This is a genomic window from Rhizobium sp. 01N424 (assembly GCF_056399485.1).
This window is the reverse complement of the sequence record NZ_JBFTRK010000001.1, coordinates 55,127-166,313: the sequence shown is the minus strand read 5'-3', so window position 1 is coordinate 166,313 and position 111,187 is coordinate 55,127. Positions and strand designations below refer to the sequence as shown.

The following is a 111,187-nucleotide window of genomic DNA, read 5'->3' as shown; positions in this document are numbered from 1 at the left end:
TCGACTGGCTGGATCTGAACTTCGATGGCCACAGACTTCTTGCCCTCACCAAGCGATGCGCCTTCGAAGATATCGAAGACGTTGACGCCGGTGATCAGCTTGCGGTCGACGCCGCTCGCCGCCTTGAGGATGGCACCCGCTTCCACCGTCTTGTCGACGACGAAGGCGAAATCGCGCTTGACTGTCTGGAAGGCCGAAAGCTCGAGCGCCGGCTTGGTGCGTGTCGCCTTCTTCTTCGGTTCAGGCATGGCATCGACATAGACCTCGAAGCCGCAGAGCGCGCCCGAGACATCAAGCGCTTCCAGCGTCGAGGGGTGGAACTCGCCGAAATAGCCGAGCACGACCTTCGGACCCATCTTGATCGTGCCGGAACGGCCGGGGTGATACCATTCGGGACCGCCCTGCTCGATCTGGATATTGCCCATCGGCAGACCGCAGGCTTCGATCACGGCAAGCGCATCCGCTTTGGCATCGAAGACGTCTACGGGCTTGCCGCCGCCCTTCGCTGCGTTCGACCACATGCGGCCGGCCCCGGACATCGTTGCCGTTCCGCGGCGGACGCCACCAGCAACGCGGCGCTGGCCTTCCGGCCGGTCATTTTCGTAGGTGCCGGATACTTCGAAGATCGCGACGTCGCCATAGCCCTTGTCGGCGTTGCGCTGGGCAGCGGTCAGCAGACCCGGCAGCAAAGAGGGGCGCATATCCGACATTTCGGCAGCAATCGGGTTGGCAAGCTTCAGCGCCGGTGAACCGCCGCCGAAAAGCTTCGCCTGATCTTCCGGAATGAAGGACCAGGTGACGGCTTCCAGCATGCCGCGCGAAGCAAGCGCGCGCTTGGCGGTGCGGGTACGGATCTGCAGCGTCGTCAGGATCTTGCCGTTGACGGCAGCATGACTTTCGAGCGGCGCCGGCTTGATATTGTCGACGCCGTGGATGCGCATGACTTCCTCAACGAGATCGGCCTTGCCATCGACATCGGGACGCCAGGAGGGAACGGCGACCGAAACGCGCTCGCCGGAGCCGGAGACCTTGAAGCCGAGGCGACCAAGGATCGCATTGCTCTCATCGGTCGAGACCTCGAGGCCGGTCAGGCGCTTGACCTCGGAATAGGGGAAATCGACAATCTTGGCTTGATAGCCCTTGTAGCCGACAACCTCAGCCTTGGCAGGCTTGCCGCCGCAAAGTTCCAGAACCAGCTCGGTGGTGCGCTCGAGGCCCGGGACCATGTATTCCGGATCGACGCCGCGCTCGAAACGGTAACGGGCATCGGTGATGATGCCGAGGCCGCGGCCCGACTTTGCGATGTTCATCGGATCCCAGAGGGCCGACTCGATCAGGACATCGACGGTATTCTCGTCACAGCCGGAGTGCTCACCACCCATGATGCCGCCGATCGACTCGACGCCGTTGTCGTCAGCGATGACGACGTTGTTGGCGCCGAGCCTGTATTCGCGCTGATCGAGCGCCAGTACCGTTTCGCCATCCTTGGCGCGGCGAACCGTCAGGTTGCCCTTGACCTTGGCGGCGTCGAAGACGTGCATCGGGCGGCCCTGGTCGAAGGTCATGTAGTTGGTGATATCGACCAGCGCGTTAATCGGGCGCAGACCGATCGCCAGCAGGCGCTGCTGCATCCACTTGGGGCTCGGTCCGTTCTTGATGCCGCGCACGATGCGCAGGCCAAAGCCCGGGCAAAGCTTCTCGTCATCGAGATCGAGCGTCACCTTCACCGGCGTCTCGCCTTCGACGGCGAAGGACGGCGCAGGACGGGTCTTCAGCGTGCCGAGGCCGGAAGCGGCCAGATCGCGGGCGATGCCGTAGATCGAGGTGCAGTCCGGACGGTTCGGCGTCAGGTTGATCTCGATCATGGGATCGTCGAGATGAGCATAGGCGGCGAAAGACGTGCCGACGGGCGCATCGGCAGGCAGATCGATGATGCCGTCGTGATTATCCGACATGTTCAGCTCCTTTTCGGAGCACATCATGCCGTGGCTTTCGACGCCGCGAATCTTGCCGACGCCAAGCGTCACGTCGATCCCGGGCACATAGTCGCCCGGTTGCGCCAGCGCGCCGACGAGGCCGGCGCGGGCATTCGGTGCACCGCAGACGACCTGCAACGGCTTGCCGCCATTGACGCCAGGGCCGGCATCGACTGACAGCACCTTCAGACGATCGGCTTCCGGATGCTTTTCAGCCGACAGTACCTTGGCGATTACGAAGGGCTTATACGCAGCCTTATCATCGACATCCTCGACCTCGAGGCCGATTTCCGTCAGGCGGGTGCAAATTTCATCGAGCGAGGCATCCGTTTCCAGATGATCCTTGAGCCAGGAGAGTGTGAATTTCATAGGTCCAATCCTCCCTTACGCGCTCAGGCCGCCGAACAGCGTCGGCATGTCGAGCGGGCGGAAGCCATAGTGGTTCATCCAGCGGACGTCGGCGTTAAAGAAGTCGCGCAGGTCGGGCATGCCGTATTTCAGCATGGCGATGCGGTCGAGGCCCATGCCCCAGGCAAAGCCCTGATATTCGTCCGGATCGAGCCCACCGGCGCGCAGCACGTTCGGGTGAACCATGCCGCAGCCGAGGATTTCCATCCAGTCGGTGCCTTCACCGAACTTGACGATCGGGCCGGAGCGGTCGCACTGGATGTCGACCTCGAAGGATGGTTCCGTGAACGGGAAGAAGGACGGGCGGAAGCGCATCGTCACGCTATCGACTTCGAAGAAGGTCTTGCAGAACTCTTCCAGCACCCAGCGGATATTGGCGACGTTGGCCTTCTTGTCGACAACGAGGCCCTCGACCTGATGGAACATCGGCGAGTGCGTCGCGTCACTATCCTGGCGATAGGTCTTGCCGGGGATGATGATGCGGATTGGCGGCTTCTGCGCTTCCATCGTGCGCACCTGCACCGGCGAGGTGTGCGTGCGCAGAACCTTGCGCTCGCCGTTCTCATCCGGATTGAAGAAGAAGGTGTCGTGCATCTCACGGGCCGGGTGTCCCTCGGGGAAGTTCAGGGCCGTGAAATTGTAATAATCGGTTTCGACGTCGGGGCCTTCGGCGATCGAGAAGCCCATGTCGCCGAAGATCGCCGTGATCTCATCGACGATCTGGCTGATCGGATGAATGCGGCCGCGCTCTGCGGGAGACGAGCGGACCGGCAGGCTGACGTCGACGGTCTCGGCCTTCAGGCGCGCATCGATGGCCGCGCGCTTCAGATCGGCCTTGCGCAGGTTGATGGCATCGGTCACCACAGTCTTCAGCGCATTGATCGCCGCACCGCGCGTCTGGCGCTCTTCCGGCGACATGGCGCCGAGCGTCTTCAGCAGTTCGGAAACGGATCCCTTCTTGCCGAGTGCGCCAACGCGCACCGCTTCGATCGCAGGCTCGTCGGCAGCGGCCGCGACATCGGCCAGCAGTTGCTTTTCCAGAGTTTCGAGTTCGGTCATCTTTTCCTGCCTTGCGGGCGTCAATATGCTTCAGGAAGCGTGTTTCAAGTAACTGGTGGCCATGATGAACTGCCGCAGATCACTACCCATGTGAACGCGGCCAATCAACCGGGCAAACCACAAAAAGGCGCCCAGAAAGCCGGTGAGTTTGTGCAGTTCGTCAATGGCGCCGGCCGGTGCTGCCTCGCACCACGCTTTATAGGCCCGGTCATGGGTTTGACTGCCCAGCCGGGCGCGGCCTGCGATCTGCAGGAAGAGCAGCCATATGTCGCGCGCCTGCGCCGTAGCCAGCGGCATGACGGTGTCAGGTTCTTCTTCGAAATCCATGAAGCCGATGCGGCCATCCTTGACGAACATGTCGCGCGGAAACGGGCGCCCATGGCACAGACCCTTGGCGTGAAGCCGGCCGAGCTCGCGAGCGCAGAGGACGAGCAGATCGTCATGGGCTACCGGATCGCTGCCAGCAATTGCGCGCAGCTGCTGTCCGACAGTCAGGCCGACATCACTGAAAACGACGGCGCTGCCGGACGAATAGACAACGCGCGCGGTCGGTACGTCCTTGGATGCGAACATGGTGATACGCCGGATTTCGCGTTGTGCCATGCCTTCGTCATCCAGCGCCGGTGACGGCCGGAGAAACGGCGCACCAACCAGATTGGCGATCATCCGCTGCAGAACGACCCAGCGCGAAGTGCACTCCGTGCCATAGCGCTTGATCCAGACGGCCCCCTGCGACAGCGGCACACACTCGACCCTGTGCGAACCCGACAGCAACGCAGTGAGAAGAACCGGAATGTCCTCCTCGCTCAGGCCGCGTCCGGCTTTCAGATTGTCGATAGCGTCCGCCACGTTCCCGTGACCCCCATTTCAAATCGCAAACAAAAACCCGCGCCAGCTAGCCAGCGCGGGTTTCAAAACATCGAAACTGAGGTTCGATAGCGCCGGCTTAGTTAACCGCTGCTTCAAACTCGTTCTTCGTGCCGGCGTCCTTAAGGTACTCAAGGGCCTTCTTGGAAGCATCGACGAGAGCGCCGAATGCTGCAGGCTCATGGATCGCCATGTCGGAGAGAACCTTACGGTCGACTTCGATGCCAGCCTTGTTCAGGCCGTCGATGAAGCGGCCGTAGGTCAGGCCGAATTCGCGGACAGCAGCGTTGATACGCTGGATCCAGAGCGCGCGGAAATTGCGCTTGTTGACCTTGCGGTCGCGGTAAGCGTACTGCTTGGAGCGGTCAACCGCTGCCTTAGCCGTACGGATGGTGTTCTTGCGGCGGCCGTAAAAGCCCTTTGCGGCCTTCAGAACCTTCTTGTGCTTGGCGTGGGCGGTAACGCCTCTTTTTACACGTGCCATTTCATGATCTCCTTAATCTACAACGTTCGCGGAAGAGTCTTAGAGACCGTTCGGCAGATAGTTCTTCACAACCTTGCGGCCATCGGGTTCAGCCAGAACCATCGTGCCACGTGCATCGCGAATGAACTTGTTGCTACGCTTGATCATGCCATGGCGCTTGCCAGCAGCTGCAGCCTTGACCTTGCCGGTTGCGGTGATCTTGAACCGCTTCTTGGCAGAGGACTTCGTCTTCATCTTGGGCATTTTGCTACTCCGTTTCTGTCCTCCCTGCATGTTTCAAAGAAACCCTCGAGCGATGTCCGGAAAACCGGCCGTCGCAACCAGGTGCGGGAGCGTTTGTTGTTGATCTGCGGGCCCGGTGACGAAACCTGCCCGCAAGCATTCGAAACTGCCACGGCATGCCCTGCCGGTCAGTTCGGACGCGCGCTTATAACCGCAGTGTCATGAAAGTGCAACGGGGCGGCCGGCGGAATCTTGGCACTCAGGCCGCGGGCATCAGATTCTTCGGCGCGGGCAAGGCCAAGGTGACTTCCAGGCCGCCGAGATCCGAGCGCGAAAGGACAATCCTGCCGCCGTAAGCCTCGGCGATGTCGCCGGAAATGGCAAGCCCGAGACCGGAACCTGCATGCGCATCGTCAGCGCTGACACCGCGCTTCAACATCATCGCATAGTTTTCGGGAGGCACGCCAGGGCCATCGTCGCCGACCCGGAGGATAACGGCCTCGCCTTCCCTCGACGCCGAGACGTCGATGCGGGAGCAGGCAAAGCGCACCGCATTGTCGAGAATGTTGCCCATGGCCTCAGCGACATCGGCGGGATCGGCTTCGATGGTCAGCGCCGGATCGATATCGACTTTCCAGCCAACGCCCTTGCCGTCGGTGACCGGTGAGAGAACACTGACCAGCTTGCCCGATATGCCGAGAAGCGATGTCGTCGCCATGCGTTCGACACCCATCCTCGCGGCCTGCAATTGCCGGTCGGCCCGCTGGCGCACGAGTTCGATCTGCTGCAGGGCGGTATCGCGCTTGTTATCCGGCAGGCTTTCGACGAGATGGGACAGAACCGTCAGCGGACTCTTCAATCCGTGCGCCAGATCGCTGGCCCGCGATCGTGCCCGTTCCACGGCGGTTTCGCGCTCCGCCAGCAGAAGATTGATCTCGTTGACCAGCGGGCGGACCTCGCTCGGTCCTTCGGCACCGATATGGGCGCTGCGTCCGGCGCGGATATTCGCCACCTCGTTGCGCAGGCGCACTAGCGGCTTCAGGCCGATCAGCCCCTGCAGAAAAGCGGCGGCAAGCAGAAGCAGGCCGGTTGCGGCCAGCATGAGCTGCAGCGGCCTATGATAATTCGACAGCGCGCTTTCCATCTCGTCTTTGGAGAAGGCCGTATAGATCGTAAAGTGTTTGCGCGCATCACCCTCACCTACAGACATCGCCTTCACGGTGACCAGGATCGTCGCCCCATCCGGCCCTTCGGCCTCGTGAAACCCACAGTAGAGATCCCTGGAAAGGCTATCCCTGGTCAGTTCCTCGTCCCAGAATGATCGCGAGCGGAGCGGCGGCTGAGTGGGGTCGTCGGGCGTTATCTGCCAATAGCGTCCGCCGGCCGGTGTCTGGAACCGCGGATCGGACGGTTCGCTGATCAGCGAAAGCCCGCCGTTTTCGATTGCCAGACGGGCGCCCAGAGCATCCGACACCGCGGTCATCTCGTTCGCATACTGGTCAGCCAGATAGTCTTCGAACAGATGGCCGAGAACGAACCAGACCAGCGCGAGAGCGACGGCAATCGCAACAAGGGCGCCAGCAGCCAGACGGAAGCGCAATGACTTCGTCATCGTGTCTTGCCCGGCAGCACGTATCCGAAGCCGCGGCGAGTTTCTATCGCGCTGCTATCGGTCTTCTTGCGCAATCGCGCCACCATGGCCTCGACGGCATTTTTGGCGGCGTCGTCATCGCGGCCCTGGACCTGGCTCGCAAGTTCCGCTGGCGTCAGCACGGCGCCCGGACGATCGATGAACACGGAGATCATCCGGTATTCGAGAGGGCTCAGATCAAGTTCACGGCCATCGAAGGTCACACGGCGGGCCTGTTCATCCAGCGTGAAGCGGTCGGCCGATTTCACCCGCTGCTGCATCCTGCCTGATCGGCGAAGCAGAGCGCGAAGGCGTGCCAGCAATTCCTCGCTGCGGAAGGGCTTCGGCAGATAGTCGTCGGCCCCGGCGTCGAAACCATCGACGCGTTCCATCCAGGAGCCGCGGGCCGTCAGCACAAGGACCGGCGTTTCGAGACCATTGGCCCGCCAGCGCTTGAGGATCGACAGGCCATCCATGCCGGGAAGACCGAGATCGAGGACGATGGCAGCGTAATCACCGGTTTCGCCCTGCTCCCAAATTTCGGGACCGGAGTTCAAGGTTTCGACGAGATAGCCTTCGCGTCCCAACGTCTCGGCAAGGTGCACCGATATATTGGCGTCGTCTTCAGCCAGTAGGATCTTCATCGGTCACTTGTCCCCGATCACTTCGCCGCTGCGGGCATCGACGCGCAGCGTGCGTATGGTGCCTTTTCCATCCCGAAGCTTGAGCTGATAGACATCACTGAACAGCGAGCGGCTGAGACTGACGTCGATCACCCGGCCGTAACGGCGGGAATCGATCTTCTGCAGCAGCGATTTCAGCGGCAGGATGCGGCCTTCGCGCACGGCATCGCGTGCGCGGTCGTAATCGGCGCGACCGGAGCCGCTGCCGCTGCTGGTTTCGCGGCCACCGTGATCATCGCCTCCGCCGTCGTCATCACCGCCGCCATGGCCGCCATGATCGTCTCCGCCATCGTGGCCGGAGCCTCCCGATCCCGAGTTCGAGCCTGAACCGGATGAGCCGGAGCCGCTCGAACCGCTGCTGCCGGAACTGCCACTACTGCCGCCGCCATCTTTTGCCGCCGCCGGAGACGCAGACAGTGCGGCCGCAACGATGGCGGCTGACAGCAGGAGAGCGGTCGATCTGCGGGTGAAAGACATGCCTGATCCGGACCTCATATACGGCTGATAAACTGAACGCTTACATGCACCCGCACAAGAGGCACAGAAAAGCGGGCTTGAAACGGCAGATGCTCCGCCGGCAAACGGCGGAGCATCGATCTTCCGGGGCGGGCGGAAGAACCAGGCGATTACGGCGCTGCCGCAGGCCTGATGGAAACATTGGTGATTGGGCCGGGGTTACGGACGGCATCGGAGCGGTGCGGCTTCACCTCGACGGTCTGGACGCCGTGTTCCAATTCGACCTCGACTTCCAGCCTGCGGCCCAGCTGATCGACGGCGATAAGCGAACCGTTGAGGAGGCCTTGAAGACTTGCAGCAGAAACCGAGAGCGGAACGCGGGGACGATCGGTGCGGTCATTCTCGCGGCCGCGGCGTCCGCTATCATCCGCCCCCGCAGCAACCGTCCGGCCGCCATGGCGATCGCCGCCATTGTCGTCATCGCTGGAGTTGCCGCCACTCCGGCCGCGGCCACTGTTGCTGCCACTGTCGTGGCCGCCGCCGTGATCGTCGCCGGAGGCATCGTCGCTGCCGCCGCGGCCCGAACTGCCGCTGCCGCCGTCATGACCGCCACGGGCATAGGCAGCCGAGGAAAAGAGGGAATATCCCGAAGGCTGAAGGGCGGGTAGAGCAGCGGCCAGCGCAAGCGCGGCGGCCGAGGCCAGCATGATCCTTTGAAGACGGGGGGCCATGGTCGTTTCCTTTCCATCCGTGTTTCGATGGAAGGAGCATGACATCTCCTGGCTGACAGGCCGCTGAGCGGCTCTGTCAGCAGACTGTCAGAAAGGCCCCAGAAAACACAAAAGCCGCCCTTGCGGACGGCTTCGATGCATCTTTATGGACCGCGCTCACTTGGGCGCGAGCACCATCATCATCTGTCGGCCTTCAAGCTTCGGCTCGGCTTCGACCTTTGCATATTCGGTCGTGTCGGCCTTGACCTGCTGAAGCAGCTTCATGCCCAGTTCCTGGTGAGCCATTTCACGGCCACGGAACTTCAGCGTTACCTTTACCTTGTCGCCTTCTTCGAAGAAGCGGCCCATCGCCTTCATCTTCACGTCATAGTCATGCGTGTCGATGTTCGGACGCATCTTGATTTCTTTGACTTCGACGATCTTCTGCTTCTTGCGCGCTTCGGCAGCCTTCTTCTGGTTCGCATATTTCAGCTTGCCCAGATCGAGAATCTTGCACACAGGCGGCTCGGCATTGGGGGAAATTTCCACCAGGTCGAGACCGGCTTCCTCAGCCATTTTCAACGCCTGATCGGTGGCAACGATGCCCAGGTTCTGTCCCTCTGCGTCAATCAGCTGAACACGGGGTATGCGAATTTCCCGGTTCGAACGCGGCCCTTCCTTAACGGGCGCGTCGGTTTTAAAAGGTCTGCGAATGGTCGTACTCTCCTCGAGTTGTTGAATGCTGCAGCTCGTACTCCCACGGGGGCACAAACGGGGTCTCGTTATCGCTGCAACGGAGTCAGTAGCACGCTTTAGCGGAAAAATCACCCGCTGTCAGCCTGTCAAGAATCTGTTTTATAGGCAGGAACAACAGGAGTTCAGCCGTGTCCGAGACATCCATCGCCCGTCAGCCGAAGTTTATCACCGCCGGAGAGGGTGACGACGCCCGCCAGATCGCCTTCATTCTGCGTCAGGCGAATGCTGGACCGGACGCCCCTGTGCTGCTCTGGCTTTCGGGATATCGCTCGGACATGAGCGGCACCAAGGCCGTAGAGCTCGACAGGCTGGCGGCGCAAACGGGTCTTGCCTGCCTCCGTCTCGATTATTCGGGCCACGGGCTTTCCGGCGGCAAGTTTACCGACGGGACGATCTCGCGCTGGCTTGAGGAGACGCTCGCGGTTCTCATGCATGTCAATCCGAAGCGCGTCATTGCCGTCGGATCGTCGATGGGAGGGTGGATCGCGCTGCGTCTGGCCCAGGAACTGGGCAAGATCGCCGATGGACCGAAGCTCGAGGGCATGGTGCTGATCGCGCCCGCGCCGGATTTCACTTCGGATCTGATCGAGCCGCATCTGACCAAGAAGGAACGCGCCTCTCTGGAAGAGCGCGGCTATTTCGAAGAAAAGTCGGAATACAGCCCCGAGCCCAATATCTATACCCGGGCCCTGATCGAGGACGGCCGCGCCAACAGAGTGCTGACCGGAATGATCCAGACGGGATGCCCGGTTCATATCCTGCAGGGCATGAAAGATCCGGACGTGCCCTATGCACATGCCATGAAGCTGATCGAGCATCTGCCGTCCGACGACGTAGTGCTGACCTTCGTGCGCGACGGCGACCACCGGCTTTCGCGGCCGCAGGATATCGAGCGCATGCTTTCTGCGGTCAGCGCGCTTATCCGTCAATAAGCGAATTCGGATGCACAAATAGTATCTCCGGTTGAGAGGATACCGCGCAAGCCCACCTTCTGTGGCATTTTAACCATGTCCGAGAGTTGTAACTCCCTACCAAGAAGTAACGATTGACTCCGAACGTCCCTCCCCGTTAACTCTTTGTTAATAAATACAAGGGCGATGCAGGGAATACGGGCGTGCGGATCAAGGGTTACCTCGTGGCCATGATGGCCATGCTAGCGATGTCTTCGGCTGCCTTGCCGGCTTCGACATCCAACCTCTCCATGGTTACCGGCGGAGCGACATCGCAGCCGATCGGCCATTACGATTTCTGTCAGATCCACCGCGACGAATGCGGCCCGAACCGCAATACTGCGAACATGCAGATGACCCCCGACCAGTGGACGCTGGTGCGTTCGGTCAACACGACAGTCAACACCACGATCAAGCCGATGACCGACAAGGAAATCTACGGCAAGGACGAGGTCTGGGCGTATCCGACGACGGCCGGCGACTGCGAAGACTATGCGCTTCTGAAGCGACGCATCCTCATTCAGCGCGGCTTTTCGCCGGCAAACCTTTTGATGACGGTCGTACGCAAGCCTGACGGTGAGGGGCATGCGGTTCTGACGCTGCGCACCACGGATGGCGATTTCATTCTCGACAATCTGTCGACCAACGTGAAACCATGGTTCGACACGAACTATTCCTTCATCAAGCGCCAGTCGAGCTACAATGCCGGGCGCTGGGTTACCATCGAGAACGGCCGCGACGTTCTGGTCGGTGCCCTGCAATAATCACATCTACCGGTTCTTGGGTGGCCTTCCGAAGCTTGCTTCGGGAGGCCTTTTTCTTTGCCGGGAACTCAACCGTTGCCGATCAGGATGCCGGCGCCGAGCACAAGTCCGCCGCCGAGAACCACCTGGAAGGCGGCGCGCAGGAACGGCGTTTCCATATACTTGTTCTGAATGAAGGCGATCGCCCAGAGTTCGAAGAAGACGACGACGGCCGCGGTGATTGTCGCCGTCCAGAAATGCGGGATCAGATAGGGCAGCGCGTGCCCGAGGCCGCCGAGCGCCGTCATGATGCCGCAGGCGAGGCCGCGCTTGACCGGTGAACCGCGTCCGGAAATCTTGCCATCGTCATGCGCCGCTTCCGTGAAGCCCATGGAGATGCCGGCACCAACCGAGGCGGATAGGCCGACGAGGAAGGTCTGCCAGGTATCCTGGGTGGCGAAGGCGGCGGCGAAGATCGGCGCCAGCGTCGAGACCGAACCATCCATCAGACCGGCCAGGCCGGGCTGGACATAGGTCAACACGAACTGGCGGCGGACGCCTTCGTCTTCATCGCCCTTGACACTCTCAGGCGTATGCTTCTCTCCGAGCATGCGGGCAATATCTTCATGCCCCTGCTCGGCCAGCGCCAGATCGCCAAGAAGCTGACGAGTCGAGGCGTCGGTCGTCTGCTTGGCTGCCTCGACATAGAAGCGGTAAGCCTGCTCTTCCATTGCCTCCGTCTCGCGCCGCATGGCGTCGAGCGACAGGTTCTTGCGCAGCCAGTCCGGCTTGCGATCGTAAAAGCCCTGTACATGCTCGCGGCGGATCAGCGGGATGCGCTCGCCGAAGCGCTGGCGGTGGATCTCGATCAGTGACCGCCGATGGGTGCTTTCGACCTCGGCCATGTCTTCGAACACCTGCGCGCTCGCAGGATAGTCACGCTTCAACTGATCTGCATAGGCGAGATAGATGCGCGCATCATCCTCTTCCGAGGCGATTGCAAGTGCCAGGATTTCCTGTTCAGACAATGATTTGAAGGATCGCTTCTGCGACCTGAAAAGACGCGCCAGCATCGGCATGCTCCAGTAATTTAGAATTATTCTAAATCTAAAGAGCGCCGTGGCGGCGGTCAAGATCGAACACGCCCGATTTGACAGATTGCCGCAATCTTCAGTTCCGGCTTTGGCCGCGCGCCGGCAACGCCTATATGAAGGGCGCCGTCGCATACGGCAAAGCCGGGGTGGTTTTAAAAATGAACAACGAATTGCAGGGCCGCGCTGCCCATGTTGCGGCGATCCGCGAGCGCGCGGAAGCCGAGATGAAATCGATCGGCATCGACGATGCCTTTATCGGGACGCTGGTCGAGACATTCTACAGCCGGGTGCTTTTACATCCGGAACTCGGGCCGGTCTTCGATGCGCGGCTTTCGGGACGGTGGCCGGAGCATATGGAAAAGATGAAAAGCTTCTGGTCTTCCGTTGCCTTTCGCAGCGGGGCCTATGGCGGAAAGCCCGTTCAGGCCCATACCGGCGTCGCCAACATGACGTCGGAGCTCTTTCCCAAATGGCTGGCGCTGTTTGCCGCGACGCTTGACGATATCGCTCCGACCCCGGAGGCCAAGGCCTGGTTCATGGCGACCGCGGAACGTATTGCCCGGAGTCTGACCCTGTCGCTGTTTTACAATCCGGCCCTCGACGATCCTGCACGCGAACGCGCCTGACTGTTACACCTTGCCGGCGAAGAAGGTGGCGCCGGCACTTGCCAGCACCACGAATGCCGTTCCGGTCATCTGCAGCAGCGTCATCGGCTGCATCAGAATGACGAAACCGGCAGCGGCGCCGATCGCCGGTTCCAGGCTCATCAGAATGCCGAAAGAAGCCGTGGGCATGCGCCGGAGCGCCGTCATTTCCAGGGCATAGGGCAGAAGCGGCACGAGAAGAGCCAGTCCCGCCATCTCGATCAAGCCGGAGCCATCAAGGTGGGGTACAGCGCCCATGAAGCCGAAAGGCGTGGCGACGACAGCAGCGACGAGCAGCGACATCGACAGGCCTTCGAAGCCCTTGAAGGTTGCGCCGACCTTCTTCGTCAGCAGGATATAGATGGCCCAGCCGGTTCCGGCGCCAGCTGCAAAGAGCACACCCGGCAGATTGCCGACCCAGCCTTCGCCATCATAGGCGAGGAACAGCACGCCGGCGGCTGCGACGACGGGCCAGATCAAACGGCGCGTCAATCCATAGCCGAATGTCGCAACCGACAGCGGCCCCAGAAAGTCGATGGCGACGGCAAGGCCGAGCGGGATATGCTGGATCGCCGCGAAGAAGCAGATGGTCATCAATGCCGTGATCGTGCCAAGCACGAGAGCACTGACCCATTGATCTCGGCTATAGCGCAGAACCGGCGGACGAACGATGACTGCGAGGATCAGCGCCGCGAAGACCAGGCGGAGCCAGGAAGCCCCTGCGGGTCCATAGGTCGCGATCGCATGCGAGGAAAGCGCCGCACCGAACTGGATCGACGACATCGAAAGAAGGCACATCAGTGCGCCTGCCGCGACGCCGCTCGACGGCACGGCCGCTGCCGAGCCGTCCGCATTCAACGCCGTATTTTCAGGCTGTACGCCCATTGCTTCCTCCCGATTTGCCGCCCTGAATAAGGCTGCGAAGCGACGGGGGCAAATTCAAACTTCTGATGCGAGGAGAAGCTCTGTTGATGGCTATCGATTGCGCCCGGCATCCAACGCTTCCTCGGCATCGTCAGGCGACATCTCAAAAACCTTCTTGCCGATATCGAAGCTGAAGCCGGCCCGGGCAAAAGCCGACAGTTCCTTGGCCTTGCGCTTCTCATCGAGCTCGCTCTTGCGGAACGGGCCCAAGGCGCGCTTGCGGGCCAGAACGACGGCCGCGTAAAGGTCATCCGCTTCGGCGACGGCGGCCGCAACCGTCGGCTTGGCTACGCCCTTTTGTGATAGCTTCTGGGCGATCGCGCGCTTCGACTTGCCGTTGCGCATGCCCGAGCGCGTGCCGATTTCGGCATAGGCGGTGTCGTCGAGCGCCTTGTTGTCATAAGCAAACTTCACGGCGGAATCGGCAAGCGCCTTGACCTGCGCCTCGCTGATATCCTCGAACTTCTGCCGCGCCTTGCGGGCGATGGCATCGAACAGCTGCTTCTCCGTATGCATCCGCCGCTCCAGGCGGTAGATCGCCGAATTGCGCGCCCATGAGAACATGCGCGGCGTCGGCACGTCGGATGGCGGCGTTTCCTCTTCCAAGCCGCTTAAGCCTCCAGACCCTTGAGGACATTGGCGACATTCAAGCCGATTTCCGGCACGCCGTAACCACCTTCCATGCAGGTCAACACCGGCAGCCCCGTTGACGCAATCATCGCTCCCATGCGGATGAAATCGTCCGAAGTGAGCTTGAAGAAGGAGATCGGATCACGCTCGAATGTATCGACGCCGAGCGAGACGACGATTGCTTCGGCGCCGAACGCCTTGATGCGACTGAGCGAATCGGCAAGCGCCGCAGACCATTCTTGCCAGGCCGTTCCGCGCGGCAGCGGATAGTTGGCATTACTGCCCTCGCCTTCGCCTTCACCCGTCTCGTCCGCATAGCCCCAGAAATACGGAAAGGCGTTGGCGGGCTCGCCATGCAGCGAGGCGAAGAAGATGTCGCCGCGGCGATAGGTGATATCCTGCGTGCCGTTGCCATGATGAAAATCGACATCGAGGATCGCAACCTTCCTGGCGCCGAGATCGAGAAGGCGCTGCGCGGCGACGGCAGCATTGTTGATAAAGCAATAGCCGCCGAAGAGATCGATGCCTGCATGGTGACCGGGCGGGCGGCAGAGCGAAAAGGCGAAGCGATTGCCTGAATTCAGCCAGTCGGCACCCGACATCGCGCATTGCATCGAGGCGATCGCCGCCTCATAGGTGCCATTGGTAATCGCGGTCTCCGCCGCATTGGCATAATAGCCGAGAAGCGCGCCGATGTCGGTCGGCACCCGCAGGGTCGAGCGGCGCACGGGAAAGGACGCCGGGATCGCCTCGCCTTCAGCGCCTGTCGCCGCCCACATGTCCCAGGCCTTTGACAGGAAATCGAGATAACCGGCATCATGCACCTTGCGGGCCGTTTCCAGACCATGGCGGACCGGCGCGGCAACATCTCTGAACCCGGCATCCTTGACGGCATCCAGAATCCATTCGGCGCGGAAGGGGCCTTCAAAGGGCGTGACGAGCCGTCCGTTGTGCAGCTCGGTCTTCGCGTCACGCAGCTTGTGGTCTTCGGAATAGATGACGCGCATGGCGCATGCCCCTCGTTATGTCGCGGATAAGGCGCGGTGAGGCGCCGATTTGTCAATGGGTCCGGAGCGGCTCAGACAGCCAGCCGCTTGTAGAACAGCGTCGTCGAGCAATAGCCGCCATCCGGCCACATCGCGTATTCAGGAATCACGCCGGCGCGTTCCCAGCCGAAGCGTGGATAGATCGCTTCCGCGTCGCTGCCGGTCGCCGTATCCAGAACCAGAAGATGCTTGCCGTGACGGGCAGCCTCCTTCTCGATCGCCTCCATCAGGAGACGTGCGAGCCCATGACCACGCGCCGAGCGGTGAACGAGCAGTTTCTTCAGGTCGCCGCGGTGCGGCTGGTTCGGCATCGTGGCAAAACCGACCTGAACGGTACCGAGAATCCGGCCATCGACGACAGCCACGGCAAGCAGATTGACCCCGGCTTCGACGCTCTCGGCGACACCTTGCCAGTAGGGCTCGGCATCCTCGGCCGTATAGGGCTGCATGAAGCCGACGGAGGCGCCGCCCGCGACGCAATCCGCCAGCACATCGCAGAGCTCTGGAATGGCAGCGCGGGCTTCGTCGGCGGTCAAAAGGCGTATCGAAGTCATCAAGTATCTCCTGGATATCATCGTGAACTGCGGCTCAGCACGACGCAGTAACGGGCGGGCTTGCTCGACGGATTGTGGAAGACATGCCCCTCGCCGACAGGCATGAAGAGGCAATCGCCGGGAAAGAGACGGTGAACCTTGTCCCCGGCCGTCATCTCCATCTCGCCTTCGAAAACCCAGATATGCTGGGTCATGCCGTGGCTCGCCGCATGCGGCGGAAAGCTGACACGGGCGCCGGCCGGAAACTCGACATCGACGATATCGACGTCCGACGTGGTGCCGGGCGGGGAGACGGCGCGTCTGATATAACCGGTCTCCGGATCCCGCCACACCTGTTGCTCGTGACGCCGGGCAAGGGGTGACGCCGCGCTTTCATCCTCCGCAAAGAAGGTCGAGAGTGAAAGGCCAAGTGCTGCGCAGACGCGCGCCAGAAGCGATGCCGTCGGGCTTGCCTCAGCGCGTTCGATGCGCGAGATCATCGCCCGGCTGACGCCGGAGCTGGTTGCGAGATCCTCCAGCGTCAGGCCTTTTTCCAGCCGCAGACTGCGGATCCTGGCGCCGATCGCCGCTTCCAGTTCCTGCTCCAACACTCTGCTCCGTATTTCTACTATACGAGAAATACATGATCCGATGATGGAATCAAGTGGTGCCGGACACCGCCATTTATCCTAAACAAACTCCTGCTTTTCCCCTATGCGTCAAGGGAAGGCGCTGCTATATGGCGCGCATGAGCACCAATTCTACCCGCACTCCGCTTGACCATATCCGCAACTTCTCGATCGTGGCGCATATCGACCACGGCAAGTCGACACTGGCCGACCGACTGATCCAGACGACCGGCGGTCTCGCCGAGCGCGACATGTCGGAACAGGTGCTGGATTCGATGGATATCGAGCGCGAGCGCGGCATCACCATCAAGGCCCAGACCGTACGCCTGCATTACAAGGCGAACAACGGCGAAACCTATATCCTAAACCTCATCGACACGCCCGGCCACGTCGACTTCGCCTACGAAGTGTCGCGGTCGCTGTCGGCCTGTGAAGGTTCGCTGCTCGTCGTCGACGCCTCCCAGGGCGTCGAGGCGCAGACGCTCGCCAACGTCTATCAGGCGATCGACAACAACCACGAGATCGTCACCGTCCTCAACAAGATCGACCTGCCGGCCGCAGAACCCGACCGCATCCGCGAGCAGATCGAGGAAGTGATCGGCATCGACGCATCGCAGGCGGTGCTGATTTCCGCCAAGACGGGCCTCGGCATTCCGGATGTTCTGGAAGCCATCGTTCACCAGCTGCCTGCGCCGAAGAGCGAAGGCGGCGACAAGGCGCCCCTGAAGGCGCTGCTGGTCGACAGCTGGTACGATACCTATCTCGGCGTCATGGTTCTGGTGCGCATCCTCGACGGCGTGCTGACCAAGGGCCAGACCATCCGCATGATGGGTACCGATGCCAAGTATCAGGTCGAGCGCGTCGGCGTGCTAACCCCGAAGATGCTGGCCGTCGACAGCCTCGGCCCGGGCGAGATCGGTTTCTTCACCGGCTCGATCAAGGAAGTGGCCGATACCCGCGTCGGCGATACGATCACCGAGGACAAGAAGCCGACGGCGCAGGCGCTGCCGGGCTTCAAGCCGGCCCAGCCAGTGGTCTTCTGCGGCCTCTTCCCGGTGGATGCAGCCGATTTCGAGGACTTGCGCGCCGCGATGGGCAAGCTGCGCCTCAACGACGCCTCCTTCTCCTTCGAAATGGAATCGTCCGCGGCCCTCGGCTTCGGCTTCCGCTGCGGCTTCCTCGGCCTGCTGCATCTCGAAATCATCCAGGAGCGTCTCGAGCGCGAATTCGATCTCGACCTGATCGCGACGGCCCCTTCGGTCGTCTACCACCTGTCGATGACCGATGGCTCGACGCGCGAGTTGCACAACCCGGCGGACATGCCTGACGTCGTGAAGATTTCCGAGATCGAGGAACCCTGGATCAAGGCGACGATCCTGACCCCCGACGACTATCTCGGCGGCATCCTGAAGCTCTGCCAGGACCGCCGCGGCATCCAGACCGAACTCACCTATGTCGGCAAGCGCGCCATGCTCTCCTACGAGCTGCCGCTCAACGAAGTGGTGTTCGATTTCTACGACCGCCTGAAGTCGATCTCCAAGGGTTACGCCTCGTTCGACTACCATCTGCATGGGTATCGTGAAGGCAATCTCGTGAAGATGTCGATCATGGTCAACGGCGAGCCGGTCGACGCGCTTTCCATGCTGGTCCACCGTTCGGCCGCCGAAAAGCGCGGCCGCGACATGTGCGAAAAGCTGAAGGACCTGATCCCGCGGCACATGTTCAAGATCCCGATCCAGGCAGCCATCGGCGGTAACGTCATCGCCCGCGAAACGATCTCCGCCATGCGCAAGGACGTGACCGCAAAGTGCTACGGTGGCGACGCCACCCGCAAGCGCAAACTTCTGGACAAGCAGAAGGAAGGCAAGAAGCGCATGCGCCAGTTCGGCAAGGTCGACATCCCGCAGGAAGCGTTCATTGCGGCGCTGAAGATGAAGGACGAATAGGCATCTTTTCTTCCCGGCTTCGTGCGCATATAATCTGCGCATGAAACCGGGAGGTTAGCCATGCCACGATCAGCCCGAAAGGCCGCCAATCTTTCGCTTGACGCCAATTTGGTAGCGTCTGCGCGTGAACTCGACATCAACATCTCCCGTGCAGCTGAAGACGGGCTAGCCCGCGCCATCAATGCCGAGCGGGAACGCCGCTGGCTGGACGAGAATGCCGAAGCGATCCGCCTGGAAAACGAGTATGTCGAGAAAAACGGACTGCCTTTTGCTAAATATAGGCAGTTCTGATGACACGCTTCACGGTCTACCGGATGCGATCTGACGGCCAACTGGCAATCGATCTTCAAAGCAACGTGCTCGAGGCCCTTCCATCACGCATGATGGCGCCGCTCTACACCGCAAGGAACATGTCCTGGTCGATCTCTCGGCTTAACCCGCGCTTCATGATCGGCGGCGAAGCGCATGTGCTGGCCACGCAGCGAATGGCGGCTATTCCAATCTCCGAGATCGGCGATGCGGTGATCAGCCTGGAAGCCGAGGCGGACGACATCACAGCGGCCTTAGACTTCCTCTTCCAGGGCTTCTAAGCCGGCTGCGCCATATATTCCTTCACCAGCCCCTCATACGCATCCATTTCGGGCAATGCCGGATACCTGTGCTTTGCTCCCGTTTCGGCAAAAGCCAGCTTCTCGCTTGTCCAAGTCTCGATGAAGGGTGCGAACCAGCTGGTATCGTCGAACATCGTGGCGCGGACATTGACGAACCAGTCCATGCCCTCTGGCTTGGTGAACATCCAGGTCATGCAATAGGGGCAGAAATAGTGGTGCGCCTCGGGGCCGTGAATGCCGCCGATCACGGGCTCGCCCCTGGTGACTTCGAAGCCCTCGGCCGGAATGGCAGCACTCAATGAATAGGCGCTCGACGACATCTTCTGGCAGCCCGTGCAGTGGCACGCCATGGTCAACAGCGGCTTGGCGCTGATCTTCAGCCGAACCTGACCGCAACGGCAACCACTCTCCCAAGGCAACGCGTTCTCGCTCATCCTCTCCTCCTGTTATCTCTTGCTGATCTAGGACACCTGTACTGTCCTTCCAGCGCTAGTCTCGCTTGACTGGCCGGGCGGGATTGCCGACCACGGTTGCGCCCGCGGCAACGTCCCTCGTCACCACAGAGCCGGCGCCGACGATCGCGCCATCGCCGATCGTCACCCCACCGAGAATGATCGCGCCGCCGCCGATCCAGACGTCTTCGCCGATCACGACGGCGCGGGCGATCTCGATACCCTGGCGACGCAAGTCAGGGTCCTTGTGATGCTCGGCGCAATAGATCTGAACTCCGGGACCGAGCATCGAGCGGCTGCCGATATGGACGCGTCCGGAATCGAGGATCGTGCAGCCGGCATTCAGATAGACGCGTTCGCCGAAGCTCAGATTGATGCCATAGGAACAATGGAACGGCGCCTCGATGAAAACCTCATCCGCCACGTCGCGAAACAAGGCCTTAAGCGCTGGAGCGATCATGCCGCGCGCATCGGGCGCCATCGTAATGTGCTGATGCACCGCATAGCGTGCCGCGATCCGGAGACGGTCGAGTTCGGCATCGAGACAGCAGTACCACTCACCTGCCGCCATCTTCTCGTAGTCGCTGGCCATGGCTGCCTCAGGCGCTCAGGCGGCCGTCTGCGGCGTCTTCCGAGGCGACCGACGGCCTGATAGTACGGACGAAGGCACGCGCGATCGCCAGACCAGCCTGATCGGCATCGGCGGCATGTCTAGCCGCAGTCTGCGGAAACCGCTCATGCCAACCGGGCTCGATGCTCTCGACCATATCACGGAATTCGGCATTCCATTTGGTCACGACTTCCAAATTGGCTTCGAAATGAAACTGCGTGCCATAGACGGCCCTGCCGATGCGGAAGCATTGGTTGGGGACAGCCGCCGTCGACGCGAGCCGGATGGCGCCGGGCGGCAGCGTGAAGGTATCGGAGTGCCATTCGAAGATCGGGAAGCGGTCGCCTATCTCGCCGAAGAGCGGATCGGCACGCCCGTCCGCCGTCACATCGACGGGCGTCCAGCCGAATTCGCGCGTCGCGTCCAGAATATTCTCGGCACCATAGGCACGGGCAAGGATCTGGCTGCCGAGGCAGATGCCGAGCACGGATTTCCCGGCATCGCCGAATTCGCGCATCAGAGAGGCGAGCGTCGGCAGATAGGGATGATCCTCATCATCGACAGCGCTCTGCTCACCGCCGAGTACGACAAGCGCGTCGTAGCGGTCGAAGCCTTCAGGCAGCGCATGGTCTTTCCATGGACGGGACCATTCAAGCACGGCACCGGCCTCATGGAGGGCATTGCCCAGCGCGCCGATATGAGTATTCGGCATGTTTTCAACGACGGCGACCCGCATTCTCACCTCCTGCTTCGTACCGGGAAGTGACCATGGGCGGCGGCGACATGCAAGCAGCCAGATTGCGCGGACCGGGCTGAACTTCTAAATCGGAGAGAGATCGAAAGGAACGCTGCATGACCGACAAAGCCCGTGTGACCATTCTCTATTGCACGCAGTGCAACTGGCTGCTGCGCGCCGGCTGGATGGCTCAGGAACTGCTGCAGACCTTTACCGACAGTCTGGGCGAAGTGGCGCTCATTCCGGGCACCGGCGGCAATTTCGAGATCCGGGTGAATGGCGACGTGATCTGGGAGCGCAAACGCGACGGCGGCTTTCCCGGACCGAAGGAGCTGAAACAGCGGGTGCGCGACATCATCGAGCCAGGCCGCGATCTCGGCCATACCGACCGCGCATCGCTGGAAAGCTGACGCTCAGTCGAATGGCGAATTGCAGGTCTTGTAGACGCCCTCGTAGGTGACGAAGCGGTCGGTCTTCGGATTGTAGGACCGGTACTGGTTGCGGCACCATTCTCCATGCATGCCCTGATCCCTGGCCGCCGGCTGAACCCTGCGGATCGGCGCCGGGTCGTAGGAGAGCGCCGGGCGCCCCGTGCGTGGCGCCTGTGCTCTCGGCTGATAGTAGGTCGGCCCGGTGACGCCGCGCGGCCGGTAGTTCGGCTGCACATAGGCAGGACGATGCCATTGCTGCGGTCCGAAACCGAAGCAGCCGCGATAATCGCACATCGTCGATTGCACATTGATAATATCTGGATTGCGCACCTGGAACGGCGCAGGCACGGGCGCCGCCTGCGCGGCCAGTGGCAGAAAACCGGCAACCAGGCCGAAGATGGTGCTGCGTAAAGCGGACATCAGTGATTCCTTTCCGATGCTTTTCATATAGGTCACGGCATCCGTTCGAACATCGGCAGAGGCAAGCCAAACGTTCAGTTCCCCGTGAACGCGGCCTTTCGCACCGTCCCGGCAATTCTTTTTTACATACTGTCAGGAAAACTTCAAAAACCCTGTTGACAGCAAAGAGCCACCCCCGTACATGGCTCTCCGTCGCCCAGATGGCGGAATTGGTAGACGCGCCAGCTTCAGGTGCTGGTACCCGAAAGGGTGTGGAGGTTCGAGTCCTCTTCTGGGCACCATTCCCATTTAAAAATAGCAGCTTAGGCCGGTAGCAACCGCTCCCGAAAGCTCGCTATTTTTCTCTTCACCAACGTAGATATCGCGAGCCGATCAGCGCCCCGAGCGCGGTGACGGCCGTAGCCGCCGCCGTGTACCAGGTCGCCAGAAACAGCGGGCTGTCGTCGGGGCAGTGCCAGGCGTAGAGCGCGGCTGCGAGCCCGGCGGAAGCGAGACCAGCGGCTGCGCCGCCGAGGGTGGGGTTTGCCGGTGCGGCGCTTTTCAGCGCCCAGAGAAAGCCCGCCAGCGGCGCCAGCGACAGGACCGGAATGAAGAAGACGCAGAAGGCCGCGTTGCGGCCCATCAGCGCCGTGCGCCAGGCGTCCTCAGGGATGGTCGTCAGTTCGGTTGCGACGCCCGCGATCACCATGGCCAGCGGGATGAGCAGGCTGAGAGCCGATATCTTGAGTGGAATGCCGGGGCGGCCGATGCGGAAGACGAGTCCGCACGCGGTGACGGCGAGTGTCAGCGTGGTCACGATCTTGAAGAGGACGCGCGCGGTCTCGATGGCGCTTGCCATGTCGTGGCGAATGCCGATGGTTGCCAGCAGCAAGGCGGCGGAGAAGACGACGCCGCCAAGAAGCGCGCCAAGAAGCATCGGCCCCAAGCGGGTTCGCACCGGCGCGTCCTCGGAAAGCATGCTGATCAGGTCATCGGTCTTCACTCGTCTCACTCCGGTATAAGGCTGCCAGCGACTTCAGGGCGCGATGCAGCGCAACGCGCACCGCTCCTTCCGTCATCTTCAGCCTCTCGGCCGTTTCCCGTATGCCCGCCCCCTCCATCGAAATGGAGCGGACGATATCGCGTTGCGGATCTTTCAGCCGCTCCAGCATATGCTCGGCGTCGAGCCGGTCCAGGTTGCCTGCCTGCTCTTCCGCCGCGAGTGTCACCATGACGTCGTCGATCGGAACGTCAATGTGGCGGCCGCGGCGGCGCAGGCTGTCGATCAGCTTGTTGCGCACGATCGTCGACAGCCATGGCCCGATCGGGCGCGCCGGATCCCACGTGCCGCGCTTCAGGTGGACGGCAAGCAGCACTTCCTGCACCACGTCCTCCGCTTCGCTTGCCGGAGCACCGAACTGGTCGCAGCGCCGGCGCGCCATTGCGCGCAAGTGGGGTGTCACAGCCGACAGGAAGCGGTGGTAGGCCTGCGTATCGCCCTCGATGGCGCTGCGCATCCAGCCTGCCCATTCCTCTTCACGCGCCGAATGTTTCACCCGACATAGTCCTCTACGGATGGGCACACATTTTTGTTACTGCCGCATTTCAAATATTTCGAACAGACGCGGATGCCTTTGTTTTCAGGGTTTTCGCTTGCCATCCCGTAAACGGCAAGAGCTTCCGGCGCAAAAATTCCAAGAGGGCGCTGTAACAACGGCTGCCACCGCTCCGTAGCCCACCATGCAAGCCAATCACGGCTCGGCAATCTTACGGAGATGAAACCATGAAGAACAGCATCGTCACGCTTGCACTGGCAGGCTCCATCGCTTCGGCACTCGCAACCATCGCGGCACCGGCAGCATCCGCCGCCGACAACAAGGAGAAGTGCTACGGCGTTGCCATGAAGGGGCAGAACGATTGCGCGGCGGGCAAGCATGATTGCGCCGGCAAATCGACGGTCAGCTACGACAAGATGTCCTTCAAGCTCGTTCCGGCCGGCACCTGCGTCTCGATGAAGACGCCCAAGGGCCATGGTTCGCTGACCCCGGCCTGACCGCTCCGAACGCCCCCAGAAACTCACCACACCGGAGAAGACCCATGACAAAACTACCTGTCACCGTGCTTGCGGCCTCGGTCGCCACAGCGCTCTCGCTGATCGGCAGCGTAACGACCGCTTCGGCCCAGGATGCAGCAAAGGAGAAATGCTACGGCATCGCGCTCAAGGGGCAGAACGACTGCGCCGCAGGCCCGGGCACGACCTGCGCCGGAACGGCCAAGATCGACTACCAGAAGAACGCCTGGAAACTGGTACCAGCAGGCACCTGCATGTCGATGAAGACGCCTGATGGCACCGGATCGCTGACACAGGGGCCGGCCCCGGTCTGATCCGCTTCCGTCGACAAGAGGCGGCGCCACCGACGGCGCCGCCGGATCAACCGGAGAGAAATGGAATGAAACCCTCCGCACTTGCCGGCCGCCCCGGCGTGGGCTTCAAGCCCGAGCATTTTTCCAGCATCATCGCTGCCCGCCAGCCGGTCGGCTTCTTCGAGGTTCATGCCGAGAACTACATGGGCGATGGCGGGCCGCCGCACGCCCAGCTCGGCAAGCTGCGCGAGGACTATGCGCTGTCGATCCACGGGGTCGGCCTGTCGATCGGCTCGATGCAGCCGCTCGATACCGACCATCTGCGAAGGCTGAAAACCGTCTGCGACCGCTATGAGCCTGAGAGCTTCTCGGAGCATCTCGCCTGGTCCTCGCATGACACGGTTTTCCTCAACGACCTGCTGCCCCTTCCCTATACGCCGGAAACGCTGTCGCGCGTTTCCAATCATATCTCGCAAGTGCAGGATGTGCTGCAGCGGCAGATGCTGCTGGAAAACCCGGCCACCTACCTGCTGTTTGCCGAAAGCACGCTCGAGGAGACCGAGTTTCTCAGCGAGATCGTCAAGCGCACCGGCTGCGGGTTGCTGCTGGATGTCAACAACGTCTTCGTTGCCGCGACGAACCACAATATCGATCCGCGGGCGTATCTTTCCCGCTTTCCGGTTCAGTCCGTGCGCGAGATCCATCTCAGTGGCCATTCCGAAACGGTGGATGACGACGGCGCGCCGCTACTGATCGATTCGCACGATACGCCGGTCAAGGATCCCGTCTGGGCGCTCTACGAAGAGCTGATTGCCCGCACCGGCCCGATCGCGAGCCTCGTCGAGTGGGATAATGACGTTCCCAACTGGCGAATTCTGAGAGCCGAGGCGGAAGCCGCAGGCGAAATCCTGGAGCGCGCCGCCAAGCGGCGCGCGGCGTGAGGTCAGACCATGTCGATCACCACACAGAGACGCTTTGCGTCTGCCCTGAGAGACGGCGATTTGCCGGTACCCGCAGGGCTTGTCTCCTGGAATACTGCACAGCCGCCGCGCCGCTTCGACGTCTACCGCAACAACGTGATTTCGGGTCTGATCGGCGCGATCGTCTCGCGATTTCCGATGGCGGAAAGGATCACCGGCGCAGAGTTTTTCGCCGCGATGGTGCATGAGTTCGTGCTGCTTCATCCGCCGCGATCGCCGCTGCTGCTTTCTTATGGCGATGATTTCGGGGATTTCGTCGAGAGCTTCGAACCCGCACAGGAGATCCCCTATCTGCCTGACGTGATCCGGCTGGAAGCGGCGCGCGGCAGGGCCTATCACGCCGCCGATGCCGCGCCGATGGTGGCAGAGATGCTGGCTTCGGTATCCGCGGAGCAGACGGCCGGGCTGACCTTCTCCCCTCACCCCTCTCTATCCGTCCTCCGGTCGGAACACCCTGCCGTGACGATATGGGCGATGAACGCCGGAGAGATGGCATTTGGCCCCATCGAGGATTGGCGGGGTGAGGATGCGCTGGTCGTCCGCCCTGAGATGATCGTCGAGGTTCACCGGCTGCCCCCGGGCGGTGCCGTCTTCCTCGCTGCGCTTGTGCAAGGCACCACGCTTGCCGAAGCCGCAAGCGAAGCCCTTTCGCTTGCCGCCGATTTCGACCTTTCCGCCAATCTTGCCGGAGCGCTGAAGGCAGGCGCATTCACCGGCCTATCCACAGGAGCCGACGATGAATGAGAACATGACACTTTCAGCACCTGATGGCCGCGGCTTTGCCCATACATTCAAGAGCGCCGCCGCGCTTCTCGACCGCATCCCGCATGATCTGATCGCGACCATTTCCCGGCTGTCGATTGCCGCGGTTTTCTGGCAATCGGGGCAGACAAAGGTCGATGGCTGGCAGGTGACGGACAATGCGGTCTATCTGTTCCAGACCGAATACAAGCTGCCTCTCGTCGACCCCTGGCTCGCCGCCCATCTCGCAGCCTTTGCCGAGCACTTCTTCCCGCTATTGCTGGTGTTGGGACTGGCAAGCCGCCTGTCGGCGCTGGCCCTGCTTGCGATGACGCTGGTGATCGAGATCTTCGTCTATCCCGATGCCTGGCCGACGCACGGCACATGGGCCGTTTGCTTCCTGGTGATTATCGCCAGAGGCCCGGGGCGTCTGTCGCTGGATTATCTGATATCGCGCTATTTTGCTCGCAAAGGCTGATCAGCGAACCGGTTGGTAGTGGCCACGCAGAGGGACCTGCGTGCCCTGAGTGACGAGTCCATCGCGATCGCAGACATAGACGATGGTCGGCATACCACCGGAGCGGAAGATCCAGTCACCCTGCCGGCGAATATGGCCGGTCTCGGTGTGGCAGGCGTATTGTTCCTCATCCTTCTTGTCCGCTTGCGCCTTGACGCCCGGCAGATCGGTATAGGGATAAAGTCTCTGGACGCCGGACGTGCCGGCAGCGCTCCAATCCGTTGCAAAGGCCTGCAGCGGCAACAGACCGGTAAGGGCAGCTGCCAGGATCAGTAGCAAGGAACGCATTGTCATCTCCCTCGGCACGATGCCCCGGAACTCTTTTCCTGATGTAGGATGAGAGTGCCACCGCATCAAGCGCGGCGGAAATATCCGCGTACCACCGGATGGGCGCAAAGGCTGGCCAGAATGGCAAGCGCTGCGCCGAGCGCGAAGCCGCCGAACAGCCCGCCGAGCAGGCCTGCGATCATCAATGTCTTCTTGCCAGGACCGTCCGGCTTTACCGGCGGCTCGGCTTCGGAAATCACACGAATGTTACTCTGCGGCAGGTTCTGTTCTTCCGCCGTCTGGCTGGAGCGCTTCAGCAACGTCTCGTAGATGTTGCGCACAGCAGTGGCCTTGCGCTGCAACTCATTGAGTTCCACCTGCTTGTCGGATGCGGTGGCCTGCAGCGCCTTCTGGATATTCAGTTCCTTGGCAACTGCGTCTTCTGCCTTCTTGGCCTGATCATATTCGGCCTTCGCCGAAGTCACCATGCGCTGCAGTTCACCCTTGATCTCGTCGCGGGTGCTCTGCAGGGACGAGCGTGCCGCCTGGAGGCGCGGATGGCGGGCGCCCATCTGGCTTTCGAGGCTGCCGACGATGGCTGCCTGCGTCGCATATTGCTGCCTCAGGCTTCCGAGCGCCGAGTTGACCGAAGAGCTGCCGCTCTCTGTCTGGCCGCTGGCGACGACCGCTTCGAAACTCATGCTGGCGGCGGCATCGGCACGTGTCTTGGCCTGGATCGTCTTGTCCTGAGCGGTGACGAGCAGCGTATTCAGCGAACCAAGGCGCTGGTCGGAGATCAGCTTGCCGTCGGTTTCCGACATGTCGTTGTCGGAGCGGAAGCTTTCGACCGCCTGTTCGGCATCCTGAACCTGCTTGCGAAGATCGGCGAGCCGCCCGTCCAGGGTCGCGGTGGTGTTTTCGTAAAGCCCGGTCGAGGCACTGCTTTCCTCCTGCATGAAGGAGGCAACGACCTGGTTTGCCAGTTTGGCCGACTTTTCGGGGTCATGGGTGACCGCCGTCAGAGAAACCACGTAGGTGCCGGTCTGGCGGGCAATGGTCAGCGACTTCTGAAGTGCGCTGATGACAGCCGCGTCATCCGTCCGCCCGCCGTTGAAATCGGGATCCTCGTTGAGCTTCATCGTGTCGGCAACGCGCTTCAGCACATTGCCCGAGGTCAGGATCTGCACCTGGCTGTCGATCATCGACGAAATCATTTCGGGCGAGATCGTCGATTGCTGCGTGGAAGGGTCGGCAAGCCCGATCTGCCGGGGATCAAAATAGAGGCTGGCCGTTGCAGTGAATTTCTGCGGCAGCATCGGCAAAACGGCAGCGCCCGCGACCGCGCCGAGTGCGGCGAGTGCGGCAATGAGCAGTTTGCGGTTCCAGATAGCGAAGATCGCCGAGCGGACATCGAGCAGCGGTTCATCGGCATGGATGACGGCGATGACGGACTCAGGACGGACGACCGACGCTTCGACCGCTGCCGGCGCGGGCGGTGCAGCCTGCGGAGCCGCGGGCTCGCTGCGCAAGGCCTCGGGCTCCTGCGGCAATTCGGCAGTGACCTTGGCAAAATCAGAGGGGCGCAGGACGGGCGAACGCGGACGCACGGGTTCGGATGCAGCCTGCGCGGGCTCGAAGCTCCGCCAGCCCGGCAACCGGCTCACCCTGTTCCTGTCGAATTGGCTCATCAGCGCTCTCGTGGCCCGCCGGCAGACTGCAGCGGAGGTAGGTTAATTTTAGAAATCCTTAGCTAACGGACCGTTAAGATGCGCCCACCGATATTAGCGGCTACTTCTGAAACCTGGGAAAACCATGAGAGCCACCTCCTGCCACCGGCGCCGCCTGCTGACGATCGCCGCAGCACTTCTGCCGCTGCAGGCGAGTGCTGCCGGCACTGCCGGCCCATGCCTCCGAGGAGTCAATCTCTCCGGCGCCGAATTCGGCAACCCCGATGGGACGGTTTTCAAGGACTATGCCTATCCCTCCGAGGAAACCGTTGCCTATTTCCAGAAGAAGGGCATGAACACCGTGCGCCTGCCGTTCCTCTGGGAGCGGCTGCAGCCGGAGCTTGGCCAATCCCTGAACGAAGACGAGCTTCAGCGGCTGAAGGATGCGGTGGCGCTGCTGCGCAAGCACAAGATGACCATCATCCTCGACCCGCATAACTATGCCGAATACAAGAAGACGCAGATCGGCAACGCGCCGGTGACGACGCTCGCCTTTGCCGATTTCTGGACGCGCCTGGCGGCCGAATTTTCCGATCAGGACGACGTGGTCTTCGGGCTGATGAACGAACCGCACGACATTTCGGCAGCCAAATGGCTCGAGGCCGCCAATACCGCCATTCGCGGCATCCGCACCGTCGGCGCCAAGAACTATATCCTCGTTCCCGGAACGCGCTGGACCGGCGCGCATTCCTGGCAGAGCGGCGATGACGATGCCAACGGCACCGTGATGCTCGGCATCAAGGATCCGCGCAAGAATTTCGGCTACGAGGTTCACCAGTATTTCGACAGCGACTCCTCAGGCACCAAGGACGAATGCAGCGGCAACGCCAGCGCCAAACAGGCCATTCTCGACATGTCCGACTGGGCACGCAAGAACGACACCCGAGTGCTGCTTGGCGAATTCGGCGTCTCGCAGGCACCCGAATGCGTTGCCGGGCTGAAGGATGTGCTCTCCGCCATGCAGGACAATGCCGACGTGTGGCTCGGCTGGACTTATTGGGTGGCGGGCGACTGGTGGCCGGAGGCCGAACCGCTCAACGTACAGCCGCATGATGGCAAGGACCGCAAGCAGCTGGCAGCCTTGCAAGCCGCCGCCAAGGCGCCCGCAGCCGCCAAAGATGCATGCGTGCTGATGGGCAAATGACGCGATGAAGGCGGCGGGCACAGAAACGGTCGAACCGATACAGTGGGGCATTCTCGCCGCTGGTGTGCTGTCGGTGACCTATAACGCCATCCTCGCCTTCATCAATCACAACATCATGCCGCTTTCGCCGGCCTATGTGGTGATGAGCGAAATGCTGATCCTCGGCTACAGCTTTGCGTTCATCCTGCGAAAGGGCATTTTCGAGGAAGATCTCGTCCCGCTCGGCTACCTGCTGGCGACGATCATACTCACAGTTTACGTCATGGCGATCAGCAAATCGGCCTACATTGACCATCTGCGCAATATCCTGATCGTCTTCGCCTTCGTCGTCATGGGACGCTGGACCAACGAGCGGACGCTGAAGCTGGTCTTCAAGATCTGCTGTCTGGCGGTTCTTTCGGTGCTGATCTGCGAAATCGTTTCGGTGACGGCCTATGTGGCGCTCTTCCATCCCGCGGAATATTTCGAGAATACGCGCGGCGTGCCGCGAGCGACTTATAGCGATCTCGGCCTCTTTCGCGGCGCGCTTGGCTTTCCCGATCGCTTCTCCTTCGGCATCATCGACCACCGCTCGTCATCGATATTCCTAGAACAGGTTTCGCTGGCAAATTTCTGCGGTGTGATGGTGATCTATCTCGTCAGCTTTTCGAACCGGCTGACGTTCTTCGATCGCATGATCTTCGTGGCGACTGTCGTCCTTATCCTGCTCACCAATGACACCCGCACCATGCTGATCTTCAGCGTCGTCTGCCTTGGCGGCTATGTCATTTATCCCTGGCTGCCGAAGATCCTCGACTTCTTCATGATGCCCGGGATCATCGTCGTCGGCTTCATCATCCACGCTTTCAAGCCAAACGCTCATGACGACGACTTCGTCGGCCGCATCAGCGGCACGGTGCGCAACATCATCGCCATGGACCTCCCGGCGACACTGGGGCTGGAGCTCGAAAAAGGACTGGGCTACGTCGATAGCGGCTATGTCTTCATCACCTACAGCGCGACGATCTTCGGGCTCCTTCTTTTCTGGCTGTTCGTTTCCTTTTTCCCGGCGGGAGAGACGCCGAACCAGAAGCGACTCAGCCATTCGCTGTCGCTCTTCATGTTCCTCAATCTGATGATCGGCTCGACGGCGATCTTCTCTATGAAGACCGCTGGGGTGGCATGGCTGCTCGTCGGCTTCCTGAAGGTCAACGAGCGAACGCGCCGGGCGGCGGCGCCCGCGGCCGACCCTGCCGTGGTGGCCGCTGCCGTCAGATAGCTACGCGGCGAGGATATGCGACGACGCAAGCGGAACGGACTTTCTTCAAGTCAGCGGTCATTGATAGATGCATCGACAGAATGCGGGAGCTTGCAAGCGCCTGATGGCTTGCCTTGCAAAATGTTGCACGAATGAAAGAGCCGTGGCCTATTCGACGGGCGACGTTTGATCTAAGCAGCCTGCCGGCGAAGCCGCGAGAAGGAAGACGGACATGACGAACTATGTTTTGACGGTGACGTGCAAATCGACGCGCGGGATCGTTGCGGCGATTTCCAACTACCTTGCCGACAAGGGCTGCAACATCGTCGACTCCAGCCAGTTCGACGACCTCGACACCGGCAAGTTCTTCACCCGCGTCTCCTTCATCTCCGAAGAGGGCGTGAAGCTGCCGGCTCTCGTTGAAGGCTTCAAGCCGATAGCCGAAAAGTTCGAGATGGACGCCGAGATCCACGACGGCCAGAGCCGCATGAAGGTGCTGCTGATGGTGTCGCGCTTCGGCCATTGTCTGAACGACCTTCTCTACCGCTGGAAGATCGGCGCGCTGCCGATCGACATCGTCGGCGTCGTCTCCAACCATTTCGAATACCAGAAGGTTGTCGTCAATCACGACATCCCCTTCCACCACATCAAGGTGACCAAGGAAAACAAGCCGCAAGCCGAGGCGCAGATCCTCGAGATCGTCGAGCAGACCGGCACCGAGCTGATCGTGCTCGCCCGCTACATGCAGGTCCTCTCCGATGCAATGTGCAAGAAGATGTCCGGCAAGATCATCAACATCCACCACTCTTTCCTGCCGAGCTTCAAGGGTGCTAATCCCTACAAGCAGGCCTACGAGCGTGGCGTGAAGCTGATCGGCGCGACGGCGCATTATGTCACCGCCGATCTCGACGAAGGCCCGATCATCGAGCAGGACACGGCCCGCATCACCCATGCGCAGTCAGCAGACGACTATGTCTCGATCGGCCGCGATGTCGAGAGTCAGGTTCTGGCCCGCGCCATCCATGCCCATATCCATCACCGGGTCTTCCTGAACGGCAACCGCACGGTGGTGTTCCCGGCAAGCCCGGGCTCCTACGCATCCGAACGTATGGGCTGATTGCGCCCGAAAGGCGTGCTGCCAGACGCTTGCCCATAGCATGCATTCGATTATCTGCTTAGTGTGAACAATCGAATCATGCCCTGGGGGATGCGATGACCGACGAAGCGCTCACCGATCGTATGGAGCTGCCGCGACCGGACGTGACGCCGGATGAAGCCTTAAGCATCCTCGAAACCCGCTACGGACTGTCGGGTACGATCATCGAGCTCGGCAGCCAGCAGGACCGGAACTACCGGCTCGACACTGGCAACGGCCGCTTCGTCCTGAAGATCTGCCACATGGCCTACGAGACTTTGGAGCTCGAGGCGCAGGATGCTGCCATCCACCACCTGACCACGATCGAAGGCGCACCGCGCGTGCCGCGGCTGCTGACATCGACCGACGGGCAGGAAATCATTGCGGTGACCGTTCGCGAGCAGACCTATCAGGTTCGCGTGCTCGAATATCTGGAAGGCGAAAGCCTCACCCATCGCAAGTATCTGCCGAAGAATTCGGTGACGGCTCTCGGCGCCCTCTGCGCCCGTTTGGCCCAAGCGCTCGCTGATTTCGATCATCCGGGTCTTGAGCGCAGTCTTCAATGGGATCTGCGACGGGCCGGACCTGTCGCCGTCCAGCTTCTGTCGGCGATCACCGACAGCGCGGCCCGAGACCGGATTGCCAAGACGATGGTGCTTGCCGTCCGCCGCATCCAGCCGCTGGCCTCGGCGCTTCGCGTTCAGGCCGTCCATCATGACGTGACCGACGACAATGTCGTCAGCCTTCCCGATGCCCATGGCCGGCTGATCCCCGACGGGGTGATTGATTTCGGCGACATCATTCGCGGCTGGCTGGTTGGCGATCTGGCCGTGGCATGCGCTTCGCTGCTGCATCACGCCGATGGCGATCCGCTCTACATCTTGCCGGCCGTCAAGGCCTATCACGAGATCTACCCGCTGACGCCGGAGGAGCTGAAGGCGCTCTGGCCGCTGATCGTGGCGCGCGCCGTGATCCTGGTTGCCAGCGGCGAGCAGCAGATTTCGATCGACCCTGATAATGACTATGCCCGCGGCAATCTGGAGCATGAACGCATCATCTTCGACACGGCGATGTCGGTGCCGTTCGAGCTGATGGAGGCCGCTATCCTGAAGGTTGGCGGGATCGAGCCTGCGCTCCCGGAAAATTCATCCTGGCTGCCGCTTCTGCCCGATATCAACACGGCCGACATCACCTATCTCGATCTTGGCGTGCAGAGCCGCCATTTCGCCGGTGGCAACTGGCTGAATGCGGAGATGGACTGGCGGCTGCTTGCCCGCGTCGCCAATGACAGCGGCGCTGCGGCAACGCGATACGGCGAATACCGGCTGTCACGCGCCAGCACGCTGAGCGCCAGGCCACATTCGACCTTCGCGCTGCATAGCGATATCTGCCTTTCCGGCGGCAACCCGGTCGCGGCTCCCTTTGCGGGGCGGATCGATCTGAAAAACCATCATCTGGTGCTCGCAGGCACGGGCGTCAGCCTGCATCTCGACGGCATCGAGCCGACAGTGGAGGATGGCGCAGAGGTCGAGGCCGGGCAGCCGATCGGCACGGTTTCGGGTGACAGCGCATCGCTCGGCGGCCTGCGCATCCAGCTTTGCACCGTTGCCGGCCTGGAGCCGCCGCTCTTTGCCACGGCAGGCGATGCCGGCGCCTGGGCAGCCCTTTGCCCCTCGCCTTCGCTGCTGCTCGGCGATGGCTGCAATGCGCCGAAGCCCGATACGGAGAGTTTGCTTTCCAAGCGGCAGGCGCATTTCGCCAAACCGCAGAAGAATTATTACGACCGGCCGCCACAGATGGAGCGCGGCTGGAAAGAGCACATGTTCGATGTCGAGGGCCGCGCCTATCTCGACATGGTCAACAACGTGACGATTCTCGGTCATGGCCACACGCATCTGGCCGACGCAATCGCCGACCAGTGGCTGAAGCTCAACACCAATTCGCGCTTTCACTACGAGGCGCTTGCCGACTTCTCCGAGCGTCTCGCGGCACTCGCGCCCGAAGGGTTGGACAGGGTCTTCCTCGTCAACAGCGGTTCGGAAGCCAACGATCTGGCTCTAAGGCTTGCCTGGGCGCATAGCGGCGCGCGCAACACGCTTTGCCTGCTTGAAGGCTATCATGGCTGGTCGGTGGCGAGCGATGCGGTCTCCACGTCGGTGGCCGACAATCCGCAGGCGCTCTCGACACGGCCTGCCTGGGTTCATCCGCTCGCAGCGCCGAATACCTATCGCGGCGAATTCCGCGGGCCGGAATCAGCGCGCGATTATCTGGCCGCCGCCATTCCGGTGCTGCAGGCGATCGACAACAGCGGCCAGGGGCTGGCGGGCGTCATCGCCGAGCCTGTCTATGGCAATGCCGGCGGCATTCCGCTGCCCGAGGGCTATCTCGCCGGTCTCTACGCGGAAGTTCGCGCCCGCGGCGGCGTGTGCATCGCCGACGAGGTACAGGTCGGCTATGGCAGACTTGGCCACCACTTCTGGGGCTTCGAGCAGCAGGGCGTCGTTCCCGATATCATCACCATCGCCAAGAGCATGGGCAACGGCCACCCGCTCGGAGCCGTGATCACCACGCAGGCCATCGCCGATTCGCTGGAGCGCGAGGGATATTTCTTCTCTTCGTCCGGCGGCAGCCCGGTCAGTTGCGTTGCCGGCATGACGGTGCTCGACATCATGCGCGAGGAGAACCTGCAGGAGAACGCCCGCGAGGTCGGCGATCATCTGAAGGCGCGGCTTGTGAACTTGATCGAACGGTTTCCGATCGCCGGTGCCGTCCATGGCATGGGCCTCTATCTCGGCCTCGAATTCGTTCGCGACAGGGAGACGCTGGAACCGGCAACAGGAGAGACCGCGGCAATCTGCGAACGCCTGCTGGAACTCGGTGTTCTCATGCAGCCGACCGGCGATCACCTGAACGTGTTGAAGATCAAACCGCCGCTGTGCCTGACGATCGAGAGCGCCGATTTCTTTGCAGACATGCTGGAAAAGGTGCTTTCCGAAGGCTGGTAATAAGCCCGCCGAGCATTAACGAATTCGGTCATTTCGCGGCATACCGCTTTTTAATGAATTGCACCATTGCCGGAATCAGACAGGCTTCCTATGTCTGCTGCGGTGATCGAAGGAGCTGTTCGACCGTCACGTGAATTGCACAAAGTCTTGATAAGTTCTTTCTGCCAATTCGGATATGATGGAATGAAATTGTTCTGATCGCCGACATTTTGACACGTTTCGGAATATGTTTCTGACTGACGATCCGCTATTCTCTACTAGGTAAGTAGATTATTGGAAGTCAGTCATCGCCGGTCCTGGCTCTACGGGACCATCACGAGTGCAACGCTAACGCAAGGAACGAGACATGATTGAAATCGATATTCTCGCCTATCTCCTTGGGCGCCCTGTGCTCGGCAATGACCGTCCGGGCGCCCTCTCCCGCCCGAACTGTCGAATGTGACGTTCGTCCCCCTTTCAACGGTACAAGACAAGTCAATTCGCCGTCGCTCGCGCAGTCCGCGCGGCAGGAGTTCTACGCATGAAAAAGCAAGTCATAGAATATGCAGGCGTTCCCGTCGGGATCGTCATTCCGGATGAAGACCGGCTGAAGTTCATCGCCGTGAAGTTTCACGTGCACGACCTCGACGAGCAGCGTTTCCGCTCGCCCGACGAGGTGAAGCTCGCGATTCACGACCTGATGACCCGCCGTCATCCAAAGCCGCTGCATGCCTGATTGCAGGCACGGGCTTCCCCAATTCGTTTCTTCGGAAGAATTCTGACCGGCCCCATCACCTGGGGCCGGTCTTGTTTTTTGGCCGTTGTTGCGCTCCTAATCGCCGCACACACCGGGGACCGATCTTGCTCAATCTCATTACCGATATTGCCGGAATTTCCATCGGCCATGCCACTGACCTGACGCTTGGGTCGGGCGTAACCGCCATCCTTTTCGACGAACCGGCCGTGGCGTCGGGCAGCGTGCTCGGCGGTGCGCCCGGCGGACGGGACACGGCGCTGCTTGATCCCTCGATGACGGTCGAAAAGGTCGATGCCTTCGTGCTGTCGGGCGGTTCGGCCTTCGGCCTGGATGCCGCGGGCGGCGTTCAATCGTGGCTGCGGCAAGCCGGGCGCGGTTTTGCAGTCGGCGACATCCGCGTGCCGATCGTGCCGCAGGCGATCCTCTTCGACCTGCTGAATGGCGGCAACAAGGATTGGGGGCTTCACGCGCCCTACCGTGACATGGGCTACGAGGCCTGCCGCAGTGCCGCCAAAGGCGTTTTCGATCTTGGCACGGTCGGCGCCGGAACCGGTGCAACGACCGCGACGTTCAAGGGCGGCCTCGGTTCGGCCAGCGCGCTCGGCAGCGGCGGGCATGTGATTGCCGCCATCGTCGCGGTCAATGCGCTTGGCTCGGCGACGATCGGCAGCGGCAAGCATTTTTGGGCCGCGCCTTTCGAGCAGGGCAGCGAATTCGGTGGTCTCGGAATGCCACCGTCCATCGACCACCGGATGCGTCTCAAGGGCATGAATGCACCGGCGACGACCATCGGCGCCATCGTCACCGATGCCATGCTGACCAAGGCGGAGGCGCATCGCCTGTCGATCGCCGCGCATGACGGACTGGCGCGGGCGCTGCTCCCCGCCCATCTGCCGCTCGACGGCGATACCGTCTTTGCCGCAGCGACAGGCGCCAAGCCGGTCGAGACGCCCGGGACCCTCATGGAGCTTTGCCATCTCGCCGGTATCGTCATGGCCAGGGCGATCGCCCGTGGCGTCCACGAAGCGACAGCGCTTCCGCACCTCGGAGCGCAGCGCGCCTGGCGCGGCATCTAGCCTCGCCCAGCGCGATTGCCTAAAGAGAAGCGCAGAGCAGAAGGCGGGAGAGACGCATGCAGATCCGGGCGCTGATGTATTTCGACGAACTTGTCAGAACCAGCTCGATGCGCCAGGCGGCGGAGAACCTGAACGTTGCACCGACAGCCGTCAGCCGCCAGATCGAAAACCTTGAGGAATTCTTCGGCACGCCGCTCGTCGAACGCAGCGCCCGCGGGGTGACGCTGACGGCCGCCGGCGAATTGCTGGCCACCCGCGCCGGGCGGACGCTGCGGGAGCTCGAGCACGTCCAGCAGCTGATCGAGGACCTGAAAGGGCTGGAGCGTGGCCGGGTAACGATCTTTGCAAACGGCGCCATCGTCGCCAGCCTGCTGACCCCGTCGCTGGCCGAATTCGGGCGCAGCTATCCGAATATCCGCTTCGAGGTGATCATCACCAGTGCGCGCCAGGCGATCGAGGCGGTCAATTCCGCTCAGGCCGACATGGCATTGACGCTGTTTGCGCCCGCGACGACAGAGGTCAAAGTCATCGCCCGCTCGGAAATCGCCTATGACGTTATCGCCTCCAGTCGGCATGCGCTTGCCGGCCTCAAGGAGGTGACGCTGCGCGAGCTTGCCCGCCATACGCTGGCGCTTCCTGAAAAATCCTTCGGCTTCCGGCAGAGCTTCGATGCCGCCGCCGGGCGGCAGGGCCTGACCATCGAGCCGGCATTCACCGTCAGCGCGCTTGAGATGCTGAAAGAACTGGTGCTGAGCAACATGGCGGTGACGCTGCTGCCGCAGCTTTCCGTGCGGCGCGAGATCGAGGCCGGGGCGCTGACTGCCATAAAGCTCGCTGCCGAAAGCGCGATCCGCACTCATGCCGAACTCTCGATCGCGCCGGACAGGCAGCTTTCCTTTGCCGCAGCGAAACTTAGCGGCTTTATCGAGGATTTCATGCGCAGCCAGTTAAAGGCGCGCTGATGCCGTGGTAGGCGAGCCTCTTGCATTGCCCCCGGTTTTAGTGTGTATCGCTTTTCGATACACAGAGAACACAATTTGTGCTCACCAAAACCGACGGGATATCGATGATACGCCTTGCCCCCTCCGTCCGCCTTCTTCCCATTCTTGTCGTTCTCTACGCTGCCGGTCCGGGCGCCATTGTCTCAGCCGATGCTGCGGCGAAGACGACGCTCAATCTCGGCATGGGCGTGGAACCGACCGGGCTCGACCCCACCATCGCGGCGCCTGTGGCAATCGGCCAGGTGACGTGGCAGAACGTCTTCGAAGGCCTCGTCTCGATCGACGAGAGCGGCAAGGTGCAGCCGCAGCTCGCCAGGAGCTGGGACGTGTCCGCAGATGGCCTGACATACACATTCAAGCTGCAGAGCGGCGTTACCTTCCACGATGGCGAAATCTTCGACGCGGGTGCGGCGAAATTTGCGCTCGATCGTGCACGTGGCAAGGACTCGGTCAATCCGCAGAAGCGCTTCTTCGCCTCGATCGCATCGATCGATACGCCGGATGCCGAAACGCTCGTTCTGCATCTGTCTGCGCCCACCGGCAGCCTGCTCTACTGGCTCGGCTGGCCGGCATCGGTGATGGTCGCCCCGAAATCGGCCGGTAACGACAAGACCGTGCCTGTGGGCACGGGGCCATTCAAGTTCGTCAACTGGGCGAAAGGCGACAAGGTCGAGCTGGCAAAGAACGAGACCTACTGGAACAAGCAGGTTTCGGTGAAGCTCGATACGGTGACCTTCCGCTTCATCGCCGATCCGCAGGCGCAGGCTGCGGCCCTCAAGGCAGGCGACATCGATGCGATCCCGGAATTCGCGGCACCGGAGCTGATGAGTTCGTTCGACGGCGACCCGCGGCTGACGACAAAAATCGGCAACACCGAACTCAAGGTCGTCGCCGGCATGAACAACGCCAGGAAGCCCTTCGACGACAAGCGGGTCCGCCAGGCGCTAATGATGGCGATCGACCGACAGACGGTGATCGAAGGCGCGTGGTCCGGTCTGGGCACCGCGATCGGCAGTCATTACACGCCGAATGATCCCGGCTATCAGGACACGACGGGCGTGCTGGCCTACAACCCGGAAAAGGCCAAGGCGCTGCTGGCCGAAGCCGGCTATCCCGAAGGATTCAGCTTCACCATCAAGGTGCCGCAGATGGCCTATGCGCCACGCAGCGCGCAGGTCATGCAGGCGATGTTTGCTGAAATCGGCGTGACGATGAACATCGAGCCGACGGAATTTCCGGCGAAATGGGTGCAGGATGTCATGAAGGACCGCGCTTTCGACATGACCATCGTGGCTCACGCCGAACCGATGGATATCGACATCTATTCGCGCGATCCCTACTACTTCAATTACAAGAACCCCGGTTTCAACGCCCTGATGACGAAAGTGCAGCAAACGACGGATCCGGCGGAGCAGAACCGGATCTACGGCGAGGCCCAGAAAATCCTGGCAGAGGACGTGCCGGCGCTTTATCTCTTCGTGATGCCCAAGCTTGGCGTCTGGAACAAGAAGCTGACGGGCCTTTGGGAGAACGAGCCTATTCCCTCGAACGTTCTGACGAATGTTTCGTGGACGGAATAATCGGCATACTGAGTTCGCAGCGGTACAGACGATCTTGGATTGGTGAGATGCCGGAACTTGCTTGCGCCCTTCATCTTTCCTCACTCCTGTGCTTGTCACAGAAATCCAATGCGCCCCAATCCTGGGGCGTGGCAGACCTCCTCGTACCGGTCATTCACCTCACCGACGCGCGGTGGCTGGACCGCTGTAACGAGCACAATGATGCGGGAGGGTGGAGAGCACGCGCAGCCCTTGCCAGCGTGGCCGTCGCATGATGCATCTGCTTGCCCGCCGCATCGCCGGCCTGGTGCTCACGCTTGTCATCGTGTCCTTCCTGATCTTCTCGGTCATGGACCTGCTGCCGGGTGATCCCGCGTCGATCATGCTGGGCACATCGGCAGCACCCGACACACTTGCAGCCTTGCGCCATGAACTCGGGCTCGATCAGCCCCTGATCCTGCGCTACGGGCATTGGGTGGCCGGCGTTTTCAGCGGCGATCTCGGCCAATCCTATACCTATGGCGTTCCCGTTGCCGGGCTGATTGCCGAACGGCTGGCTGTCACCCTGCCGCTGGCGATCTTCGCGATCGCTCTCTCGGTGGTGATCGCACTGCCGCTCGGCAGCTTTGCAGCGGCCCGGCGCGGCGGAATCGCCGACTTTGCAGCAACCCTGTTTTCGCAGATCAGCATCGCCGTCCCCGCCTTCTGGGTCGCATTGCTGATGATCATCCTGTTTTCGACGTCGCTCGGCGTGATGCCGGCCGGTGGTTTCCCGGGATGGGGAAATGGCATCTGGCCAGCACTGCAGGCGCTCGTGATGCCCGCCGTTGCCCTGGCCCTGCCGCAAGCAGGCGTGCTGACGCGGGTGACACGATCGGCGGTGCTCGACGTCCTGCACGAGGACTTTTCGCGGACAGCGCGGGCCAAGGGGCTTTCGTCCGCCGCCGTGCTGTGGCGGCATGCGGTGCCGAATGCGCTGGTGCCCGTCATGACGATCCTCGGGCTGCAGTTCACCTTTCTGGTGGCGGGGGCAGTGCTGGTCGAAAACGTCTTCAATCTTCCCGGCCTCGGACGCCTGGCGCTGCAGGCGCTGGCGCAGCGCGACATCATCGTCATGCAGGATGTCGTGCTGTTCTTTGCGGCGCTGGTGATCGTCATGAATTTCGTCGTCGACATGTCCTATCTGGCGATCGACCCTCGGCTGCGGAGGGCGGCGTGATGGCAAACATCTCTGCGGGCACCATGCTGCCGGTCAGAAAAATTAGCCGGCAAATTACATTGTCTGCTGGCATATCGATCGTTGGCGCGCTGGTGACGGTCGCGGTCCTGTCCCTGTTCTGGACGCCGCTGCCGCCGGCGAAAATGCAGATCGTCCACAAGCTTCAGCCGCCGCTCGCCTATGGTTTGCTCGGCACGGACCAGTTCGGGCGCGACGTGCTGTCGATGCTGATGGCCGGGTGCTGGAATTCTTTGTCGATCGCACTCACTTCCGTTGCGATCGGCGGCGCGATCGGCTCGATCATCGGCATTTCCGCCGCAGCGATCAGGGGCATTTTCGAAGCCCTGCTGATGCGGGCCTGCGACGTGATTTTCGCCCTGCCCCCGATCCTTTCGGCGATGATCCTCGGCGCGTTTCTCGGAACCGGGCGCTTCACGGCGATCATTGCGATTGCCGTCTTCATGATCCCGGTTTTCGCGCGCGTGACGCTGGCGACCGCGCTGCAGGCCTGGAGCCGCGATTATGTGCTGGCGGCACAGGCGATCGGCAACAGCCGCCTGACGATCTCCTTGCGGCACGTGGCGCCCAACATCATGAGCCAGATCATCGTGCAGGCGACCACCCAGCTGGGGCTGGCGATCCTGACAGAGGCGGGCCTCAGCTTTCTTGGCCTCGGCATGGCGCCGCCTGCGCCGACCTGGGGGCGCATGCTGGCGGATTCGCAGACCTTCATGGGGGCGGCACCGTGGCTCGCAATCCTGCCCGGCCTGGCGATCGCGCTCGCTGTTCTCGGCTTCAACCTGCTCGGCGATGGTCTCCGGGACTGGCTGGACCCGCGGCAGCGCTAGAACGGGCGGCGGTAGCCGTTTGGCTGCTCATAGAGCCAGCCGATGCGCTCGACCGCTTCCTCGAAATTCTCGCGGGCGACGGTCATGGTGTGGCCATTGGCATGGATGATGGTTTCGGCATCCTCCATGACAGCCACATGCCCCTTCCAGAACACCAGATCGCCGCGGCGAAGCTCGGGGCGTTCGATCGCTGTGCCGAGGCCTGCTGCCTGCATGTCGGTATCGCGCGGCGCGCCGCGGCCGGTCATTAGCAACGCCAGCTGTACGAGGCCGGAACAATCGATCCCGAGACCGGAGCGCCCGCCCCAGAGATAGGGCGTGTTCAGGAACTGCAGGGCGATCTCGACATAGTCGATATCCTTGCCCGAGCCGATCGGCTGCAGATGCTTCGAGAAAATCGCCGTGCCGTCAGCAAGCAGGTGATAGTGATTTCCCCTGGTTTCCGCCTCGCCGGTAATGTGGACGCGGCTGCCCATCGACAGGACCGACCGGTAGGGTTTGCGAAGCTCGGGCTCCTGATAGACGAAAGTCCGCTGGACGTTGACCACATGCGTGGGCTCGGGAGCCGCCGTTGTCAGCATCTCTTCCGGCATGTAGCCGACATAGCCATCGGACGCCGCCTTCAGCCAGCACCAGCCGCCGGAGCGTTCGAAGATCGTCACGTCTTCGCCCATCAGCAGTTCGGTATCGATACCGCGCGTTAGATCGGCAACCGGGCGAAGCGGCGCGACGGGTACGGCAACACGCGCCGAAGAGCCTGAGACGAAGCGCGCAGCCTCGACTTTGCCCTCAAGCGAGGCATCGGCGAGATCCGGTCTGTGGGCATTGAGGCGCCGGTCGAGCATGGTCATGACAGTCCCTTCAAGGCGAAAGCTTGCGGCCCTTCTCGCGCACGAGATCGCCCAGCTTTTCAAGATAGAGCGCACCGCCGACGGTGCGTTTGATGATGACATTACGCCGATCCGCGTCGTCGCGCACCCTGTCGACCAGCCCCATTTCACCCATCGTATCCAGGGCGCGGGTGATGACCGGCTTGGTGACCTCAAGCGTGGCAGCAAGACCGCGAACGGTGTGTGGCGGCGGCACGAGGTAGATGTGCAGAAGGATAGCCATCTGCCGAAGCGTCAGGTCACGATTATCGTGGCGCACCTGATCGAGGGCGACGCCATGCCAAAGCCCCAATGCCTGCGAGGCAGTCAGTTCGATCGGCACAGGCCCTCCGGAGATCGTTACGCTAACGTTCCTATTGTCCGCAGCGCGGGCGCATACGCAAGAGGCGGCAGAATCTGCCGCCTCTCAAGGTTAATAAAATTTTAACGATCGCCTCAGAGGCTCTGGCGGATATGGTGATAGAGCGCGCGGATCGCCTGCGCCTCGCCGCCGCCGGGGGAATGCGCCCGTTCCGATGGCGCCCAGCCGTAGATGTCGAAATGGGCCCAGCTCTTCGTCTTGCTGACGAAACGCTTCAGGAAGAGAGCCGCGGTAATGGCACCCGCCATCCCGCCTGCCGGCGCGTTGGTGATGTCGGCGAGCTTCGAACGGATATCCTTGTCGTAGCCCATGTAGAGCGGCAGACGCCAAAGTGGGTCGTCCGTCTCCAGGCTCGCTTCAGTCAGGTCATGCGCCAGGCTCGCATCATCCGTGAAGAAAGGCGGCAGATCGGGGCCGAGCGCGACACGCGCGGCACCCGTCAGCGTTGCCATGTCGATCAGCAGATCGGGGGACTCTTCGTCGGCATAGGTCAGCGCATCGGCGAGGATCAGTCGGCCTTCGGCATCGGTATTGTCGATCTGGACGGTCAGGCCCTTGCGGCTCTTGTAGATATCGCCGGGGCGGAAGGCGTTGGCTGAGATCGAGTTTTCGACAACGGGAATGATGACGCGCAGATCGACCTTCAGCTTGGCGTCCATAATCATCAGCGCTAGGCCCATGACATTGGCAGCGCCGCCCATGTCCTTCTTCATCAGCAGCATGGAGGAGGATGGCTTGATGTCGAGGCCGCCGGTATCGAAGCAGACGCCCTTGCCAACCAGCGTGACCTTGCGATGGCCCTTCTTGCCCCAGCGCAGCTCCAGAAGGCGCGGCGCATCGGCGCTGGCGCGGCCGACGGTATGAACCAGCGGAAAATTCTCCTTCAGCAGGTCATCGCCGATGATGACGGACATTTCCGCCTTGTAGTGCTCGGCAAGGCCGCGGAAAGCTGCCTCAAGCTGCTCCGGTCCCATGTCGTTGGTCGGCGTGTTGATCAGGTCGCGGGCGAGGAACACGCCGGCAAGCTGACGCTTGATATCGGCGGCATCGGCATCGCGCGGGATCATCAGTGTCGCGGCGGCCGGCTTTTCGGAGCGGTAACGATCGAAGCGGTAGCTGCCGAGGCCGAAGCCAAGCGCCAGGCGATTGGCCGTCAGCGGCGCGGTTTCGATATGCCAGTCGCCAGCCGGCAGCGAGCGCGCCAGCTTGCCGGTGATGTATGGCTGTTCGGAAGGATTCGTGCCGAGACCGAAGAGCGCGCCGCCGAGATGGCCTTCGGCCGTCGGGATCAACAGCAGAGAGCCGCTTTCGGCACGATAGCCGGCCTTCTTTGCCCAATCGAGAGCGATCGGATCGATGGTGCCGGTTTCGATATGGGCAGGCGTCACTGCGAAAATCGGGAGTGTCGAGCCGCCCTTGTTGTTGAAGGGCGTCGGTCTCTCGATAAATTGATAGGGGGCCATTGGAGTCCTTCGGCGGTATCCGGAATCGTTTCTTAACGGTCTGTTAGGGTTAACAGACTATTGCTGGAGCGAAGATTGCGTCACACCTTTCCCTGTTCCGATTAGAGGTCAGGCGCCTGTTTCTGAATTCAGGAAAGCGCGATGCCTCGTTTGGCCACCACTTCGCTCAAGACCCGTCTCCTGCAGGGTGCCGTTGTGGCGCTGGTCGGCCTGACGCTCGCCGGCTGCACAACAACCAAAGACAAGATGACCACCGGATCGATCCCCGCTTCTGCGAAGCCGGTCGAGACGATGGACGTCAACGAAATGCGGTCTGCCACCGAGCGTGCCGGACAGATATACGAGAAAAACCCGCGCGATCCAACCAATGGCGTCTATTATGCGAGCTTGCTGCGCTCGGCCGGACGTGACGCGCAGGCGCTGGCCGTCATGCAGCAGGTGGCGATTTCCAATCCGAGCGACCGCAACGTTCTGGCCGCCTACGGCAAGGCGCAGGCGGCGGCCGGACAGCTTCAGCAGGCGCTCGACACCATCAGCCGCGCGCAGACGCCCGACCGGCCCGACTGGAAGCTGGTTTCAGCCCAAGGCGCAATCCTCGACCAGATGGGCAAGGCCAGCGAAGCACGGGCGCGCTATCGCGACGCGCTGGATATCATGCCGAACGAACCTTCGGTTCTTTCCAATCTCGGCATGTCCTACGTGCTGACGGGCGATCTTCGCACGGCGGAAACCTACATGCGGCAGGCGGCAGGCCAGCCTAGCGCCGACAGCCGCGTCCGCCAGAACCTGGCGCTCGTCGTCGGACTGCAGGGACGCTTCCCGGAAGCCGAGCAGATTGCTAGGCGCGAACTCTCCCCTCAGCAAGCCGACGCCAATGTCGCCTATCTGCGCTCGATGCTTTCGCAGCAGAATTCCTGGCAAAAGCTGGCTTCCAAGGATAGCCAGGCGGCGAACAACACCAACTGATCCGGCGATTCTCTATCGCAGGTTCACCCCTGCATAGATCAGGCGCAGGCCAAGTCCACCCATGACGACGCCGGCGGCACGGTCGATCCATGCCTTTGCCGCCAGATAGGCCTGACGCGGTCTGCGGGCCGAAAAGGCCAGCGCTACCACGGTGTACCAGCCCGTCTCGATGGCAAAAATTCCGATCGGCAAGCCGACGGCGACGGCGAGCGGAACGGACTTCGGCAGAAAAGCTGCAAAAATGCTGGCATAGACAACAATGGTCTTCGGGTTGCTGAGCTGCGTCAGAAGTGCCGTCGAGAAGCTGCGCCGCAGCGATGATCGGCCCTCGGCAACACCTGTCATCTCAAGCGGGTCTGCGGCACCTTGCCAGATCCGGTAGGCGATATAGACGAGATAGGCGCCGCCCGCGATCTTCAGCACGAGATAAAGCCAGGAGAATTGCGTCAGCAGCGCGGTCAATCCGGCGAGCGCAAGCGCGCTGAAGATGACGCCGCCGATGCCCATGCCCAAGGCGGCGCAGAGGCCGTCTAGGCGCGATCGGGAAATAGCGATCCGGGAAACGACGACAAAACTCGGACCGGGGCTCATTGCCCCGATAAGCATGGCCGCGAAAATACTGGCGAGAATGGCAGCAGATGACATGAGAGCTCCTTTGTGACCGAAGAGCGCGACAGCTGCCCTTCCGGCCAATCAGGCTCCATGGCTAGACGGGTTGGCCGCGCTCTTCAAGCACCTCAGAAGCGATCGGCGACCTGGATACCGGCTGGGCCGAGGATGACGGCGACCAGAACCGGCAGGAAGAACAGGATCATCGGCACCGTCAGCTTCGGCGGCAGAGCGGCCGCCTTCTTTTCCGCCTCGTTCATACGCTCGTCTCGACCTTCCTGGGCAAGAACACGAAGAGCCTGCGAGATCGGCGTGCCGTAACGGTCGGCCTGGATTAGGGCCGCCGTGACCGAACGGACGATATCGATCTGCGTTCGGGTGCCGAGGTTTTCGAGCGCCTGACGGCGATCGGGCAGGAAGGACAGCTCTGCGGTCGTCAGGACCATTTCCTCGGCGAGCGGCGGCGACTGCTCACCCAGTTCTTCCGAGACACGGCGCATCGCAGCTTCGATCGAGATACCCGATTCAACGCAGATCAGCATCAGATCGAGTGCATCCGGCCAGGCGCGCTTGATCGAGTGCTGACGCTTGCCCATACGGTTGGAGATGAAAATATTCGGAGCGTAGAAGCCAATGTAGGAGATTCCGATAACCGTCAGCAGTCTGATCGGAAATGGTTTTTCGATCATATAGCCAAGGCCGAAAATGTAAAATACGGCGACCCCGAGGAAGAGAAACGGCAACAGAAATCGCGCAACGAGGAACATGTTGAGTGCGTTCTCAGAACGATAGCCAGCGGCCTTCAGCTTGTTCATCGTATTTTCATCGACCAGAGCTTTTCGCAAATTGAAGCGTTCGACGATCTGGCGAACTGAGTGGTTGTTCTGGGCTCTTAGCGATGCCTTGTTTGCTGCCGTTTCAGAATTCATGCGGGCGCGCTCACGGGCGCGCATCTGGTCACGCTCGGTCGATACGGCCCGCATTCTTTTGTTCAGATCACCGCGCTCAAAAAACGGCACCGCGATCGTGTAAAGCGTTGCAAATACGGCGATCGCGACGAACAAGGCGACCAGCGTCGCCGGATCCGTGAGCCCTGATGCAAGTTCCGAAGACATGGCTCGCGCTCCCGTTAGATGTCAAAACTGACCATGTTGCGCATCACATAGATGCCGATCGACATCCAGACTGCGGACAGACCCACGATCAAGTGACCCCTGGGATCAGTGAAAAGGATGAGCATGTACTGAGGCGACGTCATGTAAACGAGCGTCGCAACGATAAACGGAAGAGCACCGATAATGCAGGCTGATGCCTTGGCTTCCATGGACAAAGCCTTGACCTTGGCTTTCATCTTTTTGCGGTCGCGCAACACCTTGGAGAGGTTGCCGATCGCTTCCGATAGGTTGCCGCCGGCTTGGGACTGGATGGCGATGACGATTGCGAAAAAACTGACTTCCTGCAGTGGCATGTAATTGGTCATACGGGAGCAGGCATCCGGAATGCTGAGACCGATCTGCTGCGATTCGACGACGCGGCGAAATTCACTCTTGACCGGATCCCGGCCTTCGTTAGCAATCAGCCGGATCGCATCGTTCAGCGGCAGACCCGACTTGATCGAGCGGACGATAACGTCCAGTGCATTCGGAAACTCGTCCAGAAACTTATTCTGACGGCGCTTGATAAGAAAACCGAGAATCCAGCGCGGCAAGCCAAGACCTGCAACTACAGGAGCGGCCAGTGTCAGCATCGTGGGAGCGCCTGCAATGAAGGCGATCAACATCAGGAAAAAGCCGAAGCCGCCGCTGAACATATAGAACTTGGCGGGCGTCATCGTGAAACCAGCCTGCGTCAGACGCGATTTCAGAGAGAGCTTGCGCTTATGGTTCTCCTGCTGCCGCTTCTCGAGATCCTTCAGGTTGTCCTGCACCGACTTGCGGCGTTTGGACATTTCCTGAACGCGATCGCGAGCCGCCTTGACGTTCGACCGGTCTGTTTCGGCCGAACCGACGCGGCTGACGCGGCTTGCGGCCTTCTTCTCGGTCTCCATCCGGGTAAAAAGCAAACCATAGCAAACGGCACCCGAGGCGATGGCCACGAGAAGAATGATGCCAAGAACGATGGGATCAAGACCGAACATCACGCCCCCTTCGACTTCGTTTCCATTTCATCAAGGGCTGCGGCCAGGCGCTTCTCTTCGTTGTAGTAGCGGGCGCGATCCCAGAAGTTCGGCTTGCCGATGCCGGTGGACATGTGACGGCCGATCAACCGGCCTGCAGCATCTTCGCCATCGATCTCGTAGCGCATCAGGTCCTGGGTGATGATCACATCGCCTTCCATACCTATCACCTCCGTGATCGCCGTGATGCGGCGCGAACCATCGCGAAGGCGCGCCGCCTGGACGATGACATCGATCGATCCGGCGATGATTTCACGGACGGTCTTTGCAGGCAGGCTGAAGCCACCCATCGCGATCATCGATTCGATCCGGCTCAGGCATTCACGCGGCGAGTTCGAGTGGATCGTTCCCATCGAACCGTCGTGGCCGGTGTTCATCGCCTGCAGAAGGTCGAACACTTCAGGTCCACGCACTTCGCCGACGATGATGCGTTCAGGGCGCATACGAAGGCAGTTCTTGACGAGGTCACGCATGGTAATCTCGCCCTCGCCTTCGATATTCGGCGGGCGTGTTTCGAGACGGACTACATGCGGCTGCTGAAGCTGCAATTCGGCCGTATCTTCGCAGGTGATGACACGCTCATCGCGGTCGATATAGTTCGTCAAACAATTCAGAAGTGTGGTCTTTCCCGAACCCGTACCGCCTGAGATGACGACATTGCACCGGACGCGGCCGATGATCTGCAGCAGAGTTGCACCTTCGGGCGTGATTGCGCCGAAGCGAACCAGCTGATCGAGCGTCAGCTTGTCCTTCTTGAACTTACGAATCGTCAGCGCCGGGCCATCAATCGCCAGCGGCGGCGCGATGACGTTGACGCGCGAGCCATCGGGAAGACGTGCGTCGCAGATCGGGCTCGATTCGTCGACGCGGCGGCCGACCTGGCTGACGATGCGCTGGCAGATCGACAGCAATTGGCCATTATCGCGGAATCGGATTTCCGATTCGATGGTCTTGCCGCCGACTTCGATGAAGGTCTTTCCGGCGCCATTGACCATGATGTCGGCAATGTCGTCGCGTGCGAGCAACGGCTCCAGCGGGCCGTAACCCAGGACGTCGTTGCAGATGTCCTCGAGCAGCTCTTCCTGCTCCGAGATCGACATCGCGAAATTCTTGATCGTGATGATGTCGTTGACGATATCGCGAATTTCTTCGCGGGCACTTTCGGCATCGAGTTTGGCAAGCTGAGACAGATCGATCGTATCGATCAGCGCGGAGAAGACCTGCGCTTTGGTGTCGTAATATTCGTCCGTGCGCGCCGGGCGGCGGCGCTGCGGTGTCTGCATCGGCGGCGGCGTTACCTGGGCGCGTGCCGGTTCGCGGTTCGGTTCGACGATGACGCTCGGAGAGGCCGACGGCGAAACAGCCGCGGCAGCCGGCGGCGGCGGGGCTGCAACGCCGGCGGCCTTTCCGAAACCCTCATTTCCGCGTTTTCCGAACATGCCAGATTCCAATCTACACTTTTACGTCTGTCACTTGCCGCGCTTCAAAAGCCCAAGAAGGCTTGAGCGCTTCGCCTTCTTCATGGCGACACGGCCGGTGACGATATGGGCAACCTGCGAGAAGGTTTCTGCTGTGGGTGATTTCGCGTCCATTTCCGAGATCATCCGGCCACTATTCGCAGCGTTTCCAAACAAGTTGATATCGAACGGAATGATTGCGATCGGGTCCGTTTCCAGTGGCTCGCAGAAATCCCCCGGGGTGATTTCCGGACGCTTGGGCATCCCGACCTGGTTGAGAATGAGATGCGGCGCCTTGTCATTGGGACGTAGCTTGCGCAGAGCGTCGAGCATATTCTTGGTGTTGCGCAGGTTAGCCAGATCTGGCGCGGCGCAAATCACCACCTCATCAGCCGAGCCGAGAACGGAACGCGTCCACTCGGACCATGTATGCGGAACATCGAGCACGGTAATAGGTGCATTGCGCTGCAGCACATCGAGGACAGGCTGAAATGCCTGACCATCGAAGTCGTAGACCCGGTCGAGGAGAGACGGCGCCGCAAGCATCGACAGGTGCTCGGAGCATTTCGTCAACAGCCGGTCCAGGAAGACTTCGTCGAGCCTTTCAGGAGCGAAAACCGCCTCGGCGATCCCCAGCGTCGGATCCTGGTCGAAATTGATGTTGGCCGTTCCATAGGGAAGATCGAGATCGGCGAGGATCGTTTCCGTCGAGAACAGATTCGAGATGCCGAAGGCGCAGTTATGGGCGATCGTCGAGGCGCCAACGCCACCCTTAGCGCCGATGAATGCAATGCTCTTGCCAAGCGGCTCGGCGTCCGGATCGACAAAGATAGCCGCCATTGCCATCATCAAGTCCGGCATTGCGACGGGTTGGACGATATATTCGGAGATCCCATTGCGGATCAGATCGCGATAAAGGGATATATCGTTGTAGTGACCGACGACGACAACCTTGGTCGATGGATCGCAAACGCTTGCCAGCGGCGCGAGCTCAACCATGAGATTTGCAGCATTGGCTCTGGTTTCAAGAATGATTAGATTCGGCGTCGGCGTGGTCTGAAACATGTTCGCGGCGGCCGCGATGCCACCACTGGTTATGCGAAGGCTGACCTTCGACATGCGGCGGTCGTTGCCGCAGCGTTCCATGGCGTCCTGGAGACCTTCGCTTTCGCAGAAGGCGTGAACCGAGATACGCGGAAGTGGTCGCATATTCTCGAGCTCCGCCATACGGACCGCTTCCTCCGCGTTGCGAAGCTCGGTCGTGTTCTTGATCTCGTAGTCGACTGCGCTCATTGGATCAGTTCCGCATTAGAAGTCAGAGCTACCGTTCGTCTCGATAGCCGTGCGATAGGTGCGATATTCGGTGATAGCGTCGTTACGCCGTGCCGCGTCGATCGGCGTCATGCCGCGGGGCGCGATGAAATCTTCCGGATTGGCGACTTGGGCAGCCAGATTGTTCTGATAGGCGCAACCGAAATTGTAGTAATTCTGGTTGTCGAAGCCGCCTCCGATATCCTTTGGCCACTGGCCGCATTGGGTCGTGACGGCCGTTGTCCCGGTGAAGGTCAGACGGATCGGGGCTGCATCGCCGCCGCCTGCGGCCGCATAAGACGCATAGACGATCTTCGACGTGGGGATACCGCGCGAGGCGAGTTCGGCGCGCACTTGCCCGCGAACCTGGCTGACGGCAAACGCATTTGCCGAACCCTGCGGTGACATCAGATAGACAGGACCGGATGCGCGCGAAGTATAGGTTGCCGCAAAGCCCCGGATCAGATCTCGCTGAGCAATCGTCAGACGGCGGTCCGTGGTCGCGACCGGAATATCGACGGCCTGTTCGGCTTCGGTAACGACGATGGGATGACGCTGGCGATAGTCATCCGGGATGCCGCCGGTGGTCAGATTGTCACGCGGAGCGGCGCAGCTTGTCAGCGCGGCCGCAGCGAGCAGAGCGGCCGCTGCCAGCAACTTCGATGAGCTTCCTTTGATCTTCGTCATATCGGCCACCGCCTGATTGGGCTTCGTCATGATTGTGTCCCGCCGCATCGTTTTCATTTGTAGATAAACCCAATGGAGCCATGGAACTGAGCGTCGGCAACCGGCGCCTCGCGGCCGCCGTAGACCTTATTCACCCGGTTCATGAAGAAGGCCTGGCCATCATTTTCCGGGCTGAAATTGTCGTCGGGACGGTTGAGCAGATTGCGAGCAACCGGACGCACGAGATAGGGCGTCGCGATAATGACAAGCTCGGTTTCCTCACGCTGGACGCTGCGCTGGCGGAACAAGGTGCCGAGAAGCGGGATCTTGTTGACCCCGGGCGTGCCATTCGACGTCTGTGAGACATTATCGCGGATTAGGCCGGCAAGCGCGATCGATCCGCCCGAGGGCAGTTCAACGGAGGTTTCGGCAGAGCGGCGCTGGTATGTGGGTACCGACCCGCTTACGGATGGTGCAGGCTCGGAAACATTCGTCTTGATTTCCAAGCTGATACGTCCTGATGACAGGACGACAGGCTTGAACGCCAAGTTGATACCGTAGTTGTAAGGAACCACGGTAACATTGCCGTCGTTGTCGGTCGTGGAATACAGGACCTGACCACCGGAATTGAAAGTCGCTGCCTGGCCCGAGATCGCCGTCAATGTTGGTTCAGCGAGGGTTCTCACAACCTTCGCCTGTTCGAGGGCGTTTAGATAGGTCGATATATCGTATTTACCGATCGACGACTTGAACAACGCGGCGAGGCCGCCTCCCAGAACGGCCGAGTTTCCATCCGGGACGGGCGAGCCCAGCCTAGCAACATTTAGGCCGGAGGCATTCGAGACGAGATTGTCAAACCCGATCTGCTTGAGGATCTCGCGGCGCACTTCGGCAATCGTCACCTTCAGTGTGACCTGATCCTCGCCCTGGATCTGCAGCAGATTGACCACTTGCGACTGCTGCCGGGCTTCCGCGAACAACGCGACGTCGCCCTGCTGCGCAGTGCTGGAGGCGGTTTCTGTACGGGTGGTGGCTTCACCGCCCTTCAGAAAGGCCTGCGCCAGATCGGCAGCCTGGGTCGCGTCCTGTGGCGTACGGACCGTTCCCGTCAGAACGATGTTGTCCGAGACGATCTCGACATTGATGTTCGAGTCCTGAATGAAGCGCTTGAGATTGGCTTCGAGACCGGAGACGTCGCGCTCGATCTCGATGTCGAGGCTGACGACTTCCTGACCGTCGCCGCCGAAAATGAAGATGTTGGTCTGGCCTACCTTCTTGCCGAACAGATAGATACGGCGCGACGTGCGCGTGACGGCGTCGGCCATCGACGGATCGGAGACGAGGATATCGTGCGCATCCTCAGGCAGGTCGATGACAACCGCCTTGTTGAGGCCGATCTTGAGACGGCGATGTGCTCCGGGCCCCGTCTGCGAGATGCGGACAATACCATCGGAATCAGCAAATGCGCTTGAAGCGCCAAGAATTGGTGCAATGAAACCTGGCGTCAGGCCCGTAACGGCTGTGGTCAGCGACAGGAAGCCGGTGAGCAGAAGTCTGGTGCGCCGCATTGTCTTGGTCATCTCAACGTCCTCATTCTGCCTTGGGCGCACTGCTGTCGGTAACGATCGATCCAGACTTGATGACCTGAACCAAGGCGTTTCCGTTGTCACCGCTCAGGAGATAGTCAGCGGCGCTCGTATCCTGATCCTGCGCGTCGGCAATCGAGCGCAACGCCAGCGAAAGCCGGTCCGCCATCTGCTGCGCAACGACGAGGACCTTCGTCTGATCGGGGGTGAGCTCAAGCGTGGCAGTCGTACCGACGACGGCCTTGGAGCCATCGTCCTTTTCCTGGATCTGCTGGTCGATCGCGAGAACACGAACGTTGCTCAGGACAGTCTCGGTTATGAACTTCTCGGCACCCGTTCCCTTGCGAACCATGATCACGTCAACGCGGTCATTGGGGAGGATGAAGCCGCCCGCCCCTGTCGCAACCGAGATCTCGGTCGCGACAGCCCGCTTGCCGGCGGGCAGCAGAGCCGAGAGAATGCGGCTGTTGGAATCGGCGACCTTTTCAGGCCGGATCGGTTCGCCTTCGAATATCGGCAGCCGGACGACGGCGCCCTGCAGCTCCTTCAGAGCATCGGGCTTGTCCGCTTCGGTGATGAAGCCCTGCACAACGCCGCCCTGTGGCCAGGGCATCCAGTGCACGGCTTTATCATCGATGCGGGCGCCGACGGGAAGATTTGAGCTGGAGACGAGAACATTGACCGTCGGCTCTTTCTCGACGACCGACTGAACCTGGGTGACGACACCACCGCGTCCAGCGAGCTTCATCGCCAAAAGGCCGGCCAGGCCGGCGGCGACAACGGCCACTGAAAGTATGAGAAGACGCGCGGGCTTCATCGATCATTCCTCGAAACGATGCATATTCGTCCCGCAGAATGGTCAGGAATTGGTATAATTATAGTTAACGGAAGCCTTACATTTTAAGTTAACGGTCGATTAAAACGCCGTTATTTCAAGGCTTCGAGCGTCGCGACAAAGATTGGCGAAGACGGAAATGCAATAAAGCCGCCCGCCGCGATCGCTATGCCGTAGGGAATCTTCTTGGCAAAAATCAGCGAATTCGGCAAGGGAACACCCATCGCCAAGATTGCATTCGATTGCGTTCTCATCAGCAGGATCGTCAGTGTCAGAGCGCCGCCGGCCAGTCCGACGGAGGAAACGAAGAGAAGCATAGCGGGCGTGAATCCAAACCATAAAGCGGCCGCCGAAAGCAACTTCGCGTCACCCCCGCCCATGGTATTCAAAGCAAAGAGTACAAAGCAAACGGCAAAGACCACCAGCGCTGCCAGCACGCTAAAGGCAATTTCATTCAAGGAAAGACCGGCGAGCGGCGCTATAGCGAGAAACGAAGCCGCCATAAGAAGAGACACGCGATTGGGTATCGTCATCGTAAGAAGATCGGAAGCTGCCGCCATTGCCAGGCAGAGCGGAAATACGACGAAAACAATTGCCGCGATCATGAAGCTCCCCGTATCAAGCTAAAAAGGCCCACCGGAAGGTGAGCCTTTTGGGCGGCGTCGTTAAAAAACGCCGCGTCTTGTCATTAGTTCGTTTTGTTGCCAATCGTATTGGCAAGGTTCGCGAATGTCGAGTTCAGCTTACCACCGAGGCTGGTGGCACCGGTGATGAGCGCTACGGAAATGAGCGCTGCGATCAGGCCGTACTCGATTGCGGTCGCACCAGATTCGTCTTTCAGGAAACGGCTTACAAGCTTGGTCATATCTAACTCCTAACTCCAGTTGATGTTCAGCACGTCCGCCAACTGTTTGCCGTTGATCGGATTGGCTCAACCTAGCGAGGCGCTGTTTCAATCGGCTTAAAGAAGAGGGTTACCAGAGTGTTAATGCTAAAGTAGAGCCGCTCATGGTAATCAGTTTCTTAGCGGATATATTATCATTTTATCTATACATGAAAGACGTTCACCGCCAAGCATTCACGGCGTTACATTTCAATACAACGGCCGGTCCCGGAATGATGCGTCTCCCGCTGGCGCCGGCGAAAACGTCCTATTTCGGGATGCCGGGGGCCGCGATTTGGGGAAATCAGAGACTTTTAAGTCTTCATTCACCAATTTTTTCCATGCTGTTGAGAAATTCTGCAGAAATTCAAGAGAGAGTTCCATGTCATCACGCGGCAAGAGTGTATTGGTCGCCTGCATAGCAGCCTTGCCGTGGTTCGCTCTTTTGCAACCCGCGTCTGCGGAAGAAGACATGCTGCGGGTTTACATGGATCACGCGCGCGTGCTGAAGCTCGACCGGGCGGTCAGCAAGGTCATCGTCGGCAATGCCAAGGTTGCCGATGCGACTGTCGCCGATTCCAAGACGATCGTACTGACAGGCCGCAGCTTCGGAACGACCAACATCGTTCTGCTGGATGTCGACGGAAACGCAATTCTCGACCAGACAATCCTGGTATCGATCGACGAAGGCAACACCGTCCGGGTCTACCGCCAGACCGACCGCTCGGTTCTGTCCTGTTCACCGGCCTGCGAACAACACACGCAACAGGCCGCGACCGAAGCAACAGGCGGCTAGCATATCGGCCTCGGTCACCATCCGTTAAATTGTTGCTTCGCTCTGAAACGGAAAATCAACGATCGCGCCCTAGGATCGGTGCATGACAAACTCGCCCCAAAGCGCAATTCCCTGCCCGCAGGACCAGCCTGCGATGCCCGGCACGAAGAAGCGCAGGCGGTTTAGAGCGTTCGCGCGTTCCAAAGACGGCTCTGCTGCGATCGAATTTGCATTGCTCGCCATTCCCTATTTCATGGTGATCTTCGCGATTATCGAAACCTTCGTCGCCTTCGCAGCCGAAGAACTGGTATCCAACGGCGTCGATACGATGGCCCGCCGCATGCGCACCGGTCAGATCACATTCAACTTGGGCCGGGCCACGGATGTGCCCGACGTGAAGGACTTCAGGCAGCGGTTCTGCAACGAGGTCTCCATCCTCATCAATTGCTCCGCTGCCGAGGTGGCAACGCCGAACAAGCTCTGGCTCGACGTCCGGACATTCACGAATTTCTCGGACATACCGGTGACCATTCCAATGAATGCGACAGGCCTCGACACGTCCGGCTTGCAATACAATCCAGGCGGTTCCGGCACGAAGAATATGGTGCGCGCCTATTACAAGTGGCAGGTTATCACAGATCTGGTCCGCCCTTACATCACGCCGTACAAAACGACGACTGGAGCACGCCTCAATGAGTTCCTGATCGTCGCGACGGCAGCATTCCAGAACGAGCAATATCCATGATGATGATGCGCGCTCGGATCTTCGCAGCCAGGTTGAAACTGAAACAGCTTCTGCACGACAGCAGCGGTGTTGGCGCGATCGAGTTCGCGATCCTGTTTCCGATCCTGGTAATGCTCTACATCGGCGCCTTTGAGATTACCATCGGCTTGAGCGTGAGCAAGCGCGCGTCACGCGCGGCGGGGTCAGTCGCCGATATCGTGACACAGCAACAAAACGTCACCAAGAGCACGCTGACGCAGATCAGTTCCGTCGCCAACGCCATCTTCGTCCCCTACAATACGACGAAAATGCAGATCAAGCTGACCGGCATTACGATTGACGCGAGCGCCAACCCCAAAGTGCTCTGGTCTTGGACAAACACGTCAACTACGGCGCCTTACACCGCTAACTCCGCGGTCAGCGGCATCCCTGCCGACATGTTGAAGGCGAGCAGCTTTCTCGTCCGGTCGGAATTGAGCATCCCCTACCGGCTCCTAGCATTCAGTCCCGCCTTCTTGCCGGGCAACCTGCAAACGCTGACGATCAGCCGGACCTACTATTATCGCCAGCGTCAGAACGACAGTATTCCCTGCGGCGACTGCTGAGCCTCTCCCTGCCGCAATTTGCAATGGTGGCCACACCGTTATATGCCTGAGCGCCATCACGGCCTGCGGGCCGCATGGCGATTGGTTTGATGATGGCACGTGCATTTCTCTTCGTACTCGATTCCTTCGGTGTCGGCGGCAGCCCCGATGCTGCCAGCTACGGTGACGAGGGTGCCGATACGCTCGGCCATATTGCGGAATTCTGCGCGGCAGGTGCTGCAGATCGCGCCGGGTTGCGATCTGGGCCGCTGCTTCTGCCAAACATGTCGGCGCTCGGTCTGCTCGATATCGCCAAGACCGCCACGGGACGCCTGCCTGCCGGCATGCCGATGCCGGAAAAGGTTTATGGCATCCATGGCTGTGCCAACGAAGTCTCCCGCGGCAAGGATACGCCGTCAGGTCATTGGGAAATCGCCGGAACGCCCGTCACTTTCGACTGGGGTTACTTTCCAACAGAGGGCGATGCCTTTCCGCCGCATCTCGTTGAGGCTCTTTGCGCCGCCGCTGATGTGCCCGGTATTCTCGGAAATTGCCACGCGTCCGGCACAGACATCATCGCGCGATATGGCGAAGAGCATATCCGCAGTGGCAAACCGATCTGCTACACGTCGGCGGATTCCGTGTTTCAGGTTGCCGCGCACGAGAAGCATTTCGGGCTCGAGCGCCTGCTTGGTTTCTGCCGAATCGCCCGGGCTCTGCTCGACAGCTACAATATCGGCCGGGTCATCGCCCGCCCCTTCATCGGTGAAACCGTCTCGACATTCGAGCGCACCGGCAATCGCCGCGATTTCTCGGTTCCGCCGCCCGAGCCGACGCTGCTTGACCGGCTGGTGAAGGCCGAGCGCAAGGTGCACGCCGTCGGCAAGATCGGCGATATCTTCGCCCACCAAGGCGTTTCCCGCGTCATCAAGGCAAACGGCAACGATGCGCTGATGGACGCGTCACTGGCAGCGATGGACGAGGCGAAGGACGGCGATCTGGTCTTCACCAATTTCGTCGATTTCGACATGGTCTATGGCCACCGCCGCGACGTGCCGGGTTATGCCGCCGCGCTCGAGGCCTTCGACGCCCGCCTTCCCGATGTACATCGCAAGCTGGCGCCCGGCGATCTCGTGATCCTGACGGCCGATCACGGCTGCGATCCGACCTGGCGGGGAACCGACCATACCCGCGAGCGCGTGCCGATCCTTGCCTACGGCCCCGGTCTGCGCTCGCGCGATATCGGGATCCGCAGAACATATGCCGATATCGGCGAGACGGTTGCCCGGCATCTCGGTATTGCCGCCGGGCCGCATGGGAGAAGTTTTCTATGACATCGCATTTGAAAAAGGTCGAACTGCACTGCCACCTGGAAGGGGCGGCGCCACCGGCGCTGACGCTGGCGCAGGCGCGCAAATACAATATCGATATCTCGCCTTATCTTCGCGACGGCGCCTATGTCTGGCACGATTTCGCCAGCTTTCTGGAGTGCTACGACAAGGTCTCGGAGGTCTACAAGACCGAGGAAGACTACGCGCTTCTGACCGAAACCTATCTCGAAGAACTTGCCGGTATCGGCACGATCTATAGCGAGCTGATCGTGTCACCCGATCATGGCAAGCGCATCGGCCTCGGGGCCGACGCTTATATTGCCGGTGTTTGCGAAGGTATCCGGCGGGCGAAAACTGCGCACGGCATCGAGGCACGGCTGATCGTCACCGGCGAGCGCCATTTCGGTCCGGAGAGCGTGATCGGAGCAGCGGAATATGCCGCCAAGGCCAGGAACCCGCTGATAACAGGCTTCAATCTCGCCGGCGAAGAGCGGATGGGCCGCGTTGCGGATTATGCCCGCGCCTTCGATATTGCGCGCGATGCCGGTCTTGGCCTGACGATCCATGCCGGTGAAGTCTGCGGCGCCTTCAGCGTCGAGGATGCGCTCAATGATGTGCGCCCTTCGCGGATCGGCCATGGCGTTCGCGCAATCGAGAACCCCGACCTCGTCAAGCGGCTTGCCGATCAAGGCACTGTTCTGGAAGTCTGCCCCGGATCGAACATCGCGCTCAAGGTTTTCCCCGATTTCGCGGCGCATCCTCTGCGGAAGCTGAAGGAAGCGGGCGTACGCGTGACCATCAGCTCCGACGATCCGCCGTTCTTTCACACGTCGCTGAAGCGAGAATACGAGCTGGCCTCGGAGGCCTTCGGCTTTAGCGACGGTGAAATCAATGATCTGACCCGGACGGGTATCGAAGCGGCCTTTGTCGATGAGGAGACGCGGCGGGCACTGCTTGCCCGGCTCTGAGCCCGCCGGACTGGGGATCATCCCCTGAAAATCGCCTGCACTCTTGCAGTCCGGGCGATTTCCATGGAAGAAACGTCCGATAACGATAATCAGAGGAAGGCTTGGCCATGGAAGGCGTCACCGTCATCGATCACCCGCTTGTTCAGCACAAACTGACCATCATGCGGCGCAAGGAGACATCGACGGGCAGCTTCCGCCGGTTGCTGCGCGAAATTTCCACCCTGCTCTGCTACGAGGTCACGCGCGATCTCGAGCTGACGATGGAAACCATCGAGACACCGCTGCAGACGATCGAGTCCCCGGTGCTCGAAGGCAAGAAGCTGGTTTTCGCCTCGATCCTGCGCGCCGGCAACGGCCTGCTCGAAGGCATGCTCGACCTGGTGCCCTCGGCCCGCGTCTCGCATATCGGCGTTTATCGCGATCACGAAACGCTGCAGCCGGTCGAGTATTTCTTCAAGGCTCCCGAAGACATTTCCGAGCGCCTGATCATCGTCGTCGATCCGATGCTGGCGACCGGCAATTCGGCGATCGCGGCAATCGACAAGTTGAAGGAGCGTGGTGCGCGCAACATCCGTTTCCTCTGCCTGCTGGCTGCCCCCGAGGGCCTAAAGAATTTCCGCGACGAGCATCCCGATGTGCCGGTCTTCACCGCTTCGATCGACAGCCATCTCAATGAGCGGGGCTACATCATGCCTGGCCTCGGCGATGCCGGCGACCGCATGTACGGAACGAAGTGATTTCAACGCCGAATTTACCAAATCAGTGCAGAAACAAGGCCCGGACAGTCGATCCGGGCCTTTTGACATCAGGCGTTAGCAACTTGTCAGCAATTATGGCGTAGCTGCTTGAAGCATGAGGCCTCGCATGATGCGCGGTTTATACAGGAAGGATTTCTGTTTCATGCTCATGCGTACGGTCATTTTCGCGAGCATTGCTGCGGCGCTGGCGACCCAGGTGCCATCGTTGTTTACGGCGACGAGCCCGGAACCCGCGAACCAGCCCATTTCAGCCAATTACGTTTCAGCCGCGCCTGATGCCGCGTCCCCTGCTGCGCCCGCTTACGGCAGCGGCACCATGCGCCTTCCGGCTGACGCCCAGGGCCATTTCAATGGCGACTTCAAGATCAATGGCAAGCCGGTGCAGGGCATGATCGATACAGGCGCCACCTATGTGGCGCTGAACGAAAGCCTGGCGCGCCGCCTCGGCTACGGCGGCAACCAGCTCGATTTCCGCTATGCGGTCAATACTGCCAACGGCCAGACGAAGGCAGCGCATGTAACGCTCGACCGCGTCGAAATCGGCGGCATTCGCGTTCAGGGCGTCGAAGCCTTCGTGCTGAAGGACGATGCGCTGTCCCAGACGCTTGTCGGCATGAGCTTCCTGAAAAAGCTGCAGTCCTACTCGGTTGCCGATGGCTCGCTGAGCCTCAAGCAGTAATCAGACGCGGCCGGAGATGACGGCAGGCAGATCCGGTTTACCGCTGGCTATGCGATAGGTGGCGAGAATACCGGCTGCCGCCCTGGCGGCCGCGATTTCATCTGCTGCGTGAACCATGGCGATCGGTTGGCCCTTCTCGACCTGCGTTCCGAGCGGCAGGAGATCGGAGAAGCCGACACTGTGGTCGATCTTGTCCGAAGGGTGTCTGCGCCCGCCGCCGAGATCGATGACGGCCATTCCGACGTCTCTGGCATTGCAGCTGGAGAGCCAGCCGCTTTCGGGCGCCAGGACCGTTTTCTGGACAGCGGCGGCCTTCAGATATTTGGATGGTTTCTCGGCGAAGTCAGCTGGGCCGCCGAGCACGCTCACCATGCGCCCAAATATCTCGGCGGCGCGTCCCGAGGAGAGCGCGTTGCGCGCCATTGCCTCGCCTTCCGGCAACGAGGTGGAAACGCCGCTGCTCACCAGCATCTCTGCGGCAAAGGTAAGCACGATCTCTTCCAACCGCGTGCCGGACTTCTTGCCGGCGAGAAAATCGAGGCAATTCCAGATTTCGACGGCATTACCGGCGGCATCGGCCAGAGGCTGGTTCATGTCGGTGATCAGCGCCGATGTCTTGACGCCTGCGCCGTTGGCAACTTCGACCAGCGCGGCCGCAAGGATGATCGCTTCCTCATGATCCGTCATGAAGGCGCCGTTTCCCGTCTTGACGTCGAGCACCAGGGTCTGCAGCCCGGCCGCCAGCTTCTTGGAGAGGATGGACGCGGTGATCAGTGGAACTGAATCGACCGTCGCGGTTACATCGCGCACGGCATAAAGCTTGCCATCGGCAGGCGCCAGCGATCCGGTCTGGCCGATGATGGCGCAGCCGGCATCCTTGACGGCTTTTCGGAACAGGGCCGCGTCAGGCGTAATTTCATAGCCGGGAATGGATTCCAGCTTGTCGAGCGTTCCGCCGGTATGGCCGAGACCGCGGCCCGATATCATTGGAACGGCGAGGCCGCAGGCGGCGGCGATCGGTGCCAGCATCAGCGAGACGTTATCGCCGACACCGCCTGTGGAATGCTTGTCGGCGATCGGCCGGTCGATGTCTCTCCAGTCGAGCATATCGCCCGACCGCGCCATGGACAGCGTCAGCGCCACCGTCTCGGTCCGGGTCATGCCCTTGAACCAGACGGCCATGGCAAAAGCGCCGATCTGGCCTTCCGATAGACGTCCGGCCGCGAGGGCTGCGATGAACGCCTCGATCTCTTCGGTGGAGAGCGTCTCGCCGTTTCGCTTGCGCCGGATGATCTCCTGCGGAATCATGCTCAGTAGCTCGAGGCCTTGGCGGGCGCCGGCTGCGTACCACCAAGCACCGCCAGGATATCGTCGAGAACGCCAGAAGCGCCGAACCGGAAGGTCGACGGCATCGGCCAGTCCGGCGTCATGATTGTTTCAGCCAGGCTCAGATAGAGTGCTGCGTCGGCGACAGAGCCAATGCCACCGGCAGGCTTGAAACCGACCTTCCGGCCGCTCTGGCGAATGGCGCGAAGCATGATATCGGCAGCCTCCAGGGTAGCGTTGACGGCGACCTTACCGGTCGATGTCTTGATGAAATCCGCTCCGGCCTCAATCGCCAGTTCGGAGGCACGGCGGATCAGTGCGGGATCCTTGATCTCGCCCGTCTCGAGGATCACCTTCAGCAGCGCGCTGTCGCATTCGGCACGGATCGCCGCGACCATATCGGTCACGGCTTCTTCGTTGCCGGCGAGGAACTTCTTATAAGGAATGACCAGATCGATCTCGTCGGCACCATCGGCGATCGCTTCGCGCGTTTCGGCCGCGACATCGGCAATTTCCATGTCGCCCGAGGGGAAATTGACGACCGTTGCGATCCTGACCTTGTGACCCTTACCGAGTACCGTGCGGGCACGCGCAACGAAACGCGGCCAGATGCAGATCGCAGCGCTATTGCCATAAGGCGTTTGCGCGCGTTCGCAGAGCGCATCGATCTGCGCTTCGGTGCAATCGTCCTTGAGGTTCGTCAGGTCGAGCAGGGAGAGCGCGACAGCCGCCGTCTCCTTGTGCGTATGATTAGTCATTGTTGCTTCCTCCACCCGCGACCATTTCCTTGAGGATGGCTGCGAGACGCGCGCCGCCAACGGGCGCCATGTCTTTCGTTTCGTCGTGGCTGAGTTCGGCACCGGTCATGCCAGCCCCATAATTGGTGATTACAGAAGCTGCCGCAACCCTGAGGCCCAACATTCGGGCGATGATCACTTCCGGCACGGTCGACATGCCGACGGCATCGGCGCCGAGAATGCGCGCCATGCGGATTTCCGCCGGCGTTTCGAAGCTCGGACCGGAGAACCACATATAGACGCCCTGCGACAGCGCGATGCCGAGCTTTTCGGCGGCCTTGCGCATCGAGATGGAGAGTTCCGCATCATAGGCATTGGTCATGCCGACGAAGCGGTGATCGCTCTCCTCGCCGATCAGCGGGTTGACGCCGGAATAGTTGATGTGGTCGGTGATCTGCATCACTGATCCCGGCGGCATGTCCTCACGCAGCGAACCGGCGGAATTGGTCAGAAACAGCGACTGGACGCGTAGGCCTTTCAGCACCTCGATCGGCAGCCGCATGGCATTGGCATCACCCTTCTCATAGAAGTGCACACGGCCGGACAGCATGATGACGGGGACGCCGCCGAGGCGGCCGGCAACAACCTCGCCCGCGTGACCAGACACAGCGCTCACCGGGAAGCCGGGCAGATCCTTGTAGGCAATGCGAACCGGGTTCTCCAGCTCACCGACGAGCGAACCGAGGCCGGAACCGAGAATGATCCCGTGCCGCGGCACGAGCCCGCCGAGCTTGCCGGCGAGCTGGTCGATCGCCGCGTTCATCCGAGTTCGGTCTCGAAGCTGAAGGGCAGGAGTTCGGCCATGGTCATGGTCTTCTTCACGCCGACTTCGTCACAGAGGTAGATCTTCGTGTCCTTGGAAGCGAATTCCGAGATCTTCTGGCGGCAGCCGCCGCAGGGCGGGCAGAGCGGCAGCTTCTCGGCGATGACGGCCATTTCGACGATCTTCTTGGCGCCGCCCATGATCATGGCACTGATTGCCGTCGGTTCGGCACACCAGCCCTGCGGGAAGGACAGGTTCTCGATGTTGGCGCCGGTATAGACCTTGCCGTCCTCGGCGCGGATTGCCGCGCCGACGGGGAATTTCGAATAGGGGGCGTGGGCGAAGGCCATGGCACCGCGTGCGGCTTCGAACAGATCGTGGGACATGGTTTAACGTTCCTTCGTGTAGGGCACGCCGCCGGCCTTCGGCGGGGTTGCGACGCCGATGAAACCGGCCAGCAGCACGCAGGTGAGGATATAGGGCAGTGCCTGGAAAATCTGCACCGGCACTTCGCCGATCAGCGGCACTTCCTTGCCCTGCATGAAGTTTGCGAGCGCATCAAGGAAGCCAAAGAGCAGGCAGGCGAACATGACGGGGACCGGCTTCCACTTGGCGAAGACAAGTGCTGCCAGGGCGATATAGCCCTTGCCGGCCGACATGTCCTTGATGAAGGCCGCCGACTGGGCGATGGCCAGATAGGTGCCGGAGAAGCCGCAGAGAATACCGGCGCACATCACGGCGCGGTAGCGCAGCCAGGTGACCGAAATGCCGGCGGTATCGACCGCACCCGGGTTTTCACCGACAGCACGCAGGCGAAGGCCGAAACGCGTGCGGTAGAGGATCCACCAGGACAGCGGCACGGCGACGAAGGCCAGATAGGTCAGGACGTTGTTGCCGGAGATCACATTGGCATAGAGCGGACCGATGACCGGTATTTCGCGCATCGCATCCGCGCCGGGCAGCGTGATCGGCGTGAAACGGGCGTCGCCCGCCAGCTGCGGCGTACGTCCGCCCTGCCCGAACCAGGCCTGACCGAGCACGATGGTGATGCCGGCGACGAAAAAGTTGATGGCGACGCCCGAGATGATCTGGTTGCCGCGATTGGTGATCGAGGCAAAGCCATGGACGAGGCTGAGGGCCACGGAGCAGAGCACGCCCGCGACGAGGCCGAGCCATGCCGAGTCCGTGATGTAGGCGACGCAGGCAGCGGCAAAGGCCGAGCCCAGCATTTTGCCTTCGAGGCCGATATCGAAGACGCCGGCGCGTTCAGAGAAAAGGCCGGCGAGTGCGGTGAAGATCAGCGGGATCGACAGGCGGATCGTCGAGCTGAGAACGCTGATGAAGATGTCATAATAATCCATCGTTCGCCCTCACTTGCCCTTGAACTGCTGATAGATGCGGACCAGCGCCGGGCGGAACATATATTCGAGCGCACCGGCAAACAGGATGACCAGACCCTGGATGACCAGGATCATCTCGCGGGTGATGTTCGGCATTTCGAAGGAGATCCAGTCGCCGCCCTGATAGAGGATGCCGAACAGGATTGCCGCCAGGATGATGCCAACAGGGTGGTTTCGCCCCATCAGCGATACGGCGATACCGACGAAGCCTGCGCCGCCGACGAACTCGACCTGCAGGCGCGCGGACGCACCCATCACCGGGTTCAGTGCCATCATGCCAGCCAGGGCACCGGAGAGCAGCATGGCGATCATCACTGTGCGGGCATAGGGGATACCGGCATAGGCGGCAGCGGTCGGGCTGACGCCGAGCGTGCGCATCTCGAAGCCGAGCTTTGTGCGCCAGATAAGCAGCCAGACCAGCCAGGCAACGACGAGCGCGATGACGAAGGAGACGTTGAACGGGGCAGCGCCGAGCTTGCCGCCGAACATTTCCATGACCCAACCGAGCTTCGGCAGCTGGCCACCATCGAGGAAAGTACGGGTTTCAGGCGCCATCTTGCCCGGCACGATCAGCACATGAACCAGCAGGTACACCATCAGCGCCGCGCCGATATAGTTGAACATGATGGTGGTGATGACGATGTGGCTGCCGCGCTTGGCCTGCAGATAGGCCGGAATGAAGGCCCATGCAGCACCGAAAATACCGGCGCCGATGACGGCGAGCGGCATCGTCACGTACCAGGGCACGTACTTATCGAGGGCGAGTGCCACCAGCGCACAGCCGAGACCGCCGAGATAGGCCTGTCCTTCGGAACCGATATTGAAGAGGCCCGCATGGATGGCGACGGCGACCGAGAGGCCGGTGAAGATGAAGCTCGTCGCGTAGAACAGCGTGAAGCCGATGCCTTCGCCGCTCCCGAGCGCGCCCTCGATCAGCAGCGACAGCGCGTCGAGCGGGCTCTCGCCGATCAGCCAGACAACGAAGCCGGAGATCAGGAAGGCGACGAGGAGATTCAGAATCGGGATCAGGCCATAATTGATCCATTTGGGCAGTGGGACTGAAGCAGTGCTCATAAAGGCCTCACGCGGCAATGCCGGCCATCATCAGGCCGAGGGTCTGTTCACCGGCATCGGGCGTCTTCTCACCGACGACATGGCCGGCAAACATGACAAGGATACGGTCTGAAAGAGAGCGGATTTCATCGAGCTCGACGGAGACGAGCAGGATCGCCTTGCCCGCGTCGCGCATCTCGATGATCCGGCGATGGATGAACTCGATGGCGCCGATATCGACGCCGCGGGTCGGCTGACCGATGATCAGGGCCGTCGGATCACGTTCGATTTCACGGGCAACGACGATCTTCTGCTGGTTGCCGCCGGAAAAATTCGCGGTCTTCAGCCGCGGGTTCGGCGGGCGAATGTCGTATTTTTCGATCTTCTCCATGGCGTCCTTGCGGATCGCATCGAGATCGAGAATCGGGCCTTTGCTGTAGGCCGGATTGCGGTGATAGCCGAGGACCGAGTTTTCGTATTCCTCGAACTTGAGAACCAGGCCCATATGATGGCGGTCTTCAGGAATATGGGCGAGACCGAGTTCGCGCAGACGCGCCGGATCTGCCTTTTCGATCGACTGGCCATCGAGCAGGATTTCTCCCGAGGCGGGCTTGCGGATACCGGCGATCGCTTCCAGCAGCTCCGACTGGCCGTTGCCGGCAACGCCGGCGATGCCGACGATCTCCCCGGCGCGGACGTCGAAGGAAACATTGTCGACCATGGTGACGCCGCGGTTGTCCTTCACCGTCAGGTTCTTGACCGACAGGATGACCTTGCCTGGATTGGCCTCGCCCTTCTGGACGCGCAGCAGGACACGGCGGCCGACCATCAGTTCGGCGAGCTCCTCGACCGTCGTTTCCGAGGTCTTGCGGGTCGCCACCATCTCGCCGCGGCGCATGACCGACACCGTATCGGTGATCGCCATGATCTCGCGCAGTTTGTGCGTGATAAGAATGACGGTCTTGCCCTGGTCGCGCAGCACCTTGAGAATGCGGAAGAGGTGATCGGCCTCGGCAGGCGTCAGAACGCCCGTCGGCTCGTCGAGGATCAGGATCTCGGCGCCGCGATACATCGCTTTCAGGATTTCGACGCGCTGCTGCAGGCCGACGGGAAGCTGCTCGATCAGCGCATCCGGATTGACCTCCAGGCCGTATTCCTTTTCCAGCCGCTTCAGCTCGGCGCGCGCAGCGGCAACGCCCCTGGCGAGCAGCGCTCCGCCTTCGGCGCCGAGCATGATGTTCTCGAGCACCGTGAAATTATCGACCAGCATGAAGTGCTGGTGCACCATGCCGATACCCGCCGCGATCGCCGTCTGGCTGTCGCGGATCGAAATCGGCGTGCCGTTGACGCGGATTTCACCGGCGTCGGCATGATAGAAACCGTAGATAATCGACATCAATGTCGACTTACCGGCACCGTTTTCGCCGATGATGCCATGGATAGACCCCTTGGCAACGGTAAGATTGATGTCCTTGTTCGCGTGGACGGCACCGAATTTCTTATCGATGCCCACGAGTTCGATTGCGGGCGTGTCTGTCACAGCAGGCTCCAAATAAGAAAAGGGCGTATGGCGGTAAAATCAACACGCCATACGCCCATCTCAATCGCGGATCACTTCGGGCAAGCGTTGTCCGTGGTGTAGTCGTGAACCTTGATGGTTCCTGCGATGATGTCAGCCTTTGCCTTGTCGACAGCAGCCTGCATTTCCGGGGTGATCAACGCCTTGTTGTTGTCGTCGATCGCAGCCGCAACGCCGTCTTCCTTGACGCCGAGAGCCTGAACGCCACCGGTAAACTTGTCAGCCTTGGTGTCGGCATAAGCGTTGTAGACAGCCAGGTCGACGCGCTTGACCATCGAGGTCAGGACGGAGCCCGGATGCAGGTAGTTCTGGTTGGAATCGACGCCGATCGACAGCTTCTTGTTGTCGGCAGCGGTCTGGAGAACGCCGAGACCGGTTGCGCCAGCTGCCGCGTAAACGACGTCAGCGCCCTGGTCGATCTGGTTCTTGGTGAGCTCGCCACCGCGAACCGGGTCGTTCCATGCAGCACCGGTGGTGCCGGTCATGTTCTGGAACACTTCGACGTCGGCCTTGACCGAGCGCGCGCCCTGCTCATAGCCGCATTCGAACTTGCGGATCAGCGGGATGTCCATGCCGCCAACGAAGCCGACCTTGCCGGTCTTCGATGCCAGGCCGGCGAGAACGCCAACGAGGAAGGAGCCTTCTTCTTCCTTGTAGACGACCGAGCGGACGTTCGGCTTGTCGACGACGGCGTCAACGATGATGAACTTCGTGTCCGGGAATTCTGCAGCGACCTTTTCTACGGCCGAGGTCCAGGCGAAGGAAACGGCGACAACCGGGTTGAAGCCGCGGCTTGCGAAGTTACGGATTGCCTGCTCGCCCTGCGTATCACCTGTTGGTTCGAAGTCGCGGTAAGCGATACCGGTTTCCTTCTTGAACTTCTCAGCGCCATTGTAGGCCGCTTCGTTGAAGGACTTGTCGAACTTTCCGCCGGTGCCGTAAACCAGAGCCGGCTTGACGTCGGCAGCGAGCGCCGTCGTGGACATCGCGGCCACGGCCAAAAGCGAAAGGAGGGTTTTTTTCATGAGTTGCAGCCCTGTTGTTGCTATTTGTTTGGGGTCCTCCCGCAAGCCTTCTTCGAGGCATGTCTGCGGAACCACCGGCCTCCCCCCGGAGACCTGGCTTCGCGCATCCTTGCATGGCTGAATGAAAATTTCACGAGAAATTTTTCGGGTGGTAAAAATTTGCCGGGGATGCCGAAAAACAGCTCAATCAGGCTGATTTCTGCGCAAAAGCCGCCAACAAACTGCTTTTTCGGTGATCAGGCCGTGAACCGGCCTGCAACCGGGGGCTTCTTATATCCGACCATCCAGAGCAGCAGCGCCAGCACCAGAAATACGCCGAAAGCGGGCTGCAACATCAGCCACTGGAAAATGAAGGTGTAGAAGCGCGGATGAACATAATAGGCGATCGACGATTGCAGCGCCACCAGCGAAGCGGGGCTGACATCCTGCCAGGCATCCCCCATGGGCGTCATCACCACAGCCGAGGCCGCGACCGACTGGATGGAATCGATGGTTCCCGCGATCACCGCAACGGCAAGCGCGACAAGACTACTCAAACGCAACAAGAAACGCATAAAACCCTCCGGCGCACTCATGCCGAAAACCCCGGCCAGCCACGCCATTTTCCACCCTCGGAGGCAGGATAAATCCGAGCCTTCTAAAGTGCAATGGATGACGCGAGCGGAGTTTTATCGGAAGAAGTCAAAAAACTGTTAGATTTAGGTTGATCCCCGAAAATTCATCGGTATATATCGCGCCGTTCCAACGATTTGTGTTTGACGATGCAGATCGAAATAGCAGGACAGGTGGCCGAGTGGTTTAAGGCGCACGCCTGGAACGCGTGTGTGCGTGAAAGCGTACCGTGGGTTCGAATCCCACCTTGTCCGCCATTTTCCTTTTCGTTTCCTCGACGTGTGCTTGAAGCAGGTGCTGCGCCGCATATGTTCCTGCGGATGAATGACGGGACGCTACCGCCTGAGACATCAGGGCTCACCAGCCTTCGCCAGAGACTGCGCGTGCTCTATCTGGGGCGCGAAAAGAAGGCGATCACGTTTCAGGCCGTCCTGGCTGTCGTCGATCTCGCAATTCTCGCCTTCTTCGTTCTAGGTCCCTATCTGCGCTCAGGCCCATCCTACCTGATCATCGACTATTCGATTGCCGTCTGGATCGGGCTCGAGCTTTGTGCGCGGGCGCTGATCGAACGCAATCTCGGCGACTGGTTGAAGAGGCCGATTACCTGGATCGACATATTCGTGCTGCTGACGCTGCTGTTACCGGAGTTGCTGTTCAACTTCGCCTTCCTACGGGCAATCCGCATCTGGACGATCGGCCAGAGCGCGCTTCTCAAAGTTCTGCTTCGTTATTGCGGTTTGAGGTATCTGGAAGATGTGATGCGGGCGTCGATCAACGTCGTCGTCTTTCTGTTTCTCGTCACGGGCTTTGTCTACACGTTCTTTTTCCGCGGCCTTCCCGGCATCACCGGCCTCGTCGACGCTCTTTATTTTACGGTTGCGACGGTAACGACAACGGGTTTCGGGGACATCACCCTGCCGGGAACACTCGGCAAGCTGACATCGATCGTGACGATGATTATCGGCATTTCGCTGTTCGTACGCCTGGCTCAGGCTGTCGTACGTCCGTTCAAAGTGACGTTCCCCTGCCCGCAATGCGGGTTGCAGCGGCATGATGCCGATGCAGTGCATTGCAAGGCCTGCGGACACATCCTGAACATTCCCGATGAAGGGGCATGAGAGGCAGATTACCTCTCCTCACCCTCCCAGCCGAACACACTGCGGCTGCCCCATTCCGGCGACTGCTTGAATTCTCCGGCAACGATCTCCTTGAGATCAGGCCCGGTCACGTAGCGCTCCAACTGGCGGGACTGGTCGTCAAGGCGCTTGAGGGCCTCAAGCTCTTCCTCGCGCCCGAGGCGGCCCTTGTGAACCGCCGATTTCATGACCTTGATCGTTTCGTCATAGACCTTCAGTGGCACCGGGAACGGATGCCGGTCCTTGCCGCCATGGGCGATCGAGAAGCGGGCGGGGTCTGAAAAGCGGTAGGGAGCTCCGTGCACCACTTCAGCGACCATAGCGAGCGCCTGGACGGTGCGGGCGCCGACGCCGGGAACGAGGAGAAGCTGCTCGAAATCTTCAGGGCCACGATCGGCGGCGGCAGCCAGATTGCCGTGCAGCCGCTTCATGTTGACGTCTTTCTCGCGGACATCGTGATGCGCCGGCATGATCAGGTGGGGCAAGAGCATCTGGTCGGGTAGCGGGGCGGGCTTTGCCGTGCCGCGCGCCAGCGCGGCGGCTTCGCGGACGATGCGGTCGGGGCCGAGCGTTGCGAGGAGATCGAGCTGTCCGGCACGCGAGCGTTCCGCCCGCTTGTCGGCGAGATTGACGATATTGCCCTGGCTGCGGCCCTCGATCGCCGCGTGCGGCGAGTTGACGAAGCTTTCCAGCCCCTCGGACAGCCAGTGGTAGCGGCGGGCCTGCCTGTTGTCGCCGTTCATCCCCTGCTGAACCACCACCCACTTGCCGTCGTCGGTGACGATGAAGCCGTGCAGATAGAGATCGAAACCATCCTGCAGGGCAGCGCTATCGACCTTCGCGACCAGGCGGCTTGTCTGCGCCAGCGAGATCCCGTCGATACCGACGCGATTGCCGATCGCGGCAAGCTCGTCCGGCGTGCGCCGCGATTGCGCGCCACGGCCGCCGCAGACATGCAGGCCGAGCTCACCGGAGAGCGGCGTCAGCCCACGCTTCAGCGCGCCGAGCACACTGGTGGTGATGCCCGACGAATGCCAGTCCATGCCCATGACGGCGCCGAAGGACTGGAACCAGAAAGGATGTGCGAGGCGGCGCAGGAATTCGTCGCGCCCGTAGTGATGCACGATCGCTTCGGTGATCACAGCACCGAGCTTGGTCATCCGGTCGCCCAACCATTTGGGAACCCTGCCGCCATGCAGGGGAAGATCGGCGCTGCCTGCTCTTTGAGCCATGGACGCAATTATAGCTGCGTCGCGCGGCCGAAGGAAACCGGTCCTTCAAAAAGAAAACGCCGGCTGCAAGCAGCCGGCGCCCTTGGGAGGAAAACCTCTTTGGATTATGCAGCAGCCGAAGCGTAGCTTTCGGTCGGCACTTCCGAAATCGTCTTCAGAACCTGGGAAGCGATCTGGTAAGGGCAGCCCTGCGAGTTCGGGCGGCGATCTTCCAGGTAGCCCTTGTAGTCGTTCTTGACGAAGGAGTGCGGCACGCGGATCGATGCGCCACGGTCAGCAACGCCGTAGGAGAACTTGTTCCACGGAGCAGTTTCGTGCTTGCCGGTCAGGCGCTTGTCGTTGTCCGGACCGTAAACGGCGATATGGGCTTCCAGGTTCTTTTCGAACTGACCCATCAGGGCCTCGAAATAGGCCTTGCCGCCGACTTCGCGCATGAACTTGGTCGAGAAATTGCAATGCATGCCCGAGCCGTTCCAGTCGGTGTCGCCGAGCGGCTTGCAGTGATATTCGATATCGATGCCGTACTGTTCAGTCAGGCGCTGCAGCAGGTAGCGAGCCATCCAGATCTGGTCGGCAGCGCGCTTGGAGCCCTTGCCGAAAATCTGGAATTCCCACTGGCCCTTGGCGACTTCAGCGTTGATGCCTTCATGGTTGATGCCGGCAGCAAGGCACTGGTCGAGATGCTCTTCGACGATTTCGCGAGCGACCGGGCCAACGTTGGACGAGCCGACGCCGCAGTAATACGGACCCTGCGGAGCCGGGTAGCCCTGTTCCGGGAAGCCGAGCGGACGGCCGTTTTCGTAGAAGAAATATTCCTGCTCGAAACCGAACCACGCATCTTCGTCGTCGAGAATGGTTGCGCGGCTGTTGGAAGGATGCGGGGTGACGCCGTCGGGCATCATGACTTCGCACATGACGAGGACGCCGCTGGTACGGGCCGGGTCAGGATAAATAGCGACCGGCTTCAGCACGCAATCCGAGCTGCGGCCTTCGGCCTGCATCGTCGAGGAGCCATCGAAGCCCCAGAGCGGAAGCTGTTCCAGGGTCGGAAATTCAGCAAATTCCTTGACCTGCGTCTTGCCGCGCAGATTCGGTACCGGAGTGTACCCATCGAGCCAGATGTACTCGAGCTTATACTTTGTCATTGGCCAGTCTCTCAAACGTGTGCGTGTCACAAATCCTGAGGGTGCGTTTCACCAGCGGATGCACAGTACCAAGCACGTGGCGTGCCAGTTTGGCGGACGCGCCTGAGGGTGCGTCAAAACGCGCAGGCAGGGCGACCGCGGCGCAAGGCGTTAACTTTCAATAAAAGCTTGGGGTTAGGCGGGAACCGGGCCGATAACGGCGCGTTTTTCTTTTGAAAGTGCAAACGCCTGAAAAAGATGCAGGAGCACCATCGTATTTCGCGCACTTTATCAATCGCTTACGAAGAGCACAGCAATTGGCCATATTTTGTGCAGTTTGCATAATTCATGTGCAATCTGCTATTGTGACGGTCCGACTAAACGACGAATGTCGATAAGGGAAGGCAAATAGGATGCCGACAAACGTTCATGGCGAAACCGCCAAGATCTACCAGTTTCCGGTGAAATTGCGCCGCGCCGGCGAACGCTTCGGCGCCCGCCAGCCGCTGGATATCGATCCGGATATTTGCGATGCCGCTTTTGACAGCTGGTATCATCAGGATGCGATCCGCGAGGACGAAGAGAACAACCGCAAGCCGCAGGCTTAAACGAAGACCGCCTGATCAACGCGATCTTCGCTGCCGAAGATTTTGAGATACCGCTCAACCTCGCCCGGTTCACCGGTGGCTTTTTGAGGATTGTCGGAAAGCTTGACGGCCGGACGGCCATTCGCGTCGCTGACCTTGCAGACGATCGAGATCGGATCGAGGCCGGACATATCGATGGGCGCGCAGCCAACGAAATCGTTGGTGAGGTTCGTCCCCCAACCGAAGCTCATGCGAACACGGCCCTCGAAATGCTTGTAGGTGTCGATAATCGCATCGACATCCATGCCATCCGAAAAAATCAGAAGCTTCTGGCGCGGATCGCGGCCCATCTTCTTCCACCATTCGATGATCTTCTCGCCGCCTTCGACCGGCGGTGCGCTGTCCGGGCGGAAACCCGTCCAGTCGGCAACCCATTCCGGCGCATCACGCAGGAAAGCGGCAGTGCCGAAGGCATCCGGCAGAACAATCAGAAGATTGCCGCCATAGAGCCGGTTCCAATCGCGCAGAACCTTGTAGGGCGCCTTGCGCAGGTCGTCGTCGGTCTCCGCGAGGGCGGCGGCGACCATCGGCAGCTCATGAGCATTCGTACCGACGGCTTCGAGGTCGGAGTCCATGGCAAGCAGCACGTTGCTGGTGCCCGTGAAAGCCGGGCCGATGCCTTCCTTCAGCGCTTCAACGCACCAGCGCTGCCACAGGAAGCTGTGACGGCGGCGCGTGCCGAAGTCCGAGATGCGCAAGCCGGGCAACTCCTTCAGGCGCTCGACCTTCGACCACATCCGCGCCTTGGCGCGAGCATAGAGAACATCCAGAGTAAACGGTCCGAGCGCCTTCATCGCCGAGCGCGACCGCAGCTCGTTGATGATGGCGAGCGCCGGTATTTCCCACATCGTGGTTTCCTTCCACGAGCCGTGGAAATCCAGGACGTACTGGCCGTCTTTCTTCGACAGTTCATATTCCGGCAGCTGGAAATGCGAGAACCAGGCGAGGAATTCAGGCTCGAAGATCTGGGCGCGGCCATAGAAGCTGTTACCGGCGAGCCAGATCATCTCCTTCTTGGAGAGGCGCAGCGTGCGTGCGTGATCCAGCTGCTCGCGCAGTTCGCCCTCGTCGATCTCTTCGGCGAGATGCACGCGTTTGGTGCGGTTGATCAGCGTGAAGGTCGCATTCACATCCGGATAGAGCTTCCAGATCATCTGCAGCATCAGAAGCTTGTAGAAGTCCGTGTCAATGAGACTGCGGACAATGGGGTCCAGCTTCCAGGCGTGGTTATAAACCCGTCTTGCGATATCGGTCTTGGCCATGCTCCACCCCATACCAATCCGGTCGGGGGCCACCGCTGCGGCCGGCACACGACGACCGGCTCGTGCGCCTTCTTATCGAAAAATCAGCGGCCAAAGTCCAGTGCAAATACAAAGCCCTGCCGTCCGGGACGGCAGGGCTTGCGATGACCGCCAGACCCATGCACGGTTATTGCGCGGAAGGTGTTGCCGGTGCGTTGGGCTGCGCGCTACCCGCAGGGGGCGTTTCCGTCGGCACCGCGGTGCCGTTCTGCAGCGAAGGCGACGCCGGCGCTGCCGGCTGTTCCGATTGCATCTGCTGGCCGGGCTGCTGCGGAGCGACCTCGCTCGCCTCACGCCCGCCCCAGATCTCCACTGGAATCCAGACGATGAACGCGAGCACCAGAGCGACGATCAGAACCGTCAGGACACGGCGGCCGGTCCGGCCCTGTTTGGCCTTGACCGGAGAAATCTGTTCTTCCTCGTGCAGCTTGCCATCCGATTTTTCCCAACGGGTTTCCATCTGATGCGCCATTCCTGTCTCCTTCCGGTAAGCGGACAGCCGGAATGCGGCCTGCCGAAAGCTTCCGGTGAGAACAACGAAGAGAAACGGCGAATGTTCCCGGCCGGGCCGGTCAGTATCCCGCGCCGCGATTGACGAGGAACTGCAGCGGCTCGCCCTTTTCGAAGCGGGCGATCTGCTGCTCGACATGCCGGAAGAGCGCGTTTTCTTCGGAGATCGCCGCGTCGTGCGGCGTGATGAAGACGCTGTCGAGACCCCAGAGCGGATCGTCAGCCGGCAGCGGCTCGACTTCGAAAACATCAAGCGAGGCGCCGCCGAGTATGCCGCCTTCGATGGCCGCGACGATATCGCTCTGGATCTGGCTCTTGCCGCGCCCGGCATTGATGAAAACAGGTTTGCCGAGCGCGCCGCCCTGGCGCAGCTTCCTGAACAGGCCGGCGTTATAGAAACCCGTCGTTTCGGGCGTCAGCGGCAGAAGGCCGACGAGAATATCGGTCTTCGACAGAAAGACATCGAGTTCGGCTGCATCGAATGTCTCGACGCCGTCGAGGTCTTTTCTGGTGCGCGACCAGCCGATGACGTCGAAACCCATGACCTTGAGCTTGCGGACGGCATCCTGGCCGAGCACGCCGAGGCCCATCACGCCGACGGTGATTTCGGCAGCTTCTGGCGGCGCCATCTTGCCCCAGACGCGATCACGCTGATGCTGGTCGTGTCCCCGCTGATCGCGCAGATGCATGAGGCACTGCATCACGACCCATTCGCTCATCCGCACCGTCAGGCTGCGATCGACGAAGCGGACGATCGGCACGTCGGGCAGACCGGGAAGCGTCATGATGCTGTCGACGCCGGCACCACCGGAAAAAATGATCTTCAGGTTTGGCGCCCGCTCGAAAAGGTCAGCATCCGGCTTCCAGAGCAGCGCGTATTCGCAGGCGCTGAGATCCCTGCCCTTGCTCGTGGGATCGGCTAGGCTGATGCTGCCGCGATCCGCAAAGGCGGTTTTCAGGATGCGGGCGATGCCTTCAGGATTGAATTTGAGATCGACGAGAACGGGCGGTCTTGCGGACATGGTCTTCTTTACTGCTGAACGGCAGGCGTCGGCACTGCCTCGATGTTGAATGCGGCGGCCATCAGCGCCTTGGTGTAATCGTCCTTCGGTGCCTGGAATATCTCGGCAGACGGCCCCTGCTCCACCACCTTGCCGAAGCGCATGACGATGACGTCGTTGGCGAGCGCTTTGACGACCTTCAGGTCGTGGCTGATGAAGAGATAGGCAAGGTCATGCTTTTTCTGCAGATCGCGCAGCAGATCGACCACCTGGGCCTGGACGCTCATATCGAGCGCCGATGTCGGCTCGTCGAGCATGACGAAGCGCGGCTTCAGCACCATGGCGCGGGCAATGGCGATGCGCTGGCGCTGACCACCGGAGAATTCATGCGGGTATCGCCAGCGGGTCAGCGGATCGAGGCCGACCTCTTCCAGCGCCCAGCAGACGCGCTGGTCGCGATCTTCGTGCGAGAGCGAGCGCTCGTGCACCTTCAGTCCTTCGGCGATGATATCGCCGACCGACATGCGAGGGCTGAGCGAGCCATAGGGATCCTGGAAGACCACCTGCAGCTGATTGCGCAGCGGCCGCATCTGCGTGAACGAATAGCTTGCTATATCCTTGCCGACGAAGCTGATGCGGCCCTTGGACGAGATCAGCCGCGTCAGCGCCAGGCCGAGCGTGGTCTTGCCCGAACCGGATTCGCCGACGACGCCGAGCGTCTGGCCAGCCCGCAGCGACAGATCGATGCCGTCGACCGCCTTGACGTGGTCGACCACGCTGCGCATCAGGCCGGCCTTGATCGGGAACCAGACGCGGATATCCGAGCCTTCCATGACGACGGGCTTCGTCAGATCGGCCAGTGGCGGCTCGCCGCGCGGCTCGGAGGCCAGAAGGTGGCGGGTATATTCGTGCTGCGGCCGGGTGAAGACTTCCTCGACCGTACCCGTCTCGACGATCTTACCCTTGGTCATGACGCAGACGCGGTCGGCGAACTTGCGGACGATGCCGAGGTCATGGGTGATGAACAGCATGGACATGCCATGCTCGCCCTTCAGCTTGCGCAGCAGTTCGAGGATCTGTGCCTGCACCGTGACGTCGAGCGCCGTCGTCGGCTCGTCGGCGATCAGCAGTTCCGGCCGGTTGGCGAGCGCCATGGCGATCATCACGCGCTGGCGCTGGCCGCCCGACAGCTCATGCGGATAGGCCTTGAGGCGTTTTTCCGGCTCACGGATACCGACCTGGTTCAGGAGTTCCAGCACGCGCTTGCGCGCTGCGGCACCGGTCACGCCCTGATGCAGGTCGAGGATTTCGGCAATCTGTTTTTCAATGTTGTGGAGCGGATTGAGCGAGGTCATCGGCTCCTGAAAGATCATCGTGATGTCGTTGCCGCGCACTTGGCGCAGCTCCTTGTCCGATGCCTTCAGCAGGTCCCTGCCCTTGAACAGAATCTGCCCCGTCGGGTGGCTTGCCGTCGGATAGGGAAGCAACCGCAGGACGGAGTTGGCCGAGACCGATTTACCGGAGCCAGATTCACCGACCAGCGCCACGACTTCGCCCTTGCGGATATCGAAGGAAATGCGATCCACAGCCAGCGATGTTTCGCCACCCTGATGAAAGGCAACCGAGAGATCGCGGACCGAGAGGAGGGTTTCGGGGCTCTCGCTCATTGGAACGTCTTCCTTGGGTCGAAGGCATCGCGGACCGCCTCGCCGATGAAGATCAGCAGCGAGAGCATGATCGACATGGCGAAGAAGGCGGTGAGCCCCAGCCATGGCGCCTGCAGGTTGGACTTGCCCTGGGCGATCATCTCACCCAGCGACGGCGAGCCGGGCGGCATGCCGAAGCCGAGGAAGTCCAGCGAGGTCAGCGTGGTGATCGAGCCCGACAGGATGAAGGGCAGGAAGGTCAGGGTCGCGACCATGGCGTTTGGCAGCATGTGGCGCCACATGATGGTGCGGTTGTTGACGCCAAGCGCGCGGGCTGCACGCACATACTCGAAGTTTCGCGCCCGCAGGAATTCGGCACGGACGACGCCGACGAAGCCGACCCAGGAGAACAGCAACATGATGCCGAGCAGCACGAAGAAGCCGGGCGGCAGGATCGCGGCGATGATCAACAGGATGTAGAGCACCGGCATCGACGACCATATCTCGATGAAGCGCTGCAGCAGCAGGTCGGTCCAGCCGCCGAAATAGCCCTGCACTGCGCCGGCGGTGACGCCGACGACGGCCGAGCAGATGGTCAGTGCCAGGCCGAAGAGCACAGAGATGCGGAAGCCGTAGATCACGCGAGCCAGCACGTCGCGCGCCTGATCGTCCGTGCCCAGCCAGTTGAGATTGCCATAGTTGCAGTTCGGGTCGTTGACGCCCTGCGGATAACCGGCGCAGCGTTCCTCGGCGCCCATCAGCCAGAAGGGGCCGGTCGGGGCGGAATGCGGGATGTTCGAATTGACCGAGCGGTAGGAATAGCGGATCGGCGGCCAGATCATCCAGCCATTGGCATTGATCTCATCGGTGATGACATCCGAGCGGTAATCGGTCTCGGCGAGGAAGCCGCCGAACTTCTCTTCCGGATAATCGACGACGACAGGAAAGAGAATCTCGCCCTTGTAGGAGGCGATGATCGGCTTGTCGTTGGCGATGAATTCGGCAAACAGGCTGAGGATGAACAGCACCATGAACAGCCACAGGGACCAGTAGCCGCGGCCATTGGCGCGGAAATTCCGCCAGCGGCGGATATTGGTCGGCGACAGCAGCCCCTTGCGTGGCGGCTTGACGGGCGTGGCGGTGGCGGGATTGGCGGCGGTATCCATCACACATCCCTCCGCTCGAAATCGATGCGCGGGTCGATCCAGGTATAGATCAGATCCGATATCAGGCCGACGAAGAGGCCAAGCAACGAGAAGATGTAGAGCGTTGCAAAGACGATCGGGTAGTCGCGGTTGACCACCGAGAGGTAGCCAAGACGGCCGAGGCCATCGAGCGAGAAGATATTCTCGATCAGCAGCGAGCCGGTGAAGAAGGCCGAGATGAAGGCGCCGGGAAAGCCGGCGATGACGATCAGCATGGCATTGCGGAACACATGCCCGTAGAGAACCTGGCGCTCATTGAGCCCCTTGGCACGGGCGGTCGTGACATACTGCTTCTTGATCTCCTCGATGAACGAATTCTTGGTCAGCAGCGTCGTCGTCGCGAAGGCGGCCAGCGACAGCGAGATCAGCGGCAGCGCCAGATGCCAGAAGTAATCGAGCGGCTTCTGCCACCAGGCGAGCTGATCGAAATTGTCGGAAACCAGGCCACGGAGCGGGAACCAGTCGTAGAAGGATCCGCCGGCAAAGAGCACGATCAACAAGATGCCGAAGAGGAAGCTCGGCACTGCATAGCCGACGATGATGACGCCAGACGTCCAGACGTCGAAGGTCGATCCGTCCTTGACCGCCTTGCGGATGCCGAGCGGGATGGAGATCGTGTAGGAGAAGATCATGATCCAGACGCCGAGCGAGATCGACACCGGCAGCTTGTCCTTGATCAGATCGAGAACCAACGTGTTGCGGAAGAAGCTTTCGCCGAAATCGAAGCGGATATAATTCCACATCATCTCGCCGAAGCGGGTCAGCGGCGGCTTGTCGAAACCGAATTGCTTTTCGAGCTTGGCGATCAACTCCGGATCAAGGCCCTGGGCGCCGCGATATCGCGATCCCTCGTCACCACCCTGCCCCAGAAGATCACCGCCACCGCCGGAAAGACGCTGGTCGGCGCTGTCGGCCTGGCCGGTGAGCTGCGCGATCACCTGCTCGACCGGGCCGCCCGGCGCAAACTGGATGACGGTGAAGGAGATCGCCATGATGCCGATGATCGTCGGTATCATCAGAAGCAGGCGGCGAAGGATATAGGCTCCCATCAGCGCGCGGCCTTCCAGGTCTTGAATTTCGCCGGGATGCGCATCCTGTCAGAAGTCGTCAATCGCTGGGCCTTTCACCGGTTAGCCCGGCTTTTCATGGTGATTCGAATGGACCATTTGGACCTTAGCGGCCCAGCCAATGCAAGTCCGCTATTTCGCGTCCTTCGACCACCAGACATCGGGGAAGCCGATGGAATATTCCGGCAGCTCCGCCGGGTGAGCGATCTTGTCCCAATAGGCGAGACGGGAGTTGTTGCTGTAGAAGAGCGGCACGACGTAGTGATTGGCGAGCAGCACCCGGTCCATCGCCTTGATCGCCGCCACCTGCTCGTCGCGATTGGGGGCGAAAATGATCATCTTGATCAGCGTGTCGATCGCCGGATTGGTGATACCGGCATAATTGCGTGAGCCCTGCTGCGCGGCGGCCTGGGAACCCCAATAGTCCATCTGCTCATTGCCCGGATTCATCGTCTCGCCCCAGATCGACCAGATCATGTCGTAGTCGAAGCTCCGGACGCGGTTCGTATATTGCGAGGCATCGACCGTGCGCAGACGGGCGTCGATGCCGATCTTCTTGAGATTGTTGGCGAAGGGCATGACCGAACGTTCGAAAGACGAGTTCGAGAGCAGGATCTCGAAGCTCATCGGCTGGCCGGTCTTGCTGTTGACCATCTTGTTGCCCTTCAGCTCGTAACCGGCTTCCTTGAACAGCCCGATCGCCGTCTTGAGGTTGTCGCGCAGCTTCTGCGGATCGCCTGCAACAGGGTTCGTGTAAGGCGTGGTGAACACCTCCGGCGGCACCTGATCCTTCAGACCCTGCAGGATTTCAAGCTCGCGCCCCTGCGGCAGCGCCGAAGATGCAAGGTCAGTTCCCCAGAAGTAGCTGTCGATCCGCTTGAAGGCGCCATAGGCCAAGTTCTTGTTCAAATCCTCGAAGTCGAAAGCGTAATTGAGCGCCTCGCGGACGCGCGGATCCTTGAACTGGTCGCGGCGCGTATTGGGGGTCAGCGCCTGCATGATGCCGACGGAACGCAGAGCGTTCGGCACTTCCTCCCGGATGACACGCCCATCCTTGACGGCCGGAAAATCATAGGCGGTCGCCCAGCGGCTTGCCTGGTTTTCTTGGCGGTAATCCACGTTGCCCGCCCGGAATGCCTCGAACTCGACGTCACGGTCTCCGAAGAACGTATAGGTGATGTTGCGGAAATTGTTCTGACCGACATTGACGTTGACGTCCTTGCCCCAATAGTCGTCGCGCAATTCATAGCGCACTGTGGAACCGGCGGTGAAGGCGGCGATCTTATAGGGTCCGGAGCCCATGGGCGTCTCAAGCGTCGTCTTGGTTATGTCGCGCGGCTTGCCGTCAGCACCCGTCCCTTCCCACCAGTGCTTCGGCAGGATCGACAACTGGCCAAGGATATTCGGGAGCTCCTTGTTGCCCTTCTCGTCAAACGAGAAAGTCACATCGCGTTCGCCGGTCTTCTCGGCCTTCGTGACGTGCTTGTAGTAATTCGAGAGGAGTGGATTGAGCTCCTTTGCCTTGTCCAGGCTGAAGATGACATCATCAGGCGTTACCGGTTGACCGTCGGCCCATTTTGCTTCCGCACGCAGCCTGAATGTCGCGCTGGAGAAATCGGCGGGGTAGGAAATGCCTTCCGCCAGCAAGCCATAGCTGGCGAGCAACTCATCGTCGGCCGATTTCGTCAGCGTCTCGAACACCAGCGGCGAACCGTCCGCCAGTTCGCCCTTGGAAAGCAGCGGATTGAAGGTGTCGAAGGTACCTGTCGTCGACAGATTGAGCGTGCCGCCCTTCGGCGCATCCGGGTTAACATAGTCGAAGCGCTTGAAGCCCGGCTTGTATTTGAGTTCGCCGATAGTCGACGTTCCGATCTGGAAGTTCTGCTCCTGGGCTTTAACGGGCAAGGCCAGCGCGCTCAGTGCCACGAGAGCAACAACCAGACTTTTCTTCGACCCCACAAACGCCATTCGCCAACCCCTATTGTTTCGGTTCGGGCGAGAATAAGGAAAATGGCGGCGAAAAACAGGAGAGAGTTTGGTTTTTGCCGATCTCGCGAAATTTTGACCTGCCGTTCGGAGCCCCCATGTCCCTTTATGATCCCAAGACCACCGCACTTATCTCTATCGACCTGCAGGCCTTTATCACCAGCCGGCCGGTTGCTCCTCACAGTGCTCAGCACGTCATTGAAAACACCACGGCGATTGCCAGACAGCTGAAATCAAAAGGCGGCACCGTCATACTCGTCACCGTCGGGTTCTCTGCGGACTATGCCGACGCCGTCAATCAGCTGGCCGACGAACCGGCGAGCTTCCCAAAAGGCGGACTGCCCGCCGCCGCACTCGAAGCGCCGCCGGAGATTGCGGCACTGACTGTCGATGCCCATGTCGTCAAGCGTCAATGGAGCGCGTTCTACGGCACCGATCTCGATCTTCAGCTTCGCCGCCGCGGCATCAGGACCGTCATCCTCGCGGGGATCGCAACCAATTTCGGCGTCGAGTCGACCACTCGCGATGCCTATGCACATAACTACGCGGTCATTGCCGCCGAAGACGCGATGACGAGCTTCACCGCGGAGATGCACGGATTTTCGTGTGAAAAAATCCTGCCGCGGCTGTCGCGCGTCAGAAAGACCGCCGATATCCTCGCCAATCTCTAAGCAGAAGCGGCCCGCCTTCGCGCGAAGCGCGATGAAAACATCGATTCACCAGAATTGCTTTTCACGGTAAATTCAACTGCAAATCACCTGGCAATTTCGGGAACCCGCATGACGCTCCGCCTCGCTTCGTCCAAGATTTTCGGCAAACTCGCCTTGGCGGGCGCATTGAGCGCCGGCCTCATATCGGCTGACGCCGGTGCCCAACAGAAGCAACCGAGCCCAGGGAGTGCAAAAGCGATCTTCGGGTCGGTTTCGCTTCCCTCTCAGGGGCCGGCGCAGCCGATTGGGTTTTATGCCAAGGGCTGCATGTCGGGCGCCGTTGCGCTTCCGGCCGACGGCCCGACCTGGCAGGCCATGCGGCTGTCGCGCAACCGGCGCTGGGGCAATCCCGCGATGATCGCGCTTCTAGAGCGGCTCTCCCGCGATGCGCAGCAACAGGCAGGCTGGCCGGGTCTGCTTGTCGGCGATATCGCGCAGCCGCGCGGCGGACCGATGTTCAATGGGCACGCCTCTCATCAGGTCGGCCTCGATGCAGATATCTGGCTCACCCCGATGCCATCGCAGCGCATGAGCGCGCAGCAGCGTGAAGATCTGCCGTTCACGACGATGCTGCAGAAGGGCAAGTTCCTGACCGTCGATCCGAAGATCTGGACGCAGTCGCACGCCGAACTTCTGATGCTCGCCGCCAGCTATCCGCAGGTCGAGCGGATTTTCGTCAATCCGGCGATCAAGAAGAAGATGTGCGACACCTGGACCGGCGACCGCGCCAATCTCGGCAAGCTGCGCCCGGAATATGGCCACGACTCGCATTTCCATATCCGTATCAAGTGCCCGCCGGGCGCCACCGCCTGCAAGCCGCAGGCGCCTGTTGCAGCCGGAGACGGCTGCGACAAGTCGCTCGCCTGGTGGTTTACCAAGGAACCCTGGGCAAAACCCGCACCGCCGAAGCCCGGCACGCCGCCGCCGAAGCCGCCGCGTGAAGGCTTGGTTTCCGATCTACCGAAGGCCTGTGCGGCCGTGCTCGATACACCTTCCGTAGCCTCGGTGGCGGCAGCGACCTATGGCGGCCCTTCGGCGGCAAGCGCGCTGACGGCGACTCCAGCTGCGGCGCCTGCCGTTTCGGATCAGGGTCTGCCGCCCACCGTTCCGGTTCCCGCCGACAAGCCGATGCAATGATCGCAGCGCAGGCTTGTGTTTCAAATCGCACGCTTGGTATAGAAACGGCCAAATCGATTGAAACCCGTGATGGAGGTCCTTCTTGATGGCCGGCGGCAAATGCCTCGCATTGATTGCGCATGACCAGAAGAAAGACGACATGGCGGAATTTGCCCGCCGCAACCGCGACCTTCTCGCAAAATGGAAGATCGTCGCGACGGGCACCACCGGCGGCCGCGTTCTCGATGCCGTCCCCGATCTCGACGTGACGCGCCTGAAGAGCGGCCCGCTCGGCGGCGACCAGCAGATCGGCGCGCTGATATCGACGGGCGAGATCGGTGCGCTGATCTTCTTCGTCGATCCGCTGACGCCGATGCCGCATGATGTCGATGTGAAAGCGCTGATGCGGCTTGCGATTGTCTACGATATTCCGATGGCGCTGAACGAAGCGACCGCCGATAAACTCATTCCGACCCTTAAAGCTTGAGCGGAAAAGGCCATGTCCATGCTTGATGCCAGCGATGCCCAGATGCCCTTCCCGATCCTGATCGGCGACATTGGCGGTACCAATGCCCGCTTCTCGATCCTCGCCGACGCATCGGCCGAAGCGATCAACTTTCCGAATGTCCGGACGGCCGATTTCGAGACGATCGACGACGCTATCAAGGCAGGCGTTTTTGCAAAGACGGACCTTCGGCCGCGTTCGGCCATTCTTGCCGTTGCCGGTCCTATCAATGGCGACGAGATTCCGCTGACCAACTGTGACTGGGTCGTGCGGCCGCATACGATGATATCGGGCCTCGGCATCGAGGATGTTCTCGTCGTCAACGACTTCGAGGCACAGGCGCTGGCAATTTCGGCGCTCGCGCCGGATGAACGCGAACAGATCGGTCCCGCCTCGGGCGACCTGATCGCTTCACGTGCCGTTCTCGGGCCGGGTACGGGTCTTGGCGTTGGCGGCCTGGTTCATGCGCGCGGCTCGTGGATCCCGGTTCCTGGCGAAGGCGGCCATGTCGATCTCGGTCCGCGCTCGGAGCGCGACCTGCAGATCTTCCCCTATATCGAGCAGATCGAAGGGCGCGTTTCGGCAGAGCAGATTCTTTGCGGCCGCGGGATTGTGCATCTCTATCGCGCCATCTGCATTGCCGATGGTATCGAGCCGAAATATAGCGATCCGGCCGATGTGACGTCGCACGCACTTGCCGCAACCGATCCCGTTGCCGCCGAAACCATTTCGCTGTTTTCGACCTATCTCGGCCGGCTCGCCGGCGATATCGCGATGCTTTTCATGGCGAAAGGCGGCGTCTATCTCTCCGGCGGTATTTCGCAGAAGATCCTGCCGGCGCTCCGCAAACCGGAATTCCGCGCCGCCTTCGAGGACAAAGCGCCGCACTCGCACTGGCTGCGCGACATCCCGACTTTCGTCGTCACGCACCCGCTGGCGGCACTGGCCGGACTTTCCTTCTACGCCCGTGCACCGGAGACCTTCGGCGTTTCGACGGATGGGCGGCGCTGGCGGAGCTAGCGCCAGTCTAGCCAAGCCGCTGGCAAATCTTTATAGAGCCCCGCGAGTGCGCGGGCTTGCCACGCACACGATCTGAAACGGGAAGCGCAATTTTTGGAATCGCCCGCAAACAAGAGCGTGAATAGCGATACGGTCGCAAGCGTACTGAAGCGCATCATCGCCGAGAACGGCCGTGAGCACGTCATGGGCTACGTCTTCGCGATCGTCTGCCTGATCATCGTCGCGCTCTCGACGGCCTATACGGCCTGGATCATGCGCGCGATCATCGACGAGGCTTTTGCCAACAGGCGGGCCGACATCGTGTGGGTCATCTGTCTGTCAATCTTCATCGCCTTCGTGGCGCGTGGTTTCGCCAGTTATGGCCAGGCGGTGGCGTTGTCGAAGGTTGGCAATAATATCGTCGCGCGTTACCAGCGACGGATCTATGCGCACCTGATGACGCTGTCAGTCGGTTACTACAACGACACACGCTCGGCGCAGATCGCCGCCCAGGTCAGCCAGAATGTCAGCGGTATCCGCGATGTAATGAACCTGACAATCACCTCGACGGCACGCGACCTGCTCTCCTTCGTCTCGCTGGTCGCGGTCATGGTCTATCAGGATCCGATCCTGAGCGTCATCATTTTCGTGATGGCGCCGCCGTTGCTTCTAGGACTTCGCTATCTTTCCAAGCGCCTTCGGGATGTCACAAAGGAATCGATCCACCTGAACAGCCGTGCTTTCGGGGCAATGCAGGAATCGATCCAGGGCATTGCGATCGTCAAGGCGTTCACCATGGAACGCGAGCTTGAAAAACGGGTCAATCAGATCATCGGCGTCGCTGAGCAGCGCGCCAACAAGATCGCCCGCCTCTCCGAACGCAATGCGCCGATGACCGAGAGCTTTGCGGGTCTGGCCGTGGCCGGTGTCCTGGCCTACGCCGCTTACCGCTCGATCTATTACAACGTCCCGCCTGGCGCGTTCTTCTCGTTTATCACCGCGTTGCTGCTTGCCTACGATCCGCTGCGCCGCCTTGCCAAGCTTCAGGTGCAGATGGAGCGCGCGGCCGTCAACGCGCGGATGATCTATGAATTGCTCGACATGGAGCCGCGGCAGCGCGATCTGCCGGATGCGAAGCCGCTGACGGCGACAGAAGCCCGCATCGAATTCCGCAATGTTTCCTTTGCCTATGGCAACGACCCTGTGCTGAGCGATGTGAGCTTTGTCGCAGAAGGCGGAAAGACCACGGCTCTTGTGGGGCCGTCCGGCGCCGGCAAGTCGACGATTATCAATCTGATCCCGCGCTTCTACGATCCGAAGAGCGGTGAGATCATCGTCGATGGGCAGGACATCGCCCATGTGACCAAGCAGTCGCTGCGTGAGCAGCTCGCTTATGTCTCGCAGCAGCCTTACCTGTTCGAGGGCTCGATCCGCGACAATATCCGTTATGGCCGTCCGGATGCGACGGATGCGGAGATCGAGGAAGCGGCGCGCCTTGCCTATGCCCACGACTTCATCATGGCGCAGCCCGACGGCTACGACACAGCGGTCGGCGAGAATGGCGTTACGCTTTCCGGTGGTCAGCGGCAGCGCCTTTCGATCGCGCGTGCGCTGGTGCGCAATGCACCGATCCTGCTTCTCGACGAGGCGACTTCAGCGCTCGATACGGAATCGGAAGCTGCCGTGCAAAAGGCGCTCGATGAAGCAATGACCGGACGAACCGTCGTCGTCATCGCTCACCGGCTATCGACCGTGGTGCGCGCCGACAAGATCGTCGTCATGCAGCAGGGCCGTGTCGTCGAGGAAGGCAATCACGAGACGCTTGCGAAGCTCGAAGACGGACTTTACGCTCGCCTGAACAATCTCCAGAGGCCTGCGGCCTCGAATTCCATTTGATGCGGGAATGCGACTGATATGAGCGGCGCTGCTATGAAACTGGTTGTGGTTGGGGCAGCGGGGCGCATGGGCCAGACGCTGATCCGGCTGATCGATTCCATTGACGGCGTCACGTTGCATGCGGCCATCGAACGCGCCGGCTCGCCCTTCGTCGGGCGCGACGCGGGCGAACTTGCCGGACTTGGGCCGAACGGCGTGATCATCGGTGATGATCCGCTTTCCGCCTTCCTGCATGCCGAGGGCGTGCTCGATTTCACCTCGCCGAACGCGAGCGTCGAATTTGCTGGACTGGCCGCGCAGGCGCGCATCGTCCATGTGGTCGGCACGACGGGATGCTCGGATGCCGACGATGCCAAGATCCAGGCGGCCGGGCGCCATGCGCGCATCGTCAAGTCGGGCAATATGAGCCTCGGCGTCAATCTTCTCAGTGTTTTCATCGAACAGGCAGCGCGGGCGCTTTCGCCGGAAGACTGGGATATCGAAGTTCTCGAAATGCATCACAAGCGCAAGGTCGATGCGCCCTCCGGCACCGCGCTGTTGCTCGGCGAAGCCGCTGCAAAGGGCCGCGCTGTCGACCTGAAGACCCAGTCTGTCCGCGTTCGTGACGGTCATACCGGCGCCCGCGAAGCGGGTACAATCGGCTTTGCGACGTTGCGCGGCGGGTCCGTGATCGGTGAACATTCGGTTCTCTTTGCCGGCGAAGGCGAGATCGTCTCGATGTCGCATAGCGCGGCGGACCGTTCGATCTTCGGCCGCGGGGCCATCAAGGCAGCGCTCTGGGCGCGCGACAAGAAGCCGGGTTTCTATTCCATGCTCGATGTTCTCGGGCTCTCTTCACAATAATCCCCACGGAGGCAGACTTTTATGAGCGGCACACTCGTTCTCGTTCGGCATGGCCAGAGCGACTGGAACCTGAAGAACCTCTTCACCGGCTGGAAGGACCCCGATCTGACCGAACTCGGCATTCAGGAAGCCACGACCGGCGGCCAGGCACTCGCCGACTACGGCATCAAGTTCGACGTTGCCTACACGTCTGCGCTCACCCGTGCGCAGCACACGCTGAAGCTCATCCTCGACAAGGTCGGCCAGCCCGGCCTGCAGACGATCAAGGATCAGGCTCTCAACGAGCGTGACTACGGCGATCTTTCCGGCCTCAACAAGGACGATGCCCGCGCCAAGTGGGGCGAGGAGCAGGTTCATATCTGGCGCCGCTCCTACGACGTCCCGCCTCCGGGCGGCGAAAGCCTGCGCGACACGGGCGCCCGCGTCTGGCCTTACTACCTGACGGAAATCCTGCCGCGCGTTCTTCGTGGCGAGAAGGTTCTCGTTGCGGCTCACGGCAACTCGCTGCGTTCGCTGGTCATGGTGCTCGACCACCTGACCCGTGAGCAGGTTCTGGATCTCAATCTCGCGACCGGCGTTCCGATGGTCTACAAGCTGAAGGCCGATTCCAGCGTCGCTTCCAAGGAAGTGCTGGGCGACATGTCCGCCGCACACTGAGCCGGGTTCATATCGATCAGAAGAGCCGGGCCAAGCGCCCGGCTTTTTTAGTTTTCGATGGTGAACTGCACCCGGTCGGCAGCGAAGCGGGTGACGGAATATTGAACGGGAACGCCGTCGAGATCGGTATTCATCGCCTTGGTGATCAGCAGGATCGCGCCCGGTGTGAGCTCAAGATCGGCGATATCCCCGGCGTCAGCATGCGCGGCGGTGATCTCCGTCGTTGCGCGCACATAGTCCTGCAAGCCAAGCAGCGCGAAGGCCTTGGTGATCGATTCCGTCTTGCGATAGGTTTCTGCGATATCACCAAAGCGCGCGGCCGGAAACCAGCTCGTCGCCCGTGACACCGGGCGCTTGTCGGCCTCCCTCGTCGTCTCCAGCCTGATGACCGCGTCGCCCACGCGCATCTTCAGCCAGCGAGCGACCTCCGCATCAGCGGGTTCAGCGGCAGCCGCCAGCAGGAAACCGCGCGTTTCTCTTGCCTGGCCGCTGATACCCGCCGTGAAACGGGTACGCTTGCTGATCGGGAAGTTCAGCCGTTCCCGGCGCTCGATCAGCGTGCCGCGACCCTGCACGGCGCGGACGATGCCTTCCTGCGCCAGCGCGGCAAGGGCGCTTCGAACCGTATGCCGGTTGACGCCGAACTGCTCGGCGAGCATCGTTTCCGGTGGCACCATGCCCGTTTCATCATAGGCACCGCGGGTGATTGCCTCGCGGATCCGATCCGCTATCTGACGCCATAGCGCCACCCCCGTCTGCCTTTGCACCTGCTTCAGCCCAGCCATTTCACCCCTGCCGTGTCACACGCTTGTCACGTCCCCGATTTAAGCGTAACCATATCTTGTATGGTTGTCTATATCAATAGACATTTCGAAGGATGTGGCGATGAGAGCAGCAGAGAAAATCGAGGCAGCCGACAGCAGGAAAAGAGTGGTCGATCTTCTCGCCCGCTCCGACCTTGCCGAATTGGATGACGCCTGGGAGGCGCTTGCGGATAAGCCGGAAGTGCAGGCGGTGCGCGGCCCCGAAACCGGGCTGGTGATGGTTCGTGGCCGTATTGGCGGCGGCGGCTCGCCCTTCAATCTCGGCGAAGTGACGGTCACCCGTGCAACGATCCGGCTGGCAAGCGGGACCGTCGGCCACGGCCAGTCGCTCGGCACCGATCGGAAGAAGGCACGGCTTGCCGCCATCTTCGATGCTCTCTGGCAGGAGGAGGCAAGCAGGGCTTTCGTCGAGGAAAAGCTGCTTCAGCCGATCGCCCGCCACATTGCCGCCGCGGCGCAGCAGAAGGCCGACGAGACGGCCGCGACTCGCGTCGATTTCTTCACCATGGTGCGGGGAGAAGACTGATGGACCTCAAGACCGATACTTTGACCGGCGGCTTTGCCGAGCCGGTTTTCCAGGCCCAGAGCGTCTTCAAGGCGATGATGGATGCCATGGCCCGCCCGGGCTCAGTCCAGACGCTGGCGCCCGATGCTGCGCCGCCGGCTCCCCTTGGCGTAGCTGCCGGTGCAATTGCATTGACGCTCTGCGATCACGACACGCCCGTCTGGCTTTCGCCTGCGCTCAACAAATCTGCGGTGCCGGGCTGGCTGAGCTTTCATACTGGTGCGACCGTCACGACCGAGAAGGCCGAAGCGCGCTTCGCCTTCGTCGACAGCGGCATGGCAGTTTCGTCTTTCGGACTCTTTGCGCCGGGCACGCAGGAATATCCCGACCGCTCGACAACGGTTGTTATCGAGATCGCTTCGCTCGAAGGCGGCAAGACGCTGGCGCTGATGGGACCGGGGATCAAGACCACGACGGAAATCGCGCCGTCGGGATTGCCGGAAACATTCATCCGCCTCTGGAACGAGAACCGCACCCTCTTCCCGAGGGGCATCGACATCGTTCTGACGGCGGGCAGCAGTTTCCTCTGCCTGCCGCGCACCACCAAAATTACCGCAACGGAGATGTGAGCCATGTATGTTGCAGTCAAAGGTGGCGAGGCCGCCATCGCCAATGCTCACCGCCTGCTCGCCGACCGGCGCCGCGGCGACCGCTCGCTTCCGGCCATCGGCATCGAGCAGATCGTTGCCCAGCTGGCTCTCGCGGTCGATCGCGTCATGGCCGAAGCCTCGCTCTACGACCGGACGCTGGCGGCGCTCGCCGTACGCCAGTCGCGCGGTGACATGATCGAGGCGATCTTCCTGCTGCGCGCCTACCGTACGACGCTGCCACGCTTCGGCTATTCACAGCCGCTCGACACCAGCCGCATGACCATCGAGCGCCGTATCTCGGCAACCTACAAGGACCTGCCGGGCGGCCAGCTGCTCGGTCCGACCTTCGACTACACGCACCGCCTGCTCGACCCGTCGCTCCTGACTGACGAAGCCGTCGAAGAGCCGGCTCAGCGCCAGGCCGAAACCGGCCGCGTCATCCGTGTTTCCGAGATCCTTGGCCAGGAAGGTCTGATCGAGGGCGATGGGGACATGCCCGAGGATCACGAGATCGGCGACCTGACGCGCGAGCCGATGGAATTCCCGATGAGCCGGGATCTGCGTCTGCAGGCACTGGCCCGCGGCGATGAAGGCTTCCTCCTGGCCCTCGGTTATTCGACGCAGCGCGGCTATGGCCGCAACCATCCCTTCACCGGCGAAATCCGCATCGGCGAGGTGGAAGTCGAATTCGATGTTCCGGAACTCGGCTTCGCCGTCTCGCTCGGCACCATCCAGGTAACCGAGTGCCAGATGGTCAACCAGTTCAAGGGCTCGGCCAAGGCGCCGCCGCAGTTTACCCGCGGCTATGGACTGGTCTTCGGCCAGAGCGAGCGCAAGGCGATGTCGATGTCGCTGGTCGACCGCGCGCTTCGCGCCGGCGAACTCGGCGAAGACGTCACGGCACCGGCGCAGGACGAAGAATTCGTCATCTCGCATGCCGACAACGTTCAGTCGACCGGCTTCGTCGAGCATCTGAAACTGCCGCATTACGTCGACTTCCAGGCCGAACTCGATCTCGTGCGGCGCATGCGCCGCGACTTCGAGGCAAGCCGCCGCAACGGCGAAGCAATGAAGGAAGCAGCCGAATGACCGATCTTGCCACTTACAACTTCGCCTATCTCGACGAACAGACGAAGCGGATGATCCGCCGAGCCATTTTGAAGGCGATCGCCATCCCCGGCTACCAGGTGCCCTTCGCCAGCCGCGAAATGCCGATGCCCTATGGCTGGGGCACCGGCGGCGTGCAGGTCACGGCATCTATCATCGGCCCTGACGATGTGCTCAAGGTCATCGACCAGGGCGCCGACGACACGACCAATGCCGTCTCGATCCGCGCCTTCTTCCAGAAGGTCGCCAATGTGGCGGTCACCACGCATACCAAGGATGCGACGATCATCCAGACGCGCCACCGCATTCCGGAAGAGAAGCTCGGCGCCAATCAGGTGCTGGTCTATCAGGTGCCGATCCCGGAGCCGCTGCGTTTCCTCGAACCGCGCGAGACCGAGACCCGCAAGATGCATGCGCTGGAGGAATATGGCCTCATGCATGTGAAGCTCTACGAGGACATCGCCCATAACGGCCGGATCTCGAAGACCTACGCCTATCCGGTGAAGGTCGCCGGGCGCTATGTCATGGACCCCTCGCCGACGCCGAAATTCGACAATCCGAAGATGCACATGTCGGACGCGCTGCAGCTCTTCGGCGCCGGACGCGAGAAGCGCATCTACGCCGTGCCGCCCTATACCGACGTCGTCAGCCTCGACTTCGAGGACTATCCCTTCGAGATCCAGCGCTTCGGCAAGCCCTGCGCGCTCTGCGGCGCCGAGGAAGTCTATCTCGACGAGGTCATCCTCGACGACAAGGGCGGGCGGATGTTCGTCTGCTCCGATACCGACCATTGCGAAGACCGCCGCGAGCACGGCCATGCCGGCGAAATGCTTGCGCCCAAGGAGGCTGCGGAATGACCGACACACCGCTTCTCAAAGTCAACGACGTCTCGAAATTCTACGGCAACCGCATCGGCTGCCGGAACGTGTCCTTCGATCTCTGGCCCGGTGAAGTGCTGGCGATCGTCGGTGAATCCGGCTCCGGCAAGACGACGCTTCTCAACTGCATCTCGACCCGCCTGATGCCGACCACCGGCAGCGTCGAGTATCACATGCGCGACGGCAGCTACCGCGATCTCTATCGCATGAACGAGGCCGAGCGCCGCTTCCTGATGCGCACCGACTGGGGCTTCGTGCACCAGAACCCTGCCGATGGCCTGCGCATGACGGTTTCGGCCGGCGCCAATGTCGGCGAGCGGCTGATGGCGATCGGCGACCGGCACTACGGCAAGATCCGCTCGACGGCCATCGACTGGCTGGAGCGCGTCGAGATCAATGCCGAGCGCATCGACGACCAGCCGCGCGCCTTCTCCGGCGGCATGCGTCAGCGCCTGCAGATTGCCCGCAATCTGGTTACCGGCCCTCGCCTCGTTTTCATGGACGAGCCGACCGGCGGCCTCGACGTCTCGGTGCAGGCCCGCCTGCTCGATCTCGTCCGTGGTCTCGTCAACGATCTCGGGCTTGCGGCGATCGTCGTCACCCACGATCTCGCGGTTGCGCGCCTGCTGTCTCACCGGATGATGGTGATGAAGGACGGCAATGTCATCGAGCATGGTCTCACCGACCGCGTGCTCGACGATCCGCGCGAGCCCTATACCCAGCTTCTCGTTTCCTCCATCCTGCAGGTGTGACCATGGCAACGCCACTCGTCGTTTCGGAAGTCGCAAAGAGCTTCACCATGCATCTGCGCGACGGCATCAAGCTGCCCGTCGTCTCGGATGTCTCCTTCTCGGTTGCCGCAGGCGAATGCGTCGTGCTCGGCGGCCCCTCGGGCATCGGCAAGAGCTCGCTCCTGAAGATGATCTACGGCAACTATGCCGTCGATACCGGCCAGATCCTGGTCAATCACCAGGGCAAGGTCGTCGATCTCGCCTCGGCCGATCCGCGCACGATCATCGAGGTGCGCAAGCAATCGCTTGGCTATGTCAGCCAGTTTCTGCGCACCGTGCCGCGCGTTGCAGCCCTCGACGTCGTTGCCGAGCCGCTGCTTGCCCGCGGCGTAGCGGCGAGCGAGGCGCGTGAGCGGGCTGCCGTCCTGCTGACCAAGCTCAACCTGCCGGAGGCACTCTGGCAGCTGCCGCCCGCGACCTTCTCGGGCGGCGAGCAGCAGCGCGTCAACATCGCCCGCGGCTTCATCACCGATCACACCATCCTGCTGCTCGACGAACCGACGGCATCGCTCGACGCCACCAACCGCGCTGTCGTCGTCGCCATGATCGCCGACAAGAAGAAGGCGGGCGTTGCCCTGCTTGGCATCTTCCATGACGAGGAAGTGCGCGAAGCCGCCGCCGACCGCATTCTCGACGTCCAGAAATTCTCTCCCAGAAAGGCCATTGCGGCATGACACGGCAGATTGGCGAAAAGCCCTATATCCACGAGACGGCATCGGTCAGCGACGCCACGCTTGGCCGCTATACCGAGGTTTCGGAACGGTGCCGGATCAGCGAAGTGGAGTTCGGCGACTATTCCTACATCATGCAGGACGGCTCGATCTGGTGCGCGACGATCGGCAAGTTCGTCAACATCGCCGCCGCGGTGCGCATCAACGCCACCAACCATCCGACCTGGCGGGCGACACTGCACCACTTCACCTACCGCGCCACCGACTACTGGCCGGATGCCGACATGGAGACCGATTTCTTCGAGTGGCGCCGGTCCAATCGCGTCACCATCGGTCATGACGTGTGGATCGGTCATGGCGCGACGATCCTTCCCGGCGTGACCGTCGGCAACGGCGCCGTGATCGGCGCGGGTGCCGTCGTGTCCAAGGATGTCGCTCCCTACACGATCGTCGGCGGCGTACCGGCAAAGCTCATTCGCGAGCGGTTTGGCAGGGGCGTCGGCGAGCGGATGGACAAGCTTGCCTGGTGGGATTGGGAGCATGCGAAACTGCGTTCGGCACTCGACGATTTCCGCGCGCTTTCGGCGGAAGATTTCCTTAGCCGGCACGGCGTTTGAAGCAATTTTGCCGGCACCGATTGTGACAGTCATTACACAAAACTGACATTGGAGGTTCATCAAGCGGGAATAATGCACTGCGAGACGAAGGTCCCGGATTGCAAGGAAGAGCATGATGTTCGAGCTGAAGAATGTCACCCGCCGTTTTGGCAAAAAGCTGGCAGTGGATTCCGTCACGCTCGATATTCCGCAAGGGCAGATGGTCGGCATTATCGGCCGTTCGGGTGCCGGCAAGTCCACTCTTCTCCGGATGATCAACCGCCTGCAGGAGCCGACCTCCGGCTCCATTCATTTCGGCGGCGTGGAAGTCTCGTCGCTGCGCGGCGAGGCGCTTCGCAACTGGCAGCGCGACTGCGCGATGATCTTCCAGCAGTTCAATCTGGTGCCGCGTCTCGATGTGCTGACGAACGTGATGCTCGGCCGCCTGAACCATCGTCCGACGATGCTCTCGCTGCTTAGCATCTTCAGCCGCGAAGAGCGCATCCATGCGATCGCCGCTCTGGAGCGCCTTGGTATCGAACAGACGGCGCTGCAGCTCGCCGGTACGCTTTCGGGTGGCCAGCAGCAGCGCGTGGCGATTGCCCGGGCGCTGATGCAGAAGCCGAAGATGGTTCTCGCCGATGAGCCGATTGCCTCGCTCGACCCTCTGAACGCGAAGATCGTCATGGACGCGCTGCGCGACATCAACGAGCGCGAAGGCATCACCGTCATCACCAACCTGCACACGCTCGACACCGCCCGCAGCTATTGCGAACGGATCGTCGGCATGGCCGGCGGCCGCGTGGTCTTCGATGGAAAGCCCGGCGACCTCGATGCCTCTGCAGTCAAGGAAATCTACGGCACCGACAAGGACGGCGCCGGTATCGACGAAACCATGACGTCGACATCGATCAACATTCCGGCGGCAGCTGCCGCCCATCAATCCGCCGGCCTCCAACCGCTGGCGCTGGCCGGTCTCTGAGCGAGACGGCTGCGATCGAGAGCCCGCGTCAAGGGCACAGTTCTTCGTATCAAGAGAGACCACCGGGGACACCGGTCAATCAGGAGAGTACCATGTTGAAGAAAGCACTCTTTGCCGCGACGGCGCTTTTCGCGCTTTCCGGCGTTTCGCATGCTGCAGACCTCAAGGAATTCCGCGTCGGCATTCTCGGTGGCGAAAACGAAACCGACCGCCTGCGTAACTACGCCTGCCTCGCCGACCACCTGAAGACCGAATTCGGCTTCGAAAAGGTTTCGCTGTTCCCGGCCGCCGACTATGACGGCGTTATCCAGGGTCTCCTCGGCGGCACGCTCGACTTCGCAGAACTCGGCGCTTCCGGCTATGCAGCCGTCTACCTGAAGGACGCAAAGGCCGTTACCCCGATCCTGACCACGCAGCAGAAGGACGGCTCGACCGGCTACTACTCGATCGGTCTCGCACTGAAGTCCTCCGGCATCAAGACAATCGCCGACGCCAAGGGCAAGAAGCTCGGCTACGCCGATCCGGACTCTACCTCGGGCTACCTCGTTCCGCTGACGCAGATCCCGAAGGACACGGGCATGCCGAACGACCAGTTCTTCGCCTCCACGCAGTTCAACGGCGGTCACGAGAACAACCTTCTCGCTGCCTATGACGGCAAGGTCGACGTTGCTGTCGACGACTCCTCGGGCCTCGGCGATTTCAAGGACGGCTACACCTCGGGCACCTTCCGCAAGGAAGTCGACAAGGGCGCCGTCGACCCGAACAAGCTGGTCGAAGTCTGGCGCTCGCCGCTGATCCCGAACGGCCCGCTCGTCGTTCGCAACGAGCTCGGCGAAGAGTGGCAGAAGAAGCTGGCTGCCTTCTTCACGGCTCTGCCGGAGAAGGACCACAAGTGCTTCACCGCCATCGAAGGCGGCGACTACAAGGGCTACGCGCCTGTCACGCACGAATTCTACAACGCCGTTGTAGACGTTCGTAAGGCTGCCATCGGCGGCTGATCGACTGGCATTCATTGGGGGCGGCCGTCATTGGCCGCCCTTTTTCCTGCGAAGAAGCGGACACGTCATGACCCTTGCCGATTCCCGGATCCACACGCATGAAACCCAGCAGAGCAGCCGAGAGATTGGCGATGCCTGGGGCCGCATGGTGGCGCGCCGCCGTCTCTATACCGGCATCGGTCTGATCCTGCTTCTGATCGCCTTCGTCAGCTCGGTGCGCTTCGCCGACGAAAGCAACGCCGGTCACTTCTTCGACCGCCTTCCGCATCTCTTCGACTTCCTGAGCTGGCTGATCCCGAAGGACTGGCACGACGTCTGGCGCGCGCTGTTCGATCTGGCGAGCCCGAACGACAAGGGCGGTGAGGAGTTCAACTTCGCCAAGGGCCGGGTCTATGTTTTCGGCGACTATTACATTCCTGAATATTTCGAGCTGATGATCATCACGATCAACGTCGCGCTCGTTTCGACGATCATCGGTTTCATCTTCGCGGTGCCGCTGAGCTTCTTTGCCGCCCGCAATCTGACCAGGAACTGGCCGCTGCGGGTGTTTTCGAAGCGGGTGATGGAATTCCTGCGCGCCTTTCCGGAGATCGTCATCGCCGGCCTGTTTTCCGCGATCCTTTCGATCGGTCCGGTGGCCGCGATCATTGCCGTGTCGCTGCATACGATCGGCGCGCTCGGCAAGCTGTTTTACGAAGTCGTCGAAAACATCGATATGAAACCGGATGAAGGCATGAAGGCGGTCGGCGCCAACTGGCTGGAGCGCGTCCGTTTCGCCGCCATGCCGCAGGTCATGCCGAACTTCGCCTCCTACGCGCTGCTGCGCCTCGAGATCAACGTGCGTGCTTCGACCATCATCGGCGCGGTCGGCGGCGGCGGCATCGGCGAGGAGCTGAAGCTTTCGATCTCGCGCGGCTTCGGCGCCAAGACGGTGGCTCTCGTGCTGTTGCTCTTCGTAACGATTGTTGCCGTCGATCAGTTCTCCGCATGGCTGCGCCGCCGTCTGGTCGGCGAGCACGCTTTCCTTCTGCAACATTGAGGCCCGCCATGACGGTGATCGACGCAAACCGGATGCACGAGATCGAGGCGCGCTATCCCGAATATTTCCACCGCTCGTTCCGCCAGCGGTTCGGTGCCCTGCTGATCGTTATCGCGACGCTGCTCTATGGTCTCTATGCCGTCTGGTTCTTCGACCTTCCGAAGCTACTCGCCGAAGCCCATTGGGAGCGCGTCGGCATCTATCTCAGCCAATGGGTGAGCTACGACGTACAGCCCGAATTCCGCATTCAAGAGGACGGCTCGATCGAGACGCGCTACCCGCGCTTCTCGCCACTCGGCGACGATCCGCATCCTGATTGGGTGAAGAACGAACCCGGCAGCGTCACCGTTTTCGTCAGCGGCACGAACCGCACGGTCGTGGTCACCAAGGCAATGACGACAGTCAACGCTCATGGCATCAGCGTTCCCGTCGATCTCTCATCCGGCGCCCCGAAGGTCGTCGGCGAAGTGCCGCCGTGGATGACCGTCTATGACGACAACGTGCTTGCCGATCTCGGCTTTGCCGGTGACGTCAGCATCGCCTCCGACCGCGTGAAGGTGCGAAAGCGCTTCCTCGGCTGGGCGAATTTCGTCTTCGATACGCATTCCCCTTTCTTCGACAAGCCGGCCGCCGAAGTTCTGAGCCTGATCGTATCGGGCCCGCGCCTCGACCCCAGCCAGTCGAACATCTCGCTTGCCTTCGACAATATCTGGAACAATTCGGCCTGGCAGCACGGCGACGTCTGGACCAAGCTTTTCCAGACCATTGTCATGGCCTTCCTCGGCACCCTGCTCGGCTCGCTGGTGGCGTTCCCGCTGGCTTTCCTGGCGGCGCGCAACATCACGCCGAACCGGCTGCTGAACCAAGTGCTGAAGCGCTTCTTCGACTTCCTGCGCTCGGTCGACATGCTGATCTGGGCGCTGTTCCTGACCCGTGCTTTCGGCCCGGGGCCGCTTGCCGGTTCCGGCGCCATCTTCCTGACGGAGACGGGCACGCTTGGAAAGCTCTATTCGGAAGGCCTCGAGAATATCGACAACAAGCCGCGCGAAGGCATCAAATCGACCGGTGCCTCGACGATGCTCGTGCATCGCTACGGCATCATCCCGCAGATCGTCCCCGTCATCGTCAGCCAGACGCTCTACCAGTGGGAATCGAATGTCCGCGGCGCGACGATCATCGGCGCCGTCGGTGCCGGCGGTATCGGCCTGAAGCTCTGGGAAGCGATGCGCACGAACTCCAACTGGGAGAACGTCGCTTATATGGTCATCCTGATCCTGATCGTCGTCTTCCTATTCGACATGGCCTCGAACGCGCTTCGCCACCGGCTGATGGGCAGCAAGACGCATTAAAAAGATTATGGCGCCACGGCGTCATCATCATTCTGTCACGGAAATCTTTTAGCCGGGAACGAGCTTGCAGTCCGCGGTCAAATCACTGAGATTACGACCCCTGTTTCTGACGTTTTCCCGGGACAAGACCTTTGCGATACGCTCTCTATTTCACGCCGCCGCAGGATGATTTCCTGACGCGGGCGGCTGCCGAATGGCTCGGCCGCGATGCGTTTTCCGGCGAAACTTACCCGGCTCCCGAAGAGGCGAGGCTTCCTGCCGAAGAGCAACTGGCGCTGACAGCAGACCCGCGCCGCTACGGCTTCCACGCGACGATCAAGGCGCCATTCGCGCTTGCCTCCTCTGTCACCGAGAGCGACCTGATGGCCGTGGTCGAGGACTTCGCGGCCCGCACACCTGCCTTCGAAATCCCCGAACTGGTGCTCGGCCAGCTTGGCCGGTTCTTCGCACTCGTGCCCGGCTCGCTGCATCCGCCGCTTCAGGATTTTGCCGCAAGCGTGGTAAAGTCCTTCGAGCCGCTGCGTGCCGCCCTGTCCGAGGCCGATATTGCCAGGCGCAAGCCGGAGAAGCTGACGGAAAGCCAGAGAGCCAATCTGATGCGCTGGGGCTACCCCTATGTCATGGACGATTTCGGCTTCCACATGACACTGACCGGCCAGGTTCCGGACGAGCGCTCGGCGCTGATGAAATCGATCCTGGAGCGGCGTTTTGGCGCTTTCACCGGACGTCCGCTTTCCATTTCCGGCATCGCCGTCTTCACCGAGGAGACACGCGGCGCCGATTTCAAGGTTCATAGCCTTTTGCCGTTTACCGGCACCAAACGCTGAAAGACGATGCAATGACAAAAGAGACCGTGCTTTCCAACGCCCGCATCATTCTCGAGGATGACATCCTTCACGGCTCGCTGCTGATCCGCGACGGCAAGATCGCCGACATTTCCGAGGGCAACTCGGCCTATGGCGAGGACTTCGAGGGCGACTACCTGCTCCCCGGCCTCGTCGAACTGCATACCGACCACCTCGAAGGCCACTATTCGCCACGCCCCGGCCTGCGCTGGCACAAGACGGCAGCGATCCAGGCGCATGATGCGCAGATCGTCACCTCCGGCATCACCACCGTCTTCGACTGCCTGCGCATGGGCGCGGACGAGGATGGCGGCTTCGATCGCGGCGAGATGCGCGACATGGCCGACGCCATCCAGAAGGCCGAGCAGGAAGGCCGCCTGCGGGCCGAGCATCTGCTGCATCTGCGCTGCGAGGTCTCGGCCGACAACGTCATGGAGCATTTCGCCGACTTCGAGAACGACCCCTATGTCCGTCTCGTCTCGCTGATGGACCACGCCCCCGGCCAGCGGCAGTTCCAGACCATGGACCAGTACATCTTCTATTATCAGAAGAAGCGCGGCCTCTCCGACGAGGTGTTTGCCAAGTTCATCGAGAAGCGGCTTGCCGAATCCGCCCGCAACTCCACGCCCCACCGCATCGCCATTTCCAAGATCTGCAAGGAACGCGGCATCACGATTGCCAGCCACGACGACGCGACGCTCGATCATGTGGACGAGGCGATCGAGAACGGCGTGCGCCTTGCCGAGTTCCCGACGAGCTTCGACGCTGCCAAGGCATCGCACGAGCACGGCATGAGCGTCCTGATGGGCGCGCCGAACATCGTGCGCGGCAAGTCGCATTCCGGCAATATCGCCGCCCGCGATCTGGCCGAGCGCGGCGTTCTGGATGTGCTGTCTTCCGACTATGTGCCGCTCAGCATGCTCTATGCGCCCTTCATCATCGCCGATGAGGTTGAATCCATTTCGCTGCCGAAGGCGATTGCCATGGTCACATCGACGCCGGCCCGCACCGTCAGCCTCGACGACCGCGGCCGGATCGCCACCGGGCTGCGCGCCGATCTGGTGCGCGTCTTCCGTGACGAAGGCGTGCCGGTCACCCGTTCCGTCTGGCGCGAAGGACGCCGTGTCGCATGATCCCGTCGCACGAACCTCACGCCGTTCCCGGCAGTGAACGCGGCATCATGGTCGTCGTTGTCGGCCCGAGCGGCGCCGGCAAGGATACGCTGATCGCCGTCGCTGCCCAGCATTTCGGCAGCCGTCCCGACGTGCATTTCGTCCGCCGCGTCATCACCCGTGATGGCGATGCCGGCGGCGAGGACCATCTTTCCGTCTCGGATGCCGGCTTTGCCTCGATGGAGCAATCCGGCAGCTTCGCCGTCTGGTGGGAAGCGCATGGCCTGAAATACGGCATTCCGGCCGAGGTCTCCGTGGCGCTCGGCAAGGGACACCTGGTCATCGCCAACGGATCACGCTCAGCCTTGCACCACTTCCAGGCCGCCTTCCCGCGTCTCAAGGTGATCAACGTCACGGCCCGGCCTGAGGTGCTCGCAGGCCGACTTGAAGCCCGCGGCCGCGAAACCCATGAAGACATCATGGCCCGTCTCGCCCGCGGCTCGCTGACGGTTCGCGGCGACTACGACGTCACCGATCTCGACAATAGCGGGACGCTGGCCGAGGCCGAACGCAAGATCGTCGATACGCTGAACGGCTTCCTCGCGGAAGTGGGCTGATCGAAGGAGATCCCATGGCCATCGTCGTCCTACCCTACGATGACAGTTGGCCGGATCTCTTTGCGCAGGTGAGCGCCGAACTCGCGCCGGTGTTCGCCGGGTTGGCACCGGTGTTCCACCATGTCGGCAGCACATCCGTTCGCGGACTGGCGGCAAAGCCGAAGATCGATCTGCATGCAGCCTTTGCAGATCTGGATATCGTCGCCACGGCCGTCGAGCGGATGCAGGCGGTGCCCGGTTACACCTATCACGGCGACAAGTATAACGATCAGAGCTGGACGTTCACGAGCGGCAAGACCTATGGGGCGCGGCTATATCTTTGCACGTTGGAGAACCACGTGCTGCGCGACCGCATCCTGTTTCGCGATTATCTCAGGACACATCCCGAAAGGGCGGCCGCCTATGCCGCGCTGAAGCTGCGGCTGATGGGCGAGGCAAAGGACGACTGGGGTTATTATACCGGCGGAAAGACGGAGTTTGTCTGCGAGACGGTGCGCCTCGCTGAATTGCAGCGCCGTTAAACCGGCGCTGCAGCCGCATACCTACTCGCCCTCGCCCCGCGCCGAGACGATTTCACGCTTGCCGACATGGTTTGCCGGGCCGACGAGGCCTTCCTTTTCCATGCGTTCCACCAGCGATGCGGCGCGGTTGTAGCCGATGCCGAGGCGGCGCTGGATGTAGGAGGTCGAGCACTTCTTGTCACGCAGTACGACCTTGACCGCCTGCTGATAGAGCTCGTCGCCATCCTCGGCGCCCATGGCGCTCTTGTCGAAGACGGCGCTGTCTTCGGCTTCCTCTTCTTCTTCGTCGCCCGCCGTGACCGTATCCAGATATTCCGGACGGCCCTGCGTCTTCAGGTGTGCCACGACCTTTTCGACCTCGAGATCGGAGACGAAGGGACCGTGGACGCGGGCGATGCGGCCGCCACCCTGCATGTGCAGCATATCGCCTTGGCCGAGCAGCTGCTCCGCACCCTGCTCGCCGAGAATGGTGCGGCTGTCGATCTTCGACGTCACCTGGAAGGAGATGCGGGTCGGGAAGTTCGCCTTGATCGTGCCGGTGATGACATCGACCGAGGGGCGCTGCGTCGCCATGATCAGGTGGATACCCGCGGCACGCGCCATCTGTGCCAGACGCTGGATCGCGCCTTCGATATCCTTGCCGGCGACCATCATCAGGTCGGCCATCTCATCGACGATGACCACGATGTAAGGCATCGGCGTCAGGTCCAGCTCCTGCTGTTCCTCTATCGGCGCGCCAGTGCCCTTGTCGAAGCCGACGGGGACCATGATGTGGATGGTCTCGTCCTTTTCGCGGGCCTGTGCGACGCGGCCGTTATAGCCGTCGATATTGCGCACACCGAGACGCGACATCTTGCGATAGCGCTCTTCCATCTCGCGGACCGCCCATTTCAGCGCCATCACGGCCTTCTTGGGATCGGTCACGACGGGGGTCAGCAGGTGCGGTATACCGTCATAGACGGACAGCTCCAGCATCTTCGGATCGACCATGATCAGGCGGCACTGTTCCGGCGACATGCGATAGAGCAGCGACAGGATCATGGTGTTTATGGCAACGGACTTGCCCGAACCGGTGGTGCCGGCAACGAGCAGATGCGGCATCTTCGCGAGCTCGGCGATGACAGGTTCGCCGCCGATCGTCTTGCCGAGGCCGAGTGCCAGCTTGTAGCTGCTCTTGGCGAAATCCTGGCTTTCGATCATTTCGCGGAAATAGACCGTTTCGCGCGTCTGGTTCGGCAGTTCGATACCGATGACGTTACGCCCAGGCACCACGGCAACGCGCGCCGAAAGGGCAGACATCGAACGGGCGATATCGTCGGCAAGGCCGATGACACGCGACGACTTCACGCCGGGCGCCGGCTCGAATTCGTAGAGGGTGACAACCGGGCCGGGACGGACGTGGATGATCTCGCCCTTGATGCCGAAATCTTCGAGCACGCTTTCCAGGAGGCCGGCGTTCTGCTCGAGCGCTTCCTGGGTCATGATTTCGCCCAGGCGCTCCGGCGGCTGCTGCAACAACTCGTTCGGCGGGAATTCGTAGCCGGATGCATCGACCTTCGCGGCAGCAGGCTTTGCAACAGCCAGACGCTGCGCCGGCATCGTCACCGGGGCGACGGAGGGTGTGCGGACCGGGATCGGTGCGATCGGCTGCGTGCGGGCTTCTACCGGTGCCGGCTGTGGCACGGGTGCCGCCGGTTGAACCGGCTTTGCCTGGGGCGGGGCGGCCAAGGCGGCTGGCGCAGCGGGCGCCGGTGCCGCGATCGGCGCCGGTGCGATTGCAGATGGGGCGGCGGCAGGCGCCGCTTCCATGCGCCGGTGCGGGTGCCATTCCATGACGCGGAAATTGGCGATGATCGACTCGGCGGATACCTCCACCTTCGGCATCGGAACCGGGTGGAACTGCGGCGCGGCAGGTGCAGCGCCCTCTTCGAAGGCCATGACCTCCCAGAAGGCGAAGTCCGAAATCGAGGCAAGCTCACCGGCGGCATGATAAGGCCCTGCCGCCACAGGCGCTTCCGGCAAAGACGGAACGTGAACGGGTGCAGCGGGCTGGACCGGTGTGCGGACGATGGGCAGCAACGGTGGCCTGACGACAGGCTGCGCCGCCACGCGGGTCACCGGCGGCAGCGGGGCGCGGACGGCTGGCGCGGGCTGCGGGGCGTGCGCGTCGAAGGGGACATCGACGAGGATCGGCGTACGGCTTTCCACGGCCTGAGCCGCTTCGGCGACGACGACCTCTACAGGCTCATCCAGCTGCGGGATTTCAGGCGGGGTGCGGCGCAGCAGGTTCTCCGGCGTACGGGTGAACCGGACATTCGGCGCCAGCGAAAAATTGCTCTGCCAGATTGGCGGCGCCGGGCGCTCACCTGTGCCGTCTTCATCCTGATGCGCGTCAACTTCCGCAGAAATCTCCGCGGCATCCGTCAAGTTCGTTCTGGGAAAACGCATGCGACCTGCTGCTCACTCAAATTACCGACCTGAACGGATTAGAAAAGGAAGGTTAATAAGTTCCTTCCTTCCGCATTAAAATGCCACGCGCATTTTGCCGTAAATCAAACGGAATCAAAGACTTGGATCTTTAAGAAAAATCTTTGCAAATATCGGACGAAGCGCTCAGTGCGCTTCGTCCCAGTTGCTAGCCGCGCGCGCATCAACCTTGAGCGGAACGCGCATTTCCAGCGCCGGCATGGTGGCATTCTCCATAACGGAGACGATGGTCGGCATGGCCTTCTCGACGTCGGCGTCCTCGACTTCGAAGATCAGTTCGTCGTGTACCTGCAGCAGCATGCGCACACGATCGGCCAGACCGGCCTCGGCAAGCGCCGGTTCCATCTTGATCATCGCCCGGCGAATGACATCGGCAGCCGAGCCCTGGATCGGCGCGTTGATCGCAGCGCGCTCGTTGAAGGCGCGCACCGACGGATTGGACGAGCGGATTTCCGGATAGTTGATTCGCCGGCCGAAGATGGTTTCGACATAGCCCTTGTCGCGGGCCATCTGCTTGCGGCTGTCCATGTAGTCACGGATGCCGGGGAAGCGCTCGAAATACTTCTTGATGTAGTCGCCCGCCTCGGAACGCTCGATCGACAGCTGATTGGCAAGACCGAAGGCCGAAATGCCGTAGATGATCCCGAAATTGATTGCTTTGGCGCGGCGGCGGACATCGCTCGGCATACCTTCGACAGGAACGCCGAACATCTCCGAGGCGGTCATGGCATGAATATCGACGCCATCGGCGAATGCCTGGGTCAGCTGCGGGATATCGGCGACATGGGCCAGCACGCGCAGTTCGATCTGGCTGTAGTCGGCCGAGATCAGCTTGTGCCCCGGCGTCGAGATGAAGGCCGTGCGGATCTTGCGACCTTCGGCAGTGCGGACCGGAATATTCTGAAGGTTCGGCTCCGACGACGAAAGTCGGCCGGTCGTGGTGGAGGCCAGCGAATAGGACGTGTGGACCCGCTTGGTCTGCGGATGCACGTATCCCGGAAGCGCGTCGGTATAGGTGGACTTCAGCTTGGTCAGCTGGCGCCAGTCGACGATCTTGCGCGGCAGCTCGAAGCCGGCCGCGGCCAAGTCTTCGAGAACGCTTGCCGATGTCGACCACTGGCCGGTCTTGGTCTTCGTGCCGCCTTCGAGGCCCATCTTGCCGAACAGGATATCGCCCAGCTGCTTCGGCGAACCGATGTTGAAGCGCTCGCCCGCCAGCGTGTAGACTTCGTCCTCGAGGCGTGCAGCGCCCTGCGCCAGCTCGCCCGAGAGGCGCGAGAGAATCTGACGGTCGACGGTGATGCCGCGCTCTTCCATATGGGCGAGAACGGGCAGGAGAGGACGCTCCAGACGCTCGTAGATCGTCGTCAGCTTGGCGGCGGCGAGCCGCGGCTTCAGAACCATCCAGAGGCGCAGGGTGACATCCGCGTCTTCGGCGGCGTAGTGCGTTGCCCTGGTGATATCGACGAGATCGAAGGTGACGTTCGACTTGCCGCTTCCGGCGACGTCCTTGTAGGCGATCGGCTTGTGGCCGAGGAACTTCTCAGACAGCGGATCCATGCCGTGGGCCCCGGTGCCGGCGTCAAGGACGTAGGAAATCAGCATGGTGTCGTCGAAGTTCTTCGTCTCGACGCCGTAGCGCTTCATCAGCAGGTAATCGTATTTCAGGTTCTGTGCGATCTTGAGAACCGATTCGTCTTCGAGCAGGGCCTTCAGCCGCGGCAGCGCATCGCGCATCGGGATCTGGTTTTCAGCCAACCCGCCACCGAGCAGATCGCCGACGCCGGTCTTGTGCCCGATCGGCACATAGGCGGCACGAATCGACACGCCTGTCGGATCCTTGGCGTTGTCGGCAATCGCTAGCGAGAAGCCGACGAGCTCGGCCTGCATCGCATCCAGCGACGTCGTTTCGGTGTCGAAAGCCACGAGGCCGGTATCGCGCGCAGCGGCGATCCACTGATCGAGCGTCGCGACATCACGGATCGTCACATAAGCCGAATGGTCGAACGGCAAGGCAGCGAAGGCTTCGGCGCGCTGCTTGGCAAGATCGGCAGCAACGAAGGCACCCTCGACCGCAGCGGCCCTGGCTTTCTCCGGCACCGGAACGGAGGCGCCGGCTACATCCGGAATACCGCCGGCAACCGGGGCGGGCTCCGCCACATCGAGATCCGGGCCGTGCGCTGCGGCACCCCATTCGACGGCCACTTCTGCCGGCTCGATGGCATTGGCATCGCAATCGCAGGCTTCGGCGACGCGGCGCGTCAGGGTCGTGAATTGCATGGTCTTCAGGAAGCCGATGAGCTTCGGACCGTTCTGCGGCTCAAGCACCAGATCCTCGACCTTGAGCTCCAGCGGAACGTCGAGACGCAGCCGCACGAGCTCCCTCGAAAGACGCGCCTTGTCGGCGTTCTCCATGATCGTCTGGCGGCGTTTTTCCTGCTTGATCTCGTGGGCACGCTCCAGAAGCGTATCGAGATCGCCATATTCGGCCAGCAGCTGCGCCGCAGTCTTCGGGCCGATGCCGGGAATGCCCGGGACGTTATCGACCGAATCGCCGGTCATCGCCTGCAGGTCGATCATCTTCTCCGGCGGCACGCCCCATTTCTCGATGACGTCAGGGATGCCGATCTGCTTGTCCTTCATGCTGTCGTACATGTGGACATTCGGCGTCACCAGCTGCATCAAGTCCTTGTCCGAGGAGACGATTGTCACATCGGCGCCCGTGGCCTCGGCCTGGCGGGCATAGGTGGCGATGATGTCGTCGGCCTCGAAACCTTCGGTCTCGATGCAGGGGAGGTTGAAGGCGCGGGTTGCCTGGCGGATCAAGCCGAATTGCGGGATCAGCTCCTCAGGCGGCGCCGAGCGGTTGGCCTTATAGGCGTCGTAGAGATCCTTGCGGAAGGTCTTCGAGGAATAGTCGAAGATGACCGCGAGATGCGTCGGCGTCACCCCCACCGAGGTGTCGCGCGCGTCGGTCAGGAGCTTCCACAGCATATTGCAGAAGCCGGAGACGGCGCCAACCGGCAAACCGTCGGATTTGCGGGTCAGCGGCGGCAGCGCATGGAATGCGCGAAAGATGAAGCCGGAGCCGTCTACGAGGAAGAGATGATCGCCTTTTTTCATGGCAGCATGGATAGCGTGGAGGCATCGCGAAATCCATATAAAGTTCTGTGGCATCCGGGATTCACCCCTTCACCGAACTGTTACCAATTTGTAATCGGCGGCTTATTCGCGTTCCCTTGAAAAACCACATTCCAGATCACAAATCAAAGTCACCGGCGTTTGATCGCGCCGCGGGTCTGATACCCGGCTTGTCCCCCGCCGCATCAGACTTGGACAAAGGCCTCATTCCCCTCTCCGGGCCTTTGTCCCCATTTTTGAGCCGCCATGGTCAACCTCCAGACCATGGCGGCTTTGTTTTCTGCATCAATGGATAAATCTGAAGCAAAAAGGCATCTTTTGATCCATCGCATGCGATTTGTTGCATTGTTTCAGCCGCGCTTTTGGGCCTAACTACAATCATGGGATTTAATCGCATGGATTCGGGAGCCTACCTTGCCAGCCAGCTGGCGAAGGGTTTCGCCCGCTCGCTGCAGCAGCGCGCGGGGCGTCTCGGCTTTTCTCCCGGCCAGTTTCCAATCCTGCTGGAACTGTGGGCCGAGGATGGCCTGACGCAGAAAAAGCTTCTTGAGCGGGTCGATATCGAGCAGGCAACGATGGCCAATACCCTGTCGCGCATGGTTCGCGACGGGCTGATCGAGCGGCGTCCGCATCCTTCCGACAAGCGGGCCCAGCTGATATTCCTGACGCCCAAAGCGCAGGCGATGCGGGACGAGGCGGTCGATACGGCCCGCGAAGCGGATCTGGCGCTGTTCGACGGCTTCAAGACCTTCGAGCGCGAACTGATGCTGGAATATATCCGCCGGCTTCTGGAGAACGCCAAGAAGATCTGAGCATTACCCCTGACGCGTGGCCGTGCGGTGAATTTTCAGCACCTCGGTTCCCGTCTGGGCGGAGAGGAAGCTCTCGCGCGCCGCCGCCTTGATGCTGGGTTCGATATCCGGCTTGCCAAGCAACAGCCCCTGCACCTGCGCGCAGCCTTCGTCCATTACGATCTGGCGCTGCACTTCGGTTTCGACCCCTTCGGTTACAACGGGCATCCCGAGGCTATGACCGAGCCCGATGATCGCACGGACGATCGAGCGCGCCGCGGCGTCATGTTCAAGCGCGCCGGTAAAGCTGCGATCGACCTTGATCTTGTCGAAGGGGAAAGTCCTGAGGTTGCTCAGCGACGAGAAACCGGTTCCGAAATCGTCCATGACGATCCTGACGCCGAGTTCTCGCAACCTGACCAGCGTTGCCATGACACGGGTACGATCGCGCACCAGTGCGGCCTCGGTGATCTCCAGCTCCAGCCTGGCGGGGGCAAGCCCGGTTTCCGTTAGAATGCCGGCTATCTGATCGTAAAGATTGGGCAGCATGAACTGCACCGGAGAAACATTGACGGCTATGGATAGCGGATCAGGCCAGCGCGCCGCCTCCATGCAGGCCTGCCGCAGCACCCATTCGCCAAGCTGGACGATCGTGCCGCTCTCCTCGGCGATTGGGATAAAGATATTGGGTTCGCTCATGCCATGGCCAGGCCGGTTCCAGCGCATCAGCGCCTCGTAGCCGTTGATTTCACCCGTCCTGGTGTCGAGGATCGGCTGGTAGCTCACATGGATCTGATTGCGGATGATCGCGTGGCGCAGATCGTTTTCGATCTGGCGTCGGGCACGCACCGCCTCGTCCATCTCCGCATCGAAGAAGCAGGCGCTGCCGCGGCCCGCATGCTTGACGCGATAGAGCGCCGTATCCGCATTGTTGCAGAGATCCTCCGCAGTCGTTCCGTCGGAGGGGAAGAGCGCGATCCCGATGCTGACGCCGACTGCGGTCGGATCGCGCGTCGTGTCCATTCCGGCAGCGAATTCATCAAGGATGCGGGCCGCCAGCCGGCGGGCGGCCTCCGGCTGCTTTCCGGGCTGGATGATCGCGAACTCGTCGCCGCCAAGGCGTGCCACCGTTTCGCCATCGGCGGCGCAACGCTTGAGGATCGCGGCGACCTTGCACAGGATACGGTCACCCTCTGCATGGCCAAAGATATCGTTGACCGCCTTGAACCGATCGAGGTCGAGGCAGAAGACAGCGACCTGGCTGCGTTTGCGGTGGGCGATCTGCAGCGCCTGGCGGATGCGGGTATCGAACAGCGAGCGGTTCGGCAAGTCGGTCAGCACGTCATGATGGGCGAGATGCTCGATCATCTCTTCGGCACGCTTGCGCTCCGTGAGATCGCGGATCACCAGCACCTCGCAGCCGCGTCCGCGATAGACGATCTTCTTGGCCACTACCTCGACGGATATTTCGGTTTCGTCGCGGGCGATCAGCAGCATCTCGCGATGCCCTTCGCCGTCGGCGCTATGGGAGATCAAGACCACATCGGGGACATTTCCCTGAAGCTCGGTGAATTTCCAGCCGGACATCTCCTGGAACCGCTCATTGGCATCGATGATCCGGCCGTCGCGCAGGATCAGCAGGCCTTCAAGCGAGGCGTTGGCGAGGCCGCGCAGGTCGGTGAGGTGGCTTTCGAGGAAGACTGCGCCGAGCGCGACAAGGATCAGCCCGGTCGATACAGCCATGATGATGGCTGCCAGGACATCGGTTGCGATCGTCATTTGGGCAACGTCCTTGGCCGGATCGGGAACAAGGACGATGCCGCTCATCGAGGTGAAGTGCAGTGCGCAGATCGACAGCACGAAAATCAGTGATGAGATGACGATGCGCTTTGCGCCCGTCAGCTTGAAAAAGGTCAGGAAAGACAGTGTCGCCAGGCCGGCACCGGTAACGACGGCGGCGAGCGTGACATAGGGATCGTATTCGATCGTTGCCTGCGCTTCGATCGCCTGCATGCCCGTCAGGTGCATGGTGGCAATCGCCAGCGCCATCAGCACGCCGCCTGAGGCGAAGGAGTAGCCGCTTGTCCCTTCCGAAGCGACGAGGATCGCGCCCCAGGAGCCGGCGATCGCCAGCACGACCGAAAGACCGGTGAGACCAAGCCCGTAGCTGATCGGCAGGCCGCCGTCATAGGCGAGCATGGCAATGAAATGCGTTGCCCAGATGCCGATGCCGCAGGCAAAAGCCGAGGCGGTGATCCACAAACGCCGCTGCCCTGCGTCGCACTCCTGAGCGCGCGAAAGCAGCAGCATGGTGGCCAGGCTGCCGACGAGGCAAACAATGGCGGCCGCCCCGACAAGGCGCCAATCGTGGTAATCCCTGACGCAAGCAATCACTGAAAACATTGGTCACCTCACCGCGTTTCCAGCCAAGCTATTTAGTGTTTGCTAAATAACCGTAAATTGCATTAGTGATTTCTTTCTCTCCATTTATTACACATTGCCAAAGTGGGACACTCGCCGGACCTGCGAGAAGCGACCACTGAACGACATAGCTTTTTCTCCTCGAAACCCGCTGGCCTTTGGTCTATCGTCCGGCCGGAATTTCAAGAGGAGTCGGAAATGACTGACGTCACACCGGTGCTTTCGCGCGCCGACCAGAATCTCAATTCAAGCCTCGACAAGCTGTTTGAGTTGCTGCGCATCAAATCGATATCGACGGATCCGGCTTTCAAGGCCGATTGCCGCAAGGCGGCGGAATGGCTCGTCGCCTATCTGAAGACGCTGAGCTTCGAGGCTTCGGTCCGTGACACGCCCGGCCATCCGATGGTGGTCGCCCATCACGACGGCGCCACACCAAATGCGCCGCATGTACTTTTTTACGGTCACTATGACGTGCAGCCGGTCGATCCGATCGAGCTCTGGGAAAACGATCCGTTCGAA

115 protein-coding genes and 2 tRNA genes (2 of these 117 cut by a window edge) are annotated in these 111,187 nt (G+C 61.3%); 58 read left to right on the top strand and 59 right to left on the bottom strand.

Going from position 1 to position 111,187, the window contains the following annotated elements:
- From pheT to infC, 10 genes are all read right to left on the bottom strand, one after another.
- A protein-coding gene (gene pheT, locus AC1DNK_RS00890; RefSeq protein ID WP_477938843.1) for a phenylalanine--tRNA ligase subunit beta crosses the window boundary here: on the bottom strand, window positions 1-2,345 show its 5' portion. 91 nt of this gene lie to the left of the window's left edge; 2,345 of the gene's 2,436 nt are visible here — the first part of the coding sequence; the start codon lies at window positions 2,343-2,345; the stop codon falls past the left edge of the window.
- Window positions 2,346-2,360: 15 nt separating this feature from the next.
- Window positions 2,361-3,443, bottom strand: coding sequence for a phenylalanine--tRNA ligase subunit alpha (gene pheS, locus AC1DNK_RS00885; protein ID WP_477938842.1), 1,083 nt, complete (start codon window positions 3,441-3,443; stop codon window positions 2,361-2,363).
- A 30-nt stretch (window positions 3,444-3,473) separates the two neighbouring features.
- The gene (locus AC1DNK_RS00880; RefSeq protein ID WP_477938840.1) at window positions 3,474-4,292 is read right to left on the bottom strand and encodes a BUD32 family EKC/KEOPS complex subunit; all 819 of its coding nucleotides are present in this window, start codon (window positions 4,290-4,292) and stop codon (window positions 3,474-3,476) included.
- 97 nt (window positions 4,293-4,389) lie between these two features.
- Window positions 4,390-4,794, bottom strand: a complete 405-nt coding sequence (gene rplT, locus AC1DNK_RS00875; protein ID WP_112385144.1) for a 50S ribosomal protein L20 — start codon at window positions 4,792-4,794, stop codon at window positions 4,390-4,392.
- A 39-nt stretch (window positions 4,795-4,833) separates the two neighbouring features.
- Window positions 4,834-5,037 (bottom strand): 50S ribosomal protein L35, encoded by a 204-nt coding sequence (gene rpmI, locus AC1DNK_RS00870; RefSeq protein ID WP_007813308.1) that lies wholly within the window; start codon window positions 5,035-5,037, stop codon window positions 4,834-4,836.
- Between the two features lie 238 nt (window positions 5,038-5,275).
- Window positions 5,276-6,628 (bottom strand): ATP-binding protein, encoded by a 1,353-nt coding sequence (locus AC1DNK_RS00865; RefSeq protein ID WP_477938838.1) that lies wholly within the window; start codon window positions 6,626-6,628, stop codon window positions 5,276-5,278.
- Entirely contained in the window at window positions 6,625-7,290 is a 666-nt protein-coding gene (locus AC1DNK_RS00860; protein WP_477938837.1) for a response regulator transcription factor, read from the bottom strand. The genes AC1DNK_RS00865 and AC1DNK_RS00860 overlap by 4 nt, the downstream gene beginning before the upstream one ends.
- Before the next feature lie 3 nt (window positions 7,291-7,293).
- Complete coding sequence (locus tag AC1DNK_RS00855; RefSeq protein WP_477938836.1) at window positions 7,294-7,806, bottom strand: PepSY domain-containing protein; 513 nt, start codon at window positions 7,804-7,806, stop codon at window positions 7,294-7,296.
- Between the two features lie 149 nt (window positions 7,807-7,955).
- Window positions 7,956-8,516, bottom strand: a complete 561-nt coding sequence (locus AC1DNK_RS00850) for a hypothetical protein (protein WP_477938835.1) — start codon at window positions 8,514-8,516, stop codon at window positions 7,956-7,958.
- 156 nt (window positions 8,517-8,672) lie between these two features.
- Window positions 8,673-9,209 carry a translation initiation factor IF-3 gene (infC, locus tag AC1DNK_RS00845; RefSeq protein ID WP_112385381.1) on the bottom strand — a complete coding sequence of 179 codons (537 nt, stop codon included), beginning with the start codon at window positions 9,207-9,209 and terminating at the stop codon, window positions 8,673-8,675.
- Between the two features lie 170 nt (window positions 9,210-9,379).
- Here infC and AC1DNK_RS00840 point away from each other — a divergent pair, with 170 nt between their 5' ends.
- Together AC1DNK_RS00840 and AC1DNK_RS00835 are read left to right on the top strand one after the other, a co-directional pair.
- Window positions 9,380-10,183, top strand: coding sequence for an alpha/beta hydrolase (locus AC1DNK_RS00840; protein ID WP_477938833.1), 804 nt, complete (start codon window positions 9,380-9,382; stop codon window positions 10,181-10,183).
- A 182-nt stretch (window positions 10,184-10,365) separates the two neighbouring features.
- Window positions 10,366-10,965: a transglutaminase-like cysteine peptidase gene (locus tag AC1DNK_RS00835; protein ID WP_112385138.1), complete on the top strand. Its 600-nt coding sequence runs from the start codon at window positions 10,366-10,368 to the stop codon at window positions 10,963-10,965.
- A gap of 68 nt (window positions 10,966-11,033) precedes the next feature.
- On the opposite strand, the gene mbfA is transcribed toward AC1DNK_RS00835, so the two are convergent.
- Window positions 11,034-12,017 carry an iron exporter MbfA gene (mbfA, locus tag AC1DNK_RS00830; protein ID WP_477938832.1) on the bottom strand — a complete coding sequence of 328 codons (984 nt, stop codon included), beginning with the start codon at window positions 12,015-12,017 and terminating at the stop codon, window positions 11,034-11,036.
- Between the two features lie 179 nt (window positions 12,018-12,196).
- Between mbfA and AC1DNK_RS00825 the strand changes: the two genes are divergently transcribed.
- Complete coding sequence (locus tag AC1DNK_RS00825) at window positions 12,197-12,664, top strand: group III truncated hemoglobin (RefSeq protein WP_477938831.1); 468 nt, start codon at window positions 12,197-12,199, stop codon at window positions 12,662-12,664.
- A gap of 3 nt (window positions 12,665-12,667) precedes the next feature.
- On the opposite strand, the gene AC1DNK_RS00820 is transcribed toward AC1DNK_RS00825, so the two are convergent.
- The 5 genes from AC1DNK_RS00820 to AC1DNK_RS00800 form a co-directional block, all read right to left on the bottom strand.
- Entirely contained in the window at window positions 12,668-13,567 is a 900-nt protein-coding gene (locus AC1DNK_RS00820; protein WP_477938830.1) for an EamA family transporter, read from the bottom strand.
- A 90-nt stretch (window positions 13,568-13,657) separates the two neighbouring features.
- On the bottom strand, window positions 13,658-14,212 hold the full coding sequence (gene recX, locus AC1DNK_RS00815) for a recombination regulator RecX (protein WP_477938829.1): 555 nt from the start codon (window positions 14,210-14,212) through the stop codon (window positions 13,658-13,660).
- A 5-nt stretch (window positions 14,213-14,217) separates the two neighbouring features.
- A complete protein-coding gene (locus AC1DNK_RS00810) occupies window positions 14,218-15,243 on the bottom strand; it encodes a histone deacetylase family protein (protein WP_477938827.1) in 1,026 nt (341 codons plus the stop codon).
- Window positions 15,244-15,314: 71 nt separating this feature from the next.
- Window positions 15,315-15,836 (bottom strand): N-acetyltransferase family protein, encoded by a 522-nt coding sequence (locus AC1DNK_RS00805; RefSeq protein ID WP_477938826.1) that lies wholly within the window; start codon window positions 15,834-15,836, stop codon window positions 15,315-15,317.
- A 17-nt stretch (window positions 15,837-15,853) separates the two neighbouring features.
- Complete coding sequence (locus tag AC1DNK_RS00800) at window positions 15,854-16,423, bottom strand: helix-turn-helix domain-containing protein (protein ID WP_477938825.1); 570 nt, start codon at window positions 16,421-16,423, stop codon at window positions 15,854-15,856.
- 131 nt (window positions 16,424-16,554) lie between these two features.
- Between AC1DNK_RS00800 and lepA the strand changes: the two genes are divergently transcribed.
- The 3 genes from lepA to AC1DNK_RS00785 are packed head-to-tail and all read left to right on the top strand — an operon-like array spanning window position 16,555 to window position 18,980.
- Window positions 16,555-18,390 carry a translation elongation factor 4 gene (gene lepA / locus AC1DNK_RS00795; protein WP_112385130.1) on the top strand — a complete coding sequence of 612 codons (1,836 nt, stop codon included), beginning with the start codon at window positions 16,555-16,557 and terminating at the stop codon, window positions 18,388-18,390.
- Window positions 18,391-18,450: 60 nt separating this feature from the next.
- Window positions 18,451-18,681, top strand: a complete 231-nt coding sequence (locus tag AC1DNK_RS00790) for a type II toxin-antitoxin system CcdA family antitoxin (RefSeq protein WP_477938823.1) — start codon at window positions 18,451-18,453, stop codon at window positions 18,679-18,681.
- Entirely contained in the window at window positions 18,681-18,980 is a 300-nt protein-coding gene (locus AC1DNK_RS00785; protein WP_477938821.1) for a CcdB family protein, read from the top strand. The genes AC1DNK_RS00790 and AC1DNK_RS00785 overlap by 1 nt, the downstream gene beginning before the upstream one ends.
- On the opposite strand, the gene AC1DNK_RS00780 is transcribed toward AC1DNK_RS00785, so the two are convergent.
- From AC1DNK_RS00780 to AC1DNK_RS00770, 3 genes are read right to left on the bottom strand one after another with little or no spacing between them, the layout of a single operon-like run.
- Complete coding sequence (locus tag AC1DNK_RS00780; RefSeq protein ID WP_477938820.1) at window positions 18,977-19,435, bottom strand: GFA family protein; 459 nt, start codon at window positions 19,433-19,435, stop codon at window positions 18,977-18,979. The genes AC1DNK_RS00785 and AC1DNK_RS00780 overlap by 4 nt on opposite strands.
- 55 nt (window positions 19,436-19,490) lie before the next feature.
- Entirely contained in the window at window positions 19,491-20,045 is a 555-nt protein-coding gene (locus tag AC1DNK_RS00775; protein WP_477938819.1) for a sugar O-acetyltransferase, read from the bottom strand.
- Between the two features lie 7 nt (window positions 20,046-20,052).
- Entirely contained in the window at window positions 20,053-20,799 is a 747-nt protein-coding gene (locus tag AC1DNK_RS00770; protein WP_477938818.1) for a type 1 glutamine amidotransferase, read from the bottom strand.
- Between the two features lie 116 nt (window positions 20,800-20,915).
- Between AC1DNK_RS00770 and AC1DNK_RS00765 the strand changes: the two genes are divergently transcribed.
- A complete protein-coding gene (locus tag AC1DNK_RS00765) occupies window positions 20,916-21,209 on the top strand; it encodes an Rdx family protein (protein WP_477938816.1) in 294 nt (97 codons plus the stop codon).
- Window positions 21,210-21,212: 3 nt separating this feature from the next.
- On the opposite strand, the gene AC1DNK_RS00760 is transcribed toward AC1DNK_RS00765, so the two are convergent.
- Entirely contained in the window at window positions 21,213-21,650 is a 438-nt protein-coding gene (locus tag AC1DNK_RS00760; protein WP_477938815.1) for a BA14K family protein, read from the bottom strand.
- A gap of 194 nt (window positions 21,651-21,844) precedes the next feature.
- Between AC1DNK_RS00760 and AC1DNK_RS00755 the strand changes: the two genes are divergently transcribed.
- Window positions 21,845-21,931, top strand: a tRNA-Leu gene (locus tag AC1DNK_RS00755).
- Window positions 21,932-21,996: 65 nt separating this feature from the next.
- On the opposite strand, the gene AC1DNK_RS00750 is transcribed toward AC1DNK_RS00755, so the two are convergent.
- Entirely contained in the window at window positions 21,997-22,632 is a 636-nt protein-coding gene (locus tag AC1DNK_RS00750; RefSeq protein WP_477938814.1) for an NrsF family protein, read from the bottom strand.
- On the bottom strand, window positions 22,619-23,185 hold the full coding sequence (locus AC1DNK_RS00745) for a sigma-70 family RNA polymerase sigma factor (RefSeq protein WP_477938812.1): 567 nt from the start codon (window positions 23,183-23,185) through the stop codon (window positions 22,619-22,621). The genes AC1DNK_RS00750 and AC1DNK_RS00745 overlap by 14 nt, the downstream gene beginning before the upstream one ends.
- A gap of 227 nt (window positions 23,186-23,412) precedes the next feature.
- Between AC1DNK_RS00745 and AC1DNK_RS00740 the strand changes: the two genes are divergently transcribed.
- From AC1DNK_RS00740 to AC1DNK_RS00720, 5 genes are all read left to right on the top strand, one after another.
- Window positions 23,413-23,682, top strand: a complete 270-nt coding sequence (locus AC1DNK_RS00740) for a BufA1 family periplasmic bufferin-type metallophore (protein WP_112385122.1) — start codon at window positions 23,413-23,415, stop codon at window positions 23,680-23,682.
- A gap of 44 nt (window positions 23,683-23,726) precedes the next feature.
- Complete coding sequence (locus AC1DNK_RS00735; RefSeq protein WP_112385121.1) at window positions 23,727-24,014, top strand: BufA1 family periplasmic bufferin-type metallophore; 288 nt, start codon at window positions 23,727-23,729, stop codon at window positions 24,012-24,014.
- Window positions 24,015-24,079: 65 nt separating this feature from the next.
- Window positions 24,080-24,934, top strand: coding sequence for an MNIO family bufferin maturase (bufB, locus tag AC1DNK_RS00730; protein ID WP_477938811.1), 855 nt, complete (start codon window positions 24,080-24,082; stop codon window positions 24,932-24,934).
- Between the two features lie 9 nt (window positions 24,935-24,943).
- On the top strand, window positions 24,944-25,717 hold the full coding sequence (locus AC1DNK_RS00725; protein WP_477938810.1) for an HvfC/BufC N-terminal domain-containing protein: 774 nt from the start codon (window positions 24,944-24,946) through the stop codon (window positions 25,715-25,717).
- A 4-nt stretch (window positions 25,718-25,721) separates the two neighbouring features.
- Window positions 25,722-26,192 (top strand): DoxX family protein, encoded by a 471-nt coding sequence (locus AC1DNK_RS00720; RefSeq protein WP_477939837.1) that lies wholly within the window; start codon window positions 25,722-25,724, stop codon window positions 26,190-26,192.
- Here AC1DNK_RS00720 and AC1DNK_RS00715 read toward each other — a convergent pair whose 3' ends face one another.
- Together AC1DNK_RS00715 and AC1DNK_RS00710 are read right to left on the bottom strand one after the other, a co-directional pair.
- Window positions 26,193-26,525, bottom strand: a complete 333-nt coding sequence (locus tag AC1DNK_RS00715) for a hypothetical protein (RefSeq protein WP_477938808.1) — start codon at window positions 26,523-26,525, stop codon at window positions 26,193-26,195.
- Window positions 26,526-26,584: 59 nt separating this feature from the next.
- Window positions 26,585-28,186 carry a GumC family protein gene (locus AC1DNK_RS00710; protein WP_477938806.1) on the bottom strand — a complete coding sequence of 534 codons (1,602 nt, stop codon included), beginning with the start codon at window positions 28,184-28,186 and terminating at the stop codon, window positions 26,585-26,587.
- 124 nt (window positions 28,187-28,310) lie between these two features.
- Here AC1DNK_RS00710 and AC1DNK_RS00705 point away from each other — a divergent pair, with 124 nt between their 5' ends.
- The 10 genes from AC1DNK_RS00705 to AC1DNK_RS00660 all read left to right on the top strand — a co-directional run bounded on the left by AC1DNK_RS00705 (window position 28,311) and on the right by AC1DNK_RS00660 (window position 41,185).
- Window positions 28,311-29,369 (top strand): glycoside hydrolase family 5 protein, encoded by a 1,059-nt coding sequence (locus AC1DNK_RS00705; protein WP_477938805.1) that lies wholly within the window; start codon window positions 28,311-28,313, stop codon window positions 29,367-29,369.
- A 4-nt stretch (window positions 29,370-29,373) separates the two neighbouring features.
- The gene (locus tag AC1DNK_RS00700) at window positions 29,374-30,627 is read left to right on the top strand and encodes a hypothetical protein (RefSeq protein WP_477938803.1); all 1,254 of its coding nucleotides are present in this window, start codon (window positions 29,374-29,376) and stop codon (window positions 30,625-30,627) included.
- A gap of 211 nt (window positions 30,628-30,838) precedes the next feature.
- Entirely contained in the window at window positions 30,839-31,723 is an 885-nt protein-coding gene (purU, locus tag AC1DNK_RS00695) for a formyltetrahydrofolate deformylase (protein ID WP_112514215.1), read from the top strand.
- A gap of 95 nt (window positions 31,724-31,818) precedes the next feature.
- Window positions 31,819-34,746, top strand: coding sequence for an aminotransferase (locus tag AC1DNK_RS00690; RefSeq protein WP_477938802.1), 2,928 nt, complete (start codon window positions 31,819-31,821; stop codon window positions 34,744-34,746).
- Window positions 34,747-35,266: 520 nt separating this feature from the next.
- Window positions 35,267-35,461 carry a hypothetical protein gene (locus AC1DNK_RS00685; RefSeq protein WP_112385111.1) on the top strand — a complete coding sequence of 65 codons (195 nt, stop codon included), beginning with the start codon at window positions 35,267-35,269 and terminating at the stop codon, window positions 35,459-35,461.
- A 122-nt stretch (window positions 35,462-35,583) separates the two neighbouring features.
- Entirely contained in the window at window positions 35,584-36,558 is a 975-nt protein-coding gene (locus AC1DNK_RS00680) for a P1 family peptidase (RefSeq protein ID WP_477939834.1), read from the top strand.
- A gap of 56 nt (window positions 36,559-36,614) precedes the next feature.
- A complete protein-coding gene (locus AC1DNK_RS00675; RefSeq protein WP_477938801.1) occupies window positions 36,615-37,520 on the top strand; it encodes a LysR family transcriptional regulator in 906 nt (301 codons plus the stop codon).
- 104 nt (window positions 37,521-37,624) lie between these two features.
- The gene (locus AC1DNK_RS00670) at window positions 37,625-39,139 is read left to right on the top strand and encodes an ABC transporter substrate-binding protein (RefSeq protein ID WP_477938800.1); all 1,515 of its coding nucleotides are present in this window, start codon (window positions 37,625-37,627) and stop codon (window positions 39,137-39,139) included.
- A 250-nt stretch (window positions 39,140-39,389) separates the two neighbouring features.
- Window positions 39,390-40,337 (top strand): ABC transporter permease, encoded by a 948-nt coding sequence (locus AC1DNK_RS00665; RefSeq protein WP_477938798.1) that lies wholly within the window; start codon window positions 39,390-39,392, stop codon window positions 40,335-40,337.
- Window positions 40,337-41,185 (top strand): ABC transporter permease, encoded by an 849-nt coding sequence (locus AC1DNK_RS00660; protein ID WP_477938797.1) that lies wholly within the window; start codon window positions 40,337-40,339, stop codon window positions 41,183-41,185. Before AC1DNK_RS00665 ends, AC1DNK_RS00660 begins: the two co-directional genes overlap by 1 nt.
- Here AC1DNK_RS00660 and AC1DNK_RS00655 read toward each other — a convergent pair.
- From AC1DNK_RS00655 to AC1DNK_RS00645, 3 genes are all read right to left on the bottom strand, one after another.
- Window positions 41,182-42,036, bottom strand: a complete 855-nt coding sequence (locus tag AC1DNK_RS00655) for a C40 family peptidase (protein WP_477938796.1) — start codon at window positions 42,034-42,036, stop codon at window positions 41,182-41,184. The genes AC1DNK_RS00660 and AC1DNK_RS00655 overlap by 4 nt on opposite strands.
- 10 nt (window positions 42,037-42,046) lie before the next feature.
- On the bottom strand, window positions 42,047-42,397 hold the full coding sequence (locus AC1DNK_RS00650) for a MarR family transcriptional regulator (RefSeq protein ID WP_477938795.1): 351 nt from the start codon (window positions 42,395-42,397) through the stop codon (window positions 42,047-42,049).
- Between the two features lie 113 nt (window positions 42,398-42,510).
- Window positions 42,511-43,899 (bottom strand): leucyl aminopeptidase family protein, encoded by a 1,389-nt coding sequence (locus tag AC1DNK_RS00645; RefSeq protein WP_112514224.1) that lies wholly within the window; start codon window positions 43,897-43,899, stop codon window positions 42,511-42,513.
- Window positions 43,900-44,040: 141 nt separating this feature from the next.
- Here AC1DNK_RS00645 and AC1DNK_RS00640 point away from each other — a divergent pair, with 141 nt between their 5' ends.
- Entirely contained in the window at window positions 44,041-44,865 is an 825-nt protein-coding gene (locus tag AC1DNK_RS00640) for a tetratricopeptide repeat protein (protein ID WP_112540014.1), read from the top strand.
- A 12-nt stretch (window positions 44,866-44,877) separates the two neighbouring features.
- On the opposite strand, the gene AC1DNK_RS00635 is transcribed toward AC1DNK_RS00640, so the two are convergent.
- The 10 genes from AC1DNK_RS00635 to AC1DNK_RS00590 all read right to left on the bottom strand — a co-directional run bounded on the left by AC1DNK_RS00635 (window position 44,878) and on the right by AC1DNK_RS00590 (window position 54,370).
- Window positions 44,878-45,510, bottom strand: coding sequence for a LysE family translocator (locus AC1DNK_RS00635; protein ID WP_477938794.1), 633 nt, complete (start codon window positions 45,508-45,510; stop codon window positions 44,878-44,880).
- 92 nt (window positions 45,511-45,602) lie between these two features.
- Window positions 45,603-46,589 (bottom strand): type II secretion system F family protein, encoded by a 987-nt coding sequence (locus AC1DNK_RS00630; protein WP_477938793.1) that lies wholly within the window; start codon window positions 46,587-46,589, stop codon window positions 45,603-45,605.
- 14 nt (window positions 46,590-46,603) lie between these two features.
- Window positions 46,604-47,611 carry a type II secretion system F family protein gene (locus AC1DNK_RS00625; protein ID WP_477938791.1) on the bottom strand — a complete coding sequence of 336 codons (1,008 nt, stop codon included), beginning with the start codon at window positions 47,609-47,611 and terminating at the stop codon, window positions 46,604-46,606.
- Complete coding sequence (locus AC1DNK_RS00620; protein ID WP_477938790.1) at window positions 47,611-49,089, bottom strand: CpaF family protein; 1,479 nt, start codon at window positions 49,087-49,089, stop codon at window positions 47,611-47,613. Before AC1DNK_RS00620 ends, AC1DNK_RS00625 begins: the two co-directional genes overlap by 1 nt.
- A 30-nt stretch (window positions 49,090-49,119) precedes the next feature.
- Window positions 49,120-50,400, bottom strand: a complete 1,281-nt coding sequence (locus tag AC1DNK_RS00615; protein WP_477938788.1) for a CpaE/TadZ family protein — start codon at window positions 50,398-50,400, stop codon at window positions 49,120-49,122.
- A 15-nt stretch (window positions 50,401-50,415) separates the two neighbouring features.
- Window positions 50,416-51,135 (bottom strand): CpaD family pilus assembly protein, encoded by a 720-nt coding sequence (locus tag AC1DNK_RS00610; RefSeq protein ID WP_477938787.1) that lies wholly within the window; start codon window positions 51,133-51,135, stop codon window positions 50,416-50,418.
- Between the two features lie 23 nt (window positions 51,136-51,158).
- A complete protein-coding gene (locus AC1DNK_RS00605; protein WP_112385096.1) occupies window positions 51,159-52,664 on the bottom strand; it encodes a type II and III secretion system protein family protein in 1,506 nt (501 codons plus the stop codon).
- Window positions 52,665-52,674: 10 nt separating this feature from the next.
- Window positions 52,675-53,487 (bottom strand): Flp pilus assembly protein CpaB, encoded by an 813-nt coding sequence (cpaB, locus tag AC1DNK_RS00600; protein ID WP_112385095.1) that lies wholly within the window; start codon window positions 53,485-53,487, stop codon window positions 52,675-52,677.
- 110 nt (window positions 53,488-53,597) lie between these two features.
- On the bottom strand, window positions 53,598-54,110 hold the full coding sequence (locus AC1DNK_RS00595) for an A24 family peptidase (RefSeq protein ID WP_477938786.1): 513 nt from the start codon (window positions 54,108-54,110) through the stop codon (window positions 53,598-53,600).
- A gap of 83 nt (window positions 54,111-54,193) precedes the next feature.
- Window positions 54,194-54,370: a Flp family type IVb pilin gene (locus AC1DNK_RS00590; RefSeq protein ID WP_112385093.1), complete on the bottom strand. Its 177-nt coding sequence runs from the start codon at window positions 54,368-54,370 to the stop codon at window positions 54,194-54,196.
- Window positions 54,371-54,770: 400 nt separating this feature from the next.
- Between AC1DNK_RS00590 and AC1DNK_RS00585 the strand changes: the two genes are divergently transcribed.
- The 7 genes from AC1DNK_RS00585 (at window position 54,771) to AC1DNK_RS00555 (ending at window position 60,207) form a co-directional block, all read left to right on the top strand.
- Window positions 54,771-55,184: a pilus assembly protein N-terminal domain-containing protein gene (locus AC1DNK_RS00585; protein ID WP_112385092.1), complete on the top strand. Its 414-nt coding sequence runs from the start codon at window positions 54,771-54,773 to the stop codon at window positions 55,182-55,184.
- A gap of 133 nt (window positions 55,185-55,317) precedes the next feature.
- Window positions 55,318-55,908: a TadE/TadG family type IV pilus assembly protein gene (locus AC1DNK_RS00580; RefSeq protein ID WP_477939832.1), complete on the top strand. Its 591-nt coding sequence runs from the start codon at window positions 55,318-55,320 to the stop codon at window positions 55,906-55,908.
- Window positions 55,908-56,492, top strand: a complete 585-nt coding sequence (locus AC1DNK_RS00575) for a TadE/TadG family type IV pilus assembly protein (RefSeq protein WP_477939831.1) — start codon at window positions 55,908-55,910, stop codon at window positions 56,490-56,492. Before AC1DNK_RS00580 ends, AC1DNK_RS00575 begins: the two co-directional genes overlap by 1 nt.
- 92 nt (window positions 56,493-56,584) lie before the next feature.
- Window positions 56,585-57,805 carry a phosphopentomutase gene (locus AC1DNK_RS00570; RefSeq protein ID WP_477939829.1) on the top strand — a complete coding sequence of 407 codons (1,221 nt, stop codon included), beginning with the start codon at window positions 56,585-56,587 and terminating at the stop codon, window positions 57,803-57,805.
- Window positions 57,802-58,770, top strand: coding sequence for an adenosine deaminase (locus AC1DNK_RS00565; RefSeq protein WP_477938784.1), 969 nt, complete (start codon window positions 57,802-57,804; stop codon window positions 58,768-58,770). The genes AC1DNK_RS00570 and AC1DNK_RS00565 overlap by 4 nt, the downstream gene beginning before the upstream one ends.
- A gap of 107 nt (window positions 58,771-58,877) precedes the next feature.
- Window positions 58,878-59,507 (top strand): uracil phosphoribosyltransferase, encoded by a 630-nt coding sequence (gene upp, locus AC1DNK_RS00560; protein ID WP_477938782.1) that lies wholly within the window; start codon window positions 58,878-58,880, stop codon window positions 59,505-59,507.
- A gap of 127 nt (window positions 59,508-59,634) precedes the next feature.
- Window positions 59,635-60,207 carry a TIGR02281 family clan AA aspartic protease gene (locus tag AC1DNK_RS00555; RefSeq protein WP_112540000.1) on the top strand — a complete coding sequence of 191 codons (573 nt, stop codon included), beginning with the start codon at window positions 59,635-59,637 and terminating at the stop codon, window positions 60,205-60,207.
- Here AC1DNK_RS00555 and deoA read toward each other — a convergent pair whose 3' ends face one another.
- From deoA to AC1DNK_RS00510, 9 genes are all read right to left on the bottom strand, one after another.
- Window positions 60,208-61,515, bottom strand: coding sequence for a thymidine phosphorylase (deoA, locus tag AC1DNK_RS00550; protein WP_477938781.1), 1,308 nt, complete (start codon window positions 61,513-61,515; stop codon window positions 60,208-60,210). It abuts the gene before it with no gap.
- Window positions 61,516-61,517: 2 nt separating this feature from the next.
- Window positions 61,518-62,291, bottom strand: a complete 774-nt coding sequence (deoC, locus tag AC1DNK_RS00545; protein ID WP_477938779.1) for a deoxyribose-phosphate aldolase — start codon at window positions 62,289-62,291, stop codon at window positions 61,518-61,520.
- Complete coding sequence (locus AC1DNK_RS00540) at window positions 62,284-63,093, bottom strand: purine-nucleoside phosphorylase (RefSeq protein WP_477938778.1); 810 nt, start codon at window positions 63,091-63,093, stop codon at window positions 62,284-62,286. Before AC1DNK_RS00540 ends, deoC begins: the two co-directional genes overlap by 8 nt.
- On the bottom strand, window positions 63,090-63,479 hold the full coding sequence (locus AC1DNK_RS00535; protein WP_477938777.1) for a cytidine deaminase: 390 nt from the start codon (window positions 63,477-63,479) through the stop codon (window positions 63,090-63,092). Before AC1DNK_RS00535 ends, AC1DNK_RS00540 begins: the two co-directional genes overlap by 4 nt.
- A gap of 3 nt (window positions 63,480-63,482) precedes the next feature.
- The gene (locus AC1DNK_RS00530) at window positions 63,483-64,454 is read right to left on the bottom strand and encodes an ABC transporter permease (protein WP_112539992.1); all 972 of its coding nucleotides are present in this window, start codon (window positions 64,452-64,454) and stop codon (window positions 63,483-63,485) included.
- Between the two features lie 9 nt (window positions 64,455-64,463).
- Window positions 64,464-65,567 (bottom strand): ABC transporter permease, encoded by a 1,104-nt coding sequence (locus AC1DNK_RS00525; RefSeq protein ID WP_112385082.1) that lies wholly within the window; start codon window positions 65,565-65,567, stop codon window positions 64,464-64,466.
- A 7-nt stretch (window positions 65,568-65,574) separates the two neighbouring features.
- Window positions 65,575-67,086, bottom strand: a complete 1,512-nt coding sequence (locus AC1DNK_RS00520) for an ABC transporter ATP-binding protein (protein WP_477938776.1) — start codon at window positions 67,084-67,086, stop codon at window positions 65,575-65,577.
- 71 nt (window positions 67,087-67,157) lie between these two features.
- The gene (locus AC1DNK_RS00515; protein ID WP_310293566.1) at window positions 67,158-68,150 is read right to left on the bottom strand and encodes a BMP family lipoprotein; all 993 of its coding nucleotides are present in this window, start codon (window positions 68,148-68,150) and stop codon (window positions 67,158-67,160) included.
- A 236-nt stretch (window positions 68,151-68,386) separates the two neighbouring features.
- Entirely contained in the window at window positions 68,387-68,704 is a 318-nt protein-coding gene (locus AC1DNK_RS00510) for a hypothetical protein (protein WP_112385376.1), read from the bottom strand.
- Between the two features lie 225 nt (window positions 68,705-68,929).
- Here AC1DNK_RS00510 and AC1DNK_RS00505 point away from each other — a divergent pair.
- A tRNA-Ser gene (locus tag AC1DNK_RS00505) sits at window positions 68,930-69,019 on the top strand.
- A 51-nt stretch (window positions 69,020-69,070) separates the two neighbouring features.
- Entirely contained in the window at window positions 69,071-69,880 is an 810-nt protein-coding gene (locus AC1DNK_RS00500) for a potassium channel family protein (RefSeq protein ID WP_477938775.1), read from the top strand.
- Between the two features lie 8 nt (window positions 69,881-69,888).
- On the opposite strand, the gene AC1DNK_RS00495 is transcribed toward AC1DNK_RS00500, so the two are convergent.
- Window positions 69,889-71,130 (bottom strand): DUF763 domain-containing protein, encoded by a 1,242-nt coding sequence (locus AC1DNK_RS00495; protein WP_477938774.1) that lies wholly within the window; start codon window positions 71,128-71,130, stop codon window positions 69,889-69,891.
- 104 nt (window positions 71,131-71,234) lie between these two features.
- Complete coding sequence (locus AC1DNK_RS00490) at window positions 71,235-72,275, bottom strand: glutamine synthetase beta-grasp domain-containing protein (RefSeq protein ID WP_477938772.1); 1,041 nt, start codon at window positions 72,273-72,275, stop codon at window positions 71,235-71,237.
- A 392-nt stretch (window positions 72,276-72,667) separates the two neighbouring features.
- Between AC1DNK_RS00490 and AC1DNK_RS00485 the strand changes: the two genes are divergently transcribed.
- On the top strand, window positions 72,668-72,862 hold the full coding sequence (locus AC1DNK_RS00485) for a DUF2735 domain-containing protein (protein ID WP_112514244.1): 195 nt from the start codon (window positions 72,668-72,670) through the stop codon (window positions 72,860-72,862).
- Here the strand turns inward: AC1DNK_RS00485 and pncB are convergent.
- From pncB to AC1DNK_RS00450, 7 genes are all read right to left on the bottom strand, one after another.
- Window positions 72,859-74,163, bottom strand: a complete 1,305-nt coding sequence (pncB, locus tag AC1DNK_RS00480) for a nicotinate phosphoribosyltransferase (RefSeq protein ID WP_112385075.1) — start codon at window positions 74,161-74,163, stop codon at window positions 72,859-72,861. The two genes, AC1DNK_RS00485 and pncB, sit on opposite strands and share 4 nt — an antisense overlap.
- Window positions 74,164-74,329: 166 nt before the next feature.
- Window positions 74,330-74,674 (bottom strand): hypothetical protein, encoded by a 345-nt coding sequence (locus AC1DNK_RS00475; protein ID WP_477938771.1) that lies wholly within the window; start codon window positions 74,672-74,674, stop codon window positions 74,330-74,332.
- 100 nt (window positions 74,675-74,774) lie between these two features.
- Window positions 74,775-75,734 (bottom strand): 2-hydroxyacid dehydrogenase, encoded by a 960-nt coding sequence (locus AC1DNK_RS00470; protein WP_477938770.1) that lies wholly within the window; start codon window positions 75,732-75,734, stop codon window positions 74,775-74,777.
- 8 nt (window positions 75,735-75,742) lie between these two features.
- Window positions 75,743-77,380: an ABC transporter ATP-binding protein gene (locus AC1DNK_RS00465; RefSeq protein WP_477938769.1), complete on the bottom strand. Its 1,638-nt coding sequence runs from the start codon at window positions 77,378-77,380 to the stop codon at window positions 75,743-75,745.
- Window positions 77,377-78,525 (bottom strand): ABC transporter permease, encoded by a 1,149-nt coding sequence (locus AC1DNK_RS00460; RefSeq protein ID WP_477939826.1) that lies wholly within the window; start codon window positions 78,523-78,525, stop codon window positions 77,377-77,379. The genes AC1DNK_RS00465 and AC1DNK_RS00460 overlap by 4 nt, the downstream gene beginning before the upstream one ends.
- Complete coding sequence (locus AC1DNK_RS00455) at window positions 78,525-79,613, bottom strand: microcin C ABC transporter permease YejB (RefSeq protein ID WP_477938768.1); 1,089 nt, start codon at window positions 79,611-79,613, stop codon at window positions 78,525-78,527. Before AC1DNK_RS00455 ends, AC1DNK_RS00460 begins: the two co-directional genes overlap by 1 nt.
- A gap of 150 nt (window positions 79,614-79,763) precedes the next feature.
- On the bottom strand, window positions 79,764-81,599 hold the full coding sequence (locus AC1DNK_RS00450) for an extracellular solute-binding protein (protein WP_477938766.1): 1,836 nt from the start codon (window positions 81,597-81,599) through the stop codon (window positions 79,764-79,766).
- Window positions 81,600-81,715: 116 nt separating this feature from the next.
- Between AC1DNK_RS00450 and AC1DNK_RS00445 the strand changes: the two genes are divergently transcribed.
- The 7 genes from AC1DNK_RS00445 (at window position 81,716) to AC1DNK_RS00415 (ending at window position 88,343) form a co-directional block, all read left to right on the top strand.
- Complete coding sequence (locus tag AC1DNK_RS00445; protein WP_477939824.1) at window positions 81,716-82,288, top strand: hydrolase; 573 nt, start codon at window positions 81,716-81,718, stop codon at window positions 82,286-82,288.
- Window positions 82,289-82,396: 108 nt separating this feature from the next.
- Complete coding sequence (gene mepA, locus AC1DNK_RS00440) at window positions 82,397-83,464, top strand: penicillin-insensitive murein endopeptidase (RefSeq protein WP_477938765.1); 1,068 nt, start codon at window positions 82,397-82,399, stop codon at window positions 83,462-83,464.
- A gap of 85 nt (window positions 83,465-83,549) precedes the next feature.
- On the top strand, window positions 83,550-83,930 hold the full coding sequence (locus AC1DNK_RS00435; RefSeq protein ID WP_112385066.1) for a methylglyoxal synthase: 381 nt from the start codon (window positions 83,550-83,552) through the stop codon (window positions 83,928-83,930).
- A gap of 12 nt (window positions 83,931-83,942) precedes the next feature.
- Window positions 83,943-84,968, top strand: a complete 1,026-nt coding sequence (locus AC1DNK_RS00430; RefSeq protein ID WP_477938763.1) for a glucokinase — start codon at window positions 83,943-83,945, stop codon at window positions 84,966-84,968.
- Between the two features lie 93 nt (window positions 84,969-85,061).
- Window positions 85,062-86,843, top strand: a complete 1,782-nt coding sequence (locus AC1DNK_RS00425; RefSeq protein ID WP_112385064.1) for an ABC transporter ATP-binding protein — start codon at window positions 85,062-85,064, stop codon at window positions 86,841-86,843.
- An 18-nt stretch (window positions 86,844-86,861) separates the two neighbouring features.
- Window positions 86,862-87,686, top strand: a complete 825-nt coding sequence (gene dapB / locus AC1DNK_RS00420) for a 4-hydroxy-tetrahydrodipicolinate reductase (protein ID WP_477938761.1) — start codon at window positions 86,862-86,864, stop codon at window positions 87,684-87,686.
- Between the two features lie 21 nt (window positions 87,687-87,707).
- The gene (locus AC1DNK_RS00415; protein ID WP_112514256.1) at window positions 87,708-88,343 is read left to right on the top strand and encodes a 2,3-bisphosphoglycerate-dependent phosphoglycerate mutase; all 636 of its coding nucleotides are present in this window, start codon (window positions 87,708-87,710) and stop codon (window positions 88,341-88,343) included.
- 47 nt (window positions 88,344-88,390) lie between these two features.
- Here the strand turns inward: AC1DNK_RS00415 and phnF are convergent, their stop codons facing one another.
- On the bottom strand, window positions 88,391-89,128 hold the full coding sequence (phnF, locus tag AC1DNK_RS00410; protein WP_477938760.1) for a phosphonate metabolism transcriptional regulator PhnF: 738 nt from the start codon (window positions 89,126-89,128) through the stop codon (window positions 88,391-88,393).
- A gap of 100 nt (window positions 89,129-89,228) precedes the next feature.
- Here phnF and phnG point away from each other — a divergent pair, with 100 nt between their 5' ends.
- The 15 genes from phnG (at window position 89,229) to AC1DNK_RS00335 (ending at window position 101,828) form a co-directional block, all read left to right on the top strand.
- Window positions 89,229-89,693 (top strand): phosphonate C-P lyase system protein PhnG, encoded by a 465-nt coding sequence (gene phnG / locus AC1DNK_RS00405; RefSeq protein ID WP_477938759.1) that lies wholly within the window; start codon window positions 89,229-89,231, stop codon window positions 89,691-89,693.
- On the top strand, window positions 89,693-90,301 hold the full coding sequence (phnH, locus tag AC1DNK_RS00400; RefSeq protein WP_477938757.1) for a phosphonate C-P lyase system protein PhnH: 609 nt from the start codon (window positions 89,693-89,695) through the stop codon (window positions 90,299-90,301). The genes phnG and phnH overlap by 1 nt, the downstream gene beginning before the upstream one ends.
- A 3-nt stretch (window positions 90,302-90,304) precedes the next feature.
- A complete protein-coding gene (locus tag AC1DNK_RS00395) occupies window positions 90,305-91,411 on the top strand; it encodes a carbon-phosphorus lyase complex subunit (protein ID WP_112385058.1) in 1,107 nt (368 codons plus the stop codon).
- Window positions 91,408-92,286 (top strand): alpha-D-ribose 1-methylphosphonate 5-phosphate C-P-lyase PhnJ, encoded by an 879-nt coding sequence (locus AC1DNK_RS00390; RefSeq protein ID WP_112539950.1) that lies wholly within the window; start codon window positions 91,408-91,410, stop codon window positions 92,284-92,286. The genes AC1DNK_RS00395 and AC1DNK_RS00390 overlap by 4 nt, the downstream gene beginning before the upstream one ends.
- Complete coding sequence (gene phnK, locus AC1DNK_RS00385) at window positions 92,283-93,059, top strand: phosphonate C-P lyase system protein PhnK (RefSeq protein ID WP_112385056.1); 777 nt, start codon at window positions 92,283-92,285, stop codon at window positions 93,057-93,059. Before AC1DNK_RS00390 ends, phnK begins: the two co-directional genes overlap by 4 nt.
- 2 nt (window positions 93,060-93,061) lie before the next feature.
- On the top strand, window positions 93,062-93,772 hold the full coding sequence (phnL, locus tag AC1DNK_RS00380) for a phosphonate C-P lyase system protein PhnL (RefSeq protein WP_477938756.1): 711 nt from the start codon (window positions 93,062-93,064) through the stop codon (window positions 93,770-93,772).
- Window positions 93,769-94,386 (top strand): DapH/DapD/GlmU-related protein, encoded by a 618-nt coding sequence (locus AC1DNK_RS00375; RefSeq protein WP_477938755.1) that lies wholly within the window; start codon window positions 93,769-93,771, stop codon window positions 94,384-94,386. Before phnL ends, AC1DNK_RS00375 begins: the two co-directional genes overlap by 4 nt.
- A gap of 115 nt (window positions 94,387-94,501) precedes the next feature.
- Complete coding sequence (gene phnC / locus AC1DNK_RS00370) at window positions 94,502-95,347, top strand: phosphonate ABC transporter ATP-binding protein (RefSeq protein ID WP_310293605.1); 846 nt, start codon at window positions 94,502-94,504, stop codon at window positions 95,345-95,347.
- Between the two features lie 92 nt (window positions 95,348-95,439).
- On the top strand, window positions 95,440-96,345 hold the full coding sequence (phnD, locus tag AC1DNK_RS00365; protein WP_112385052.1) for a phosphonate ABC transporter substrate-binding protein: 906 nt from the start codon (window positions 95,440-95,442) through the stop codon (window positions 96,343-96,345).
- Window positions 96,346-96,412: 67 nt separating this feature from the next.
- Entirely contained in the window at window positions 96,413-97,384 is a 972-nt protein-coding gene (gene phnE / locus AC1DNK_RS00360; RefSeq protein ID WP_477938753.1) for a phosphonate ABC transporter, permease protein PhnE, read from the top strand.
- Window positions 97,385-97,392: 8 nt separating this feature from the next.
- Entirely contained in the window at window positions 97,393-98,733 is a 1,341-nt protein-coding gene (gene phnE, locus AC1DNK_RS00355; protein ID WP_477938752.1) for a phosphonate ABC transporter, permease protein PhnE, read from the top strand.
- 131 nt (window positions 98,734-98,864) lie between these two features.
- Entirely contained in the window at window positions 98,865-99,560 is a 696-nt protein-coding gene (locus AC1DNK_RS00350; protein WP_477938750.1) for a DUF1045 domain-containing protein, read from the top strand.
- Between the two features lie 11 nt (window positions 99,561-99,571).
- Window positions 99,572-100,711, top strand: a complete 1,140-nt coding sequence (locus AC1DNK_RS00345; RefSeq protein WP_477938749.1) for an alpha-D-ribose 1-methylphosphonate 5-triphosphate diphosphatase — start codon at window positions 99,572-99,574, stop codon at window positions 100,709-100,711.
- Window positions 100,708-101,307 (top strand): phosphonate metabolism protein/1,5-bisphosphokinase (PRPP-forming) PhnN, encoded by a 600-nt coding sequence (gene phnN / locus AC1DNK_RS00340; protein WP_112514267.1) that lies wholly within the window; start codon window positions 100,708-100,710, stop codon window positions 101,305-101,307. Before AC1DNK_RS00345 ends, phnN begins: the two co-directional genes overlap by 4 nt.
- Before the next feature lie 14 nt (window positions 101,308-101,321).
- The gene (locus tag AC1DNK_RS00335; protein ID WP_477938748.1) at window positions 101,322-101,828 is read left to right on the top strand and encodes a GrpB family protein; all 507 of its coding nucleotides are present in this window, start codon (window positions 101,322-101,324) and stop codon (window positions 101,826-101,828) included.
- 21 nt (window positions 101,829-101,849) lie between these two features.
- Here the strand turns inward: AC1DNK_RS00335 and AC1DNK_RS00330 are convergent, their stop codons facing one another.
- Both AC1DNK_RS00330 and polA read right to left on the bottom strand, forming a co-directional pair.
- On the bottom strand, window positions 101,850-104,276 hold the full coding sequence (locus AC1DNK_RS00330) for a DNA translocase FtsK (RefSeq protein WP_477938747.1): 2,427 nt from the start codon (window positions 104,274-104,276) through the stop codon (window positions 101,850-101,852).
- 165 nt (window positions 104,277-104,441) lie between these two features.
- Window positions 104,442-107,438: a DNA polymerase I gene (gene polA, locus AC1DNK_RS00325; RefSeq protein WP_477938746.1), complete on the bottom strand. Its 2,997-nt coding sequence runs from the start codon at window positions 107,436-107,438 to the stop codon at window positions 104,442-104,444.
- Window positions 107,439-107,851: 413 nt separating this feature from the next.
- Here polA and AC1DNK_RS00320 point away from each other — a divergent pair, with 413 nt between their 5' ends.
- A complete protein-coding gene (locus AC1DNK_RS00320; protein WP_112385043.1) occupies window positions 107,852-108,268 on the top strand; it encodes a MarR family winged helix-turn-helix transcriptional regulator in 417 nt (138 codons plus the stop codon).
- 3 nt (window positions 108,269-108,271) lie between these two features.
- Here AC1DNK_RS00320 and AC1DNK_RS00315 read toward each other — a convergent pair whose 3' ends face one another.
- Window positions 108,272-110,650, bottom strand: coding sequence for a bifunctional diguanylate cyclase/phosphodiesterase (locus tag AC1DNK_RS00315; RefSeq protein ID WP_477938744.1), 2,379 nt, complete (start codon window positions 110,648-110,650; stop codon window positions 108,272-108,274).
- Window positions 110,651-110,866: 216 nt separating this feature from the next.
- On the opposite strand from AC1DNK_RS00315, the gene AC1DNK_RS00310 reads away from it, so the two are divergent.
- On the top strand, window positions 110,867-111,187 hold the start of the coding sequence (locus AC1DNK_RS00310; protein WP_477938742.1) for a dipeptidase. It continues 1,065 nt past the right edge of the window; only the first 321 of its 1,386 coding nucleotides appear in the window; it begins with the start codon at window positions 110,867-110,869; its stop codon lies off the right edge, out of view.

What these genes read in the sequence shown, in the direction of transcription:
- phnG (WP_477938759.1), top strand. Translation starts at nt 89,229, where the DNA reads ATGAGAGCAGCAGAGAAAATCGAGGCAGCCGACAGCAGGAAAAGAGTG.
- AC1DNK_RS00565 (WP_477938784.1), top strand. Translation starts at nt 57,802, where the DNA reads ATGACATCGCATTTGAAAAAGGTCGAACTGCACTGCCACCTGGAAGGG.
- AC1DNK_RS00670 (WP_477938800.1), top strand. Translation starts at nt 37,625, where the DNA reads ATGATACGCCTTGCCCCCTCCGTCCGCCTTCTTCCCATTCTTGTCGTT.
- AC1DNK_RS00700 (WP_477938803.1), top strand. Translation starts at nt 29,374, where the DNA reads ATGAAGGCGGCGGGCACAGAAACGGTCGAACCGATACAGTGGGGCATT.
- AC1DNK_RS00485 (WP_112514244.1), top strand. Translation starts at nt 72,668, where the DNA reads ATGCCGACAAACGTTCATGGCGAAACCGCCAAGATCTACCAGTTTCCG.
- phnH (WP_477938757.1), top strand. Translation starts at nt 89,693, where the DNA reads ATGGACCTCAAGACCGATACTTTGACCGGCGGCTTTGCCGAGCCGGTT.
- AC1DNK_RS00450 (WP_477938766.1), bottom strand. Translation starts at nt 81,599, where the DNA reads ATGGCGTTTGTGGGGTCGAAGAAAAGTCTGGTTGTTGCTCTCGTGGCA.
- AC1DNK_RS00390 (WP_112539950.1), top strand. Translation starts at nt 91,408, where the DNA reads ATGACCGATCTTGCCACTTACAACTTCGCCTATCTCGACGAACAGACG.
- AC1DNK_RS00735 (WP_112385121.1), top strand. Translation starts at nt 23,727, where the DNA reads ATGACAAAACTACCTGTCACCGTGCTTGCGGCCTCGGTCGCCACAGCG.
- phnN (WP_112514267.1), top strand. Translation starts at nt 100,708, where the DNA reads ATGATCCCGTCGCACGAACCTCACGCCGTTCCCGGCAGTGAACGCGGC.
- AC1DNK_RS00510 (WP_112385376.1), bottom strand. Translation starts at nt 68,704, where the DNA reads ATGCGTTTCTTGTTGCGTTTGAGTAGTCTTGTCGCGCTTGCCGTTGCG.
- AC1DNK_RS00580 (WP_477939832.1), top strand. Translation starts at nt 55,318, where the DNA reads ATGCCCGGCACGAAGAAGCGCAGGCGGTTTAGAGCGTTCGCGCGTTCC.
- AC1DNK_RS00625 (WP_477938791.1), bottom strand. Translation starts at nt 47,611, where the DNA reads ATGTTCGGTCTTGATCCCATCGTTCTTGGCATCATTCTTCTCGTGGCC.
- AC1DNK_RS00375 (WP_477938755.1), top strand. Translation starts at nt 93,769, where the DNA reads ATGACACGGCAGATTGGCGAAAAGCCCTATATCCACGAGACGGCATCG.
- phnE (WP_477938752.1), top strand. Translation starts at nt 97,393, where the DNA reads ATGACGGTGATCGACGCAAACCGGATGCACGAGATCGAGGCGCGCTAT.
- AC1DNK_RS00605 (WP_112385096.1), bottom strand. Translation starts at nt 52,664, where the DNA reads ATGACCAAGACAATGCGGCGCACCAGACTTCTGCTCACCGGCTTCCTG.
- AC1DNK_RS00665 (WP_477938798.1), top strand. Translation starts at nt 39,390, where the DNA reads ATGATGCATCTGCTTGCCCGCCGCATCGCCGGCCTGGTGCTCACGCTT.
- AC1DNK_RS00500 (WP_477938775.1), top strand. Translation starts at nt 69,071, where the DNA reads ATGTTCCTGCGGATGAATGACGGGACGCTACCGCCTGAGACATCAGGG.
- AC1DNK_RS00345 (WP_477938749.1), top strand. Translation starts at nt 99,572, where the DNA reads ATGACAAAAGAGACCGTGCTTTCCAACGCCCGCATCATTCTCGAGGAT.
- pncB (WP_112385075.1), bottom strand. Translation starts at nt 74,163, where the DNA reads ATGGCCAAGACCGATATCGCAAGACGGGTTTATAACCACGCCTGGAAG.
- AC1DNK_RS00850 (WP_477938835.1), bottom strand. Translation starts at nt 8,516, where the DNA reads ATGGCCCCCCGTCTTCAAAGGATCATGCTGGCCTCGGCCGCCGCGCTT.
- AC1DNK_RS00430 (WP_477938763.1), top strand. Translation starts at nt 83,943, where the DNA reads ATGTCCATGCTTGATGCCAGCGATGCCCAGATGCCCTTCCCGATCCTG.
- AC1DNK_RS00660 (WP_477938797.1), top strand. Translation starts at nt 40,337, where the DNA reads ATGGCAAACATCTCTGCGGGCACCATGCTGCCGGTCAGAAAAATTAGC.
- AC1DNK_RS00760 (WP_477938815.1), bottom strand. Translation starts at nt 21,650, where the DNA reads ATGTCCGCTTTACGCAGCACCATCTTCGGCCTGGTTGCCGGTTTTCTG.
- phnE (WP_477938753.1), top strand. Translation starts at nt 96,413, where the DNA reads ATGACCCTTGCCGATTCCCGGATCCACACGCATGAAACCCAGCAGAGC.
- AC1DNK_RS00465 (WP_477938769.1), bottom strand. Translation starts at nt 77,380, where the DNA reads ATGAGCGAGAGCCCCGAAACCCTCCTCTCGGTCCGCGATCTCTCGGTT.
- AC1DNK_RS00720 (WP_477939837.1), top strand. Translation starts at nt 25,722, where the DNA reads ATGACACTTTCAGCACCTGATGGCCGCGGCTTTGCCCATACATTCAAG.
- rpmI (WP_007813308.1), bottom strand. Translation starts at nt 5,037, where the DNA reads ATGCCCAAGATGAAGACGAAGTCCTCTGCCAAGAAGCGGTTCAAGATC.
- bufB (WP_477938811.1), top strand. Translation starts at nt 24,080, where the DNA reads ATGAAACCCTCCGCACTTGCCGGCCGCCCCGGCGTGGGCTTCAAGCCC.
- AC1DNK_RS00785 (WP_477938821.1), top strand. Translation starts at nt 18,681, where the DNA reads ATGACACGCTTCACGGTCTACCGGATGCGATCTGACGGCCAACTGGCA.
- AC1DNK_RS00445 (WP_477939824.1), top strand. Translation starts at nt 81,716, where the DNA reads ATGTCCCTTTATGATCCCAAGACCACCGCACTTATCTCTATCGACCTG.
- AC1DNK_RS00615 (WP_477938788.1), bottom strand. Translation starts at nt 50,400, where the DNA reads ATGAGCGCAGTCGACTACGAGATCAAGAACACGACCGAGCTTCGCAAC.
- AC1DNK_RS00855 (WP_477938836.1), bottom strand. Translation starts at nt 7,806, where the DNA reads ATGTCTTTCACCCGCAGATCGACCGCTCTCCTGCTGTCAGCCGCCATC.
- AC1DNK_RS00515 (WP_310293566.1), bottom strand. Translation starts at nt 68,150, where the DNA reads ATGAAAAAAACCCTCCTTTCGCTTTTGGCCGTGGCCGCGATGTCCACG.
- AC1DNK_RS00640 (WP_112540014.1), top strand. Translation starts at nt 44,041, where the DNA reads ATGCCTCGTTTGGCCACCACTTCGCTCAAGACCCGTCTCCTGCAGGGT.
- AC1DNK_RS00620 (WP_477938790.1), bottom strand. Translation starts at nt 49,089, where the DNA reads ATGTTCGGAAAACGCGGAAATGAGGGTTTCGGAAAGGCCGCCGGCGTT.
- AC1DNK_RS00555 (WP_112540000.1), top strand. Translation starts at nt 59,635, where the DNA reads ATGATGCGCGGTTTATACAGGAAGGATTTCTGTTTCATGCTCATGCGT.
- AC1DNK_RS00710 (WP_477938806.1), bottom strand. Translation starts at nt 28,186, where the DNA reads ATGAGCCAATTCGACAGGAACAGGGTGAGCCGGTTGCCGGGCTGGCGG.
- AC1DNK_RS00570 (WP_477939829.1), top strand. Translation starts at nt 56,585, where the DNA reads ATGGCACGTGCATTTCTCTTCGTACTCGATTCCTTCGGTGTCGGCGGC.
- AC1DNK_RS00635 (WP_477938794.1), bottom strand. Translation starts at nt 45,510, where the DNA reads ATGTCATCTGCTGCCATTCTCGCCAGTATTTTCGCGGCCATGCTTATC.
- phnL (WP_477938756.1), top strand. Translation starts at nt 93,062, where the DNA reads ATGGCAACGCCACTCGTCGTTTCGGAAGTCGCAAAGAGCTTCACCATG.
- mepA (WP_477938765.1), top strand. Translation starts at nt 82,397, where the DNA reads ATGACGCTCCGCCTCGCTTCGTCCAAGATTTTCGGCAAACTCGCCTTG.
- AC1DNK_RS00320 (WP_112385043.1), top strand. Translation starts at nt 107,852, where the DNA reads ATGGATTCGGGAGCCTACCTTGCCAGCCAGCTGGCGAAGGGTTTCGCC.
- AC1DNK_RS00715 (WP_477938808.1), bottom strand. Translation starts at nt 26,525, where the DNA reads ATGACAATGCGTTCCTTGCTACTGATCCTGGCAGCTGCCCTTACCGGT.
- AC1DNK_RS00595 (WP_477938786.1), bottom strand. Translation starts at nt 54,110, where the DNA reads ATGATCGCGGCAATTGTTTTCGTCGTATTTCCGCTCTGCCTGGCAATG.
- AC1DNK_RS00535 (WP_477938777.1), bottom strand. Translation starts at nt 63,479, where the DNA reads ATGTCCCACGATCTGTTCGAAGCCGCACGCGGTGCCATGGCCTTCGCC.
- purU (WP_112514215.1), top strand. Translation starts at nt 30,839, where the DNA reads ATGACGAACTATGTTTTGACGGTGACGTGCAAATCGACGCGCGGGATC.
- AC1DNK_RS00770 (WP_477938818.1), bottom strand. Translation starts at nt 20,799, where the DNA reads ATGCGGGTCGCCGTCGTTGAAAACATGCCGAATACTCATATCGGCGCG.
- lepA (WP_112385130.1), top strand. Translation starts at nt 16,555, where the DNA reads ATGGCGCGCATGAGCACCAATTCTACCCGCACTCCGCTTGACCATATC.
- AC1DNK_RS00630 (WP_477938793.1), bottom strand. Translation starts at nt 46,589, where the DNA reads ATGTCTTCGGAACTTGCATCAGGGCTCACGGATCCGGCGACGCTGGTC.
- mbfA (WP_477938832.1), bottom strand. Translation starts at nt 12,017, where the DNA reads ATGCTGGCGCGTCTTTTCAGGTCGCAGAAGCGATCCTTCAAATCATTG.
- AC1DNK_RS00330 (WP_477938747.1), bottom strand. Translation starts at nt 104,276, where the DNA reads ATGCGTTTTCCCAGAACGAACTTGACGGATGCCGCGGAGATTTCTGCG.
- AC1DNK_RS00475 (WP_477938771.1), bottom strand. Translation starts at nt 74,674, where the DNA reads ATGGCGCATCAGATGGAAACCCGTTGGGAAAAATCGGATGGCAAGCTG.
- AC1DNK_RS00685 (WP_112385111.1), top strand. Translation starts at nt 35,267, where the DNA reads ATGAAAAAGCAAGTCATAGAATATGCAGGCGTTCCCGTCGGGATCGTC.
- AC1DNK_RS00470 (WP_477938770.1), bottom strand. Translation starts at nt 75,734, where the DNA reads ATGTCCGCAAGACCGCCCGTTCTCGTCGATCTCAAATTCAATCCTGAA.
- polA (WP_477938746.1), bottom strand. Translation starts at nt 107,438, where the DNA reads ATGAAAAAAGGCGATCATCTCTTCCTCGTAGACGGCTCCGGCTTCATC.
- AC1DNK_RS00780 (WP_477938820.1), bottom strand. Translation starts at nt 19,435, where the DNA reads ATGAGCGAGAACGCGTTGCCTTGGGAGAGTGGTTGCCGTTGCGGTCAG.
- AC1DNK_RS00790 (WP_477938823.1), top strand. Translation starts at nt 18,451, where the DNA reads ATGCCACGATCAGCCCGAAAGGCCGCCAATCTTTCGCTTGACGCCAAT.
- pheS (WP_477938842.1), bottom strand. Translation starts at nt 3,443, where the DNA reads ATGACCGAACTCGAAACTCTGGAAAAGCAACTGCTGGCCGATGTCGCG.
- AC1DNK_RS00740 (WP_112385122.1), top strand. Translation starts at nt 23,413, where the DNA reads ATGAAGAACAGCATCGTCACGCTTGCACTGGCAGGCTCCATCGCTTCG.
- AC1DNK_RS00865 (WP_477938838.1), bottom strand. Translation starts at nt 6,628, where the DNA reads ATGACGAAGTCATTGCGCTTCCGTCTGGCTGCTGGCGCCCTTGTTGCG.
- AC1DNK_RS00690 (WP_477938802.1), top strand. Translation starts at nt 31,819, where the DNA reads ATGACCGACGAAGCGCTCACCGATCGTATGGAGCTGCCGCGACCGGAC.
- AC1DNK_RS00645 (WP_112514224.1), bottom strand. Translation starts at nt 43,899, where the DNA reads ATGGCCCCCTATCAATTTATCGAGAGACCGACGCCCTTCAACAACAAG.
- AC1DNK_RS00820 (WP_477938830.1), bottom strand. Translation starts at nt 13,567, where the DNA reads ATGGGCGTACAGCCTGAAAATACGGCGTTGAATGCGGACGGCTCGGCA.
- AC1DNK_RS00675 (WP_477938801.1), top strand. Translation starts at nt 36,615, where the DNA reads ATGCAGATCCGGGCGCTGATGTATTTCGACGAACTTGTCAGAACCAGC.
- dapB (WP_477938761.1), top strand. Translation starts at nt 86,862, where the DNA reads ATGAGCGGCGCTGCTATGAAACTGGTTGTGGTTGGGGCAGCGGGGCGC.
- AC1DNK_RS00810 (WP_477938827.1), bottom strand. Translation starts at nt 15,243, where the DNA reads ATGCGCGTCATCTATTCCGAAGACCACAAGCTGCGTGACGCGAAGACC.
- AC1DNK_RS00525 (WP_112385082.1), bottom strand. Translation starts at nt 65,567, where the DNA reads ATGAGCACTGCTTCAGTCCCACTGCCCAAATGGATCAATTATGGCCTG.
- AC1DNK_RS00435 (WP_112385066.1), top strand. Translation starts at nt 83,550, where the DNA reads ATGGCCGGCGGCAAATGCCTCGCATTGATTGCGCATGACCAGAAGAAA.
- AC1DNK_RS00655 (WP_477938796.1), bottom strand. Translation starts at nt 42,036, where the DNA reads ATGACCATGCTCGACCGGCGCCTCAATGCCCACAGACCGGATCTCGCC.
- deoA (WP_477938781.1), bottom strand. Translation starts at nt 61,515, where the DNA reads ATGATTCCGCAGGAGATCATCCGGCGCAAGCGAAACGGCGAGACGCTC.
- upp (WP_477938782.1), top strand. Translation starts at nt 58,878, where the DNA reads ATGGAAGGCGTCACCGTCATCGATCACCCGCTTGTTCAGCACAAACTG.
- AC1DNK_RS00860 (WP_477938837.1), bottom strand. Translation starts at nt 7,290, where the DNA reads ATGAAGATCCTACTGGCTGAAGACGACGCCAATATATCGGTGCACCTT.
- AC1DNK_RS00805 (WP_477938826.1), bottom strand. Translation starts at nt 15,836, where the DNA reads ATGACTTCGATACGCCTTTTGACCGCCGACGAAGCCCGCGCTGCCATT.
- AC1DNK_RS00610 (WP_477938787.1), bottom strand. Translation starts at nt 51,135, where the DNA reads ATGACGAAGCCCAATCAGGCGGTGGCCGATATGACGAAGATCAAAGGA.
- AC1DNK_RS00825 (WP_477938831.1), top strand. Translation starts at nt 12,197, where the DNA reads ATGAACAACGAATTGCAGGGCCGCGCTGCCCATGTTGCGGCGATCCGC.
- deoC (WP_477938779.1), bottom strand. Translation starts at nt 62,291, where the DNA reads ATGACTAATCATACGCACAAGGAGACGGCGGCTGTCGCGCTCTCCCTG.
- AC1DNK_RS00460 (WP_477939826.1), bottom strand. Translation starts at nt 78,525, where the DNA reads ATGGATACCGCCGCCAATCCCGCCACCGCCACGCCCGTCAAGCCGCCA.
- AC1DNK_RS00415 (WP_112514256.1), top strand. Translation starts at nt 87,708, where the DNA reads ATGAGCGGCACACTCGTTCTCGTTCGGCATGGCCAGAGCGACTGGAAC.
- AC1DNK_RS00775 (WP_477938819.1), bottom strand. Translation starts at nt 20,045, where the DNA reads ATGGCCAGCGACTACGAGAAGATGGCGGCAGGTGAGTGGTACTGCTGT.
- AC1DNK_RS00455 (WP_477938768.1), bottom strand. Translation starts at nt 79,613, where the DNA reads ATGGGAGCCTATATCCTTCGCCGCCTGCTTCTGATGATACCGACGATC.
- AC1DNK_RS00765 (WP_477938816.1), top strand. Translation starts at nt 20,916, where the DNA reads ATGACCGACAAAGCCCGTGTGACCATTCTCTATTGCACGCAGTGCAAC.
- AC1DNK_RS00315 (WP_477938744.1), bottom strand. Translation starts at nt 110,650, where the DNA reads ATGTTTTCAGTGATTGCTTGCGTCAGGGATTACCACGATTGGCGCCTT.
- AC1DNK_RS00335 (WP_477938748.1), top strand. Translation starts at nt 101,322, where the DNA reads ATGGCCATCGTCGTCCTACCCTACGATGACAGTTGGCCGGATCTCTTT.
- AC1DNK_RS00495 (WP_477938774.1), bottom strand. Translation starts at nt 71,130, where the DNA reads ATGGCTCAAAGAGCAGGCAGCGCCGATCTTCCCCTGCATGGCGGCAGG.
- phnK (WP_112385056.1), top strand. Translation starts at nt 92,283, where the DNA reads ATGACCGACACACCGCTTCTCAAAGTCAACGACGTCTCGAAATTCTAC.
- AC1DNK_RS00725 (WP_477938810.1), top strand. Translation starts at nt 24,944, where the DNA reads ATGTCGATCACCACACAGAGACGCTTTGCGTCTGCCCTGAGAGACGGC.
- AC1DNK_RS00530 (WP_112539992.1), bottom strand. Translation starts at nt 64,454, where the DNA reads ATGGATTATTATGACATCTTCATCAGCGTTCTCAGCTCGACGATCCGC.
- AC1DNK_RS00705 (WP_477938805.1), top strand. Translation starts at nt 28,311, where the DNA reads ATGAGAGCCACCTCCTGCCACCGGCGCCGCCTGCTGACGATCGCCGCA.
- phnD (WP_112385052.1), top strand. Translation starts at nt 95,440, where the DNA reads ATGTTGAAGAAAGCACTCTTTGCCGCGACGGCGCTTTTCGCGCTTTCC.
- AC1DNK_RS00590 (WP_112385093.1), bottom strand. Translation starts at nt 54,370, where the DNA reads ATGACCAAGCTTGTAAGCCGTTTCCTGAAAGACGAATCTGGTGCGACC.
- AC1DNK_RS00575 (WP_477939831.1), top strand. Translation starts at nt 55,908, where the DNA reads ATGATGATGCGCGCTCGGATCTTCGCAGCCAGGTTGAAACTGAAACAG.
- AC1DNK_RS00395 (WP_112385058.1), top strand. Translation starts at nt 90,305, where the DNA reads ATGTATGTTGCAGTCAAAGGTGGCGAGGCCGCCATCGCCAATGCTCAC.
- rplT (WP_112385144.1), bottom strand. Translation starts at nt 4,794, where the DNA reads ATGGCACGTGTAAAAAGAGGCGTTACCGCCCACGCCAAGCACAAGAAG.
- phnC (WP_310293605.1), top strand. Translation starts at nt 94,502, where the DNA reads ATGTTCGAGCTGAAGAATGTCACCCGCCGTTTTGGCAAAAAGCTGGCA.
- AC1DNK_RS00585 (WP_112385092.1), top strand. Translation starts at nt 54,771, where the DNA reads ATGTCATCACGCGGCAAGAGTGTATTGGTCGCCTGCATAGCAGCCTTG.
- AC1DNK_RS00540 (WP_477938778.1), bottom strand. Translation starts at nt 63,093, where the DNA reads ATGAACGCGGCGATCGACCAGCTCGCCGGCAAGCTCGGCGGGCTCGTG.
- phnF (WP_477938760.1), bottom strand. Translation starts at nt 89,128, where the DNA reads ATGGCTGGGCTGAAGCAGGTGCAAAGGCAGACGGGGGTGGCGCTATGG.
- AC1DNK_RS00490 (WP_477938772.1), bottom strand. Translation starts at nt 72,275, where the DNA reads ATGACAAAGTATAAGCTCGAGTACATCTGGCTCGATGGGTACACTCCG.
- cpaB (WP_112385095.1), bottom strand. Translation starts at nt 53,487, where the DNA reads ATGAAGCCCGCGCGTCTTCTCATACTTTCAGTGGCCGTTGTCGCCGCC.